The sequence below is a fragment of the Pseudomonas sp. WPR_5_2 genome (assembly GCF_003634475.1).
Taxonomy (GTDB): Bacteria; Pseudomonadota; Gammaproteobacteria; order Pseudomonadales; family Pseudomonadaceae; genus Aquipseudomonas; species Aquipseudomonas izuensis.
On record NZ_RBLA01000008.1, the window covers coordinates 173015 to 287690 of the forward strand.

Below are 114676 nucleotides of genomic sequence, written 5' to 3' on the forward strand. Positions count from 1 at the left end.
CTGGATCGATCTGGCGCGCCTGCACAATGCTGAAAAGCGGGTGGCGCTGATCCTCGCCAATTACCCGACCCGTGACGGTCGCATCGGCAATGGCGTGGGCCTGGATACCCCGGCCGCTGCGCTGAATATTCTGCGTGCGCTTCATCAAGAAGGGTATCCGCTAGCGGCCGATTTGCCGCAGAGCGGCACCGATTTGATCCAGCAATTACTCGGCGGCGTCAGCAACGATCTTGACACAATCGACCAGCGTCCGTGCCAGCAAAGCCTGGCCATGGACGACTACCTGGTGATGTTCAATGCACTGCCCGAAGCCAACCGCGCGGCGGTGCAGGAGCGCTGGGGGCCACCGGAAAACGATCCGATGTATCGCAGTGGACGAATGATGATCGCCGGCCTGCGTTTCGGCCTGACCTTCGTCGGTATTCAGCCGGCGCGGGGCTATCAGGTCGATCCGAGTGCGGTGTATCACGACCCGGACCTGGTGCCGCCCCACGGTTACCTGGCGTTTTACTTCTGGCTGCGCAACACCTACGGCGCCCACGGCGTGATCCACGTCGGCAAGCACGGCAACCTCGAATGGCTGCCGGGCAAAGGCGTCGGGCTGTCGGAAAGCTGCTGGCCGGACGCGCTGCTCGGGCCGCTGCCGAACATTTATCCATTCATCGTCAACGATCCGGGCGAGGGCGCCCAGGCCAAGCGTCGCACCCAGGCAGTGATCATCGACCACTTGATGCCGCCCCTGACGCGCGCCGAAACCTACGGTCCGTTGCGCAACCTCGAACTGCTGGCCGACGAGTATTACGAAGCACAACTGCTCGATCCGCGCCGCGCACGGGAATTGCAGCGCGACATCCTGCAACTGGTGCGCGACACGCACATCGACCGCGAACTGCAACTGGACGAACAGCTCGACAGCGACGCCGATGCGGCGATCTGGCTGCCACGGCTGGATACGTACCTGTGCGACCTGAAAGAGTCGCAGATCCGCGACGGCCTGCACGTGTTCGGCGAGTCGCCGACCGGGCGTTTGCGCATCGATACCTTGCTCGCGCTGTTGCGCATTCCCCGGGGCGATGGCCGTGGGGCGCAATCGAGTCTGCTACGGGCGTTGGCCAAGGCCTTCGAACTGGGGTTTGATCCGCTGGATTGTGCATTGGCCGAGCCGTGGACCGGGCCTCGACCAGACGCGTTGTTGTCGATCAGCCATGAACTATGGCGCACCACCGGCGATACCCGCGAACGCCTCGAACTGTTCGCCGCACAACTGATTTCGCAGGCACTGACTTACCCCTGTGGGAGCGAGCCTGCTCGCGAAAGCGGAGTGTCAGGTGACATTGATGGGCCTGACACACCGCTTTCGCGAGCAGGCTCGCTCCCACAGGAAGCGGGTTGGTCTGAGGTGAGCGCCATCCTCGACAACCTGCGCGAAGTGGTCGCGCCAAGGCTGGACGCTTGCGGCCCGGCAGAAATGCGCGGTTTGCTCGATGCCCTCGGCGGTCGTTTCGTTCCGGCCGGTCCCAGCGGCGCACCGAGTCGCGGTCGTCTGGATGTGCTGCCCACCGGGCGTAACTTCTATTCGGTGGACGTGCGCAACCTGCCCACCACCACGGCCTGGCGCATCGGGTTCCAATCGGCCAACCTGATTCTTGAGCGCCACCTGCAAGACCACGGCGATCATCTGCGTCAGCTCGGCCTGTCAGTGTGGGGCACCGCGACCATGCGCACCGGCGGCGATGACATCGCCCAGGCCATGGCGCTGATGGGCGTACGCCCGGTGTGGGCCACCGGCAGTCAACGGGTCGATGACTTTGAAATTCTGCCGCTGAGCCTGCTTGACCGGCCGCGAGTGGATGTCACCTTGCGGGTCTCGGGTTTCTTCCGCGATGCCTTCGCCAACCTGATCCGCTTGTTCGACGCCGCTGTCCAGGCGGTCGCCGCGCTGGACGAGCCAGACGATCTCAATCCATTGGCGGCCAAAGTGCGTGCCGAACGTGAAGCCTTGCTGCAATCGGGGCTCGATGAAGAAACCGCGCGGCGTCAGGCCGGTTGGCGCATTTTCGGCGCCAAACCCGGTGCCTATGGCGCGGGGGTGCAGGGTGCCATCGACGCTCGCCTCTGGCAGAGCCGCGAGGATCTGGCCGAGGTTTACCTGAACTGGGGCGGTTATGCCTATGGCGGTTCCGACGAAGGCACCGCCGCCCGCGATCAGTTCACCCAGCGTCTAAGCCAGGTGCAAGCGGTGCTGCAAAACCAGGACAACCGCGAGCACGACCTGCTCGATTCCAATGACTATTACCAATTCCAGGGCGGCATGCTCGCTGCCGTGGAAAGCCTGCGCGGCGAAGCGGCGGCGAGTTATCACGGCGATCACAGCCAGCCTGACCTGCCGAAAATCCGCACGCTGAAGGAAGAACTGAACCGGGTCATCCGCTCCCGGGCAGCCAATCCGAAATGGCTCGAAGGGGTGAAGCGCCACGGCTACAAAGGTGCGTTCGAAATGGCGGCGACGGTCGACAACCTGTTCGCTTTCGACGCGACCACCCGATTGATCGACGATCACCAGTACGCGTTGTTGGCCGATGCCTATTTGCTCGACCCGGGCACCCGGGATTTCGTGCGCGAGCACAACCCCCATGCCTTGCGCGACATGACCGAGCGGATGCTCGAGGCGCAGCAGCGGGGGATGTGGAAGGAGCCGGGGGAGTATCGTGAGGCGCTGGAAAACCTGTTGCTCGATATAGAAGAAGACAGCTGATACACCACAACCCCCTGTAGGAGCGAGCCTGCTCGCGAAAGCGATTTGTCAGTCAATGATATGTTGAATTTGACGGCCTCTTCGCGAGCAGGCTCGCTCCCACAGGGGGAATCAGGTGTTTGTGAGATTACCGACCATGACCGAGATTTGATAATGACCGACACCCCGCATTTCCCCCTCTCCGCCGTGGTCGGCGCCGACGACTTGAAACTGGCGTTGTACCTGACCGCCATCGACCCGAAGATCGGCGGTGTATTGATCGAAGGCCCGCGCGGCATGGCCAAATCGACCCTGGCCCGAGGCCTGGCAGACCTGCTCGCCAGCGGCCAGTTTGTCACGTTGCCATTGGGCGCCACCGAAGAGCGCCTGGTCGGCACCCTCGACCTCGATGCGGCCTTGAGCGAAGGCCGCGCACAATTTTCCCCCGGCGTGTTGGCCAAGGCTGACGGCGGTGTGCTCTACGTCGATGAAGTCAATCTGCTGCCGGATCACCTGGTCGACCTGCTGCTCGACGTCGCCGCCAGCGGCACCAATCTGGTGGAGCGCGACGGCATATCCCATCGGCATTCGGCGAAGTTCGTGCTGATCGGCACCATGAACCCGGAAGAGGGCGAGCTGCGTCCGCAACTGCTCGACCGTTTTGGTTTGAACGTCGCCCTTAGTGGGCACACTGCACCGGCTGAACGGGGGCAGATCATTCGTCGACGTCTGGATTTCGACAGCGATCCACAAGGCTTTTGCGCTGAGTGGGAGAACCAGCAGCAATCCTTGCGCGAGCGTTGCCAGAAGGCGCGTAGTGCGTTGGCCAGTATTCCCCTCGACGATGCAGCGCTGGGGCAGATCACCGAGCGCTGTTTCGCTGCCGGCGTCGATGGCTTGCGCGCCGATCTGGTCTGGCTGCGCGCGGCCCGTGCCCATGCCGCGTGGCGCGGAGCGGGCGCCATTGCCGAGGAAGACATCGACGCCGTCGCGGAGTTTGCCTTGCGTCATCGTCGTCGCGAGCACACGCCACCGGCATCACCGCCCAACCCGTCGCCATCGAAGCAGAATGCCAACCCGAGCGAAGGCCAGGGTCAATGGGGGGAAATGCCCGCCCAGGCACTGCCGACCGGCGCCCGGCGTGAAGTGCCGAGCTGGCCAAAAAAGCCCTAGGCATTCGCCCTCGATCTGACGCGGGGGCGAATGCCAGACCCCGCGCCGGACGTCTGGGCAGCGGCAAGCAGGGTAAACGTCATGCCGCACGCGATGGCTCGGTCAATTGGCCCGGTACTTTGCTCAACGGCAGGCCGCGTCAGCGCGCCGATGTGCTTTTTCAACTGCGCACCCGTTCACCCCATGAGTTGTGGTTGGTGATCGTCGATGCCTCCGCCTCGACCCGCCGTCATCAAGCCTTGAGTGACGCCAAAGGCGTGTTGGCTAATCTATTCGATGACGCCTACCGGCAACGCGCGCGCCTGGCCCTGCTGACTGCCAGCGGTGCGGTGCCGAAGTGGCAGGTGCAAGGATTGAAAGCGTCCAGTGGTTTACGCCACTGGCTCGATGGGCTCGGCGCAGGCGGTGGCACACCTTTGCTGGCGGCGCTGGGTGAAGCGGGGCATTGGTTGGCTTCGCGGCAAAAGCGTTTTCCGGCGGAGCGGCAACGGTTGTTGGTGGTGACCGATGGCCGATTGAAGGAATGGGCAGCGTTGCCCGCCATTGACTGTCCGGGGCTGGTGATCGACATCGAGCGCGGGCCGATTCGGCTTGGGCGCAGCAAGGTGTTGGCTGCGCAGATGCGTGCCGAGTATCGGCATATCGATGAGCTGTTGCCGGATTGATTTTTTGTGTTGTCTAAGCAGGCCTCATCGCGAGCAGGCTCGCTCCCACAGGAGATTTGTTAACGCTGGAGATCCACTGTGGGAGCGAGCCTGCTCGCGAAAGCGGCATATCAGCCACCATTAATGTTGAATCACTTACCCATTGCTTGCCGATACTGCCGGGTCCGCCGCGCGATATACAACTGGTCCAGAATCAACGCCCACAACGCCGACACCTGCGGTCGGGTCTTGTGCCCGCGACTCAAGCGATGGAGCTGGAACTTCACCACGGCCATGCTCGCCAGTGCTGCCAGCGGTTTGCGCTTCCAGCGGATCGGCGGTAGCTGCGGATGGCTGTTCCGGCCTTGGCGCCAGTGTTTGACCAACTGCGGTTCAACGGCCAGGGCGGTGCCGATCCCGGCCATGGCGATGCCACTGTCGAGTACCTGTTCGACAATCGCCAAGCGGCGAATCCCGCCTGTCACCATCACCGGCATGCGCGCCACGCTGGCCAAATCGCCGGCCATTTCCAGAAAGTACGCTTCCCGGGCCAGGGTCCGCCCATCGCGCGCCTCACCTTGCATGGCCGGTGCTTCGTAGCTGCCCCCGGACAGCTCCAGCAGGTCAATCTGTTGCTCGTTGAGCCACTGGATCACTTGTCGGGCGTCGTCGGCATCGAAGCCGCCGCGCTGGAAGTCCGCCGAGTTGAGTTTCACCGCTACGCAAAACTGCGGCGATACGGCATTGCGTACTGCGTCGACCACCGCCAGCAGCAAACGCGCGCGATTCTCCAGCGAGCCGCCCCAGCGGTCGGTGCGATGGTTCGTCAGCGGCGAGAGGAACTGGCTGAGCAGGTAGCCGTGCGCGGCATGAATCTGCACACCGGTGAAACCGGCCTTTTCAGCCAGTGCCGCGCTGTTGGCGAAACGTCGGATCACGTCCTCGATGTCGGCTTCGCTCATGGGTTTGGGCTCGGCAAACATCTTCGAGAACTGGCCCAGATCCAGCGCCACCGCAGAAGGCGCCAAGGCTTGCTGGCCAAGGTTGGCCATGGTCTGGCGACCCGGATGATTGAGTTGCACCCAGAAGTGCGCGCCACCGGCCCGGCCAATGCTGGCCCATTGGCGGAAGCGGTCCAGGTGGCGTTCGTCTTCCAATACCACGCCACCAGGACCGGTCATGGCACGACGGTCGATCATTACGTTGCCGGTCAACAGCAGCCCGGTTTCGCCCTCGGCCCAGGCTTGATACAGGCGCAACAATGCGCGGTCGGGCGCCTGGTCGCTGTCGGCCAGGTTTTCTTCCATCGCAGCTTTGGCGATGCGATTGCCGAGAATCTGGCCGTTGGGCAGATTCAATGTTTGGAAGGGCGACATGGTTGACTCCTCATCAGTGATGGGGAGAGGCTAAGCTTAAAGTCAACTTTAATGTCAAGCAGTCAATTGGATCGAGCAGGTCGAAGCCACGCAACTGAACGTCACTCAAGCACCAAGGCTGTCTGAGGCGTCGGGATCGGATTGCGCATCAGCGTACCGACTACCAACGCAGCGAGTAATCCCGCCAGCCCCGCGACCCATAGCAACAGGCTGAAGCCCCCGACGAACGCCTGGCGCGCCAGTGGTTCGACTACCGGCCGTGCGGCTGGCGGCAACAGGCTCATCGCTGCCGGCATGTCACCGGCCACCACCCGCGAGGCAACGCCTTGTGTGTGTTCGAGCCACTGTCCGCCCTGTGCCGACAGATGGTCGTGCAGCAGCTGTTCGCTGTGACCCGACAGCAAGGCGCCATACACCCCGATCGCCAGCATTACCGCACTGAAGCGCATGGTGGTGCTCATGCCCGAAGCCATGCCGGTACGCTCCCGGGGCACGCAGGCCATGATGTTTTTCTGCGTATCGCCATTGAGCAATCCGGCGCCGGCACCGGTCACGGCAATCGCCAGGGCGAAGGGCAGGTAACCGCCGCTGTTGACCGCCCAGGCACTGAGCAGGTTGCCGCCGCCTACCAGCGTCAGCCCGATAGCCATCATGTTCGCGGGGCTTACGCGTCCTGCCAGCCGCACGCCGATGCGCGGGAAGATCAGCATGGTCACGGCAAAGGGCAACATGCCCAACCCGGCACAAATGGCGGTAAAGCCCAGGCCGTTCTGCAAGTAGAACGGCAGCAGGGTCATCATCACCTGGGCGCACGCGGCGTAGGAGAACATGCCGAGCAGGGCGCCGATAAAACGCGGATGCCTGAACAGTTGCAGGTCGATCATCGGTCGCTGTTGCAGTCGCTCGATCACCACGAACAACCCCAGCAGCAGGGCACCGCCCACCAGGCGGGCGTAGGTGGCGGGGGTGTTCCAGCCGATCCGGTTGGCTTCGATCAAACCCCAGATCAGGCACAGCAGGCTGGCGCTGAAGGCGAGGCTGCCCCAAGGGTCGAGGCGCGCCGCCTGGGCATCGCGGGACTCCGGCACTGCACGCCACACCATGATCATCAGGAACAGGCCGACCGGCAGGTTGAGGTAGAAAATCCAGCGCCAGCCCACGTATTCGGTGATCAGCCCGCCCAGAGTCGGCGCCGCCGTCATGGCCACGCCCATGCAACCGCCCCAGAACGCCCAGGCCTTGGCCCGTTCCAATTCATCGTGGAAGGTGTGGCCGATGGAGGCCAGCGCCGAGGTCAACAGCAATGCGGCGCCAATGCCCTTGATCGCTCGGGCGATGTCGAGAAACAGGGCGTTCGGTGCCGCACCGCAACCCAGCGAGGCGAGGATGAAGATGCCCAGGCCCCACATCAGGGTTTTCTGCCGGCCAAAGCGGTCCGCCAGACTTCCGGCGGGCAGCAGCAAGGCGGCGAAGGCCAGCATGTAGGCACTGACGACCCATTCGATGTCGGCGAAATTCGCCCCAAGATCCCGGGCGATGCTGGGCAAGGTAACGGCGACGATGTTGGTGTCGAGCACGATCAGCGAGCACACGGCAGAGGCGGTGAGCAAGGTCAGACGGGGGCTCACATTGGGTTTGACGGGCATGGCAGGGCTTCTCTACTGTGAGGTTGCGCCCAGCTTACCGCTGGCTGATCCTGCCTTTGTTAGGCCGCTATCATCACTTCATTACCTTTGAGCTAACGCGCCGATGGACATTCGCCACTTCCGCTACTTCCTTGCCGTTGCCCGGCAGCGCAATTTCACCCGTGCCGCCGAGCAACTGGGCATTGCGCCGCCGACCTTGACCCGGCAGATCCAGGACATGGAAGCGGAGCTGGGTACGCGTCTGTTTCTACGCCAGGTGCGGGATGTCAGTCTGACCGAAGCCGGCGCGGCATTGCTGATCGAGGCCGAGGCCACGGTTCGGCAGTTCGAGTCGGCCCAGCGCAACGCCCAACGCGCCGGCCGCGGCGACATCGGCCATATCGAATTGGGGTACGTGGCCTCGGCTGTGTATTCGGGGCTGTTGCAAAAACAGGTGCAGGGTTTTGCCGGCCAATACCCGGATGTCAGCCTCAATGTGCGGGAAAGCCCCATGGCCAGCCTGCCCAACATGATCCTCGAAGGGCGCTTCGATCTGGGTTACATCCGCTGCCCGCTGGCCTTGCCGGAAGGGGTCGAGGCTGTGCGCCTGATCGACGAAGGCTTTGTGTTGGCGTTGCCGGTGGACTCATGGCTGAACCGCTTGCCAGTCATCAACTCGGCGCATTTGCAGAACGAGAATTTCATTCTTCCCGAACAAGTCGTCGGCACCTTGCAAGTCGCCAGTCACGGCGATTTCGTGCCGAAACTGGGGGCGCAGCCCGGGGGATTGGTGGCGGTGATTGCCCTGGTGTCACTGGGGCAGGGCGTGGCGGTGGTGCCGGAGTCGGTGGTCGGCCATGTAAGTTTGCCGAATGTGGTGTACCGGCAGATCGAGGATTGCGCTGCGTCGTCGTGGCTGGCGCTGGTTCATCGGCGATTTGAGAAATCGCCGGCGGTGAACAAATACATCGAGCGTGTGAAAAAAGGCTAGAAGCATCGCGAGCAGGCTCACTCCCACATTTGAAATGCATTCTCCTGTGGGAGCGAGCCTGCTCGCGAAGGCGGCCGGGAAAGCGCTACAAACCTCACTGATGAAAGGTATACCGATCCTTCCCCGTATGTTTTGACTCGTACAACGCCGCATCCGCCTTGACCAGCGCCTGATTCAGGGTGTCGCCCTCCAGCACCCTGGCCAGGCCGATGCTGATGGTCACCGGGTGCCGGCTCGGTTGCTCGCGCACCACCCGGCACAGTTCGCCGGCCAGGGCCTCGACATCTTCGCGGCGCACCCCGGCCAGGTAAATCGCGAACTCTTCGCCGCCCAGGCGCGCGTACTCGAAGTGGCTCATCACCGCCTTGATGTTCGCCGCGATGCGCTTGAGCACTTCATCGCCGATGTCGTGGCCGTAGACGTCGTTGACCTTCTTGAAGTTGTCGATGTCGATCATCGCCAGGTAATGGTCGTGCTCACGCGGAACGGCATGCAGCTGTTTGTCGGCGCGGGTCATGAACGAGCGGCGGTTGGGGATTTCGGTGAGGGTGTCGAGGTACGCCTGGTCCAGCAGCAGCCTGGACATGATGAAGTTATAGAGCTTGGCTTTGCGCAGGGTGAGGAAAACATAAAGGGTCAGCGCACAGAAAAAGCCCATGTAGCAGACCATCAGCATGCCCCTGAGGTCGAACACCGCCACATCACTGTCGAAGAAGGGATTGAGCATCAACCAGGCAATGATCTGCGTGCCGAAAAAAGACCCGCGGCCCAGCGGCAACATGGATGCACTGTACAAGATGCTCGTGGCTGCCAGTATCAGCCAGGCAGGCTGTAGATCTTCGGGAAGGCCTTCGATCAGCAGGCGAACGCCGAGGGTGATGGTGAAGGCGAACAGCAAATTGAGCACATTGAAATGACGGGCCTTGCGGGTGAACATCAGAATGATCGTGAAGATCGCAAAGAGCCCGATAAACAGCATTGAAAGCCAGGTAAACCCCTGGCCACCGAGGTAGCTGATGATCAGGTCGAACACGACCCACATCACGATACTGGTGAGATAAATCAGCAGGCAAAAGGCGTGCAACCGTTCGAACTCATGTTGGATGAACTCGGCTTTAAACTCGGCAGGCGCCGCTTTTTTCAGCACTTCATCTTCAATGGTTTTGTACATCGTCGACCTTGTTTTTGCGTTGGTTATCAAGAATCACCTTGCCCCAGGGCCGGTAGCGCAGGGAAAACACCGCGGTGGGATGGCAACCCATCGACGCCTTGTCCGGGTTGGCCGGTTCAGCGCCAAAGGCTTTGCCCGCCGCGCTGATCTGACGAAACGCTTCCTGAACGATGCCGACGGAGCAGGGCAGCGCACCGGCGTAGCCATCGCGCACCAATGCCGGCAAACGTCCGGTACCGGCACCGTCCTGCCACCAGACCTGAATCCCCTGATCGGCCAATCCCGCCAGCCACTGGCCATTGACCCGTGGCGCGAGTTTGCCGGCGCTGAAGGCGCTGACGTGCAGCGGCGCATCGAGCTGGCCGGCGAAGTCCTTGAGTTGACGTTGCAGGGCCTGTCGGCGATCAGCGGCGAGGAAGTGCAGATCATCCAGCTCCATCGGCACATACCAGCCAGTGACCATGAGCTTCCAGTCCTTGCGCAGCTTTTGCCGTTGGGCCAGCGACCGGCCCAGTTGCGCCTGCCAGTAAGTCGCCAGCCCGGCGCTGTCCAGTTCGTCGATGCGTTGGTAATAGGCTGGGTCCATGTAAAGCCCCAGCACCAGTTTCAGGCCTTGGGCCTGGGCCAGCCTCAGGCTGTCGGCAAGCCAGCCGTTGGCGCCGCCGAAGTCAGAATCGCCGTAGGCGGTCCACTGCACAATCACTGTGTGGGTACCCTGTCTGGCGGTGTTCTGCCAGATCTGGCGCCATTGCGTCTGGCTGAGGCTGGCGTCGACGTTCAGCGGTTGATAGAAAATCCGCTCATCGGCAAAGACCCCTGCGCTGCTGAGTAACAGGCACACCACCAGTAGCAATCGCTTCATCAGAAATTCATCTCCACGCCCAGCAGCACGCCATTGCCGCCCTCATACAGATTGCCCCCCAACCATTGCTGATATTCGGTGCGAACCGTCAGGTGTGCGCGGTAGGCGTTGTAGAGGTCATCGTCGAACCACCATTGCCAGCGCAGGCCGATGCCGGTGCGCAAGTCCTGGCGCCAGTCGTTGCTCGGGTCCTGGCTGGAAAATTCGACAAAGCCGTAGGGCATGAGGGTTTGTGCGCCGTTGAACGGCAGCTTCCAGGCATGGCCCTGCTGGAACCGCGACAACCATTGATGGTCGCCGGCCTTGGTCCACCAGGCGGCGTCCAGATAGAGAAAGCGCTCCTCCCAGTCGCTTTCATCGACGCGCCAGTCGTTGCGAAACCTGCCCTGATCAAGGAACGAGGCGGTGCTGCGCAACAGGAAATCGGTGGTGGTGTGTCCATCCTGGCGGTGATCATCGACCTGGTCCGACAGCTTTTCCGGCACCAGCATCTGGCCCAGGCTCAGGCCGTGGTTGTCCTGGTCATCGAACTGGCTCTGTTTGTAGATTTCGCCGTAGAAGTTGATGTTCGCCGTGCCCCAGGGCTTGTAGCGCAACCCCACGCCGGTACCCAAGGATTCGGCATAGCTCGATCGACCCTGGCCACCGAGCAGCACGCGACCATAGACCGACAATGTACTGCCGGCGCGACTCGGTTCCTCGCCCAGTGCGTGGTCCCACATCGCCAGTTGCACGTTTTGTGAAGTGGAGCGGCGTCGAGAGCCGGTGGTGTCATCGGACCGCAGGAAGTCGTTGGTCGAAACCCCGGCCGGTGACCAGGTGCTGGCGACGGTACGGGTGTCGCGGCGAGACAGGGTTTCATGGGCGCGGCGCTGGCGGTAACGCCGGGCTTCCATGCTGCCGTCCTCGTCGTCGGCCGCCACCGGATACTGCTCAAGGTCGATGACCCGGCGCAGTTCCTTGCGTGCCGCAGCACTGTCTGCGACTTCGTCATAGCGCAAGGCGAGGGTTTCGCCGAGGCGATAGTCCTCGGGGAAACTGCGGGTAGCGCTTTGCAGGTAAGGAATGGCTTTGGCGCGTTCCTCTTTGGTTTTCGCTCCAGCCAGCCTCATACCGTAGTCGGCGCGATAGCGCGGATTGTCTGGCTCGCGTCGGACCGCTTCGGCCAGCCACGCCGTGCTTTGCGCAGGTTCGCTGGCCTTCTGCGCGGTGACCGAAGCGGCGTAGAAATGCCCGGCATCCGGTGACTGTTGCAGGGCGGAACGTTGTCGTTGCAGGGCCAGCCCATGATCGCCTTGGGCATCGGCAATCGCGGCACCCAGCGCCCATTCGTTGGCGCCACGGCTGCGGCTTTGCTGCCAGTAACGTTCGGCGGCTGACAGATCACCGGCGTTCAGGGCGCTGCGACTGGCGGTGAGGTGGGCATTGTCGCTGAGTTCGGCATCGGGAAGGCTGCGCCAGATCGCCAGGGCCCCGACCGAATCGCCGGCCGCTTCGAGGGCATAGGCCAAGGGCACGCGGCTACTTCGATCGCCGGCTTTTTCCGCCTGCTGGTAATAGACGACCGCTTCGCCCGGACGATCCGGCATGGCGCAGCGCCCCAGTGCGCGGTAGTCGCCGGCAGCCTGCAGTTGTGTGCCGATGGCTTGTTGCACGGCGGCGCATTGACCGTTCTCGGCCAGTTGCGCGAGCAGTTGACCGCGAGTGACGGGGTCGACATGACTGAGCAGCGCCACCATGCGCTGTTGCTGTGAAGCTGTTGGCGTTGACGAGGCGTAGAGGGTCGCCAACCGTTGCAGCAGGGCATTGGGGAGTTTGCCGCCCTGACGGTCGTAAGCGGTTTCCAGCAATTGCTGCGCGTGTTCCCGTTGCCCGGCATTGAGCGCCAGGTACGTGGCCTGATCGAGCGAGCGAAGGTTGCCGGTCTGCTGGTAGTGCCGTTCCCAGATTGTCGCCGCTTCGGTCGTGCGACCCTGCGCCTGCGCCAGTTCGGCCCGACGCTTGAGCACTTCGGCGGTCTGCGGCTGGCCGGCGAGCCAGGCCATGATCTTGTCGCTGCGGCCTTCTTCTTGCCAGATGTCCAGCAGGCGTTGCTGACGCTGGCTGTCCCAAGGTTCGGGCAGACGCGTGCTCTGCAAGAGTTCAGTGGCGTGCAGGCGCTGGACGAGGACCAGCCAGGTCAATGGGTCGTCGTCGGCTGGGCAGTCACGCAATTGCGCGAGCGCTGCATCCGGGTCGCGGCGGGACAGCCAGTCGGCGGTCTCCAGGCAAGGACGCTGCAATTCACCGCTCAAGCGCTGCACGGTTGCGCTGTCGCCGGTTTGTCGTGCCAATTCCCACAGGCGCTGACGTTGTGCGGGATCGGCGAGATCGTCCGGCGGCAGCGATTGCATCCAGCGTTGGGCCTGTTCGGTGTGACCCATGGCTATCGCGCGATCGACCATGGCCAGGCGAGCCTTGCGCGCGGCCTGCGGGTTGGGTGCCTGCTGCAGTAATTGCTCCAGTGGTTTTTCGTCGAGGCGTTGCACATAGGCATTGGCCAGCCGCTGCCAATCCTCGGTGCTCAGTTGATGGCTGGCGGCGAGGGGCGCGAGTTGTTCGATGGTGCCGTTCCAGTCGCGCAGTTGCTCAGACCAGTTGGAGAGGGCCAGGTGCAGAATTCTCTCATCACCCTTGGGCTTCAATTGCGCCAGCCAGTCATGAGCCCGGCCCGCGCCGCCGAACTTGGCCAGGCTCAGGCTATAGGCCTGCCACAGGCGCACGCGCTGGTTGAGGTTGCTGGTGGCGATCCATTGTTCCACCTGGCTGCTGCCCGGCGGATCCTGCTCGATCCAGGTCAGGCGCAGGTTGAGCAAGGCTTCGCTGTTTTGCGGGTTGTCCGGCAAAGCTTGCACCGCGTCCTTGTAGCGTCGTTGTTTGGCCAGCGCTTGCACCAGCAATGCCCGCGCTTCATCGTTTTTCGGCACTTTGGTCAGCAGGTGGCGCATCAGTCGCTCGACTTCGGCCCAGTTGCCTTTTTTCGCTTCGCGGTAGCTGCGGTCCATGTAGGGGAAGCTGCGAAATTGTTCGAAGTCAGTCAAGGGTTCGGCTTGCACCCAAGTGGCGGTGCCCAGACTCAATAACAGGCACCCCACGAGCACGGCATGAGGCTTCATTCGACCTCCCGGGCAATGCGGTAGGCGGCTTGCTGTTCGCTGGCCTGTTCGACCAAAGCCTGTTCGAGCACTGCCTGGGTGATCATGCCGCGGGATATCAGGTGTTGGCCCAACGACATGTGCTCGGCATCGAAGTCGATCAATGCCTGATTGAACAGGCTCGCCGGGACCATGCCGCGCACTTGCAGCAAATTGCCGAGCAATATCTGGTGATGGCTGACGCGTTCGAGCAGGGCTTCGTCGTCCTGATGACGCTCGAGCACCTCGAGCATGTGCTGGACATCGGCATTTTGCCGGGGGCTGGCGTACCAGTAGCGGATCCCCAGCGTGACCCGGCCCTGAGGGGCCAGACGACAGCGCACCGGGCGCTTCAATTGGCGGCTGATGGCGCCCAGTGAAACCTGGCTGACCGGCCCTTCGGAGGCGAGCACCAGGGCATTGCCTTCCTCGGCCACGGGCAGCACGCCGTAGTGGGAGGCGACCTTGCGTGGCACCTGCGCGATCAGGCGCTTGTCGAGCTGACAGGGGTTGAGCGGCGCCCATTCCATGTCCAGTTGCTCGGCCAGGGTCTGCACCAGTTGCGTCGTGTCGATGTGTCCGCGCAGCAACAGCTCATGGCCCAGGCGTCGGCGTACCGGGTTGGTGATCGCCGCTTCCAGCTGTTCTTCGCTAAGCAGGCCTTTTTCCACCAGTCGATGACCCAAGGGTGTGCGCTGGGCCTTGGTCAGGGCCGGGAACTCATGGGTGGTTTTGTCCCAGGCCACGCGACGGGAGTCGCCCATTTCCATGACCTGGCGCAGCGCCCGTACGTTGGCGAAGAAGTTGATGAAGTTGCTCCACATCATGCGGGGCGCCGACAGCAGGCCTTCGCCCAGTCCGTAAAAACGGGTGACGAACCAGCCGCGCTGGAACAGCCGGTTGATCAGCATCAGGCCATTGAGCCACAGCAGGGTCTTGAGCAGCGGGCTGTCGGCGAGAATCGACGGATAGCGCCAGGCGGTGGGTGCGATCACTGTCACCAGCCACATCGCCAGCAACACCAGAAACAGCAGGTTGACCATGAAACTCAGCAGGTAGGCGATCATGCCGCGCCGGTCGCGCCACAGAAAATAGTTGAGCAACCCTGTGGGGCTCCAACCGAGGTTCTTGGTGCCCTGGAAAACGATGCCGACGATCCAGCGGGATTTTTGCCGGATCGCGTGTTGCCAGTCGCGGGGGAAATGTTCGCGAACACAGATCACCTGGGAAAACGCGCGATTCATGCCGAACGCCCAGGGCTGTTCGAGCGCCAGTGTCGGGTCGGTCACCGAATAGCGGGCGAAGATGCACTTCATGCCTTTTTGCTTGAGGCGAAAACCGATGTCGTAGTCTTCGGTCAGGCTCTGCACATCGAAGGCAATGCCATCGCCATCCTCAAGCAGCGCGCTGATGGCCTTGCGGCTGAAGCAAGTGCCGACGCCGGCGCTGGGTACCTGGCCGGTCAGGGCTTCGCGCACGATCACGTCCTTGCCGTGGTTTTCGGCGAACTCGTCGACGTAGTGCCCGGCGGTGAAGCCTTTCCATTCCGGCGCGTAGGGGTAGACCGGAATCTGGATCAGGTCCTTGCCCGGCAGCAAATAGTTGAACAGGCGCAACTCCATGGGGGAGATCACGTCTTCGGCATCGTGCAGGATGAACCCGGCGAACTGGATCTTCGCATCGCTTTCAAAACGCAGGATCGCGTCGATCACGTTATTCAGGCAGTCGGCCTTGCTGGTGGGGCCGGGGCGGGCGCAGACCACTTTGTGCACGTTGGGGTAGTGCTGGCAGACCGCATCGACATCGGCCTGGGTCTCGGCGTCGTTGGGGTAGGTGCCCACGAAAATCTGATAGTTCTCGTAATCGAGGGTGGAGGCGGCCAGGCGCGCCATTTCGCCGACCACGCCGACTTCGTTCCACGCCGGCACCATGATCGCCAAGGGCTTTTCGCCGATGGTGTACAGGCGTTGTTCATCGGCGCGCTTGAATTTTTCATAGATCCGCCAGCGGCGGATCAGCTTGCGGGTCCAGTACACCAGGTCGATGAACAGGTCATCGAGCCCGAGCACGAACATCAACAGCGCCAGGATGATTGCAAGGTATTTGAGGCCGAACAGCAGGTAGGCAAAAAAATCAACCAAACCCAGGCTCATACCGCGTTTCCCGACCGCGCGTGTTGCTTGAGCCAGGCGCACAGACGGTTGGCAATCCGTTCGCTGGCGTGACCGTCGCCGTAAGGACTGTGGACGCGGCTCATGCGCTGGAACGTGGCAGCGTCATCGAGCAGCAGGCTGGCTTCCTTGACAATGCGGTCGGTGTCGGTGCCCACCAACAGCACGGTTCCGCCTTCGAGCGCCGAAGGCCGTTCAGTGACATCGCGCAGTACCAGCAGCGGTTTGCCGATGGCCGGGGCTTCCTCCTGGATGCCGCCGGAATCGGTGAGGATGAAATGCGCGCGATCCATCAACCAGACGAAGTGCTGATAATCCTGCGGCGCGACGAGGTAGATGTTCGGCTTGTCCGACAGCACGCTGTAGACGGCCTTTTGTACCTGCGGATTGAGGTGCACCGGGTAGACGAATTGCACATCCGGGTAACGTTCGGCGAGGTTGGCCAAGGCCAGGCAGATGTTGCGAAAGCCGCCACCGAAGTTTTCCCGGCGGTGCCCGGTGATCAGCACCATGCGCCGGTTGTCGTCCAGCACTGCCAGCGGCGAATCCGTGGCCGGCTGCCAATGAACGTCGTGCTGATGCGTGCGCATCCATAGCAGCGCATCGATCACCGTGTTACCGGTGACCTCGATATGGGATTTGGGCACGCCTTCGCCCAGCAGGTTCGCTTCGCCCTTGGTGGTCGGGGTGAAATGCAGGTCGGCAATGACGCCGGTCAGGCGTCGATTGGCTTCTTCCGGCCAGGGCGCGCGCAAGTTGCCGGTGCGCAGGCCGGCCTCGACATGACCGATAGGCAACTGGCGATTGAAGGCGGCGAGGGCGGCGATGAAGCTAGTGGTGGTGTCGCCGTGGACCAGCACGATATCCGGATGTACCCGTTCGTAGGCGTGGTCGAGGTGCCCCAGCAGTTGTTCGGAGAGACCGTTGAGGGTCTGCCCCTGGGTCATCACTTGCAGGTCTTCATCGACCGTCAGTTCAAACGAGTCGAGCACCTGCTTGAGCATTTCCCGGTGCTGGCCGGTCGAGCAGATATTCAGTTCGATACCCGGCCAGTTGCGCAGCACCCGTGCAAGGGGGGCCATCTTGATGGCTTCGGGCCGTGTTCCGAACACCATCATGACTTTGAAGGACATGAACCCTCCCGGGACAACACACGCCAGACGCGCCGCAGCTGTTAAGAGTGCTTATCAGTTGAGTATTGAATAAAGCAGTCGGATGGGGGGTTGTCCAATGCGCGGCTTTGCTGCACCGAGTCCCTTGTAGGAGCGAGCCTGCTCGCGATGGACTAGAGAGCGACGTGGGTATCTGGCGATACGCGTCATCGTTGACGACCATCGCGAGCAGGCTCGCTCCTACAAAGGGGGCAGTTACTGCCCAATGTGGTGCAAATACCCGATGTTGTGGCCCACAGTAGCGATTGACGGTGGTGCGTTTGGTAACCGTTTTTCCAACGTTTAACGCATCCATCTGATTCAAAACACTTTTCAATCTCCCCAACACACCTCCCACAACCTGTGGCACACTTTCTGCTGTCTATTCCGTTGTTACATACCAAGTTCCGGTATAGCGGAATAAACATCATCCTGGAGTGCTTGCCATGCATCGCCGACCATCCTTGTTCAATGCGTGTGTTTTTGTTTTCGCAGCATCAGCTGCTGTCATGGGCGTGGCCCAGGCGGCGGACAGCAAGCTCGATAGTGTTCTGGCCCGCGGCAAACTGATTGTGGGCACCGGCAGCACCAATGCGCCGTGGCATTTCCAGGGCGCGGATGGCAAGTTGCAGGGCTTCGATATCGATATCGCGCGCATGGTGGCCAAGGGGCTGTTCAATGACCCGAGCAAGGTCGAGTTCGTGGTGCAGTCGTCCGATGCACGGATTCCCAACTTGCTGACCGACAAGGTCGACATGAGCTGCCAGTTCATCACCGTGACCGCCAGCCGTGCCCAGCAGGTGGCGTTTACCCTGCCGTACTACCGCGAAGGCGTCGGCCTGCTGTTGCCGGCCAACAGCAAGTACAAGGAAATCGATGACATGAAAGCCGCCGGCGATGGCCTGACCGTGGCGGTGCTGCAAAACGTGTATGCCGAAGAGCTGGTGCACCAGGCATTGCCCAAGGCCAAGGTCGATCAGTACGACAGCGTGGACCTGATGTACCAGGCCGTGAACTCGGGGCGCGCCGACGCGGCAGCCACCGATCAGTCGTCGGTCAAATACCTGATGGTGCAGAACCAGGGGCGCTACCGCAGCCCGGCCTATGCCTGGAGCCCGCAAACCTATGCCTGCGCGGTCAAGCGCGGCGATCAGGATTGGCTGAACTTCGTCAACACCACCCTGCATGAAGCCATGACCGGCGTTGAGTTCCCGACTTATGCCGCGTCCTTCAAGCAATGGTTCGGTGTCGATCTGCCAACGCCCAAGATCGGTTTCCCTGTCGAATTCCAATGATCCCGTGAGAGTGGGGCGACGTTGATCGCCCCGCTCAAGGTACTGCCGACCATGAATTATCAGTTGAACTTTGCCGCCGTCTGGCGCGATTTCGACACCTTGCTGGCGGGGCTCGGTCTGGGCCTCGAACTGGCGCTGGTGTCGATCGCCATCGGCTGCGTGATCGGCCTGCTGATGGCGTTCGCCTTGCTGTCGAAGCACCGTGCGTTGCGGGTGCTGGCATCGGTGTATGTCACGGTGATCCGTAACACGCCGATCCTGGTGTTGATTCTGTTGATTTACTTCGCGTTGCCGAGCCTGGGGATTCGTCTGGACAAGATTCCCTCGTTCATCATCACCCTGTCGCTGTATGCCGGGGCGTACCTGACCGAAGTGTTCCGCGGTGGCCTGCTGAGCATTCCCAAGGGCCAGCGTGAAGCCGGGCTGGCGATTGGCTTGGGCGAGTGGCAGGTCAAGGCTTACATCACGGTGCCGGTGATGTTGCGCAATGTGTTGCCGGCCTTGTCGAACAACTTCATTTCGCTGTTCAAGGACACCTCGCTGGCAGCGGCGATTGCCGTGCCGGAGCTGACCTATTACGCGCGCAAGATCAATGTCGAGAGCTACCGGGTGATTGAAACCTGGTTGGTGACCACGGCGCTCTATGTCGCGGCCTGTTACCTCATTGCCATGATGCTGCGCTACCTCGAACAGCGCCTGGCGATCCGCCGATAGGAGGCCCCATGTACGAATCCCCCAGTTGGTTGCATGAGTTGTGGGTGGCGCGGGAACCCTTGTGGCAAGGTTTTCTGACCAGTGTGCAGGTATCGGCGCTGTCGATTCTGCTGGGCACAGTGGTGGGCGTTTTAGCGGGACTGGTGCTGACTTACGGCAGGTTCTGGATGCGCGCGCCGTTTCGTTTCTACGTCGATGTGATTCGCGGCACGCCGGTGTTTGTGCTGGTGTTGGCCTGCTTCTATATGGCGCCGGCGCTGGGCTGGCAGATCAGCGCATTCCAGGCGGGAGCCCTGGGGCTGACGCTGTTTTGCGGCTCCCACGTCGCCGAGATCGTGCGCGGTGCATTGCAGGCATTGCCGCGCGGGCAGATGGAGGCGAGCAAGGCCATCGGCCTGACGTTTTTCCAGGCGCTCGGCTATGTGTTGCTGCCCCAGGCGATGCGGCAGATTTTGCCAACCTGGGTCAACTCGTCCACCGAGATCGTCAAGGCCTCGACGCTGCTGTCGGTGATCGGCGTGGCCGAGCTGCTGCTCAGCACCCAGCAGATCATCGCCCGGACCTTCATGACCCTGGAGTTCTACCTGTTCGCCGGTTTTCTGTTCTTCGTCATCAACTACGGCATCGAATTACTCGGCCGGCACATTGAAAAGCGGGTGGCCTTGCCATGACTCAGACTCAAATCAACCCACAGAACGGCCAGCCCCTGCTGGACATTCGCGGCCTGCACAAACGTTACGACCACCTCGAAGTGCTCAAGGGCGTCGATCTGACCATGCAGCGCGGTAACGTTGTGACGCTGATCGGTTCCAGCGGTTCGGGCAAGACCACGCTGCTGCGCTGCGTGAACATGCTCGAAGAGTTCCAGGGCGGGCAGATCCTGCTCGACGGCGAGTCCATCGGTTATGACGAGGTCAACGGCAAACGCATCCGCCATCCGGAAAAAGTCATCGCCCGCCATCGCGCCATGACCGGCATGGCGTTCCAGCAGTTCAACCTGTTCCCGCACCTCACCGCGTTGCAGAACGTCACCCTGGGCTTGCTCAAGGTGAAAAAGTTGCACAAGGACGAGGCCGTGGCCCTGGCGGAAAAATGGCTGGAGCGGGTCGGCTTGCTGGAGCGCCGCGATCACTACCCCGGCCAATTGTCCGGCGGTCAGCAACAGCGCGTGGCGATTGCCCGGGCCATTGCGATGAACCCGAGCCTGATGCTGTTCGACGAAGTGACTTCAGCGCTGGACCCGGAACTGGTCAGCGAAGTGCTCAATGTGATCAAGGGCCTGGCGGACGATGGCATGACCATGCTGCTGGTGACCCACGAAATGCGCTTCGCCTTCGAGGTTTCGGACAAGATCGTTTTCATGAATCAGGGGCGCATCGAAGAGCAGGGGCCGCCCAAGGACCTGTTCGAGCGCCCGCAGTCGCCGCGTCTGGCTGAATTTCTCAAAAGCACGCGGTTTTAAACACTCAATTTTCAATCAGGAGAAACACTCATGAGCATTACTCGTTATGGCACCGGCAGCTCCGCCGCTGGCGGCACGCCGCGTCCTTTCGCCCGCGCCGTTGAAGCCGATGGCTGGCTGCACGTCTCCGGCCAGGTGCCTGCGAAGGATGGCGAGATCATTGTGGGTGGCATCGTCGAGCAGACCCACCAGACCATGAAGAACCTGATCGCGATTCTCCAAGAGGCCGGTTATGGCCTGGAAGATGTGGTGCGTGCTGGCGTGTGGCTGGAAGATCCGCGGGATTTCACCAGTTTCAACAAGGTCTTCTCCGAGTACTTCAAGCCTGAACATGCACCGGCCCGGGCCTGTGTGCAGGCGAACATGATGGTGGACTGCAAGGTCGAGATCGACTGCATCGCCTACAAGAAAAAGGCCTGAGAATAGCGGTGAATTCTTCGCGAGCAGGCTCGCTCCCACAGGGAACGCATTCCATGTGGGAGCGAGCCTGCTCGCGAAGGCGGCCTAACAGCCACCGCAGCACCCCGGGTAAACTCCCGGCATTTTCAAGGGGAACCACTGACATGACCGAAGACACCATCAAGCGCCGGGCACGCGGTCTGGACCGGGCGTTCGATATCCTCGACTTCCTCAAGGAAATCGGCCAGCCCCTGCGTCCGAACGAAATCGCCAGCGGCATCGGCAGCCCCAAATCCACGGTCTACGAACTGGTTGCCTCGCTGCTGGAACGACGGATTCTGGAGCCGGTCGGCAAGGACGGCCACGTCTATCTTGGTCGTCAGCTGTACTTCCTCGGCCAGGCGCATTTGCGTCATTTCGACCTGACCCGCGAGGCCGATCATGCCTTGCAGGAGATCGTCAGCCAGACCCGCGAAACCGCACAGATGTGCCTGCTCAACGGGCGCAAATACACCGTGGCGCTGATGAAGGAGGGCGAGCGGCATTTCCGCATTTCCTCGGACATCGGCGAGAACGCGCCCATCCCCTGGACTGCGTCCGGGCGCCTGCTGCTGGCGCACCTGAGCGATGAGGAAATCGTCGACCTGATCGACCACGACGACTTCATCCTGCCCAACGGCGAACGCTTGCCGCTTGAGCAGTTCCTGCAGGAAATCCGCCAGGCCGGCGTCGACGGCTTTTTCTCTTTCGACAGCGTTGCCGACACCTTTACCCATTGCTTCGCCGCCCCGGTCAAAGACCCCGATGGCGTGGCCATTTGCACCCTGTGCATCGTCGCTCCGCGCGCCGATGCCAAGACTCATTACAACGACTACCGCCGGGTACTGATCGACAGCGCCAACAGCCTGGCCCGTCGCATCAACGAATAACAGCGGCTGCTTGCGGCCACGAATGTGAGGAGTTCAACCATGTCTTCTGCCCCTAATACTGCCGCCGTGGAAAAGGGCTTTGCCCAGACCGGCGCCAATCTGGTCCGTGACGTCAGCCTGCCGGCTCTGGTGCTGCATCGCCAGGCGCTGGAACACAACATTCGCTGGATGCAGGCCTTTGTCAGCGACAGCGGCGCGGAACTGGCGCCCCATGGCAAGACCAGCATGACCCCGGCGCTGTTTCGCCGTCAGCTCGACGCCGGTGCCTGGGGCATCACCCTGGCCAGCGCCACGCAAACCCGTGCGGCGTATGCCCATGGCGTACGTCGGGTATTGATGGCCAACCAACTGGTCGGCACGCCGAACATGGCATTGATCGCCGACCTGCTGGCCGACCCGGCGTTCGACTTCTATTGCATGGTCGACCACCCGGACAACGTGGCGGATCTGGGTGCTTACTTCGCCTCCCGTGGCGTGCGCCTGAACGTGATGATCGAGTACGGCGTGGTCGGCGGTCGTTGCGGTTGCCGCAGCGAACAGGAAGTGCTGGACCTGGCCAAGGCCATTGCCGCACAACCGGCACTGGCCCTGACGGGCATCGAAGGTTACGAAGGGGTGATCCATGGCGATCACGCCGTCAGCGGCATTCGCGCGTTCGCCGGCTCACTGGTGCGTCTGGCGGTGCAGTTGCAGGACAGCGGCGCCTTTGCCATCGCCAAACCGATCATCACCGCTTCCGGCTCGGCCTGGTACGACTTGATTGCCGAAGAGTTCGAGGCGCAGAACGCCGCCGGGCGTTTCCTCAGCGTGCTGCGTCCGGGCAGCTATGTGGCCCACGACCACGGCATCTACAAAGAGGCGCAATGCTGCGTGCTCGACCGTCGCAGCGATCTGCATGAAGGCCTGCGCCCGGCATTGGAAGTCTGGGCCCATGTGCAGTCGTTGCCGGAGCCGGGTTTCGCGGTGATTGCCCTGGGCAAGCGTGACGTGGCCTACGACGCCGGTCTGCCGGTACCGTTGCTGCGCTACAAAGCCGGCGTGGTGCCGGCCAAGGGTGACGATGTCGGCGCCTGCAAGGTGACGGCGGTGATGGACCAGCATGCGTTCATGACGGTGGCACCGGGAATTGAATTGCGTGTGGGCGACATCATTTCGTTCGGCACCTCGCACCCGTGCCTGACGTTCGACAAATGGCGCACAGGGTGTCTGGTGGATGAGCAGTTGAACGTCATCGAGAACATGGAAACCTGTTTCTAAAGTTCAAGACCGCGGCGCGGCCATCGCGGGCAAGCCTTGCTCCCACAGGATGGGTGTCGCTCTTGTAGGGGCAAGGCTTGCCCGCGATGAGGCCGGTCCAGACACAAAAGCAACACCAGAGACTCCACACAATGAACACCATCAACACCCTGGGGCCTGACGCCCCACGAATCGCCCTGATCGGCGAATGCATGATCGAACTGCAGCATCGCGCCGATGGCAGCCTGCAACAGAGTTTCGGCGGCGATACCTTGAATACCGCGGTCTACCTGTCCCGTGAGCTGGGCGCGGCCGGCGCGGTGGATTACGTCACCGCCCTGGGCGATGACAGCTTCAGCGATGCCATGTGCCAGAGCTGGGCCGACGAGAACATCGGCCTGGACATGGTCCAGCGCTTGCCTGGCCGCTTGCCGGGGCTGTACTGCATTCAAACCGACGCCGCCGGCGAACGACGCTTTCTCTACTGGCGCAACGAGGCGGCGGTGCGCGATTGCTTCACCACCCCGGCCGCCGCGCCGATCCTGGCGGCGCTGCCGGATTACGACGTGTTGTATTTCAGCGGCATCACCCTGGCGGTGCTGGGCGTGCAAGGTCGGGAAAAATTGCTGGAAACCCTGGTCGAAGCCCGGCAACGCGATGCGCGGATCGTCTTCGACAACAACTACCGGCCACGGCTGTGGGCTTCGGTCGAAGAGGCCAGGGCCGCTTATCGCAGCGTGCTGCCCTATGTCGACCTGGCGTTGCTGACCGTGGATGACGAGCAGGCGCTGTTCCATTTTGCCGATTGCGCGGCGGTGTTTGCCGCGTACGAGCAGATTGGCACACCTGAAGTGGTGCTCAAGCGCGGCGCTGAGGCCTGTCTGATTTTTTGTGACGGCGAATCATTTGAAGTCTCGGCGCAGAAAGTGGAACGGGTGGTGGACACCACGGCGGCGGGGGACTCGTTCAGTGCGGCGTATCTGGCCAGTCGGCTCAAGGGAGGGAGCCCGGTGGAAGCGGCCGAGGCGGGGCATTTGTTGGCGAGTCGGGTGATTCAGGTGCCCGGGGCACTCATTCCGAAGTAATGGGATATGGCCGCTGGCTGCGCCATCGGATCGCTGGCAAGCCAGCTCCCACAGGGATTACAAGTTGCCGTAGATAGTAGCCATGGCACAGATTCTGTGGGAGCTGGCAAGCCAGCTCCCACAGCGATTACAGGTTGCCGTAGATAGTAGCCATGGCACAGATTCTGTGGGGGCTGGCAAGCCAGCTCCCACAGGGATTACAGGTTGCCGTAGATAGTAGCCATGGCACAGATCCTGTGGGAGCTGGCAAGCCAGCTCCCACAGGGATTACAGGTTGCCGTAGATAGTAGCCATGGCACAGGTCCTGTGGGAGCTGGCTTGCCAGCGATAAGGCCCTGAGGCCAACCGATCAATCCCGGTAAAACACCTGCACCAAGTGATACCCGAATTTGCTCTTGATCGGCCCATGCACCACCCGCAGCGGCTTCTTGAAGATCACCGCATCGATCACCCCGACCATCTGCCCCGGCCGCACTTCACCCAGGTCGCCGCCGCGCTTGCCGGAGGGGCAGGTGGAATATTTTTTGGCCAGCACATCGAAGGCTTCGCCCTTGGCGATGCGTTGTTTGAGCTGCTCGGCTTCTTCCGAGGTTTTCACCAGAATGTGGCGGGCTTGAGCTTTCATGGAACGATTACCTTGCTGCGGTGGTGACACTGACGGAAAAAATAGCGCGCGATTATGCCCTAACTCACTCGGGTTGGCCGATCATCGTGCGAATCTTGTTGGCCAACAGATCTATGGAGAACGGTTTGGCCACCATGTCCATGCCTTCCTCGAGGAAACCCTGGCGTTCGGCAGCCATTTGCGCGTAGCCGGTCATGAACAGCACTTTGAGTTGCGGGCGATGCTGGCGGGCGATCTCCGCCAGTTGTCGGCCATTCATGCCCGGCAAACCGACATCGGTGACCAGCAGATCGACCCGTAAATCGGATTCGAGCAAGGGCAGGGCGGTTTTCGCATCTTGCGCTTCATGGGCGTGATAACCCAGTTCCTTGAGCAGGTCGAGCACCAGCATGCGCACCGCCGGGTCATCCTCCACCAACACCACGGTTTCCCCGGCAATCGCCGGCGGCGCTTCGCCGATGTCCGGCGACAGGGTTTCTACCTGCTCCATGGTGTGCAGGCGCGGCAGGTACAGGCGCACGCTGGTGCCCTGGCCGGGCATGCTGAACAGGCTGACGTGGCCGCCTGACTGCTGGGCAAACCCGTAAATCATCGACAGACCCAGCCCCGTGCCCTGACCGATGGGTTTGGTGGTGAAAAAAGGATCGAACGCCTTGGCCAATATCTTCGGCGTCATGCCGGTGCCGTTGTCACTGACAGCGATCATCAGGTAATCGCCCGCCTTGACCGGCTCCAGAATGTAGACGTCGCTGCCGTCGAGATAGACGTTGGCGGTTTCGATGCGCAATTCGCCACCATCGGGCATGGCGTCCCGGGCGTTGATGACCAGGTTGAGCAGCGCGTTTTCCAGTTGGCTGACATCAGTGCTGACCGGCCAGGCGTCCTCGGCCAGTTGCAGCTTGAGCTGGATGTGGTCGCCCTTGGTGCGGCTGAACAGGTCTTCCAGGGAGTGGATCAGATCGTTGGCATTGATTGGCTTGCGGTCCAGCGATTGACGCCTGGAGAATGCCAGCAGGCGATGGGTCAGGGCGGCGGCGCGTTTCGCCGAAGACACGGCGGCCTCGGCGAAACGACCGATGTCCTCGGTGCGCCCGTCGGCCAGGTAGCGTTGCATCAGGTCGAGGCTGCCGATAATCCCGGTGAGCATGTTGTTGAAGTCGTGGGCGATGCCACCGGTGAGCTGGCCGACCGCTTCCATTTTCTGCGCATGGCGCAAGGCGTCTTCGGCGCGTTCGCGCTCGAACATCTCGTTTTGCAGGCGCTGGTTGGTTTCCGCCAGTTGCTGGGTGCGGGCGGCGACCCGCTCTTCCAGGGTTTCGTTGAGATTGAGCAGGGCCTCTTCGGTCTTTTTGCGCTCGGTTTCGTCGATCACGAAGATATAGAAGCCGTTCACCGCGCCGTCCGCGCCGTGGCGCGGTAAATAATTCATCAGGGCGTGCCGGATACTGCCGTCACGGTGCGGCGTGTCGATGCTGAAAGAGCAGGGCCTGCCGGCCAGCGCCTGGGCGATGTGCTCGGCGCGCAAGGCGTAGGCCTCATCGCCCAACACTTCGCGGATCGTCCTGCCGTAGAGCTCCTGGGGCGTCAGGCCGTACCAGTCCAGATAGGCGGAATTGTTCAGGCGAAAGCGTTCCTCGCGGTCGACGTAGCTGATCAGGATCGGCATGGCATTGATGATCAACTGCAACTCGGTCTGACTCTGGCGCAGGGCCTGCTCGGTGTTTTTGCGATCGGTCAGGTCCAGGGCGGCGCCAAGGAAGCGGATCGGCCGGCCATGGTGGTCCTTGTAGCAACGCCCGCGGGCGAACACCCAGCGCAGCTGTCCGTCGGGTTGCAACAAGCGATATTCCTCGGCGTACTCGCTGCCTTGGGTGATGCAATGCTTGATGCTGCGGGCGATCAAGGCGCGGTCTTCGGGATGAACACCGTGCAGATACGCGCTGATTGGCAATTGGCCAGACATGGCCGGATCGATGCCATGCAATTGCGCGAAATGCGCGTCGGCAATGAAACGGTCCTCACTGATATCCCAATCCCAGGTGCCGACCGCGTCGGTGGCGGAAAGGGCCAGTTGCAGGCGCTCTTCGGTGTCCTGTTGTGCCTTGAGGCTGGCGGCCGAGCGTTGTTCCAGTTCGAGGGCAATGCGCCGGCGTTCGTTGGTTTCGATGGCGGTGACCAGGATCCCGGCGACTTCGGCATTTTCATCGCGGATGGGGCTGTAGGTCAGGTCGAGCCAGAAATCGGAATCCTTGCCATCGCGCTGTAGGGTGAAGCGCTGTTCGCTGTAGGTCCGCACCTGGCCCTGTAGGACGGCGCTGTAAATGGGGTCGGTAAAGTCTCTGAGTTCTGGCCAGATCTGGTGTGTTGGCTGTCCGAAAGCGTTCGGATGCTTGCTGCCGGCCAGCAGGGCGAAGCCGTCATTGTAGATCTGCGTCAGCTGTGGCCCCCAGAGCAACAGCATCGGCATCGGCGAATGGATCACGATGTCCACGGCGGTGCGCAGGCTCTGCGGCCAGGTGCTGGCCTCGCCCAGCGGCGTGTTTGTCCAGTCCAGTCGGGCAATCAAGGCCTGGGCATCGCTGGCGTTGGGTGATGCGTTCATCAAGGTGTCCTGCACATAAGTCGGTATGGCGGCGTCTACTATGCTTGCCAGGCAATCACTGTTCTGACCCGGTGCGGGTCATTTCTGCCAATTGAATGCTTCGCGGGTGCTTTTTGCCATGGAAATCGATGCGTTGTTAAAACGCCTGGCCAGCCAGGATGGCTCGGATCTCTACCTGTCCACCGGTGCGCCACCCAGTGCGCGGTTCGACGGTGTTCTCACGCCCCTGGCGGACCAAGCGTTCAAGCCGGGGGAGATTGCGGCGATTGCCGCGTCCATCATGGACGCCGAACAGCGCCGGGAGTTCGACCGGGCGCTGGAAATGAACCTGGCGATCTCCCGGGCGGGGGTTGGACGCTTTCGGGTCAATATCTTCAAGCAGCGCAACGATGTGTCCATGGTGGTGCGCAACGTCAAGCTCGACATACCGCGTTTCGAAGACCTGAAGTTGCCGTCGGTATTGCTTGAAACGGTGATGCTCAAGCAAGGCCTGATGCTCTTCGTCGGCGCCACCGACTCGGGCAAGTCCACGTCGCTGGCGGCCCTGATCGATTATCGCAATCGTCACAGCCGTGGTCATATTGTCACCATCGAGGACCCGATCGAATACATCCACCGGCACAAACAATCGATCATCAATCAGCGTGAGGTCGGCGTCGACACCCGCAGCTTCCATAGTGCGTTGAAAAACACCCTGCGTCAGGCGCCGGATGTGGTGCTGATCGGTGAAATCCGCGACCGCGAGACCATGGAACATGCCCTGGCCTTCGCCGACACCGGACATCTGGTGATCTCCACGCTGCACGCCCATAACGCCAACCAGGCGCTTGACCGCATCATCAACTTCTTCCCCGAAGAGCGCCGCCGGCAATTGCTCCATGACCTGGGCAATAACCTCAAGGCCTGCGTGTCTCAACGCCTGGTACGCAGCCGGGATGGGCAACGACGGGTGGCGGTGGAGGTGATGCTCGGGACACCGACCGTTGGCGACCTGATCCGGCTTAACCAGTTTTCCGAACTCAAGGGGCTGATGGAAAAATCAGCGGCGTTGGGGATGCAGACGTTTGACGGAGCGTTATTCGACCTGGTGGTGGAGGGGGCGATTGATGAGGAGGAAGCGTTGAAGCATGCGGATTCGATGAACAATTTGCGGTTGCGGTTGAAACTGCACGCTGAAGTATCACCGGGCGACTGGGGCCTCATGGACTGACACATCACCCCTGTAGGAGCGAGCCTGCTCGCGAAGGCGTCGTGTCAGTCACATTGATTTCGACTGGCACACCGCTTTCGCGAGCAGGCTCGCTCCCACAGGGGGACCGCGAACTCAATTCTGGAGTTCGGGGCGGTCCCGAAATTGCTCCAGTGCCTCGGGGTTGGCCAGTGCATCGGTGTTTTTCACCTTTTGCCCGTGCACCACATTACGCACCGCCAATTCGACGATTTTGCCGCTGATGGTCCGGGGGATATCCGTGATCTCAACGATCTTCGCCGGCACATGGCGCGGTGTGGTGTTGGCACGGATGACTTGGCGGATCTGCTGTTGCAGCGCTTCATCCAGTGCCACGCCGTCACGCAAGCGAACGAACAGCACCACCCGCACGTCGTCCTGCCATTGCTGACCGATGGCCACGCTGTCGAGCACCTGCGGGACTTTTTCCACCTGGCGATAGATTTCCGCCGTGCCGATGCGCACGCCACCGGGATTGAGCACTGCGTCGGAGCGCCCATGGATCATCATGGCGCCATGGGGCAGTTGTTCGGCGTAATCGCCCTGGGCCCAGACGCCGGGAAACTGGCTGAAATACGAGGCCCGCAGCTTTTCCCCGTCAGGATCGTGCCAAAGGCCGATGGGCATTGCCGGGAAATGCCGGGTGCACACCAGTTCACCTTTTTCGCCTATCACCGGCTGACCCTCGTCGTTCCACACCTCCACGGCCATGCCCAGGCTCTTGCCTTGTATTTCACCACGACGGACCGGCTGCCACGGGTTGCCATTGACGAAGCACGAGACGATATCCGTCCCGCCCGACATCGACGCCAGGCACACATCAGCCTTGAAGTCGCGATAGACGTAGTCGTAGCTTTGCGGCGACAGCGCGGAACCGGTGCAAAGCAGGGTTTTCAGGCTGCCCAGGTCATGGCTTTGTCTTGGCTTCACGCCGCTGCTTTCCAGAGTCGCCAGGTACTTGGGGCTGGTGCCGAAGACGCTGATGCTTTCGTCGTCGATCAGGTCGATCAAGCGTTCGGGATCGGGGTGAAACGGCGAGCCGTCGTACAGCACCACGGAACTGCCCACCGCCAGGGCCGAGACCAGCCAGTTCCACATCATCCAGCCGCAGGTGGTGTAGTAGAACAAACGTTCGCCGGGACCCAGATCGCAATGCAGGCCGTGTTCCTTGACGTGTTGCAACAGCACGCCGCCGGTGCTGTGGATGATGCATTTGGGTACGCCCGTGGTGCCGCTGGAATAGAGGACATACAGGGGATGGGCGAAGGGGACGGCGACGAAATCCGGATCGCCACCGGGGAAGTAGAAATCGTCCCATAGCGTGACATTGGCCTGGGTGCGGAAGTCCTCGATGCGCGCTTCAGGGCGTGCGTAAGGCACGACGACCAACTGGCGCAACGACGGCAGACGTTCGAGGATTTCGTTGACCTTGACGGTCTGGTCGATCGCCTTGCCGGCGTAGCGGTAGCCGGCGCAGGTGATCAGCACTTTCGGCTCGATCTGGCCGAAACGGTCGATCACCCCCTGGGTGCCGAAGTCCGGCGATGAGCAAGACCATATTGCCCCGAGGCTGGTGGTGGCGAGCATGGCCACCAGGGTTTGCCAGGTGTTGGGCATGCACGCGGCGACCCGGTCGCCCAGGCCCACCCCCGACGCAATCAAACCGTTTTGGAAGCCGGCGACATGCTCGGCCAGTTCGGCCCAGGTCAAGTGTTCGCGCTGACCGTTTTCCGCCACGGCGACCACTGCCACGGCATCGTCGCGGCGCTGCAACAAGTGTTCGGCAAAGTTCAGGGTTGCGCCGGGGAACCATTCGGCGCTGGGCATTTGCCGGCCTTCCACCAGTACTGCATCGGGTTGTTGGTGAAAACGGATATCGAAGAAGTCGACGATCGCTTGCCAGAACTCCTGGCGGTGGTCGATGGACCATTGATGCAGGGCAGGGTAGTCGTCGAGGTGCAGGTGGTGTCGCGCAATGATGAAGCGCCGAAAGGCTTCCATGCGGGTCTTGGCGATGCGTTCGGCGGTGGGTTGCCAGAGAATGTCGGACATGGTTTGCCTCTTCTTATCTTCAGATCCATTCGCGAGCAGGCTCGCTCCCACATTGAAATGCGATCCCCTGTGGGAGCGAGCCTGCTCGCGAAGAACGATAACGCGGTCTAGCGGTTGATCACTGCGCCAACCACCCGCCATCCACATTCCACGCCGCGCCCCGCACCTGGCTGCCGGCTTCGCTGCACAAAAACAGCACCAGCTCGCCCAGCTGCGGCGGGGTCACGAATTCCAGCGACGGCTGTTTCTCTGCCAGCAAGTCATGCTGTGCCTGCTGCGGATCAATGCCGGTCGCGGCGCGATCATCGATCTGTTTCTGCACCAGCGGCGTCAGCACCCAGCCCGGGCAGATCGCATTGCAGGTGACGTTGCTGGTGGCGGTTTCCAGGGCGACCACTTTGGTCAGCCCGATCACGCCATGCTTGGCCGCGACATAAGCGGCCTTGCCTGTCGAACCGACCAGGCCATGCACCGAGGCGATGTTGATCACCCGGCCCCATCCCTTGTCGCGCATGCCCGGCAGGCTCAGGCGGGTGCTGTGAAACACCGACGACAGGTTGATGGCAATGATCGAATCCCAGCGTTCCACCGGGAACTCATCTACCGGCGCCACGTGCTGGATGCCCGCGTTGTTGACCAGAATGTCGACGCCGCCGAATTCACGCTCGGCGTAGGCAATCATGTCGGCGATCTGCGCCGGGTCGCTGACGTCGGCGGGGTGGTGGCCGACCTTGCCACCAAACTGTTCAACCTGCGCGATCACCTTTGAGGCATCGCCGAAACCATTGAGGATCAGGTTGGCACCGGCCTTGGCCAGGCTGAGCGCGATGCCCAGGCCGATGCCACTGGTGGAACCGGTGACCAGTGCGGTCTTGCCCGTAAGAGTCGTCATGAATACCTCACACAATGCCAGTGGCGTAGAAAGTGCCGATTACCACGAAAACCGCCAGGGTCTTGATCAGCGTAATACAAAAAATGTCTTTGTAAGCCTCGCGATGGGTCAGCCCGGTGACCGCCAGCAACGTAATCACCGCGCCGTTGTGCGGCAGGGTGTCCATGCCGCCACTGGCCATCGCCGCCACCCGGTGCAGCACTTCCAGTGGAATATTGGCGGCGTGGGCGGCGCTGATGAATTGCTCGGACATCGCCGCCAGGGCGATGCTCATGCCGCCCGAAGCAGAGCCGGTGATACCGGCCAGCAAGGTCACGGTAATCGCTTCATTGACCAGCGGATTGGGGATGCTCTTGAGCCAGTCAGCCAGCACCAGGAAGCCTGGCAGGGACGCGATCACCGCGCCGAAACCGTATTCCGAGGCGGTGTTCATCGCCGCCAGCAAAGCACCGCTGACCGCACTTTTGCTGCCTTCGGCCAGTTTGCGGCTGATCGCCTTGTAGCCGAACGCCAGCACCATGAGGATGCCCACCAGCAGTGCGGCCTGAACCGCCCAGATCGCCGTGAGTTTGGCGATGTCGGTGGTAACTGGCGTGGCCATGCCCGGCAGCGCCAGGCTGTGGGTCTTGCCGTACCACTGCGGAATCCACTGGGTAAACAGCAGGTTCATGAGGCCCACGGCCAACAGCGGAGACAGGGCGATCCATGGGTTGGGCAACTTGATGTCGGCGGCGGTTTCCGGCTCATTGCGCAGGTCAGTGCCATAGCCTTCACCGGCGCGCTGGGCCTTGTTGCGCTGACGCTGCAAGAACAGCATGCCGGCGCAGAACACGAAGATCGTGCCGATCACACCCAGCCAGGGCGCCGCCCAGGCGGTGGTGTTGAAGAAGGTACTGGGGATGATGTTCTGGATCTGCGGGGTGCCGGGCAGGGCGTCCATGGTGAACGAGAAAGCGCCGAGGGCGATGGTCGCCGGAATCAGGCGCTTGGGAATGTTGCTCTGGCGGAACATTTCAGCGGCAAACGGATAGACCGCGAACACCACCACAAACAGTGACACGCCTCCGTAGGTGAGCAAGGCGCAGACCAGCACGATCACCAGCATCGCCTGCCGGGTGCCCAACAAGCGAATCGCCGCGGCAACGATGGAGCGCGAGAAGCCTGACAACTCGATCAGCTTGCCGAACACTGCACCGAGCAGGAACACCGGGAAATACAGTTTGATGAAACCAACCATTTTCTCCATGAACACGCCGGTGAAGGCGGGCGCGACGGCGGATGGGTCGGTTAACAGGACAGCGCCAAGGGCGGCAATCGGGGCAAAAAGGATAACGCTGTAGCCACGGTAAGCAGCCAGCATCAACAGCGCGAGGGCTGCCAAGGCAATGATCACACTCATGGTGTGTCTCCTGGGATTGTTATTTTTGTAGGGGTGAAACGGTGTAGGAGTGGGCCGAAGCGAGTTTCGTGCCAGATGGTTAAGTGTTTGAAATATAAGGATATATTGAGTGGCTCTGAGCCGGATTAAACGGTTTTGTCTCTGTTTGGAGACTTTTGTTGTCAGGACTGGCCCTTTCGCGGGCAAGCCCGCTCCCACAGGTTCTTCGGCGCGTTCAGAATAATGCGGTCTCTGTGGGAGCTGGCTTGCCCGCGAAGAGGCCCGATCTACCAATAGAGATCTATGTCTCTTTATTGAGACTCAGCAATCCCCAACGCCACCATCTTCTTGTACAACGTCGACCGCCCAAGTCCCAATCGTGCCGCCGCCTCGATCACCTTGCCCCTGCTTTGCGCCAGGGCGTTTTCGATCAATTGCCGGTCAAAGCGCTCCCGCGCCGCACTGAACGTCTCCTGCTCCAAAGGTTCGACGGTCAACGGCGCCACGCGTTGAACCGGAGTAAACGTCCCGATGGCCGCGCGGATATCCGCTGCCGAAAGCCGCAGGTCATCACCGAGCAGCGCCGCCCGTTCCAGGACGTTACGCAGTTCGCGAATGTTTCCCGGCCAGGCGTGCTGGCCCAACAGCGCCAGGGCTTCGCTATTGAGTTCGTGCTGGCTGCGCAACTCTTCAAGGATCGCTTCGCTGAGGGCGGGCAGGTCGTCGAGTCGGTCGCGCAGCGGTGGGACCTGGATCGGCAGGACGTTGAGGCGGTAATACAGATCGGCGCGAAATTCGCCGCGTTTGATCGCCGCTTCCAGATCGGTAGAGGTCGCGGCGATCACGCGTACATCGCTCTGGATCACGTCGTTGGAGCCGACCGGTTCGAATTCCTTTTCCTGTAGCACCCGTAGCAACTTGCTTTGCAGCGGCAACGGCATGTCGCCGATTTCATCGAGGAACAATGTACCGCCCTGGGCGATTTGCAACTTGCCGGCACGGCCCTTGCGGTCAGCCCCCGTAAAGGCGCCGGGGGCGGTGCCGAAGAATTCGGCTTCCAATAGCGATTCGGGGATCGCCGCACTGTTGATGCTGACAAAGGCCTTGTGCGCACGCGGCGAGGCATTGTGGATCGCCTGCGCCAGCAATTCCTTGCCGGTGCCGGTTTCGCCGAGCAGCAGCACCGGTGATTCGGTGCTGGCGCTGCGCCGGGCGCGACGTTTGACTTCCAGGCTGGCGGCGCTGGTGCCGATGAAGTGGGCAAAGTTGTATTTGGTCTGCCGTGCCCGCAACAGCGAGCGTGTGGAAGCGAGTTCTTCCTGCATGCTCATGTAGCGCTTGAGCATCGGCGACAGACTGCGCAATTCGTCGAACAGGGCAAAGCCGATGGCACCGATCACTTCGCCTGCGTCGTCGTGAATCGGCAGGCGCATGACCACCAGCGGCTCCTTGGGGGTGTCCTGCATGTCGAGCAGAATCGGCCGGCCGCTGCGCACCACCTCGCGCAACAGGCTCCCGGGGATCACGCTTTCGCAAGCCTTGCCGATGGCGCCCTCGGCCGATGACAAGCCAAAGCGCCGGGCATAGCGCTCGTTCATCCAGACGATGTTGGCATCGCGGTCGACGATCACCGTGCCTTCACTCGACTGCTCGATGATCTCGAACAGCGAACGGATCGCCAGCAGGCGTACGCGCTGGTAGTCCTTGAGGCTTTCGGTGGTGTTCATGGGGGCTGATCCTGATTAGATGTTGACTGTGCTGGCCCCATCGCGGGCAAGCCCGCTCCCACAGGATATGGATTTGCCGCCAAATGTAGGCTAGACACAAAACCTGTGGGAGCGGGCTTGCCCGCGATGGCGGCGACGCGGTTCAACGGCATGCGCCAAATTATGCCTGCCCCGCATGCGCCGCCGCCAACAGCTCCTTGGTATACGGATGCTGCGGGGATTCGAACACATCGTGGCTGGCGCCGCTTTCCACCACCTTGCCGTCCTTGACCACGATCATGTCATGGGCGAGTGCGCGCACCACCGACAGGTCATGGCTGATGAACAGATAGGTCAGGCCATGTTTTTCCTGAAGCTGGCGGAGCAGGGCGACCACTTGCTTTTGCACGGTGCGGTCCAGTGCCGAGGTCGGCTCGTCCAGCAGGATCAGCGCCGGTTTCAATACCAGCGCCCGGGCGATGGCGATGCGTTGGCGCTGGCCGCCGGAGAATTCGTGTGGGTAGCGATGGCGGCTTTGCGGGTCGAGGCCGACTTCCTGCAATGCCCGAATGACCTCGGCGTTGCATTGCTCGATGCTCATTTGGCTATGCACCTCCAGGCCTTCGCTGATGATTTGTGCCACGGACATCCGTGGGCTCAGGCTGCCAAACGGGTCCTGGAACACCACCTGCATTTTCTTGCGCCACGGCCGCAACTGCTTCTGCGTCAGGCTGTCCAGCGCTTCGCCCTGGAAGCGAATGCCGCCTTCGGAGTCGAGCAGGCGCAGGATCGCCTGGCCCAGCGTGGACTTGCCCGAACCGGATTCGCCGACAATGCCCAGGGTCTTGCCGCGCTGGACATTCAGGCTGATGCCGTCCACGGCGTTGAGGTAAGTCTTGCGCTGGAACAACCCGCCACTGACGGGAAACTGCACCCGCAGGTTCTCCACTTCGAGTACGTTTTCGCGCTCGTCACGAGGCAACGCTTCGCCTTCCGGCTCAGCGTTGAGCAGGATGCAGCTGTACGGGTGTTTCGGTTCGGTAAAAATGGTTTCGCACGAAGCCTGCTCGACGATTTCGCCGGCCTTCATTACGCAGACGCGCTGGGCGATGCTGCGCACCAGGTTGAGGTCGTGGCTGATCAGCAGCAGCGACATACCGAGCCGTCGTTGCAATGATTTGAGCAGCAGCAGAATCTTGCGCTGCACGGTGACGTCCAGAGCGGTGGTGGGTTCGTCGGCGATCAATAGCTCCGGTTCGCAGGCCAGGGCCATGGCAATCATTACCCGTTGGCGCTGGCCGCCGGACAATTGATGGGGATAAGCCTTGAGCCGCTCCTGGGGTTTCTGGATACCCACCAGATGCAGCAACTCCAGGATCCGCGCCTGCGCCGCCTTGCCCGCCATGCCCTTGTGCACCAGCAAGGTTTCGCCAATCTGCTTTTCGATGCTGTGCAGCGGATTGAGGGAGGTCATCGGCTCCTGGAAGATCATCGCGATACGATTACCGCGCAACTGGCGCAATCTTTTGGTGTCGGCGCCGACGAGCTCCAGGCCGCGATAACGGATGCTGCCGGTGGTTTCGGTCCCGCCTTCAGGCAACAGTTGCAGGATCGAGTGGGCGGTCACCGACTTGCCCGAGCCCGATTCGCCCACCAGGGCCAGGCATTCGCCGGGGCGGATGTCCAGGCACAGATTGCGCACCACGGTCTGGCCGCTGAAGGCCACGCTGAGGTCACGGATTTCGATCAGGTTACTCATGTCAGCAGTCCGGCTCTCAAAATCGGGAATCAAGATCGCGGGTCAAACGCGTCGCGCAAGGCTTCGCCGATGAACACCAACAGGGAAAGAATCAACGCCAGCGTGAAAAACGCCGTCAGCCCCAGCCACGGCGCTTGCAGGTTCTGCTTGCCCTGGCCGATCAGTTCGCCCAGGGACGCGCTGCCGGCCGGCATGCCGAAACCGAGGAAGTCCAGCGCCGTGAGGGTCGAGATAGCCCCGGTCAGAATGAACGGCAGATAACTCAAGGTCGCGTTCATGGCGTTGGGCAGGATATGCCGAACGATGACCTTGCGATCGCTCAGGCCCAATGCCCTGGCCGCCTTGACGTATTCCAGATTGCGCCCGCGCAGGAACTCGGCGCGCACCACGTCCACCAGTGCCAGCCAGGAAAACAGCGCCATGATCCCCAGCAACCACCAGAAATTCGGCTCGACGAAACCCGACAGAATGATCAGCAGATAGAGCACTGGCAGCCCCGACCAGACCTCCATCAGCCGCTGGCCGAACAAGTCGACCCAGCCACCGTAATAGCCTTGCAGGGCGCCGGCGGCAATGCCGATCAGCGCGCTGACGAAGGTCAGCATCAAGGCAAACAGAATCGACACCCGCGCACCGAAGATCACCCGGGCCAGCACATCCCGCGCCTGGTCGTCGGTGCCCAGCCAGTTCACGTTCGAGGGCGGGCTTGGGGCCGGTTTGTTCAGGTCGTAGTTGGGCGTGTCGTCGCTGAAGGGAATCGGCGGGAACAGCAGCCAGCCGCCGTCTTTCTTGATCAGTTGCTGCACATAATCGCTGCGGTAATCGGCCTGGAACGGCAGTTGCCCGCCGAACTCCAGTTCGGTGTGGCGCTTGAGGGCAGGGAAGTACCACTGGCCCTGATAGCTGACGATCAGCGGCTTGTCGTTGGCGATCAGCTCGCCCCCCAGGGTCAGCATGAACAGGCCGACAAACAACCACAGCGACCACCAGCCCCGGCGGTTTTTCTTGAAGCGTTCAAAGCGACGACGACCCAGCGGCGAAAGCTTGAGCATCAGGCATTCCTCGCGGCGAAATCGATGCGCGGGTCGACCAGGACATAGCACAGGTCGCCCACCAGTTTTATCAGGAGGCCGAACAGGGTGAAGATGAACAACGAGCCGAACACCACCGGATAGTCCCGTGAAACCGCCGCCTCGTAGCTCATGCGGCCCAGGCCATCGAGGGAAAAGATCACTTCGATCAGCAGGGAACCTGCAAAAAACACACTGATAAAGGCCTGGGGTATTCCCGATACCACCAGCAACATGGCATTGCGAAACACGTGGCCATACAGTACCCGACGCTCACTCAGGCCCTTGGCGCGGGCGGTGACCACGTACTGCCGGGTGATTTCATTGAGGAACGAGTTCTTGGTCAGGATGGTCAGGGTGGCGAAACCACCGATCACCAGCGCCGTCACCGGCAGCACCAGGTGCCAGAAGTAATCGACCACTTTGCCCAGGGTCGACAGCGACTCGAAATTGTCCGAAACCAGCCCGCGTACGGGGAACCAGTTCAGCGAAGTGCCGCCAGCGAACACCACGATCAGGAACATCGCGAAAAGAAACGCCGGCATCGCGTAGCCAATGATGATCGCGGTGCTGCTCCAGATATCGAAATGACTGCCATGATGCACCGCCTTGCGGATGCCCAGCGGGATCGACACCAGGTAGGTAATCAGCGTCGCCCAGAGCCCGAGGGAAATGGTCACCGGCATTTTCTGCAGGATCAGGTCGGTGACAGTGGCGCCCCGGAAGAAGCTCTTGCCGAAGTCCAGGCGCGCATAACTGGTGAGCATCAACCAGAGCCGCTCGTGGGCCGGCTTGTCGAAGCCGTACTGCTTTTCGATGTCCTTGATCAGCTGCGGATCGAGGCCGCGACTGGCCCGGGAGGTGGTACCCATGGACTCGCCGGAGCCACCACCGACCGTGGCGCCACCAATGCCCTGCAGATGGGCGATGGCCTGTTCCACCGGGCCGCCCGGTGCGGCCTGGACGATGACGAAGTTGACCAGGAGAATAATCACCAGCGTCGGAATGATCAGCAGCAGGCGCCGCAGTATGTAAGCCCACATCAATGCGGCCCTCCGGGTCTGCCACGGCGAATGCGCTCGGCAGTCATTTCCTGGTTGGTGAGGGGCGTTGTGCTCACCTCCCACCAGCTCTCGATGGCTTCGTCATTGCTGGCCTGCACGTTCGGGATGCCGAAGCGATTCCACCACACAGTGGACGTTCCCGGCGGGTAATAGTTGGGAATCCAGTAATAGTTCCATTGCAGCACCCGGTCCAGCGCATGGGCGTAGCGAAGCATGTCGGCCTTGTTGTTGGCGCGCACCAGCCCGTTGATCAGGGTATCGACCGCCGGGTTCTTCAAGACCATGTAGTTGTTGGCACCGGGGTCGGTGGCCGCGGCCGAGCCGAAATAGTTGAGCAGTTCGCCCCCCGGCGAGGTGGTGACCGGGTAGCCGGTGACGATCATGTCGTAGTCGCGGCTCATCAGGCGGTTGACATACTGGGAGGCATCGATGCGACGGATGTTGAGGTCGATGCCAATCTGTTTCAGGGTGCGCTTGTACGGCAGCAGCAAGCGGTCCATGCCGTTCTGGCTGACCAGGAAGGTGAAGCTCAGCGGTTCACCGTCGGCGTTGACCAGTTGATCGCCATCGGGTTTCCAGCCGGCCTGTTCGAGCAGGTCCAGGGCCTGCAATTGCTTGTCGCGAATCAGGCCACTGCCATCGGTTTTCGGTGCCTCGAACACTTGGGTGAAGACTTCATCGGGGATCTGCCCACGCAAGGGTTCGAGAATCGCCAGTTCGCCGGCATCCGGCAATTGCCGGGCAGCGAGTTCGGTATTGGAAAAAAAGCTCTGCTGGCGGATGTACAGGTTGCGCATCATCTGCCGGTTGCTCCATTCGAAATCCCAGAGCATGACCAGCGCCTGACGCACCCGCCGATCCTGGAACATCGGATTTTGCAGGTTGAACACAAAACCCTGGCTCGGTTGCGGGGCTTGTGTCGCCAGGTGGGCCTTTTGCAGGCGACCGTCGCTCAGGGCCGGGCTTTCGTAGCCGATGGAGTAGCCGGTGGCGGAAAACTCACGGTTGTAGTCGTAGGCGCCGCCGCGCAGTACCTGGCGGGCAACGTCGGTATCGCCGAAGTACTCGATGCTGAAATGGTCGAAATTGTAGAGGCCGCGACTGACCGGCAAATCCTTGCCCCACCAGTCGGGGTTACGTTCGAAGGTGATGCTGCGCCCGGAATCGACCTTGCTCACCTTGTACGGTCCGCTGCCCAGTGGTGGTTCGTAACCGCCACCGCCAGCGAAATCTCGGGTCTTCCACCAGTGCTCGGGAAATACCGGCAGGGTGGCGATGTCCAGGGGCAGGGTGCGGTTTTCGTTGTTCTTGAAGTCGAAGCGCACGGTCAGTGGCGACTCCACTTCGACGCCTTTGACGTCGGCGAACTGCGTGCGATAACGCAGGCTGCCCTGGGTCATCAACAGGTCGAAGGTGTAGCGCACGTCTTCGGCCGTGATGGGCTTGCCATCGGCAAAGCGTGCCTTGGGGTTGAGGTAGAAACGCAGGGACAGCCCGTCATCGGAGCGTTCCATCTGCTGTGCCACCAGGCCATACACGGTGTAAGGTTCGTCCATCGAGCGCTGGGCCAGGGGTGAATAGAGCAAGCCGTCGATCTGCGTGACGCCAATGCCTTTGTCGATGTACGGCAACACATGGTCGAAATGCCCGATTTCGATTGCCGAGCGACGCATCGTGCCACCCTTGGGAGCCTGCGGATTGGTGTAGGCGAAGTGACTGAAGCCCGCCGGGTATTTGGCCGGTTCGCCGTACACGGTCAGCGCATGTTGCGGTGCAGCGTTCACACCAGCGGCGCCCAATAACAGGGCCACGACAGTGAATAACACAATAGGGAAAGCCGGTCGCATTGTCAGCCTTAGAGCCGGGTGGTCGTTAACGACAATTTGTACGCTAGCGGCGCGTCCCTCGCCAGCCGAATTACGTATTGGAAACACAACGGCCCACCGATAGGCGGGCCGTTGTGGAGCAAAGCCAGGCGTCGATCAGTCCTGACGGCTGGTCACTTCCAGCAGGTGGTAGCCGAACTGGGTTTTCACCGGGCCTTGCACGACGTTGATCGGTGCGCTGAAAACCACGGTGTCGAATTCCTTGACCATCTGGCCCGGACCGAACGAACCCAGGTCACCGCCCTGGCGGCTGGAAGGGCAAGTGGAGTTGGCTTTGGCGACTTCGGCGAAGTCTGCCCCAGCTTCGATTTGAGCCTTGAGCTCGTTGCATTTGGCTTCGCTGGCAACGAGGATGTGGCGGGCAGTGGCTTTAGCCATGGGAAAATACTCCTTCAATGTTCGGTAAAGTGCTGAGCCTACCGGATTCAGCGAGCTATTTCTCCTGTAGGAGCGAGCTTGCTCGCGAAAAATGCTTGGGCACGCGGGCATTCAGGCAGGCAGCGGTATCAATGATGTCCATCGCGAGCAAGCCCGGCGCCTGCAAATGACCCGTATCACCCTCAAAGACCGGCTTTTTTCAGGCGTTCGGCGTGTAGCACATACAGGTCGATCGGATCGACGGAGTGTGCCGCTGGAACACCCATCTGGCGCAGGGTGTCCAGATGATCGAAGGGATAGTCGGAACGGATGACGGTCCCCAGATGGGAACTGAAGCGGCCGACCATGCCGTCGTTCTGCTCGGCCTCATTGACGAAATATCGGGACAGTGTGCGCAAGCAGTTGTGCAGCGGATGGATGGCTTTGAGCCCGCTCTGGAAGATGCTGCCCTGCAAGGTGCCGCTCCATGAGTAGTAGCGGACGCCGTTTTCCAGCTCGCAACCCTGGCCGCCTCTGGTTTTCGGTAGCCCCTGGGGGTATTTGCCATTGAATGCACCCACACCTTCGGTGGTCAGGGCATTCAGCGCGGCAATGGCGTTCTGTGGCAACGGACGGTGGCCGCCGAGTAATGCCAGAAATTCGGCGAACAGCGATGCAACCGTCTCGGCGATGTGTTCTGGCAGGTGTCCGGGGATGAGCGCCTTGCGCAGGAAGTCCGCCAGCTCCGAGCCATGATTCGGCCCGCTGACGGACGTCACCGAGGCCACCGACTCGGGCGCCACTGCTCCTGCGTAACGAGCCGCCAGTGCCCCTTGGCTGTGTCCGATCAGATTGACCTTGCTCGCGCCCGTACCTTGCAAAACCCGTTTAATCTGCGCCAGCAGTTGGTCGCCCCGTACTTCGTTGCTGTGGGTGGCGGACAGGTGCGGCACAAAGACTCGTGCTCCGGCGTTTCTCAGGGCCTGTTTAACGTCATGGAAAAGTTCGAAGGTGCCGATCCGGTCAAATCCGAAAAGCCCATGAACCAGCAGGATGGGATAGTGAGTGTCTGCATTCCTTTGCATGTTTTTGTCCTTTTTTCAGCGATCAGGGAGGAGCCTTGCGTCTCACTCTAAAGCACGGGGCCGCTGGCGGGATGTATGAAAAGGACGCGGTTATCTGGCGAAAACGGAATAGGGCAACGCTGAAAACGCGGGTGTACGCATACCCTGTGGGAGCGAGCTTGCTCGCGATGTTCGCCAACGATAACGCGCTCAATCTGAATGATTGCGTTGTCCAGACGTTTTTCGCGAGCAAGCTCGCTTCTACAGTGTGCGAAGCCGTTTTGCCGCCTCGCGCAATAGATCTTCCGTCCCGCTCCAGCCCAGGCAACCATCAGTAATCGACACCCCATACTTCAGTGCAGAGCCCAACGGCTGGCAGCCCTCGAACAAATGACTTTCGATCATCATGCCGATCAATGAGCGGTCGCCCTGCAGGCGTTGTTCAAGCACGTCATTGAACACCGCTGGCTGGCGCAGCGGATCTTTGCCGCTGTTGGCGTGGCTGCAGTCGACCATGATGCGCGCCGGGATCTTCAGGCGGGTCAAGTCGCTGTGTACCTTGGCCACACTGGTACGGTCGTAGTTGGGGCCGTGATGCCCGCCGCGCAATACCAGATGGGTGTCGGCATTACCGGGAGTCTGGATGATCGCCGGGTGTCCCTGGCTGTCCACACCGAAATGGCGATGCGGATGGGCGGCCGAGCGCATCGCGTCGCTGGCCACCGCGACACCGCCATCGGTGCCATTCTTGAATCCGACCGGCATGCAAAGGCCGCTGGCCATCTCCCGATGGATTTGCGACTCGGTGGTGCGGGCACCGATGGCCACCCAACTGAGCAGATCGTCGAAGTAACCGGCGGCCATGGGTTGCAGCAGTTCGGTCGCCACTGGCAAGCCGAGCAGGAGCATTTCGCGCATCAGCTCGCGCGACAGGGTCAGGCCACCTGCCATGTCATCGCTGCCATCCAGATGCGGATCGTAGGCCAGACCTTTCCAGCCAACCGTGGTGCGGGGTTTTTCGACGTAGGCGCGCATCACCAGCAGCATTGTGTCGCTGACTTCGGCGGCCAGGCGGGCCAGATTGCCGGCGTATTCGAGGGCAGATTTGGGGTCATGAATCGAGCAGGGACCGACGATGACCAGCAGGCGGGAATCTTCACCGTTGAGGATTGCGCGAACCGCCTGGCGGTGGGCGGCGACTTGTTGGCTCAAGGCGTTGGTAAGCGGCAATTGCTGTTTGAGTTGCAACGAGCTGGGCAGACGCAGGGTCAGTGCTTCATTGGCAGGGCTCAGGGTGGACAGCGGCAGAGCAGAAACGGACGAGTTCATAGTCAGGCTTCCTGGGCTGGCGGCGGGTTCGCTCCCGCGCGCTCGGCCCTACTGGGGTGTTCGACAATTGGCCAAATTGGCTGCGTGTGTGTGCTTGCCACCTGTGGGTGACCGATCGGAGGCGGCAGGCTGTCCCGAGCGGAGGGTGGTAAATCGCCAGGCGGTAAAACTGTCGTAACGGTAATAAGTGGCGTAGTTCATGTGCTTGATCCTCTGTATGTCTGGTGTGTTGCTAAAAATTGTTCAGGGCTGAAAAAACAAAACCCCCGGTCGGGAGGCCGACCGGGGGTTGAGAATTCTCTGGTGGCGACCCGTTCAAAGTGGGCGCCGTGTGGGTATCAGGCGCGCCAGTGGCTAAACCAATACCCAAAATAAAAGCTGACCGGAGCACAAGTGCCGTTCGCCGGGGCAGCCGTAACCGAGCGCAGGGCGCTGGCGGTACGAAGCTGTAAGAGGGCGTTGAACATGATGTGTCTCCGATGGATGCGCCGAGCTTACTAGAGCCCGGCACGAGGATTCAATCAGAATATGCTATCGGGCATTGATGGCGTTTTCTATGACTTGAGCGGCCCGGTGGTTGTGACACACTTCTTGCTCCTGCAAACAACAATCGAGGCGTAATGGAATTTGAATGGCGTGCGGCCACTGACCGCGACCTTGAATTTGCCCGCGAGCTGACCTGCCGCAACATGCTGCGCTATTACATCCAGCACAGTCTGCTGTGGCAGGACGAGGCGTTCGATGTCGCCTGGGCGGGGCGTGAGAACCGTTTGATTGTCTGTGGCGAGCGTCGGGTGGGGTATGTCAGTTTGAGTCGAGACGCCAGGGCGCTGTACATCCGCGAATTACAGATCGCCGAGGCGTTTCGTCGGCAGGGCGCCGGATCCTGGGCGATCGATCAGATTTTTGCAATGACTTGCCAGGAGCGGCGCCCGGCATTGCGATTGACGGTGTTTGAAAACAACCCGGCACGGGCGTTATATGAAAGAAAGGGATTGCAGGTAGTGGGGACGGACGCGTGTTTTCTGCGAATGCAACGCGACGCCGATGGCTCGCATCCCTGAAACACGCTTGCCACCGGGGTTTCAAAGTAAATCGAAACTTTTTATCTGACGCTTTCCGCTAGGTCTGCCAGAAGCTTTTTTGCTAAGGTGTCGGCAACTCAATAAGACCATATCGCGAGGTGTCTGCTTGATTAGGGTGCTAGTGGTCGATGACCATGATCTCGTTCGTACAGGCATTACACGAATGTTGGCTGACATTGATGGCCTGCAGGTTGTCGGCCAGGCGGAATCGGGGGAAGAGTCCCTGCTCAAGGCGCGTGAGCTTAAACCCGATGTGGTCTTGATGGACGTCAAGATGCCGGGGATCGGCGGTCTTGAAGCCACTCGAAAACTGTTGCGCAGTCATCCTGATATCAAAGTCGTCGCGGTAACGGTGTGTGAGGAAGATCCGTTTCCGACTCGATTGTTGCAAGCCGGTGCAGCGGGATACCTGACCAAGGGTGCGGGTTTGCCGGAAATGGTCCAGGCCATCCGCCTGGTGTTCGCCGGGCAGCGCTACATCAGTCCGCAGATTGCCCAGCAACTGGCGATCAAGTCCTTCCAGCCGACCAATGACTCACCCTTCGACGCCTTGTCCGAGCGGGAAATCCAGATTGCGTTGATGATTGTCGGGTGCCAGAAGGTCCAGATCATTTCCGACAAACTGTGCCTGTCGCCAAAAACCGTGAACACCTACCGTTACCGAATTTTCGAAAAGCTTTCGATCAGCAGTGATGTCGAGTTGACGCTGCTGGCGGTTCGTCACGGCATGGTTGATGCCAGCCTCTGAAAATGACTGATACCTTCGATCCAGGTGCCTTTCTCTCAACCGTCAGTGGGCGCCCCGGTGTGTATCGCATGTTCGACAGCGACGCACGCCTGCTGTACGTCGGCAAGGCCAAGAACCTCAAGAATCGCCTGTCGAGTTACTTCCGCAAAACCGGCCTGGCACCCAAGACCGCCGCGCTGGTGGCACGTATCGCGCAGGTCGAAACGACCATCACGGCCAATGAAACCGAAGCGCTGCTGCTTGAGCAGACGCTGATCAAGGAATGGCGTCCGCCGTACAACATCCTGTTGCGGGACGACAAATCCTACCCCTATGTGTTTCTTTCCGATGGCCAGTTCCCGCGCTTGAGCATTCATCGCGGTGCGAAAAAGGCCAAGGGCAAGTATTTCGGTCCTTATCCCAGCGCCGGTGCGATTCGTGAAAGCCTGAGCCTGCTGCAAAAGACGTTTTTCGTTCGCCAGTGCGAGGACAGCTATTACAAGAACCGTACACGACCTTGCCTTCAATACCAGATCAAGCGTTGCAAGGCGCCTTGTGTCGGTCTTGTGGAGCCCGAGGTTTATGCCGAAGACGTGCGGCACTCGGTGATGTTCCTCGAAGGTCGCAGCAACGCGCTGACCGATGAGTTGTCGGCTGCCATGGAAGAGGCCGCGGTCAACCTGGAGTTCGAGCGTGCCGCCGAATTGCGCGATCAGATCTCGCTGCTGCGGCGGGTCCAGGACCAGCAGAGCATGGAAGGCGGGACAGGTGACGTCGATGTGATCGCAGCGTTCGTCAACCCGGGCGGTGCCTGCGTCCACTTGATCAGCGTGCGTGGCGGGCGGGTGCTGGGAAGCAAGAACTTCTTCCCGCAGGTCGGTATCGAAGAGGACGTTTCCGAAGTCATGGCGGCGTTTCTTGGCCAGTACTTCATCAGCAGTCCTGAGCGCGACTTGCCCAGCGAACTGATCGTCAACGTGGTCCACGAAGATTTCCCGACCCTGATTGCCGCCATCGAAGAGCTGCGTGGTCGCGAATTGACCATCAGTCACCGGGTGCGCGGCACGCGAGCACGCTGGCAGCAACTGGCGGTGACCAATGCCGAGCAGGCACTGGGTGCGCGCCTGGCGAATCGACAGCACATCACGGCACGCTTCGATGCGCTGGCCGACGTGCTGAAACTCGACGAACCGCCACAGCGCCTCGAGTGCTACGACATCAGTCACTCCAGCGGCGAGGCAACCGTGGCGTCCTGTGTGGTGTTCGGCCCTGAAGGTCCGATCAAGTCCGACTACCGTCGCTACAACATCGAAGGCGTGACGGCCGGGGATGACTATGCAGCGATGCATCAGGCGCTGACCCGACGCTTCAGCAAGTTGAAGGACGGGGAGGGCAAGCTGCCGGATATCCTGCTGGTGGATGGCGGCAAGGGGCAGCTGTCCATGGCCCGCGACGTGCTCAATGAACTGGCGGTGCCGGATCTGATCCTCCTTGGCGTGGCCAAGGGGGCGACACGCAAGGCCGGTTTCGAAACCCTGTACCTCAATGACGCTGCCCATGAATTCACCTTGCGCGGTGATTCCCCCGCGCTGCATTTGATCCAGCAGATTCGTGACGAAGCTCACCGCTTCGCCATTACCGGGCACCGCGCCCGCCGCGGCAAAACCCGTCGAACGTCTACGCTTGAAGGCATTGCCGGTGTCGGGCCGACACGTCGGCGCGATTTGTTGAAACATTTTGGTGGATTGCAGGAGCTGTCTCGTGCCAGCATCGAAGAGATCGCCAAAGCACCCGGGATCAGTAAAAAGCTCGCAGAGTTGATTTATGCAAATCTGCACAGCGAGTAGAATGCCACCTCACCTCGTAGCCAGTTGTGCCGATGAATATCCCTAATCTGATTACCGTTCTACGCGTCCTGCTCATACCGATCTTCATTTTACTGTTCTACCTGCCTTACCAATGGAGCTACCTGGCGTCAGCCTCGGTCTTCGCATTTGCCGCTGCCACGGACTGGCTGGACGGGTATCTGGCCCGCCGTCTGGAGCAAAGCACACCGTTCGGGGCTTTTCTCGATCCGGTTGCCGACAAATTGATGGTTGCCGTTGCACTGGTGCTGCTGGTGCAGGAACACGGGAACCTGTGGCTCACGCTGCCGGCTGCCGTCATCATCGGTCGCGAGATCGTGGTCTCCGCGCTGCGTGAATGGATGGCCGAACTCGGCGCCCGTGCCCATGTGGCCGTGTCGAACCTGGGCAAATGGAAAACCGCCGCGCAGATGCTGGCGCTGGTGATCCTGCTGGCCAATCCGTCGGATTTCAGCTTCTGGGTGTTGTTGGGTTATGCCTTGCTGATGGTGTCCGCAGGCCTGACGTTGTGGTCCATGGTCCAATACTTGCGGGCTGCCTGGCCGCATCTGAAGACCGACGTTGAAAAGAAATAAAACTTTTTTGAATCAAAGGGTTGACGGGGCTTCTGGAATCTATAGAATGCGCCACACCAAGACGCGGGAATAGCTCAGTTGGTAGAGCACGACCTTGCCAAGGTCGGGGTCGCGAGTTCGAGTCTCGTTTCCCGCTCCAAGTTTGCACACGTTTGATGTCGCGCTACTGACAGCAAATGTTTTGAGGCCGAGTAGCAAAATGGTTATGCAGCGGATTGCAAATCCGCCTACGCCGGTTCGATTCCGACCTCGGCCTCCACTATAAACAACCCCGTAGATCGATGATCTACGGGGTTTTTTATTGCCCTCAGGAAAGTGAAAGTTTCCGCAGTTTTTTGGATCGTTTCCGCAACTGTAAGGTAAAGGTGGGGTGGATCCCTTTGATTGTGGACTTCTCCACCCCAGTTGAACGCAACCTATCTGATGCCTGGTAGGCCAGATGGAAGCTCGCGCTGCTATGGTTCGAGACGAGAAGGGAACTCTGGCTGCCCCTCCACGGTTCCTGCCAGATTACGTTGCGATATTCTGCGTATAGCATCGGCAGCTACGAATTGGGCCCGCATGGCAAGAGCCATAAGTTCTAAGCGAGTTAGCCCATGCGGCGCATAGCGTGTTTCGACGTAATTCGGGAATTTAGCGCAAGCTTTCCGTAACCGATCATCCGAGGACGCTGGCTTGGTGGCAATTAACTCATCGGCCAGTTTAGTCAAGTGATGTGAAAGTTTTCTGACCCTCTCTTCGGTGCAGCCAAGATGAATGAGCGCCGCCTTCATTGCCAACTCTGCTGTAAGACAGGCAGTTTGAACTGCTGCATCAAGGTCTAGATCTGCGGATAGAATTCGTGGCGTAGCGGCAACCGAGGATCGTGCATTTTTCAGTAGGTCAGTAGCTGGAGATCCGCTTCGAATGAGGTCATCTACGCCATAGCCGAAACCCCAAAGGTCGCATACCCCATAGAGCGCCCGCCATCCTTGATCTGGATAATGTTGGAAAACCAGCTCTAGCTCTTCGCGCTCAATTTCAATGCACTCGAGCGGATCAATCGTTACCTGGCCATACCCTACATGCACACGAGCGGGATACATGACGTCGCGTAACGCAACCCCTCCAGTAAGCAAAGCAGAAATCGAAAAGTCGCCGCTTGGATAGAGCCGTTTGTAGGTCACCATTAGGGGTTCAAAGGTGCTCTTGTCGAAGACATCACCGGTAATATTTTTTTCGCGCATCCATTCAATCGCGACCTGGAAGGGGCGAGCGTGCAGCTTCACGTCTTGCGCCATTAATTTGTCATCCATCTGGCGCACGAAGCCTTCGTCGATTATTTCCATTGTGTTCCGATCACTTTATGTTGTGAAAAAGGGGGCTGAAATGACTGGTCATGGCCGATTGCAGGGGCTTTACGCGATCGACCGAACAAGAGGATTACAATTTGCTATTTGGAAAGCACCACGCACAGACAGAAAAACCCGACCATAGCGTCGGGTTTTTTATTGCCCGAATTAATCCTGGTCAAACTCGGCACGCAGGTATTTTTTGAAAAATACGGCAATGCACAGCAGGACCACCATTCCGGTAGCGGCAACGTTGAGTGTGAGGATTCGGAACAACGTATACGGCTCTGTGCTGATTGCTAAAAGGTAAAGGCTGTGGGCATGGCAGAAAATCAACACAGCCAAGCCTGACCAGATACAGAAGACTTTGAAGTCGTCGAGGCGCTTGCCGCTGATGCTGTAATAGGTCAAGACGATAGGAATGAGCGCCCACACGTATTCTGCTTTCACTTCCATTGGAAACCTTGCTGGAAAAGGGGGGAAGCCTTGAGACTACGGCCTTAGGCCCGTTATCAGCAACCCAAAAACTCAACGACTAATTCCAGCTTCAATGCCAATTGGATATCGGATGAACAATGACGAATGAACAACAAGCTCTGGCGGATATGCCCGTCTGGATGGTGATCGTACTGTCACTGATCGGCGGTGTTTCTGGTGAGATGTGGAGAGCAGATAAAGCGGGTGTCCGGGGCTGGGCTTTGATGCGACGCCTGGCGTTGAGGTCCGGTGCCTGTGTCGTTTGTGGCCTGTCGACAATGATGTTGCTACATGCCGCAGGTGTGTCGATTGTGGCAGCGGGTGCCTTGGGGTGCCTGACGGCAATGGCCTGTACAGACGTTGCCATTGGGTTGTACGAACGCTGGGCTGCCAAGCGGCTAGGTGTTATCAAGTCAGTATCGACCGATAACACGTAGGCAGCCTGCTGCGGGTTACGACGCTCTATCTATCAGCCAGCCCACGAGCCCGTTCCGTACTGCTTGTAATGCTAGTTTCTCTGGTCCCCAAAAAATGAATGAACCGTCAGTGCTTACTTCGGCAAGCGACTTCAGGCTCGCATCTGGCGAGTGGGTTACGAAGTAGAAGTGTGAAAAACCTCTCATGTCCGCAAATTTGTCTTGATAGGAGCGATAAACCGAAGCTGACGCTTTCGACTTTACCTGTACGGCAATTCGCTCATCTGTGATGGGAGATAACAGTTCCAGGTCAATGTCTTTTTCTACCTCGCCAGCGACTCCCGTCCGTTGCCAACCGGCTTGCCGAAAAATGAGGTCTGTCAGTGTTTCAAGGTCCTTGGGATGCAGATTTTTTATGATGGGAATGACCGCGGCAACCAGATTATCGACAGCTAATTGAGCCTCTGCCACGTGAGGTTCGGATGTCCCCATGATTTTGTGAATCAAATAGTCGAGCTGCCTGACTGCGCAGATTGTGCCTTGGAAACTCTGTACGGCTAAGAGCTTCCCACTCAGATGTCCTTTGATTAGCGTTTTGCCGTTGTTATCCGTGTCACACCATTCCCCAGAAACAGGGCGGATTTTGGTTCTGTCTGACAGTTGCTCAATTACTGGTGTAGCGAAACACCACCAAAGGCGATCAGAAAAGAATGTGATCCAAAGCGTTGACTCAGGCTCTTGATAAAATTGCCGCACCTGGTTGATGTGCCGCGTCACGCTACCTGGATCTGAGCTTATAGGGAATGAATCTCGAGCTGCATCCCAATCCCCACTCGTGCAGTGCTCATGAGGGACCTCTCGATATCCAATCCTCAAGATTCCGGTCTCGATGCAATCCTTTTCCCATTCTCCTTTTTCACCCAATTTTATGAAAAAAGCCTTGGCGGGTTTAACGTTCAGCAATTCGGTACCTCTCCCTGGTGGTTGTGGGCCGTGGCCGGCAATAGCTTTGTGACTTTCAGATGAGTCTGATGGGATATTGCCTGAGTCTGGCTGAACTGCCGAGGGACCCTGAGGCTTTCTATCTGACACGGGGTAGGAAACCCGCGGGGCTGTGTTAGCGAACTGTTTCACCAGCTTAGTGAACTGAAGTGAATGGGTGAACACCCGGTGAACAGGAGGTTCAATCATGACTGTAAGCAGCAAAACGGAGTTTGCGGTCCGGCGCGGCAGGGCGTTCCGTCGAATGCTGGAGGGGGGCGAACGCCTGTCTTCAGCGGATCTTGAGCACGCCATGACACCGGACTAAATCCATGTACACGGAAATTCCTGACGGTTCAAAGGTTTACCGTGAGAACTATTTCCGTTGGCTGCGCCCCGCCCCAGACTTCTAGATCGACGAGTGGGCCGACGAGTACATGCGGATCCCGCGAGACACCGGTGCCCCTAAGCCCGGCCAGTACTGCACCTCACGGACACCCTACGCCCGAGAGCCGATGCGTTGCCTGACTCCGGCCCATCCTTGCAGGCGCGTGGTCACCATGGTGGCCTCACAGTTGATGAAAACCCAGATCGCTCTGAACTGGATGGATGGCCTGATTCACATGGCGCCGTCAAACATCCTGGCGCTGTTGCCGAGTCTCGGCTTGTCCAAACGGGTCTCGGGGCGGATCAGCAAGACCATCAAGGCTACGCCCGTTCTGTGTGAGCGGGTGGCCGCCACCCGTTCGTGGGATGCGCGCAACACGATGGATACGATTTGCCTGTTGGTATGGCGACATTGAGGACGGATACAAAAACGCCCGCTTGGCGACGGGCGTTGGGCATGATGCGCTGTAGTTGCTGCTCTGTTATTTCCATGATTTCTCTTAAGCATGAGGCCCGCATAAAGCGGGCCACTTAGGTGTCACGTACCTTAGGTTATGGGGTACAGGTGGTGGTCAGCGGGTGCCGGAGCAGTTCATGTGCGCAATCAGATTTAGCTTGGTTCCACTCAACAAAGGCCGGGATGGCGACCGCAAGCAAAGCCAGAAGCGGCAAAACATAGAGCGACCAGTACAACGTTTTAATCATTTCAAATTACCTCATTGATGTGCCTCCAGGAAATCTATCCGAACTCTCCGAACCGTTGTAGCCAAAACCATGGCTAGAAATTCACAGTTTCAAAACCTTCAGGTCGCTAGCGATTTTTTTCTTCGATTCCTCCCTCGGCCTCCACTATAAACAACCCCGTAGATCGATGATCTACGGGGTTTTTTATTGCCTGTGAAAAAGTGAGTTGTGTAGGAGCGAGCTTGCTCGCGATGGACTCAAGTGCGCTGCGTTTAGTCAGTAAACACGCGGCATCGTTAACGACTATCGGGAGCAAGCTCGCTCCTGCAATGGATCATTTCCAGGGGGCGTGGATTTTTAGGGGCAACCTGGGTTTTCCTCGCACCCGTCAACCTCTTGCCCCGACGGCCGATAACCCGGTATCCGATCAACAGCAAGGAGTGCCCCCGAATGTCCACCATAGATACGCTTGCCTCAGGGAATAGCGGGCTGGCTTCGATGTTGAATCTCACCAAAGCAGAAAAGGGCGATGACTCAAAGGTAACGCCATCGGCATTAACACCCCCTGCGGCAACAGAAGGCATCAAGGTGTCCCTGTCCGGTGCTGGCATTCAGAAAGCTTCCGGCCCCAGCGGCAAAAACCGTGATATCGAAGAAAGCGGATTGCCGAATGACATTCAGCATATTTTGAAAATGATCCGCAAGTTGCAGCAGCAGATCGCTGAGAAATTGGCTCAAATGCAGGCGGTGATGGCAGATAACCGTTTGAGTCCTGAAGAGATGAAAGCCAAAGTGGGTTCGCTACAAGCGGCGATATCAGGCCTTAATGCGGGATTGATCACTGCAAACACAGCACTCGCTAAAGCCATAAAGCAGTATGAATTGAGTCCAGACCAAGTGCTCAAGGCAATGTCGTTGGCTATGAAGTCGTAGTTGATCCGCAGCGACCGTCCCGGCAGAGCACCGCCGGGTCGACCACTGTCCTTCAAGTCGTGGAATGTGAATGGGCCGCGCACAGGTGATCAGCCATGCCAGCCGCGGCGGGTCAGGATTTGATCCAGGGTTCTGCTGATTGCGGTGCAACTGCGCACCATTTCCATACGCTCCCAAGTCGCCTGCTCACCTTCATGCACCCGTTGTCGCATCTGGGGCAGAGGTAACGGCGACAGCAGTTTGAGCGGGCTGTGCCAGCGTTTGCTGACAAAGATGTTGATATCGGCGGTGTAGTCCTGCACCAGCATGTTGTAACCAAGATGCTGCCAGCGGGCCAGGGTGGGATTGCGGATGCGTAGATGATTCCTGCACAGGCGCAGCAGGTGGGTGGCGATACCTTTGCCCAGGCGAATCTGTTGCTCCACTGCAATTTTAAACAGGCCGGGATGGGCATTGGGGTTAGGTGTGAAAAGCAACGCCGCCGGATTGGCCATGCTGGAAATGAAGTGGTTGACGCCATACAGCCGCCCCAGGCGCTTGGCAGGAAGATCATCAATAAAGGAACCGTCGATCCAGCGTTGTTCCGGCAGGTACGGCACTTGCTGGCCGGCGGCATCCTTTGCTTGCAGGGTGACCGGCGGGAAGATGCCCGTGACGGCACCCGAGGCCTGGATGGCCGAACGGACCAGCACATTGGGCGCGGTAATGGCATTCAACAGACGTGGAGCCTGCTGCGGCTCCAACCCGGTCACCGTTATGTTCAGGTGACGCCCGCTGACGGTGTAGGCTTCGGCAAAGGTCAGGTCTGGAATCAGGCGTTGCACGTAGCGGGCGATGTCCTCGGCTTTCAGGACTGACGGCAGGCGCGAGCGTCGCTTCGCTGCGGTGTTGTCGAACGTCATGGTCAGCCGTTCGGGTTGCAGGTGATCGAGCAATTCATCGGGTCTGTGCGTGCAGACGATGGCTGCTACCAGCGAGCCGGCACTGGAGCCGGAAATGATTCTTGGCAGCAGGTCCTGTTCAAGGAGCGCCTTGAGCACCCCTACGTGGAAGTAGCCGAGCATAGCGCCACCGCTGAGCATCAGTGCCGAACGACCGAAGCAGTGGCTGGCGCGAACGAAGAAGTCCCGGCGTTCCTCCAGCGAAATCTCCTCATCGCCAAGGTCATCAATGGCCTCCAGGGACAGACAGACTTCTTCGATGTACTGGTGGATCAGATGCTTGGTGCCCATGTGAGCATGGCTGTACAGGGTTGCCTTGCCCATCCCGGCCAGATTGCCATGGATGCCCTCGTTGAGGGTGAACATCAGATGAGTCCAGGCGCCGGTGGTGCGCAGGTCGCGCAGTCGTTCCATCCGTTGGCGCACAGTGCGGTAGTCATAGTCATTGCAGACTTCATTTTCGCGCCAATCGTCCATGCCGCTCTGCTGATCCAGTGCGCCGGCGTGTTTGGCCCACTCTTCATAGTTCCGGGCACGCTTCATGTTTGCCAGCAATTGAGCGGTGGGTGACTTGGGCCTGAACATGTTGATTCTCTCTATTGCGCCAGGGCGATTGGGCGAGCCGGGGGTGGCGCCGGTCATGGGGAAGGCTCCTCAGTGCCGGGTGTCGCGGCGGGCGCCCGTTTGCGCGGTGACTGCGGACCCGCTTTCGGAGCCGGCGATTGCGCTGACTGGCGCCCCAGGGCCAGGTATTGCTCGGTAGATTGCTGGATGCAGTCGATGTAGACGTCCATGTCGGGCAATACATTGCGATCGCTGACCACGCCAAGAATGAGTTCGCCGTAGAGGCTGGTAATGCCATGGCACAGCGCCATGCCATCGAATACCGGGGGGATCGGGTACAGCGCCAGTAGTTCGGCGCCGGCAACGTATTTGCGATCGGTACCGCCGGTGGGGCCGGGCACGTTGGTAATCAGGGTGTTTGCCAGGTGGTACTTGCCGGTATAGCGCAGTTGAGTCCCCATCCAGCCGCCGAGCATGCGCATCGGTGCCGGCACCAGGTCACCTGCGCCAACGATCAGTTCATGCACCACTTCCCGCGCCAGCCCGGTGCCTGATCGCGTGCGTTCGAGAATTGCCTGCAATCGCTCGACAGGGTCCTCGATATCGGTGCCGACGCCGATCAGCATGCCGGAGAGCAGGTTGCCGGTCTGGCGCTGGTCCTGATCGGGCGGCATTGCCACCGGGCACAGCGCAACCAGTGATTCGGTGTCCGGCAATGCCTCGCGGCGCTGCAGGTAGAGGCGCAGCCCGCCACCAATGATGGCGATGATGACGTCATTCAGCGTGGCACCCTCGGCGCAGCGGCGTACCTGCTTGAGCTCGCTGATCTTCCATGACAGTCCGCCGAACGTTCGGTGCGGGGACACCTGAGTATTGAACAGTGTCGTGGGAATGCGTTTCTGCGTGGGTCTGTCCTCGCCGCGCATCCTGCGGATCAAACGCAGGCTCGCTTTGCTCATGCCGACACTGGCGCGCAGACTGCGCAAGGGTTGGGTCGCCAGGCGCGGAACGGTCCTGGCCCACATCTGTGCGCGGCTCGGCATGCGCTCGCCAAAGGGCTGACGGTAGGTGTTCTCGTCGAATTCCGGCTGATCACTCATTAACAGGTTGTTGATCTCGATGCCGGCCTTGCCATCGATGTAGGAGTGATGGAAGCGCAGCAGCAGGGCGAAGCTGCCCGGCGGCACGCCTTCGATATTGTTCAGGCCCTCGATAATGGTCAGTTCCCAGGGCGCGCGTTCCATATCCAGAGTGCGCGACATGGCGCGCGCGGTGAAGATGCACAACTGGCGCCAGTCGCCGGGTTGCGGCAGACCGACGTGGCGGATGTGATACTCCAGGTCGAAACTCTTGTCCTCCACCCAGTACGGGTCGTCCAGTCGAAAGGGTGCGTGCTGCAGGCGTCGGCGGAACAGTGACGTGCTGCTCAGCCGGCTGCTGAAATAGCCATTGATGTCTTTGTGCCGAACCAGTCCATTCGGCGCGCTGCGCTGGTCGCAGATCCACAGGCTGCCAATCACCATGGGTTGATGAGGGGCATCGGAATAGAAAAACTGGGCGTCCAGCGGGGTCAGTTGTTTCATGACTTGCTTGCTCCAATGGCGTGATTGCCAACGAAGGTGTTGGCGGTACGTCCCTGTTTCTCGACAGCGCAGACGGAGCGCGCGCAGACGGCAGAGCGTTGTGAAACCGCTTGTTTCAGTGCCGCAATCCTGGCTCGCACCCACCCGTTCTGGCGTCCTCAGGACCCGTCGGTTGAGCGATAGGCTCACGTTGATTCTGCTGGCTCAAAGGCGGGGTGATCCCCCTCGGCACGAGGGGGGAATACGAGGGTTGGTTGCAGCTATCGGGGCACCCGGTCTACTGGAAGCGAAACATGAAGTGGACTTGAGCCAAAACGCGCGTTGCTGGCCAGGGGAAAAACATAAAGAAAAAGGCCGATCCGGGATTCGGATCGGCCTTTGTCATGGTTGCCGGACGGTTACTCGAAGATCATCCCCGCGGCCGCCTTGTCGGTAGCTTGCGGGATGAATCAATAAGGCCGTGCGTTACAAGCCTCGTCGATGATGTCGATGAAGTCATCGTGGGAAACCGGCTTGCTCACGTGGTAGTTGAATCCCGATTGCTTGGCTTTTCTCTGGTCATTGCTGTTGGTATAGCCTGTCAGGGCAATGGCGGGGGTGTGTTTCAGCTGGGAGATCTGTCGGATGGCCTGGATGAACTGATGACCATCCATGGCCGGCATCCCGATGTCCGAAATGATCACGTCATAGTTACTGTCCTTCGCCGCCTGCAGGGCTTGCAGTGGGTCGCTGAAGGCTTCGACATGGGCGTCCTCCATTTCCAGCAGCATTTGCAGGACCTCTATGACGTCTCTGGAGTCTTCCACCAGCAGCACTTTCTGACCCACAAGACGTCCCTGTTCCGAAATGACCGGTTGCTCACTGGGCTGCTGCGAGGGCTGGGAAAGCGGTAACCGGATGGTAAAGGTGCAGCCACAACCAATGCCGTCGGACTGTACTTCCACCGAGCCGCCGTGCGCCTCTGCCAGTTGTCGCACCAGCGACAGGCCAATGCCCAGGCCTTCACGCTGATGGCTGGCATGCTGGCTCTCCGCCTGGCTGAAGAGGTCAAATACCTTGTGCAGGCTGTCCTTATCAAGTCCCACACCGCTGTCGATGACGTCCAGGCGTGCCATGTCGTCGACTCGACGGGCAACCAGATCGACACGGCCATCCTTGGGCGTGAGTTTCAGCGCGTTGTTCACCAGGTTCCAGATAATCTGTTCCAGGCGCGTGCTGTCGGCATCCACCACCAGCGGTGGTTCGGGTGGTTGCGGTACGCGCAGCGTGACTTCGCAGGGATGTTGGTCATTGATCACCACGGTGTAGATGTCCTGGAGAATCCGCCCCAGGTCTACCGCCTGTTTTTTCAGCTTGAGTTTGCCGGTGCGCACCCGGGCGACGTCCAGCAGATCGTCGATGATCCGCGCCTGACTGGCGACGGCATCGCAGATGGTGTTCACGGCTTTCATGGCCGGCCCGACGGTTTTGGTGAGGGGCAGGCGTCGCAGCAGTTCGGCATTGAGCTGTATGAGATTGAGCGGGTGCTTGAGTTCGTGGGACATCACCGCAAAGAACTCGTCCTTGAGGTGGCTGCTGGTCTGGGTTTCGGCGAGTTGCTGGCTTTGTTCGTCATGCATGCGCTTGTGACCGGTCAGGTCGCGGGCAATCTTCACGTAGCCCTTGAGGTTCTCTCCCTTGAGCAGCGTGATCTCACCACTGCAATAAAAGCGGCTGCCATCCTTGCGCAGGTGCCAGCGTTCGTCTTCGCCGCGTCCTTGTTCGCGGGCAGCGCGCAACTCTGATTCAGGCGCGCCCGAGGCACGATCTTCGGGTGTGAAGATCAGGTCGTAATAGGTGCCGAGCACTTCCGGCTTGGCGTAACCGAAGATCAGCTCGGCACCGGTGTTCCAGTCGGTGATCACGCCATGTTCATCCAGAAGGATGATGGCAAAATCGTGGGTGCTTTCGGCCACCAGGCGCATGCGCTCTTCGCCCAGGCGCAGTTCATCTTCCGCCGTACGACGCTTGGTGATGTCGATAAAGGTCAGTACCGTGCCGTCGATGTGATCCTCGCTGGATCGATAGGGCAATAGCCGGGCGATGTACCAGCGCTGGTCGTTGCTGCTGACTTCGCGCTCGATCATGTTCAGCGAGTCGAACACAGTCGCCGCGTCTTCGGCCATTTCCGGATAATCGAGGCGATGGGTGATGTCCAGCAACGAGCGCCCGGTATCGACGGGCAACATGCTGAAAATATCCGTGGCCCGCGGGGTGAACCAGCGAATGCGCATGTTGCGATCGACGAATACGGTCGCGATGTCGGTGGAGGCAATCAGGTTGGTGAGGTAGTCGTTGATCTTGTCGGTTTCTTCAACCTTGCTCTTGAGCTCGTAATTGACCGTCAACAGCTCTTCGTTGATCGATTGCAGTTCTTCCTTGCTGGTTTCCAGTTCTTCGGTGGCCGAACGCAGCTCTTCGTTGATGGCCTGCATTTCTTCGTTCGAAGCCTTGAGTTCCTCGCTGGAGACTTCTGACTGCTCGATCGTCTCCTGCAAGTGCAGCTTGGTACGCTGCAACTCATGCTCGAGATTGACCAACATCTGGTTTTCAGTCTGGTTGGCGACGATTTCCAGCAGGTCTTGAGGGTCGACTCGCCGTTCCTCGAAGATCACCAGCACGTATTCGTTTTCTGTCTGTTCATCCTTGAAGGGGTGCGCGGTCAGGTCGAGCAGATAGTTGTTCTGTTCACGTTCGAAGCGGACTTTACGGGAAGTGACCGGTACGCCTGCCTGATTGGCCTGGAACAGGGTGGTGCGGATTTCCAGGCGCAGGTCCGGATGAGCCAGCGTCAGCAAGTTACGGGAAATTTCACCGGCCACGTACCGCAGGAAACGCCCGGCGCCTTCACTCATGTGCAGGATGTTGGCGTTGTTATCGACAATGATGCTTGGCGGTGCGGCCTTTTCCAGCGCTCGCAGGTGGATATCAGCGAAAGAGACTTTGCGCGCCGACGTCGTTTCTGCCGGGTTGGCGACAACGGTGGTGCGTGCATAGCCACCCCGAGGCATGGCCGGCGCGCGCCGGGCGCTGGTCGATACGCTTTTGGCGCGGAAGATACGGTTACGCTTGTCCACCGGGGTAAACAGGTCCAGGCAGCCGTCGGCGGACTCGGATGTCCCCAGAAATAGGTAGCCACCCGGCCTCAAGGCAAAATGGAACATCTGCATGATGTCGCGCTGCACGTCGCGGTCCAGGTAGATCAACAGGTTTCTGCAGACGATCAGGTCAATCTGCGAGAACGGCGGATCCAGCAACAGGCTGTGTTTGGCGAACAGCACCCTTTCGCGGATCTCCTTGCGCACGCGATAGTGCTGATTCTCCCGCGTGAAGTATTGGCGCATGTGCGATGGCGGAACGTCGGTGATGATCGCTTCGGGGTAGACGCCGGCACGACCGTAGGCAATGGCGCGATCGTCGATGTCGGTGGCGAAGACTTGCAACCTGGCCGCACTGGCTTGCAGCGTCAGCTGATCGTTCAACAGGATTGCCAGGCTATAGGCTTCTTCACCCGTCGAGCAGCCGGCGGACCAGACACGAATTTCTTCTCGATGCGGCTGGGTATCCCGCAGCGAACTGATCAGATTCGGAATCACTTCACGTTCCAGCGCTTCGAACGCTTCGCGATCACGAAAGAAATTGGTGACGCCGATCAGCATGTCACCCAGCAATGCCTTGGTTTCTTCCGGGTGGGCTTGCAGGTAGTCGTAGTAAGCAGCCAGGTCCGGTTGCGCGGTCACTTGCAGGCGGCGTTCGATACGGCGCAGCACCGTCGCACGTTTGTAGTGCTTGAAGTCATGGCCAGTGCCCACGCGTAGCTGCTGCAAAATGTCCTGCAACCGTTGTTCGGCTACGGCGGCGTCCCGCTCGGTGGTGGGGGGTGCGACATTGATTTCCGGGTCATTGGCGGTCGGCAGGGTGATGGCTTGCGAGTTGTGCCACAGCTCCAGCAATTTTTGCGGCATCTCCACGACAGGCAGCACGAGATCGACCATCTGCGTGTCGATGGCCGCCCGCGGCATACCGTCGAATTCGGCGTCTTCCGGGGCCTGGACCAGTGTGATGCCGCCTTGCTCCTTGATCCGCGACAGACCCACCGCACCATCGGAGCCAGTGCCCGAGAGCACCACGCAAAAGGCGCGTTCCCTGTGCACATCCGCCAGGTCCCTGAAGAACAGATCAATGGCGATATGCGCACCTGGCGGGCGATTCGAGTGGGTCACGCAAAGATAGCCATCATTCATCGCCAGGTCATGGGCCGGCGAGATGACGTACACCGTGTTTTTTTCAATGCCAATCGTATCGCTCACCTGGCGCACCGGCATTCGGGTGACTTCCTGAATGATCCGGTCCGCGACGCTTTGGTGATCGGGTGACAAATGAAGAATGACGACAAAGGCCATGCCGCTGTCTGCGGGCATTTGTTCAAAAAACGACTTCAACGCTTGCAGTCCGCCAGCGGAGGCGCCAATACCGACCACGGGGAAGGGAAGGGTACTGGGCGTCAGCTCCTTGTGCTGGGAGGCATTGGGTGAGCGCTTCGCGGAAGACTTCATTCATAAGGCCTTAAATGGCTCCGACAATGGCCTGCCGACGCCAATTCAAACGGGTTCGATGATAGTTACAAGGATAATGCGGTTGGCAATGCATTGCGAAAAATCGCCGCCGCAGATTCCCATGATAGATAAGGATCTGACGTTAACCAGCCTCGCAATTTTCGTTTGAAAACAGGTTCTTGATAAACAATTGAAACACCTTGGTTTCAAAGGTTTATTGGCATGTCGATTGGGCTGACAAGCGGCTTGAGCAGGTGTGAAGTGGCGTAGCCGGGCACGTGCGCCGGGTATCAGGCGGTTGCACCGTAAAAAAGCGTTGTAGGTCCATGATTTACGAAGTTTTTTATTTTCAGGATCTGCAAAATTTAGTCTTGAAAATAGCACCTGCGACCTTGCTTCACCGGGAAGGGATGTATATATTTCCCCCCTCTGATTCACCGCGCTACCGCCCGAATGGCGAAACTGGTAGACGCATGGGACTTAAAATCCCCCGCTCGTAAGGGCGTGCCGGTTCGATTCCGGCTTCGGGCACCATGAATATCAAGGGCTTGCGTGAGAAACCTCATGCAAGCCCTTAATTTTTTGCTCCGCAAAAATAAATCGTTGCTCCGCAATTCTGACCGTTGGTCACTTTGTAGGCGTCACTTTCATGCCTTTGCGCATGCGAATGTATTGCTCTGTCATGCCCACGGTAGTGTGTCCAAGCTGGTCTCGGGCTGCGCGTATGTTTCCTGTCGATTCTTCTTTATCGGTCGCTGCCTTTGCTCTTAAGTCGCGCATTTGAAAGTCCGCTTTTTCAATGCCGGCGGCTTCGCGAGCATCATCAAATCGCTTTCTGAGCATACTGGTTGTCATTGGTTGGCCGTTTTCCATCACCACTAGGCGGGTGGAGCGAATTTTGTACCCGGACTTACGCGCCAGAATTCGATCGATCACAACTTTCAGTTCGCCGACTATCTCAATCCGTCGCTTTGCGCTGGTTTTTCCCTGTTGAACAGCGAGCTGGCCATCGCGGATATCACGCTCGTCCATCTTTAGCGTGTCAGCAATACGCTGGGCAGTGAGATAGAACAGATCCAGTGCGTCACGCAGTGGCTGCTCGGCGCTTTCATATACTTTCAGCAGCAATTCATCTTCGATGTAGACGTCCCGACCCCGCTCTTTATTGCCTTTCACTCCTGAGCAAGGGTTGGCCAGGGCTGTGTAGCCACTCTGGCGAGCGAAATTCCAGATTGAACTGAGCAGCGCCTTTTCACGGTTTGCTCGCACCGGTGCTGTTTTTGAGCGGTACCGCAAATACTGTCGCACATGCACTGGCTCAATGGCCTCTAGGGGGGCGGGGGGGTCGTTGAAGAACACCAGCAGTTGCTTCAACTCCCGCGCATTGTCCTTTTGGGTCGCGGGCGCCTTTGTGGGAGCAACTTCCTTCATGTAAAGGTCGGCCACGTAATCGAAAGTGATTACAGTTCTCGCCAGTGCTGCGGAAACTCGCGTTTTTTCCAGCTTCGCGTACTCGAGGATGGCCAGCCCGTAATCGGAGCCGAGTGGAATTTCACGGCGCGGCTTCGAGCCGGTGTCGTAGTAGTAATAAACAGTCCCACTACGCTGTTTACGTTTTCTTAGCCGGGCAATGCTGGCCGGTTTTGACGGTTTACGTCCCATTTAAAGCGCTTTCCTTGGCTGCCAGGCGTTAGGCAGCGTCGATTCAACCAGCTTGCTATCAATCAACGCGGATGTGGTCACGCAAGGCCATCCATTGCGTTTGACTGTATGTCGGATGCCATTTCGAGTCAGCACAGTCAACTGGCCTGCCTTGGTACGGGCGGCCGTTAACTCGCACACTTGTTCGTGAGTCAAAAACTCAATACTGCTCATTGCTCACCTCCGTGGCGAAAAGGTCCATTGGTAAGCTGGGAAAGTGCTTTCCATTAGGATGTGATTTTTTGGGGTGAGTGCTGTTTGGTCTGTGATAGCCTCGGCGGCGCCATCGTTGTTTGTTTGGGCTTGCATGGTTCTCTCCTTTCAGTGGTGATCGGTGCCGAGGGGTTGCAGCCCCTCGGCACCACTTCCAGTTACTGCTTTACTTGGTGATCCAAATCAGTACGTCAGGTACCTGCATGGCCACGACGCCGATTAGTGCGACGGTCGCGATCGTGCTGAGCAGGTTGACCCACAACTCCCTGCTGCTCTGATGGGCTGTTTCGTTGGTGCGTTGCATGGTTCTCTCCTTTCAGTGGTTACCGGTTGCAGCCGGTTTCAGTTGAGGCGGTACTGCTTTCCGTCTTCGATCACATAAAAGTTCACGTCCCGCATTCGATACACGCCGCCCGGTCCGCCATGAACTACGTAGTCGTCGTAGGGCGCCTGGCTGACTCGAACCGGGAATAATTTGTTGGTCTGATGGGCGTAATCGCTGTTTTTCTTAATTAGTGCATACAGCTGTTGCCCAGTCGGACGGCAGCCATCAGGACCATGTGCTGCTTCAAAACCGAGCCAGGCTGAGCGGGTCTCTATGTGGTCGTACTGCGTGTTTTCCGACCTGGTCAAATTGAAACCGCGTGGCTCCGCCCATCCCTCGAATGCGAAAAGCATTTCGAGATCCTCAAGTTTTTGCGTCGTTTTAATTGGCATGGTTCTCTCCTTTCTATGCGATCGGCGTGGGTTGCAGCCCTACGCGTTAAAAATCCAGCACTTCACAATGGGTTGCTTGGTGACCGCGTTGGAATGCTTGGCCTGGTGCGCGCGTACCGCGCTGTCCGTGGCCTTGTTGGTGTCGATCAGCTTCCGTGAGCGGGAGTCCTTCAGCCGATCCCGCAGTTCGCTGATGTCGGCGATCTTCTGGCGGTGCTCGGCCGCGCATTTGACGAAGTCATTGAGGTTGATGGCGATGGTGTGGTCCTTCTTGCTGTGGTTGACCACGGGGCCGTCTGCGTCCAGGCCTTCGAGGTATTCGTAGACCTCCCAAAATTCAGCCACTACCGGGTGATCCGAACTGATCGAGGCCTGGCGCTCGATCGCCATGCGGATGATTTGGGTCCGGGTGTGGCTGATTTGCGGATCGCTGAGGGGAACGACTAGGCGCAGGCAATCGAGCAGGGCCAGCAGTTGGGCGTGGTTCTTGTTGATCCGCTCGACGCGGATGTAGCCGCGTAGGTTGTTGCCGCAATGTCCACAGGCGTTCTGCTCATCTTTGAACGGTGTCTCGCAGGCAAAACAGTGGCTGTGCAGGGTGCGCAGTTTTGCTTCGTAGCCGGGCATGCGTTGAGCGAAAAGCTCCATCACTTCCGACTCTTTGCGTACCGCCTGCAGCAGGAAATTGCTGAGCTTTGGGCCTTCAACGAGGCTGCAACCCTATTTCGTCGCAAGTATTACCAGAACGGCAGCCATGCCGGCTTCATTCTCTACATGACCGACGCGGCGCAGAACGAGGATTTTGTCACGGATCTACGCGGTGCGATGAAGAGCAGTAAAGGCCCGGGCAACTTTCGCAACCTGTTCATGTATGCACCCGGTGGCAAGAAAGACGGCATCCAATTGATCCCGATCAGCGAGGTGGCGGCCAAGGATGATTTCGGTTCGATCAAAAACATCAGCCGTGACGATCTGCTGGCGGCCCTGCGTATCTATCCGCAATTGATGGGCATCGTGCCGCAGAACTCCGGGGGCTTTGGCTCGATGCGTGAGGCCGCCCAGGTCTGGGGGCTGAATGAGCTGGAGCCGCTGCAAGCGCGCCTGATGCAAATCAACGAATGGCTGGGCGAAGAGGTTGTTCGCTTCAAGCCGTTTGAGCTGGGCGAGGGGACGTAACCCACACACTGCATAAACGAGGCGACGAGCCGGTGCGTCAACACCCGCTCGACGTCGTACCACTCGAGCCGTCCGAGTGATCCAACCCCAGGCTTCGCCTCACTGCGCGGGGGGCGAAGCCTAAGCGAATCCACTAGCAGCGACAAGGATCACCAATGTCTACACCGATTTTCCCTTGGATGGGCGGAAAGCGCCGTATGGCGAAACACATCCTGCCTGAGTTTCCCGAGCACGAATGTTATGTCGAGCCGTTCTGCGGCGGCGCCGCATTGTTCTTCATGAAGGCGCCGAGTCATGTGGAGGTGATCAATGACTTCGATGGCGAAGTGATCAACCTGTACCGGGTGGTGGCGCATCACCTGGAGGAACTGGTACGGCAATTTCGCTGGTCGTTGGTCAGCCGCAAAATGTTTGAATGGACCAATATGCAGGTCCCGGAAACCCTGACGGACATTCAGCGTGCCGCGCGGTTTTTCTACCTGCAGCAGCAATGTTTCGGCGCCAAACCAACCGGGCGTACCTTTGGGACAGCGACCACTTCGCCACCCCGGCTGAACCTGTTGCGCATCGAGGAAAAGCTCAGCGAGGCGCACCTGCGGCTGGCCCGGACCACTATCGAGCACCTCGACTGGAAGGACTGCGTCCGCCGCTATGATCGTACGCACACGTTGTTCTACCTCGATCCGCCTTACTGGGAAACGGCCGGGTACGCCCCGGGTGGTTTTGCCTTCGAGCAGTACCAGGTGATGGCGGATCTGGCAGCCTCGATCAAGGGGCGCATGGTCGTCTCTATCAATGATCACCCGCAGATCCGTGAGGTGTTTTCGGGGCTGCGTCTGAAGGAAGTGCCGTTCCGACATATGGTGGGGGGGCAGGGCGGTACGCCGGCGAACGAGTTGATTTACTTCAACTGGTGACGTCGCTGAATTCGCCTTGGAGTGGCAGCCGCTAATCGCCCTCCAAGGCGGTTTAGTGTGCGGTAGTGATTGCCCAGCCGTGTTACAGCTCCACACTGAATCCACTGAGGCCTACGTTATCGGCAAAGCGGCCAATGGCCGTCAGGCTGGCCCAGGTGCGCACCTTCTCCCGCCGTGAGCGCACCGGTATCCAGCGTGCGCCACTGCCGCCGAGGCGAATCGACAGGCCCCAGTCGGGGCCGCCGGCGATCTTGGCCACCAGGCACTCGCGCACTGCGTGCTGCTCGACCAGGGCGCGCAGCACTTCTTCCTGGATCCCTTCGCCAATCACTGTTCGTGCTCCAGGCGTCGGGCCGTGGCCGCGTTGTCGAACGCCAGATACAGACCCTCCAGACTGGCCGGGTTCAGCGCTTTGACCGTTTCGAGGCCCAGCGCGAACCCTTCGGCGCGATCGGCCGCGCGCCACAACTCATCCGGACTATGCGCCTGCTGAATGCGGGCCAGCAGCTTCAGCGCCTGAGCGTGGACGCCTTGGGGCAGGTTCACCGCAGCCAATTCCTCGTTCATGTTCACCCCCACTGGGTTTTAGTTGCGATCGTCTTCGTCGCGGCGCCATGGGCTGAACATGCCAGTCCAGTCATTGGTCGTCTTTTCGTCGAACTCAAAGCGTTTGCCTGGAGCTTGAGAGCGGTTGTCTCGGAACAGGTTGAAGAACAACACCGCTGGTACAGAGCCAGCCACCACCAGCAGCAGTGACAGGGCAAAAGCCCAGCCCGGCAGATGGTGTTTGGCGTAGGTAGCAAACAGGGCACACGCCAGCGGCAGAGCGATGCAGCCCAGCGCCTTCCCTACCCATTTGATCAATCCGAACTTGGCCATTTGCGGCTCCTTGTGCAAAACCATTTATGTCTCAACGATACACATAGAGTTCTCATTCGAATCGTTGATTGGCAGGTGGTCGGCGAAACCAGGCAGCCGGGTAATGGTAGACCAGGTGTGGGGGACGTGGTTTCCCCGGCCACAAAAAAAGGCCGCCACAGTCATGTCGAGTGTGGCGGCCTTTTTGACATAAGCGGCGTTACTTGTACTGTTGTAATCCCATGGTTTACTGCTATGCGTTGAATAGCAATAGATCAGTAAGCATCAGGTTGTACTATTAAGTTTTTTCTTATTGTTTTGGTCTATTATTAGTCCATGAAGTCACTAAGTAACTCGCCAAGCTCCGCATCATCTAAAATGCACCACCTAATAAAAGCAGAGTAAGGGGCGGATCTATGAATAAGCTTTTGCATGCGCTCCAAACTTATTTCTTTTTCACTGTCCGTAGAGACGGGGTTGTAATAAGAATTAATTTGGTCTAGGAGTAGGTTATATTGATCGAAAACCTTTCGGCGAAGAAAAGCTCCTGAGACTTTTTTATTAATTGTATGATCGCTATTGTATACTCGCTCTAATAACTGTCTGCTCAATTCAACTTTCGCATCAAAACGCATCGATACCAAATTGACAGTTTTAGCATATGGAGTTATTGGTGGGACATGCTTAATTGCGCGAAATACATCTGCAGTATGGTCGCAGCAATCCAAGATATCATCAAATTCTGCCAGCTTTATATTGTTGCATCGGCTACAGGCTAAATAGAGATTATTCCAGTCAAACTTTTTATTTACATCGCCTTTGTGAGGGTGAAAGTGTTCGACATTTATGTCGTGCGGCTCTTTGGTTTCACAAATGTAGCATTTGTCAAAAAAAATCTCACAAAGCTCTGTATATACATCATTGCCGTCGTACTTTTGCTTTGCTGCAAGTGAGGTGGGCACATTTGGAGATCGTACAGCATTGAACATTTAAACCCCCTCCTTTTTGTTCTTGTTTATTAGTAGCCTAGCCTTCTTAACAAAGAAAGCTGACTCGCTATCTAAGTGCTGTTCATGCTCGCCAATTTCACGAATGTAATGTTCGAGCTTTATGATGTCGATATCAGGAGATCGCATGATGTCGGCAAGGTCGACTATCATTTCCTTAATTACTTCCGAAACCGGTGCAGTGTTAAATAGCCCAGACAAAATAGATTCATATGAATACATGGACAGGTCTTCGACCTGTTCAAGAGTTGACAGGTCATAGATGACAGCATCTCTGACAGAGGACACTACAAACGGAGAGTGCGTAGAAACAATGAACTGAATTTTTGGGAAAGATTTAGTTAAAAATGAAAGAATCTTACGCTGTAGAGACACATGAAGGTGAGCATCTATTTCATCGATTAGCACCACGCCATAAATATCATCAATGGCATTGGAACTTAGCTGAATTTTAGTTAGTAGAGTTGCGTAAATTGAAAAGATTGATGAAAATCCGGAGGAAAGTTGCTGAAGTCGATACTGAGCTTTTCCTTGTTGTCTTATGTAAAATGACTGTGTTTCATACTCGAAATGCAATTTTAAGCTTGAGTCTTCAAATAATTCCTGAAGGTCTTTTTCAAGCTTTTCAAACCACGCGTTAATAGATTCTGCTTCGTGTGGGTTGTTCCCTATTTTAGGTGATTCAGCAAACGCTTGGGCAGTTTTTTGGCTTACCAAAAAATCTTCAAATACTATCGATGAATCAGGCGCAGAAAGTGCTTCTTGCCTTATCGTCTCTTTGCTCTTTGAAGAGCTGGAGGGTCTGATGCTAGCCTGGCGTGTAGCCTCAAATTTGAGCAGTACAGCTCTTTGGTTGTGATAGTCAATTGTAAATTGCTCATAGTTATCAATTGCTACTGGTGGCAACTGCGCCTCAGATAGTGCTGCTTGAGCTTCCTTCAGTGCTCCCAAATAAGCTAGGTAATTTGGATGAGCTTCGTTCATTTGAGAAAGTTGGTAGTTGTAGGAATTTATGTTTTGCTCGAGTTGCTCAGTCGTTATATTCTGTCGCGAAATAATACGCTTAGACAAGTATTCAAAAAGTCCATTAATGAATTGTGTTTTGCCACAGCCATTAACGCCGGTAATGATTAAGTTTCGATTGTTTAACTCTATTGAGGTCGTTTTTCCTGAGCTTGGTATCACTGCGTTGATTTGACAAACATTATTCATCACTAACTTCCATATCGAATAAATAGAAATCCAGCTTTGGGCGTGATACCAGAAGCAAACGACTCGTGAAAGCAAAGTTTGGAACGGTTCACGGTAGCTTCAGAAGCTAACATACCTCTGCCCTAGCATGCCTTAGAACAACCTTTTTTGACCAGTATCGACTCTAGGCGTGCGATCTAGCACGATGATCTTACTAGGTGATGTCTAGGAGCAGACACCCAATTCCATGCTCAACTGCTTGGTTGTGTGCTTCAGCAATTTGCTGAATTCTGCCGCTGCTCACCGACAGCTTTGGGGGCGACTGCAGCCCTCCGCGACCCGCAGCAATTGGCCGATCTATTTTTGTATGGCTCTCGTGCGGGAACATTCTTTCCAGCAGCCGATATGTTTTTCCTGTCCTGGAAATCGGCATTGACCAGGCTAGGGACGAAGTTCTGCTTCGGCGTATTTGCACGCACCATCCCTATTTACCGAACTCCCGGCTCGCTGGGATGAGTTATACCTGGCGCGCGCCGTCGTCCCCCCGCCACGCCTGCGGGCTAAATGTGTCGTTTTTTCTGCACTCCCTGCAGTTGCTTCGGCGTGGGCCTGGCTGGGGTTGCTCTGGCATTGCTGGGGGTGAAAAAGCCTGCGAATCCCTGCAAGGGTGGGCTGTTTTGTGAAGGCTGCTGGAGCGCAGTGGGGGATGGATTTTGAGAGGTGGCTCGGGAAAAGGGTTAGTTTTTGAAATGGCAGCCCAAGAGCTGCTGAGACGCCCGTATTTACTGGGTTTGAGAGCTAACTTTGGAGGGTTAGTTATGGTTAGGTTTGAGGTTAGTAATTTGTAAGATACTGATTTATAAGGGATTTATTTATTGGTTTTTTAACAACTATAAAGGTTAGGAAATAACCCTCAGCTAACCAATTCCTAACCTGCGGCCATCGTCGCGAAGCCGCCCAGCACAAGGCTTTCAGGGCAGTCAGCAAAAAACTAACCTTCCTAACCGTTTTCCGAGGGGTCAACATGAAAAGCCGAAAGCGCCTAGGGGGAGGGCGCTGGCGCAGGTCCATCAGTTGTTGCGCACTCGTGTTGGTGCGCAAACACTCCCAGAATCCAGTAACTGTCACCGAAACTGTCACCAGTTCTACGCAACGTCACCTTGATACCGCTGGAAGCCTTGAAAATAGTGGAGCGGGTGAAGGGAATCGAACCCTCGTTATCAGCTTGGGAAGCTTTTAACGGTATACCTATGTGAAAGACGGGGGGTTAGAAGCGGGGGAGGTCTTTAGAGGCTTGGAGATTTGGGGCGGATAGCCGAGTCGACTGCGTGGTTCTGGTGGGTGCGTGAGCTGAATACGCTCGCGGATCGAGACGAGTTCGAGGCGATCACCCGCAAGATCAATGGCGGCCTGAATGGGCTGGCGGATCGACTGCAGCTGTGGGATCGGGCGAGGGCGGCGTTGTGCATTTCGTCGATCTGATCCCGGCGCCGTATCGGGTGGTCGCCTGCGCGACCGCCTTGCCACTGCTGATCTGCGCCTGTCAGTTCTACTCGACACCACCGATCAGCCAGCGGCTGCAAAGTGCCCGCCACCACCCCAACCGGCGGCGTGGTTCATGGCCCACAAGAGCCCAACTTGGCCCAGCGCATGCTCAACAAATTATTGGCATCACCGATGCCGGCGACCAAGGGCTAATCGCGCTGACTGCCTGCCAAGGCTATGTAAATGCGGTCTCGACTCGGCAGTAAACGTGGTAGGCCATTTTTGATTGTGCAACCGTCCACTTCCCAGTGGTTGACATTGTGTTCTGATTGATACACTTATGTTACGTGCCCCTTTGACCTTCAGAGCGGGCGATCCTTATTAAAAATGGATGCTATATGAGTCGTACTGTGCTCGATCAAAACAATAATAGAATGTGGTTTTTGCAGTTTTTACGTGGCGTCGCCTGTCTGCTTATTGTGTATGTGCACTGGCAAACATTTGTTATGAATCCTGGGTCCTTAAGTGGAATTATTTTTCAATCAGGATTCCCGGCAGATTACGTAGCGCCGACATCGGTTGTGAAGTTTGGAGTTATCATAAACCAAACCATGCCGTTTGATTTTAGGGAGGTATACTTAGGGCTTGCTCTGTTCTTTTTGATCAGTGGTTTTATTATTCCAATCTCTCTGGAGCGTGGAACCAGAGTTAGTTACATTATTCGCAGAATTGCCCGGATACTACCAACGGCGGCGGTCTGTACTGTAATAACGGCTGGCGTAATAGTCATTGGCCGATACGTTGAGGGCAACGCTATTGCTCCATTTTCGATAAAGACAATCATTGCGAATGCTGCGCTTGTTCGCGATATTTTAGGCCATCCTTATATTGATACGGCTATCTGGACATTAGAGATTGAGGTTCATTTCTACTTGATTTGTTTTGTTATCTCATTCTTTTCGGGGCAGAAGAAGGCCTCTGTGATATTGGCGATGACCCTGGCGTTTCTGCTGGTGAGTTACGCGCTCACAAAGGATATGGGTAAGTTTGAATATTTTCGACTGTATTTAAGTGGTATTGCCTTAAATGGATGCTTTATTGTTCTTATGTTTGTTGGTATGGCTTTGTATAATTATCATGTTGGGAATTGGTCAATTGCGAAAACGGCACTTGTGACTTTTGTTTTGATGATTATGAATAATTTAATATTGCAGAATTATTCAAATGTGACATCTGGAATAATGTATGCGAACCATCTGTATGCAGCTCTTATGTTTATGGTGCTGATGTTGGTGGGAGAAAGACTTCCGTACTCCAAAGTTATCGACAAAATTGCAGAGGTTTCTTACCCGCTTTATCTGCTGCATGCCACCTGTGGTTATACTCTGTTTTATATAGTGTACAAACATTTTAACTCTATCGTTTCGGCATTCTCTTTATCGTGGGTGATAGTTATCGCGCTCACGCTTCTTGTTCATCGAACAGTTGAACGACCCTCAACGCCGGCAGGAAAGCGTGTTGCACAACTGGCAGAAAATATTCGTTTCCCGATAGGTTTTAAGTCTCGGGATATGTGATCAGGAAATAAAATTAAAGGCGCCAAAATGGCGCTTTTTTTTGTCCGAAAAAAGTGCGACCGGGTGGATGCGTCAACATCCAACCCGGCCGCCGTCCCTGTAGCTATAACTTTCATCTTCTGACCCGAAACGATTGCCACTAGATTGTAATAAAAATGTCATCTTCAGGGTGCGTTTATCGACGAATGCAGATTTTATAGACCGCCAAATTCGAAAAGGTGCCAGATTGCCTTCGGAAGGAGCGATTTTGAAGTGCTCCTGACTGACCGCTTATTGCCGTAACTGCCTGATGAAAAAGGAAAAAATCCAGACCAATGGTGGGTTTCGTGTTCGGCTTTTCCTACGGCGCGTGGCCACAACTCTTGCGGAGCTCGCGGTCGTTGGGGCGTTCGGCTGCTGAACATTTAGTCAGGCTGTGTTACGCCTGACTGAATTTTTCTGGAGGGGCTCAAAAATCTCCCGCTCACGGCGAAGGGGCCACTCAAAAACCCAGCATTTCAATGATATGCGCTCCATTGCGCTGTGTTGGGTAGTGTTATGGCGCAAGTCGCTCAGATCGAGACACCGATCAATGCTGCGCAGAAGGTGATTGGCGGGGATGTGATCTTCAAGGTTGAACGAGTAAAACAGTCGCTCCTGCCCACTCGATAACTGTCCCATCATACTGCGTGCTTCCCTGCTGGCCGATGCGCGAATTTTGCCGCAGGCCAGACGGGGGAGCTACTTTTTCAACAGAATCGGCCTTTATCTGCCGGATGTAAACGCAGTTAGCCGTTGCGTAAAGGTAATTTGAGAGGGGTTGCTGGTACAGAACTGGTACGGGAAAAATTGTTTGTCGCTGTAAGCCTTAGGTTTAAAGGCTCTTGCGGTTAATCGATCCAATCCATCATCGGCGCAGGATGTGAGCACCAAGTGCTTTGCCCGTGGCTAGCTTTCGCTAAGGGCAATTTAGGGCAAAACAAGGATCGCTTTTGGTCGATTGCTGTCACTCAGGCGCCATCATTACTGCGAGTGACATCTTGATAAATTCTTCGTTTTTATCGATGGCTTCCAGGGCGCCGCGCACGTTGTCGGCGACTTCGCCAGATCCACGTTTCTCTACCCAGTTTGATAGCTCAAGGATGGCGGCCTCCAAGGCGAGTTGATTTTCGTTGAGTTTGAAAAGAAGGGAGGGGAGTAAATCTGAGTTTGGCATCGCGGAGGCTCCAAAAAATAAGAGCGTAGCAGTAATAGGCGAGCGCATATCAGACCTTTATCTGGAGTTTGTTGCTCCGCAACTCACACAGTGAGGCAGGAAAATAAGGTAATCCCGAGCTGGCTTTTCGATGAAAACGAGGAGCAGAAAAACATGTACGTAATTGATTTTAAACATGTTATTTGCGGACTTAAAATCCCCCGCTCGTAAGGGCGTGCCGGTTCGATTCCGGCTTCGGGCACCATATAAAACAAAGGCTTACGCTTAACGGCGTAGGCCTTTTTTATTGGGCGGTGCCACCAGCCGTGTGCACGTCAACTGAGCAGCAGAGGGTTATGAAACGAGTCCAACGCTTATCCATGGCGTTTCGGCTCGGGCTTACGCCGGATCGCTTCCCGCTGAAACCACTGTGCCCGTCGCTTGGCGCGCCGCCATTTCAGAGCGCAACTCACCAATCAAATTTGCAATGGCGCGGCTGGACGTCAATTGATTGGTCGTGACCGCTGTGACCAGGAGATCGACCCGCCCAGACGTCGGATCGAATACTTTGATCATCAATGAACCGTCCGGATTGACTGAGCAGGTGCAGGAGAGGGGCTGGAAACCGCATTCGATTATGTGACGAAGCTCAAGCGTGGAAATCATGACTCACGTCCTTAGGGCCAAGTGAATGGGCATATTAATTTTAGCTAGGGGTTTGCACGATGGCGTTGCTGGTCAATCTAGCTGTAACTGAATCAGGATCACGGTCGCGGCCAAACCCAATGTAAGGATTCCCATTCCGCAGGTGATTACGAGTAGTAGGGGGTTTTTCCACACGGCTTTAATCTCCAGGGTCGAATTGTTGAGTTCAGGTGCCAGAGCAATAACTGAACCAACATGTGACAGGGCGATGAAACAGCCTGCTACAGCGGAGCAGGTGCCGTTTGCCTCAGGAGGATTCCCCGTTATTGGGGAAAAAATGCGTTTCTGACACCGGGGCTGGGTTCCTTACAGCAACTCGCTGCGGTGGTTCATACGGCGACATAGTTGCGCAGCCGTGGGTTTGCCGCTGACGCTTGAGCACGGTCTTGTATAGATTTGTGATGTAACCGCGCCCGCCATTTGGCGTGTTCAGGTCAAATCCTGGCTCGGCCGGTTTGTTTTCTGTGGGTGTGATTATGAGCCTCGGTGGTTAAAGGAAAAGTTGGCTAAGCTCATGGCGGTCAAATCTCAGGGGGTACAGCCATGACGAGAAAACTGATCTGCCAGAAGTGCAATCAAGACACGTCTGTAGAGCTTTGCTTTGACGATGACATCGACAGCCAGGTATTCAATTGCGAGCACTGTGGTGGGAGGCATGTTGAGGTAGAGACCGGCAAATTGCCGGGCTTCCCTGCCTTGAGCAGGTTTCGATTAGATGAAGATGAGTGATCGTGCCTCGGCCAGCCATCAGGTTTTCTGTGACCTTGGGGCGTCCTACTTCCGCCTCGGATCATTTTGCGACAACTTGACCTTAGCTCTGATGACTACGTCTCGGCACCGTCCCAACTTGGCCTCCGGTTACTCTTGGGCTGCACTCTGAAAGTGAAAGCGCTGACGCGCCGATAGTTTTCGTACCAGCCCCTGAGGTCACACCGCCGCTGGTCGGCGACTTGCGATAGACACTGTAGAAAAAAACTCTCGTGCCGATATCCGCGGTGCAAGGCCTGAACATGTCCGGCCTACACCTGAGCGAACGAGCACATTAGTGAGGAAGCAGTGATGGTTGACCCGCATGAAACGATGGGCAGTGTCGGACAGATCGCTGCCGAGCGCGATGCCCTGCAACAGCGCCTGGACAAGGCTGATTGCGCGGCTCATGAGCTTCAGAGGCAACTGGACCTGGCAAAGACGCTGATGACCCGTCTGTTGGCGGCGAGTTACGCATCGACCGGCAAACCTTCCGCGCCCCTGACAAACTGGGGGCTAAATGAGATCGATGTTGTCGAACGGGAAATGGCCTGCTTTTTGAACCCTGTCAATGAGGCGGGCGGCCGGTTCGACTCCGGCTTTGGGCACCATGAATATCAAGGGTTTGCATGAGAAACCTCATGCAAGCCTTTATTTTTTTGGCTCCGCAGATTATTTCTTCCCGATCCCTTGCCCACCGTCCAGGCTTGATATTTCAGGCGGCGAAAACCATGGCAAAGTAGCCGAAGACGGTGAGCAGGATTCCCGACACTGCGAACGCCACCGGAAACCCCACCCAGGGTGCGCTGCTGCCGATCTCGGCGGCTGCCTCGCGGCATGGACCGGAGTGGCTTCGGGCCCCGGCCATGCCGCCCATCAACACGGCTGGATTGATTTTCATCAGGTGGTAACCGATTACCCAAACGGCGATAGGTGGCAGCAGGCAGCCGAAGAACCCCACTGTGAAGATCTGCACGGCGAGGGTGCCGGTGAGTTGATTCAATAGGGTGGCGCCGGCGTTGATGCCGACGATAGCAACGAATACCAGCAGGCCGATGTCCTCAAGGATGTTGCGTGCGGCATTGGGCGTGTTGCCGAAAAAACGCAAGCGTGACGACAGCGACGAAATGATGATCCCCGACACCATCAAACCGCCCGCGTTTCCCAGGCCCACGGCAGCGCCAAAGGCGGGAAACTGGATAAGGCCGATCAGCAGGCCCAGGGTCATGCCGATGAACAAGGTCAGCAAGTCAGTCACGGTGCTGGGACGGGCGATGAGGCCGAAACGTTCGCCAGCCTGTTGCACGGCGCTGGTCAGGCCTGTGACAAACAATACGTCACGGCGCTGCAATTGGGTCTCCGGACCCACTGGCAGGGGGACGCCACCGCGCTCAAGGCGGGTCAGTTGAAGCTGGCCGGCCAGGCTTTCCCCGCGGAACTCTTTGAGTTTCCTGCCGATGACGGCCTTCTCTGTCACCAGAATTTCCGCCTGGTCCAGCACCACGCCTAGTGCCTTGGGATCATCGACTTCCGGACCTATCACCCCAATGTTGGCAGTAAGGTCCTTGTGCGTACCGCCCAGGGCGATGACGTCTCCTGGCTGCAGTTGAATGAGTGAGTCGGCCCCAATCGAATCATCACCGCGTCGCACATTGACGATGCGGTACTCCGGGAAGCGACCGCGAAATTCCTGGATGGTCAGGCCGGCGGTTCCGGGGTTATCGAGGCGGTAGGCGCGCAAACCGAAGGCTGTGTATCCGTTCACGCCCATGTCTTCGACTTCATGAATGCCATGCTCGGCTTCATAGCTGCGCGCTGCGGCTTTTGCATCGACGCCCCACCAGCGAGGCATGTATTTGCACATCAGGACGATGCCGATCGTTCCCCACAAATAGGTGATGCCATAACTCAGCGTAATCATTGCCGATACATCGGCAGCGGTGGTGCCAGGCGGGAGCTTGACAGCCCCCGAGGCCACCGCCTGTTCGGCCGAACCGATGGCCGAAGACATGGTAGTAGCGCCTGCGAGTATTCCCCCGGCGGCTCCGGTCGGGAGTTGAAACAGCCGCGTACCTGCCACCACCACGACAAGACTGAGAACACTGCAAATAACCGCCAGCAGGGTGAACTTCAGTCCATCCCCTCTGAGACTGTTAAGGAACGAGGGACCGACCCGCAAGCCAACGCCATACATGAACAGATAGTAAAAGAGGTTCATGGTGAACGTGTCGACCTTGAAGGTAACGCCATACAGGGATCCTGTGATGGCGACCGTACACCCGACGAGGATGGCCGCGGCGACCATGCCCAAACCGTAGCCTTTGATGGTGATGCGCCCGATCAGTACCGCAAGGCTGACGACCCCGAACAACAGCATGTAAGGGTTTGTATCGAGAAACGTGAACAATGCCTGCACGTATTGATCTCCTTGCGCATACCGTCAGTGGATCGCAGTAAGGAAAAATCGGTGCTGTTGTCACTTTTACGATCGCGTCTGATGCAATCTAGCAGCCAGAGGTCATTCATGCTCGGGCGGTAATCTTTCAAGGCGCATGGGACCGCATTCGATCATACACTTCAGGAGACAGCCACTCGCCTGGAGGCAGTGATGAATCTTCAAATCCAGCGTGCACTGCGTAGTTGGCCGGTGTTGAACTGGCTCGGCAGTTACCAGCGTAGTTGGCTCAAAGGCGATGTCATCGCCGGTCTGACGGCAGCAGCGGTGGTGATCCCCAAGGCCCTGGCCTACGCCACGATTGCCGGCCTGCCGGTGCAGGTCGGGCTCTACACCGTGCTGGTGCCAATGGCAATCTATGCGGTGCTCGGCACGTCACGCCCCCTCAGTGTCAGTACCACCACCACGCTGGCTATTTTGGCCGGTTCTGCACTGGCTCAGGTCAGCCCCTCCGCCGATCCCGCCGACCTGCTGGTGACTTCTGCTACGTTGACCTTGCTGGTGGGTGCGATTCTGACGCTGGCGGGGGTGCTGCGCCTGGGTTTCGTGGCAAGTTTCATTTCGGAACCCGTGCTGGTCGGCTTCAAGGCCGGCATTGGCATCGTCATCGTGCTTGACCAACTGCCTAAACTCTTGGGTCTTCATTTTGAAAAAGGCGGGTTTTTTCATAATCTGCTGGCAACAGCGGTCAATATTCCCCAGGCATCGCTGCCCACTGTCGTGGTGGGCGTGACCACGGTGTTGCTACTGATCGGCATGAAGCGCTACACACCGCGAGTGCCCGCACCGTTGGTGGCGGTCGCGTTCGGGTTGGCGGCCATGAGCCTGCTGGGCCTGGGTGATTACGGCGTGTCCTCGGTAGGCAATGTGCCTACTGGATTGCCCGTCCTGACGTTGCCTGACGGGTCGTTGTTAAACGCACTCTGGCCGTCGGCGGTAGGGATTGCCCTGATGAGTTTTACCGAGACCATTGCTGCTGGACGCGCCTTTGCCCGTAGCGACGAGCCCGTGCCACAGCCGAACCGCGAGCTGGTGGCGACGGGAATCGCCAACATCGGTGGCGCATTTTTCGGTGCCATGGCCGCCGGTGGCGGCACCACCCAGACGGCGGTCAATCGCCTGGCTGGGGCCAATTCGCAGCTGGCGAGCCTGGTGACCGCCGCGTTGGCGCTCGGCACCTGTCTGTTACTGGCGCCTTTCATTGGCCTGATGCCAAATGCCACGCTGGCCGCGGTGGTGATCGTCTATTCCGTAGGCCTGATAGAGCCAGCCGCCTTTCGCGAAATCCTGGCAGTGCGCCGCACCGAGTTTCTCTGGGCCGTGGTGGCCACGGCCGGGGTCATGTTGCTGGGCACCCTGCAGGGCATTGTGGTGGCGATCATCGTCTCGCTATTGGCGCTGGCCTATCAGGTTTCCGATCCACCGGTGCACGTGCTGGGCCGCAAGCCTGGCACCAATGTGTTCCGCCCCGGAAGCGACGAACACCCGAGGGACGAAGTCTTTGCCGGGTTGCTCATGCTGAGGCCGGAGGGGCGCATCTTCTTCGCCAATGCCGAACATATCAGCACGAAAGTCCAGGCGGCGATCGTCGCGAGCGAACCCAAAATCGTGGTGTTTGATTTTCGCAGCGTATTCGACCTGGAGTACACCGCACTGAAGATGCTGGATGCGGCGGACCGGCGCTTGCAGGAGCATGGCATCTCTCTGTGGCTGGTGGGTATGAGCCCCAGCGTGCAGGCCATGGTGATGCATTCGCAAATGGGGCGGGCCATGGATGAGCAACAACGCCTGTTTCTCAATCTGGAGCAGGCGGTGGCGTACTACCGAGCGCTGGGCGACTGATTGTAAAGGGCCGCCCGCGGGCTAATGCCATTCCGTCGATTTCCCCGAGCCCGACTGGCCGTGGTCACGCTTTATCTTTGATATGGGGTGTCGCAATATATAAAGCTACATAGCGCGTGGCCTGCGCTTTCTTACCAAGGGAATGAATGATGAGCACGGTCTTGAGCAGCAAAGAAGCGGTAGGTGAGCGTTACGAACTGGAAACGATGCGTCACGCACAGCAGATGACCTGGAAGGCCATTGATCAGATCGCCCGGGTCATCACGCCCGGTATGCGCGAATCCGAGGCGCAGTCGCGCGGCAAAGAGATCCTGGCGGAACTGGGTATGGACCGGATCTGGCACCCGCTGCTGATCCGCTTCGGGACCAACACGCTCAAGACCTTCAAGCAGCGCTCCGATGGCGATCCCGAGCTGGGGGCCGAAGACATTTTCTTCATCGACTTGGGCGTGGTGTGGCAAGGGCATGAAGGCGATGCCGGCGCGACGTTCACCACGGGTTCAGATCCGGAAATGATCGCCTGCGCAGCGGCAGCCAAGGAGCTTTTCAAGCGGGTCGAAAGCTTCTGGCGCAGCGAGCGGGTTTCCGGCGTGGCGCTTTACGACTTTGCAGCCGCGCAAGCACAGGTCATGGGCTGGACGCTCAACCTCGACATCAAGGGCCACAGGGTCAGCGATTTCCCCCATGCGATTTACCGGGGTGGCGACCTCGGGGATCTGGATCAACACCCGAACACCGGCCTGTGGATTCTGGAAATTCAACTTGCCCACCCCGAGCGTCCCTTTGGCGCGTTCTACGAAGACTTGCTCATCTGAACGAAGACACTTTCAAACCGGGGCATCCGGCACCGAGCCTTGTTGCACGAAGCGGTCGATCAACCACCTTGCCGCCGGACCCGGTGGCAGGTCCGTGCGGTAGATGACGTCGAAGCAATATTGGCCGCTTTTGTACTCCGGAATGTTCAGCTGCACGAGCCGGCCGCTCTCCAGATCCTCCTGGACCATTGGCGCCGGCATGTTCCCCCAACCGATGCCTTCACGCAGCAACATGTGCTTGGCGCCCAGATCCGCCAGGCGCCAGGTGCGGTTGCTGAGCACGGCGAAATCCTTATCTTTGGTCAGGCGCGAGCGGTCGGACAATACCAGTTGCGTGAACTCTCGCCCGGCGCCTGGAACGTTCGAGTCGCTGGAAGCCAGCGGATGATTCGGCGCCGCCACCGGAATCAACTCGACGCTGCCGACGCCAATTCTTTCGATCCCGTCGATGCCTTCGTTCATCGGCCCGCTGACGCCGACAATGGCACCACGGTTGATCACCAGTTCCGTCACGGCGCCGAGGGCTTCCATGTGCAAGTGCAGGGCAACCGTGGGGAATTCTTCCCGAAAGGATTTGAGTGCGTCCACCACGCGCTCCGGGGGAAGCATCACATCGAGCACTACGTGAACTTCAGCTTCAAGCCCCTGAAGCAGTCCCTTCACTTTGGCGCGCAAACCATGGATGCCGTTGGCAATGGTTCTGGCTTCGGCCAGCACGGTGCGGCCGGCATCGGTGAGCTGGGGTTTGCGGGTGGTCTGACGGTCAAACAACGACACGCCGAGCTGCGTTTCGAGGTTGGCAATCGAGTAGCTGATGACCGAAGTGGCCCTGTGCAGCTTTCTGGCCGCCGCTGCAAAACTGCCGACCTCAACAACGGTCAGGAACACGCGCAATTGGTCGAGCGTCGGTGTTCCGGGATCAGAAATCATGGGATTGAACTCTCCTTCGATGATGCGAGTTACTTGCCTATTTATTCGAACCTAACGATCTAAATTAGTCGTCTATTCAGATTAGATGTCAAGGTGCAAGCTTTCTTCACAGCAGCGATTCATGGCGAATCGCGCAAACTTTGAAGGAAATACCTCATGACCACTTCTGCAAACATCGCTCAATCCACCGCCTCAGAGCAGAGCCGTTCCGACGTGACCCAGGCCTCGGCTTCGTTGATCGGCCGCGTACTGCTCAGCGCAATCTTCATTCTCTCCGGTTTTTCGAAACTTGCCGCGCCCGCGATGATGGTTGGCTACATCGGTTCGGTAGGGCTTCCACTTCCGCAACTGGCGCTGGCGTTGGCGATCGTTGTTGAGATCGGTGGTGGCCTGGCCTTGATCGCTGGCTACCGCACCCGCAGCGTCGCCGCAGTCCTGGCCGTGTTCAGCGTGTTCACCGCACTGGCGTTCCACAACGCGCTGGGCGATCAGAACCAGTTCATCCACTTCTTCAAGAACATCGCGATGGCCGGTGGCCTGCTGCAAGTCGTGGCCTTCGGCGCCGGTCGCTTCAGCCTCGACGCCCGCCGTCGTTGATAACCCCCGCGCTGCGAAGGCCGGTCCCTCGCAGCGCAGTGTTTTCTCCCTTCTTTTCAATAGTCGAGACCTCCATGAAAGCCATACGCGTGTACGAATACGGCAGCCCTGAAGTTTTACGTCTGGAAGACATCGCAGACCCGGTGGCCGGTGTTGGTGAAGTGCTGATCGATGTCGCCGGAGCCGGGGTCAACCCGATTGACTGGAAGATCCTGTCCGGTGCCATGAAAGGGTTCATTCCTCTGCCGTTGCCTTTCACCCCGGGGGTTGAAGTGGCGGGTACCGTGATTGCGCTGGGGCAGGGCGTCACTGAGTTCAGCATGGGTGATGAAGTGTTCGGCTTCATCAATATTGTCGGCGGTTATGCCACCAAAGCCGTCGCCCAGGTTTCAAAGCTGGCCGTAAAGCCGCACTCGCTCAGCTTGTTACAGGCCAGTGCTGTGCCTGCAACCGCACTGACGGCGTGGCAGGCACTCACTGAACATGCGGGCGTGCAACGGCGGCAGAAAGTGTTGATCCACGCCGCGGCCGGTGGGGTAGGCAGCATGGCCGTGCAGATTGCCAAGTACCTGGGCGCTGAAGTCTACGCAACGGCCTCCGCGGACAATCATGCTTATCTGAAAGACCTCGGTGCTGACTACATCATCGACTACAGGACCCAGGCATTCGACGAGCAGGTGTCCGGCGTCGATGTCGTACTGGATCTGGTCGGCGGCGACACACAAACCCGTTCGTTCAAGGTACTGAAAAGAAACGGTGTGCTGGTCTCGCCGGTGAGCCTGCCGAACATGTCGCTGGCCAACGACTATGGCGTGACCCCCGCCCATTTCGCCACCCGTTCCGATGGCCGACAGCTCTCGCTCATTGCCGAACTGTTCGACAAGGGCCACCTCACGGTCGACGTCGAGGCATACCCGTTGAGTGAGGCGAAAGTGGCGATCGAGAAAAGCATGGGCCGTCATTTACGGGGCAGGCTTGTCCTCGATACAACCCGGTAAGTCGTCGCCGGGTATTCCTGTCTCTGGTGGACGAGTGCAATCCAATTGTGCCGACTTATCAAGTAACCGGCCTGGACCGATTGTGTGAAACATCGAGCCGAACGGCTGCCAACTTCGAGTAATCATGATGCCTTTTCAGCAACAACCTCAGATCGGTATACGGGACACCGCTGCTCACCGGGCTATCCGTTACCGCACCACCGGCAGTGGGCATGGCGCGATTGTCCGGCTGATGAGCCCTTCAGACCTGGGTCATCTGATCAAGCCTTTTGTGTTCCTTGACCTGTTTGAAGGCGAGAGTTCATTCATCAACGGTATGCCGATGCACCCGCATTCGGGCATCGCCACGGTCACGGTCATTACCGAAGGTAATTTGCGTTTTGAGGATGCCGAGTCGGGTACGGGGATGATTGACTATGGCGGTGTTGAATGGATGCGCGCGGGTGGCGGGGTCTGGCATGGCAAGGAAATGTCGGTCGGTACCTCAAGGCGCATTCAAGGTTTTCAACTGTGGGTGGCACTGCCACCTGCGTTGGAAAACGCCACCGTCGACAGCCAATACCTGGAGTCAAGCGTGATGCCGCAAGTGGGGCTGGCACGTGTGATTCTGGGTTCCTATCTGGGTGTCCAAAGCCCGGTCCGTGCTCCCGCTGGCATGAACTATCTGCTGGTCACACTACCTGCCGGAGAATCCTGGAGCTATGTTCCGCCCGAAGGGCACGAGTCGTTGTGGTTGAGTGTCAGTCGCGGATCCCTTTGCGCTCCGGAGAGGGTCCTGGCGGGAGAAATGGTCATTTTCGAACCCGGTAGCGGCACCGTTACGCTCAAGGCCATGCACAACGATACCGTCTTCGTGATCGGCTCCGCGCAGCCTCATCCTTATGATCTCGCGTTGGGTAACTACTCGGTGCATACCAACCCGCAAGCCTTGCGTGCGGGGCAGGCGAAAATTGCCGAGATTGGTGCACGGCTGCGTGACTACCTGAAAAAAACCAACCCGTCAGCGAGCGTGCTGGTTTTCAAGTAACCCGAGCGTCCGGCTTCGTTGTTTCGCATTTTAAGGTTCGGCCTACATCATTCACACGCAGTGCTGACGGCTTTCTCGGCGCGCTGGATTTCCAGTTTCACGTCAGTCGTTATCCGCTGCTCCTTCAACTGTTGCCCAAGGAAGGGCTGTTCGCCCCGGGATTTCACTTCCGCATCCGTGGCGGCCACCTGCGCCTGGACTGTGGCGGAGTGCTCCGTGATGACAGCCTCCACTTCCTCGTTGGTTTTAGCGGTATCCAGCGCATTGATGAGTTTGCCCACCTCGGCCTTTTCCGCTTCGGCGTAGCCTTCGACGGACAAACCGGTTGCCATGGCGCGTGCCTCGATCTCTACGGTCTTGAGATGCTCTTGCGCCACTTTGCACAACTCTTCCTGCCGCCGATTCTTGCTGGCCTCCCACGTGCTGAACCCGTAAGTCACGGCAGCCAAAAGGGTCACGATGACGGTCGTGCCAATCAATTTGCCTTTCACGTTCACGTATCCTCAAAAGGCAAGGGAAAAGGAATGGTCGTAAGATTCTGTCCAAGACTGAAAAGACTAGCCCAGGATGCGCGGGGAGGGTTACTCATCAAATCGCGGGCGAGAAAAAAACGGGTGCGCACCGAAGATTATAAGGGCTGGGACGCGCGGTGGTAATGCTCAGCCATCGGTGTCGCGATCCCCTTGGTTTGCGAATGGGCACCGGAGTTTGAGTCTTGCGGGCGAAAAGGGGGCGTTGGAAGATTGGCGAGGAGAAAAGGTGCTGCGCGTCAGGTGAGTGGAAAAAAGAAAAGCCCGGTGTTGAACCGGGCTTTTGAGCACGAGCAGTGTTGCTTTAGCCGATTCAACCGCCAATACCCGGTTCAGTCTTGCGTCGATCGCTGCCGTGAGGGTTGCCGCTGTTGATCAGCCGCCTTTCCAGCAAAATATTTTGCAGGGCCTCACGGTCTGACGGGGTCAGTTGATGCTCTCGCTCCTTGAGTTCGAGCAGGATCGGGCTGGACCACTGGCGATAGGTTTGTTCGGCACTACGAATGGATGACATTGCTTCCTCCTTATCAGGCTCCTGCCAATAAAGGCACCGCAGTTCGATACGAAGGACACCCTAGTCGAGGAAGTCGAATGTCGCCAATGCAGTACGTCGGCACTCAACCGTGAAGGTTCCAGATCCCCGTTGCCGCCGCGCGCCGGACATAATCGGAAAAGTCTCGCGCCGGCCGCCCCAGTGCGCGTTGGACCCCGTCGGTAACCGGTGTGTTGCGGCCGTCGAGTACCGTGGTGAACAGATACAACACCAGGTCGATGAACTCAGCCGGCAGTTGCTCCTGCTCCAATGCCTGGCGATAGGCGTCCGGCGGCACCGCCAGGAATCCGATATCGCGATCCGTCGCGCGGGCGATTTCGGCGACGGCTTCGGCAAAGGTCAGTGCCCGTGGTCCGGTCAGTTCATAGAGCTGGCCTGAGTGCCCGGGTTGGGTCAGCGCGGCGACTGCGATTTCGGCGATGTCTTCCACATCGACAAAAGGCTCGGCGATGTCGCCGACGGGCAGCGCCAGTTCTCCTTGCAGGATCGGTTCGAGAAAGTGCCCTTCACTGAAGTTCTGACAGAACCAGCTGGCACGCAGGATGGTCCAGTCGATACCGCTGTTCTGCACCACACGCTCGGCCTGCTGCGCTTCTATCTCACCGCGACCGGATAACAACACCAACTTGCCGACACCGCTGTTCACCGCCTGGTCGGTGAACGCCTGGATCGTCTCAAGGGCGCCAGGCACGGCGATGTCCGGCTGAAAGGAAATGTACGCGGCTTGAACACCTTCAAGGGCAGCGGCCCAGGTCGACCGGTCTTCCCAGTCGAAAGGTGGAGTGGCGCTGCGGGAGCCAAGGCGCACGTTCCGGCCGGCTGCTTCGAGCCGCTTTACGATGCGCCGTCCGGTCTTGCCCGTGGCGCCGAGAATCAGAAGGGTCTGCTGGTTGCTGTTCATCGCGTTCATCTCCATTGGTAATGTGAGTGATGCTCACGTTTAAAAGATGATAGACCCTCATGTTTTGCGGTCAATCCATGGAAAGAACAACCCGACGTATGGCGATGACCTATTGGGTACCCCCATGGCGGGTGCTAAGGTGAGTCAGTGTCATGTTTATTGATCGGGAGTCCGGCCGTGCCCAAGAAGACCAGCGAAGTGCTAGAACAGGCTGTTGCAGAGCCGATTCGACGCAATCCCACGCAGCAACGCAGCCGCGAACGCCAGGAGCGCATCCTCGCCGTGGCGACGGAGCTGATCGCAACCAAGGGCAGCGATCAGCTCAAGATGAGTGAAATTGCCGAGCGCTCCGAAATCTCCATCGGCTCCCTTTATCAGTACTTCCCCGACAAGAGTGCGGTCATACGCACGTTGGCCGAACGCTACAACGCCGAAAGCCGTCGCTGTATCGAAGAAGCCTTGGGGGCGGTCGAGGATGTGCCAGGGTTGCAAGCCGCCTATTCAGACTTGCTCGATCAGTACTATGAGATCGTGTTGGCGACCCCGGCGATGCGTGATATCTGGTCCGGCATGCAGGCCGACAAACACCTGCTGGCGCTGGAGTTGGAGGAGAGTCGAAATGCCGGCGGGTTACTGGCCGAGACGATGCTGAGGGTGTATCCGCACAGCGATGCAGTGCAGGTCCGGGAGTCCGCATTTCTGATCTGGCACCTGGGCGAGGCGACCATGCGCCTGGCGATCTCTTGCGCGCCCGGGGAAGGGCGCGGATTGGTCGAGGCCTTCAAACGCATGTCATTGCGCGAGATCCTGCAGCCAGGGTGCGTGAACGCAACGATTGAGTAGCCTCAGGTGGCCGGGTCGGCACAACCCAGCCCCCGAAGCCTTTGGCTAAACGTAGGGTTGGCCGGTAAAACCACGGGGCAATCTTTGCAACCCGGGCAGGGCGATCAGGCGCTCGGTCCAGGCCTGGCGCCAGTCAGCAACGGTTTGGGTGGCTTTGGCTTTGCGTGCGGCGCGCCGTGCAGCGTTGCGTTGGGCTTTGCGCGCCTCTTTGTACACTTCGGTGTTTCGGCAGCTTCGGCATTTGACCCGGTTGAGTTCGCGGGTCGAAGTGAGGTTGTTGCCTTTGTGACCGCAGGCCAGGTGCCCGCTGACTTTGAAGTGAGTAACCATTGGGACGTCTCCTCGTGACGTGTGATCGTTGGACCTCACACGGTGGGTGACGTTCGTTGCGTGCCTGGCGCAAAAAAAATCCCGGCGCCTGGCCGGGTTGGGGGGAGAAGCATGAATAGAGCGGGCAGGCACTCACTCGGTGACAACAATGTCGCCGATCATGCCTGCGCTGTCAGACCCTGTCTTCGCATCGACTGTCCGCAACGACTCATCTGAACCGTGGCAGTGGTGGATCGACAGGTTTGAGCGACGACAGGGTATTACGGATCAGCGGCGTATCCTTCTCGATGTCGTTCAGGCGATCGCGAATCCTGAGGGCAGTCGGATGTCCGCCTTGGTGATCGACCCAATCGGCGATTTCCTTGCATGCCGCGGCCAGGCGAACCTGACGGGAATCGAGCAGGGTGAGCAGGGTGGTGATGGACTCTTTTTCGGACATGGGAAACACCTCCGTTCAAGACACCTGGCAGGACATTTCAGCCCTCTTCAGTATAGACCCGTAAAAGGCACGCGAGAACTCATCAGCCTTCTCGGGCCGTTACTTGTGACCTGGCATTCAGCTGGCGGCAGACGCGTTTGGCGTCGTCTTCAAGTTCGTAGCCGTCACCGATGAAACCGTTGGTGCGGGTATCGTTTATGCGGTACCAGACGGCAGCCTCGGGGGGTGGATGACCGGTTTCTCCGGCTCGGCGGCCATGAATGATGATCTTGTTACAACGCTTCACGACGAAAATGTCTTCCATGGCTTCACCGCAGCTGACTCGTGTACAGATCAACTATAGAAGTCATTTGTAATCGTGCAAAAAATAGGCAAGTCAATTCGTCGGTTCAGACGCCAGTTTCTCCAGCAACATCGCCAGCCCGACCTCTTCGGCCCGCAAGCCTTTACGCGTTCTTGGCCGGGGCAGATCGGCCAGTGCGCCCAGATGAAAGCACTCGAGCACCGCCGGATGGATATAGCATTTGCGGCACACCGCCGGGGTATTGCCCAACTGCCGGGCGACGTTTTTCACCATCTCCACCACATGCCGTTTCGCCTCCGATTCCGGTTGCCACTGCAGTTTGCGCAACACCGCCAGCGCCAGGGCACTGCCGGCCCAGGTGCGGTAGTCCTTGGCGGTGAAGTCGGCACCGGTCAGGGTTTGCAGGCAGGTATTAACGTCAGCGGACGTGATGGTGTGTCGCTCGCCGTTTTCATCGAGGTATTGGAAGAGATCTTGCCCGGGGATGTCCTGGCAACGCTTGATAATCCGCGCCAGGCGCCTGTCCTTCACGGTGATCTGATGTTCGACACCGCTTTTGCCGCGAAACTGGAACCGGATCGCACTGCCGTTGATCTCCACATGACGGCTGCGCAAGGTGGTCAGGCCGTAGGAGCGGTTGTCCCGGGCGTATTGGGTGTTGCCGACACGGATAAGCGTGGCATCGAGCAAGGTGATGACAGTGGCCATGACCTTGTCGCGGCTGAAGCCCGGTGCTGCCAACAAGGCCTCCAGCTGTTTACGCAGTTTCGGCAGGGCCAGGCCGAAATCCCGCAGGCGTGAGTACTTGTCGCTGTCGCGCACTTCGCGCCAGCGCGGATGGTAACGGTACTGCTTGCGACCGCGCGCGTCGCGGCCGGTGGCTTGCAGATGCCCGCGCGGGTCGGCGCAGATCCACACGTCGGTGTAGGCCGGCGGCACTGCGAGTGCGTTGATGCGCTGGATTTCGGCAGGATCGGTAATCCGCTGACCGGTCGGGTCGAAATAGCCGAACTTGCCACGCAGCTTCCTGCGGGTGATTCCGGGCCGGGTGTCATCGACGTAATGCAGGTCGGGCGGCAGCGCATCGGGCATGGTGATCTTCCTGAGCGAGGAATCCGGGGTCGTTACAGCCATTGACCCCAGGCCACCGCAGTCGTGCCAGCGCCGTTAAACCCCTATTGCTAGGCCAATACCGCCACGGCCTTGATCTGCGCCCAGAGCTGCTGGCCGGGATGCACGTTCAACTGATCGCGGGAAAAGCGCGTAATGCGCGCCAGCAGTGGTGTGCCCGCCGCGTCCAGTCGTACCAGCACGTGGGCGGCGTTGTCGGCACCCAGTTCACTGACCACGGTGACCGGCAGGCGATTGAGGATGCTGCTGTGTTCGGCGTTGTGCAGGCTCAGGCTCACATCCCGCGCCTGAACCTTGCAGCGCAACGCCTGGCCCGGCGCCATCGGCGTGTGTGGCACGCGAATGCTCAGGGCTGTGTCGGGCAGTGCCAGGGTCAGCAATTGGTAATCGCTGTCATAACGGCTGACGCGGCCTTCGATGACCACGCCGGCGTCATCACCCAGTGCCAACGGCAGGTCGAGGCGAGCCAGGGTCTGTCCGATAGGACCGCTGGCGAGCGCCTTGCCGTCGCTGAGCAGGACGATATGGTCGGACAGTCGCGCGACTTCATCCTGGGAGTGGCTGACGTACAGCACCGGAATGTCCAGTTCATCGTGCAGCCGTTGCAGGTAAGGCAGGATTTCGCCTTTGCGTTTGGCGTCCAGCGCGGCCAGCGGCTCATCCATCAACAACAGTTTGGGGCTGGTGAGCAGGGCGCGGGCGATGCCGATGCGTTGCCGTTCACCGCCCGACAGGTGTTGTGGATGGCGATCGAGCAGGTGGCCGATGCCCAGCAGCTCGGTCGCGTGGGCCATGTCGACCCGGCGCTGGTGTTTCGGGATGCGTTTGAGGCCGAATTCCAGGTTGGCCAGCACCGACAGGTGCGGGAACAGACTGGCTTCCTGAAACACATAACCCAGGGCGCGCTTGTGCGGCGCGACGAAAATGTTCTTGTCGCTGTCCTGCCAGATTTCGTCGTTGACCTGGATAAACCCCCGCTCGGCCCGTTCCAAACCCGCGATGCACCGCAGGCAGGTGGTCTTGCCCGAACCGGAGTGACCGTAGAGCGCGGTGACGCCGCGACCGGGCAACTGTAAATCGACATCCAGGGCGAACCCCGGATAACTCAACTTCAGGCGTGTTTGAATCATCGATCAGCTCCAGCCCGCTTTGGTTTTTCGGCTGGAGTACAGCGCCAGCAATACCGCAAAGGAGAACACCAGCATCGCCGCCGCCAGCCAATGGGCCTGGGCGTATTCCATGGCTTCGACGTGATCGTAGATCTGCACCGAGACCACGCGGGTCTTGTCGGGAATATTGCCGCCGATCATCAGCACCACGCCGAATTCGCCGACGGTGTGGGCGAAACCGAGGATGGCCGCAGTAATGAAGCCAGGGCGGGCCAGGGGCAGGGTGACGCTGAAAAAGGTGTCCCAGGGATTGGCGCGCAAGGTCGCGGCCACTTCCAGCGGGCGAGTGCCAATGGCGGAAAAGGCGTTCTGCAGGGGCTGGACCACGAACGGCATCGAGTACAGCACCGAACCGATGACCAACCCCGCGAAACTGAAGGTGAGGGTGCCGAGCCCCAATGACTGGGTGAAATGGCCGACGAACCCGTTAGGGCCGAGCGCCAGCAACAGATAAAACCCGATCACCGTGGGCGGCAGCACCAGGGGCAGGGCGACGATCGCCCCGACCGGACCGCGCCACCAGGATGAGGTGCGCGCAAGCCACAACGCCAGCGGAGTGCCGATCACCAACAGGATGACGGTCGTCAGGGACGCCAGTTTCAGGGTCAGCCAGATGGCGGAAAAATCGGCACTCGTGAGCGACATTTAGAGTTGGTAACCGTAGGACTTGATGACAGCAGCGGCTTTTGGTCCCTTGAGGTAGTCAACCAGCGCCTTGGCGGCCGGATTGTCCTTGCCCTTGTTGAGAATCACCGCGTCTTGTTTGATCGGGTCATGCAGGTTGGCCGGAACGATCCAGGCCGAACCGCTGGTGACTTTGCCGTCTTTGTAGATCTGCGACAAGGCGACGAAGCCCAATTCGGCATTGCCGGTGGATACGAACTGGTAGGCCTGGGTGATGTTCTGGCCTTCAACGATCTTGTCCTTGACCTTGTCGGTCAGGCCTTGCCTGGCCAGTACCTGGGTCGCCGCCAGGCCATAAGGCGCGGCTTTCGGGTTGGCGATGGACAGGTGTTGGTACTGGTTGTCGCTCAGCACTTTGCCCTTGGCATCGACGTAACCTTCCTTGGCCGACCACAGTGCCAGGGTGCCAATGGCGTAGGTGAAGCGCGAGCCCTTGACGGTGTCGCCTTCCTTTTCCAGTTTTTCCGGGGTGGTGTCGTCCGCCGAGAGGAACACTTCGAACGGTGCGCCATTCTTGATCTGGGTATAGAACTGACCGGTCGCACCGAACGAAGTCACCAGTTTATGCCCGGTATCTTTTTCGAAATCGGCGGCAATCGCCTGAATCGGCGCGGTGAAGTTGGCGGCGACGGCCACCTGGACTTCATCGGCCTGGGCAGAGCCGAAGGCGAACACGGCTATCAAAGTCGCCAGGCAAGTAGGGGCAAAACGTGAGGCACGAATGGTCATGAAACGGCTCCGTTATAAGCAGATGATGCGAGGGGGTGATTCGTTATATATACGAATATATAGCGAAATGCCTGCGAACGGAACTTGCCTGATCTGGGGTGAGAGGTCTCATCATTGTGGGTGTGCTCTTGTGGCGAGGGAGCTTGCTCCCGTTCGGCTGCGAAGCAGTCGCAAGCTTTTGGGGCCGCTTCGCGACCCAGCGGGAGCAAGCTCCCTCGCCACAGGGTTTGGCAGATTCAGCGGCGAAGCAATTTCGCCAATCCTTCCTCGGCCAGTCGCCGGGTCAGTTCTGCGGTCGTCAATTCAACCCCCAGCGTGAATGCCTGCCCGGCCCAGAGGTTGCTGAAGTCCGCTTCGCCTTTGGCCCGCAATGGCATTAGCGCGCCACCCGCCAGAGGAAAGGCCGGTGCCTTGGCGTTCATCGGTCCGAGTTCGCGCATCACCCGATTGAGAATCCCCCGTGCCGGGCGCCCGGTGAACAGGTTGGTGACGGCCGTCTCGCTTTCCTTCGCGGTACGCAATGCCTTGTGATGCGACGCACTGACCTTGGCTTCCGGCGTGAACAGATACGCCGTGCCCACTTGTACCGCCGAAGCCCCCAGCATGAACGCTGCTGCAACGCCGCGCGCATCGGCAATGCCGCCAGCGGCGATCACAGGCACTTTCACCGCATCGACAATCTGTGGCACCAGGGCGAAGGTGCCGACCTGGCTGCTCAGGTCATCGCTGAGAAACATCCCGCGGTGTCCGCCCGCTTCGTAGCCCATGGCGATGATCGCGTCGCAGCCATGCTGCTCCAGCCACAGGGCTTCTTCGACCGTGGTGGCTGAGGACAGCACTTTTGCCCCGGTGGCCTTCACCCGATCCAGCAGGGACTTTTCCGGCAGGCCAAAGTGGAAACTCACCACTTGCGGGCGCAATTCCTCGATCACTTCGCAGCTTGCGGCATCGAACGGCGCACGATTGGACACCGGTGTCGGTGCATCGAAGTCGACACCCAGTTCGTGGTAGTAGGGTTCCAGCAGATGCTTCCAGTCTTTCGCACGTTGCTCGTCGGCGGGTGGCGGTTGATGGCAGAAAAAGTTGACGTTGATTGGGCGCTGCGTGTGTTGACGGATGGTTTTCAGCTCTTCGCGCAATTGCTCGATGCTCAGCATCGCTGCCGGCATGGAGCCCAGGCCGCCGGCATTGCTGGCCGCGATGACCATGGAAGAGAGGGTGGCGCCAGCCATTGGGGCCTGGATGATCGGCAGCTCGATCCCGAGCAGGTCAAGAATGCGGGTGTCTGGCCATTGACTCATTTTGGGTGCTCTCCGATGTTGAAACCGGGCAAGGACGATCAGGATTTGTAGCAGCATGATTGGCCCAAGGCCAGTCATGTTTGTCTGCCGGCGCAGGCGTTATTAGCTCCGCTGGTTTTATGTATTGGCTTAAAGTCGTGTACGGCATTTTTTTGCGATGTGGTATTTAAATCACACCATAACAGGTGAACCCTCCGGAGGCAGTCATGTTCCAAGGCATTTTGATCGACAAAGACGACAGCGGTTACCGAGCCACCCTGCAAGCGATCAGTGAGGATCAACTGCCCGAGGGCAACGTGACGGTGCGCGTGGCGTATAGCACGTTGAATTTCAAGGACGGCCTGGCGATCACCGGCAGCAGCCCGGTGGTGCGAAAATTCCCGATGGTGCCGGGGATCGATCTGGCAGGGACCGTCGAGGTCAGCGGGCATCCGGACTACAAGGTCGGTGACCAGGTCCTGCTCAATGGCTGGGGTGTGGGCGAAGGGCATTGGGGTGGTCTGGCGCAAAAAGCGCGCCTGAATGGCGATTGGCTGATTCCGTTGCCCGAGGCATTTACCGCTGCGCAAGCCATGGCCATCGGCACCGCCGGTTACACGGCGATGTTGTGCATCCTGGCACTGGAGCATAACGGCGTGACACCCGAGCAAGGCGAAGTGTTGGTCACTGGCGCCAATGGCGGTGTGGGCAGTTTCGCCATCGCATTGTTGTGCAAGCTGGGCTACCGGGTGGTCGCGTCCACCGGCCGCACCTCGGAGCACGATTACCTCAAGCAGTTGGGCGCCAGCGAAATCATCGATCGCGCGACACTGTCCGAGCCGGGCAAACCCCTGGCCAAGGAGCGTTGGGCGGCGGTCATCGATTCGGTCGGCAGCCACACCCTGGCCAACGCCTGTGCCAGCACCAAGGCCAACGGCACCATCGCCGCCTGCGGCCTGGCCCAGGGCATGGATTTCCCGGCCTCTGTCGCACCGTTCATTTTGCGTGGCGTGACCCTGGCCGGCATCAACAGCGTGACGCAACCCAAAGCCAAGCGTGTGGAGGCGTGGCGTCGTCTGGCGCGAGATCTGGATTTCAATCTGCTGCCGCTGATCAGCCACGAAATCGGTTTAAGCGAAGCCATTGATGCGGCGCCGCGCTTGCTGGCCGGGCAATTGCGCGGGCGGGTGGTGGTGGATGTAAACCGCTGATTGGGCACTGAACCCCCTGTAGGAGCGAGCTTGCTCGCGATGGTCGTTAACGATTACGCGTAGTTATTGGTTCAACGCGGCGTTCTTGAGTCCATCGCGAGCAAGCTCGCTCCTACAAGGGATCAGGTGGTGCTTTCGCGCTCCAGCAATTGCCGTTTGCGCTCCACCCCCCAGCGATACCCCGACAGATTGCCATCGCTGCGCACCACGCGGTGGCAGGGGATTGCCACCGCCAGGCTGTTTGCGCCACAGGCTTGAGCGACGGCGCGAACCGCTTTCGGTGCGCCGATGCGCTGGGCGATATCGGCGTAACTCGCGGTACTGCCGACGGGAATCTCCCGCAAGGCTTGCCAGACCCGCTCCTGAAAGGCCGTGCCGCGCACGTCCAGCGGCAAGTCCAGGCCGAGGGCCGGGGCTTCGATAAAACCCACGACCCTGGCAATCAACTGTTCGAACGCTTGATCGGCGCCGATCAGATTGGCCCGGCGAAATTTGTCCTGCAGGTCGCAGACCAGTTGCTGAGGGTCGTCGCCCAACAGGATCGCGCACACCCCGCGTTCGCTTTGCGCCACCAGAATCGCCCCGAGGGAACACTGGCCGACGGCAAAACGGATGTCGTTGTTCTGGCCGGCAGCGCGGTAATCGGCGGGTTTCATGCCCAGCACCTGATCCGCTGCCTCATAGAAACGACTGTTGGAGTTGAAACCGGCGTCGTACAAGGCGTCCGTGACCGAGCTGCCGCCGGCCAGCCGCTCCCGCACCCGACGTGAGCGGTGGGCCGCGGCGTAACCCTTGGGCGTCAGGCCGGTGACGGCCTTGAACACCCGATGGAAGTGAAAGCTGCTCAGGCCCGCGGTCTCGGCCAGTTCGTTCAGGGCGGGAAGCTCATCGGCGGTTTCGATCTGACGGCACGCGGCGGCCACGGTGGCGGCATGTTTTGCGGCCACGTCGCTCTGATCCTTCGCCGCGCGTTTGCTCGGACGATAACCCGCCGCTTGAGCCAACTCGGCGGTCTCGAAGAATTCGACATTCTGCGGTTTGGGCAAGCGCGCCAGGCTGCTGGGGTTGCAGTAGATCCCGGTGGTTTTCACCGCGTAGACAAACTGCCCGTCCGCCTGTGGATCGCGGGCGACCACAGCGGCCCAGCGTGGATCGTTTTCGGTGGTGATTTTTGTCGATTGGCTTGTCATGGCTATGCATCCGTTGACCCGTTTGCCGCAGATTAACCACTGGCCCGTACACCTACACTCCGGCGCTTGCGGTCAAACTCCGGGTTTTCACCTGGCGGTGCGAAAGGTGAAGTTGATCCGTTGTTCGCCCATGCGCGGATGCTGGCCGTCCTTGATGGGCAGGACGCCGTGATAACGCAAGCGATCGACTCCACCCCAGACCACGATGTCACCATGCAGCAACGGCACGCGTTGGCTCTTCTCGCTGCGCACGAAGCCGCCGAACAGGAACATGGCCGGCAACCCCAGCGACACCGAAACGATAGGCGCTGCGTAGGATTTTTCGTCTTTGTCCTGATGCAATGACATTTTCGCTCCGGGGATATAACGGTTGATCAGGCAGGAATCCGGCTCGAACGCACTGAATCCTGCTTCCAGCGCCGCCGCTTGCGCCAGCTGGAAAAACACCTCGGGCATGGGCGGCCAGGGGTGGCCGGTCTGCGGATCGTTGCGGGTGTAGCGATAACCGCTGCGATCGGTGGTCCAGCCCCAGGTACCGCAGCTGCTTAAAGCCACCGACATGGTAAAGCCGCCTGGCGTGACCATCTGTCGAAACGGTGCGGCCGCCAACACCGCTTCCAGCGCGGGCAGCAAGCGGTCCAGCCAGGGCAAAGCAAAGCCTCTCAAGACGCAGGATTGTTCGCCGATCCGCTCAATCCTGGGCTGCTGCTCGGGTTCGGTGTCGGCAAACAGGTCAAAGGTGGTCGGGTTCATGCTGGTCATGTCGCATCGTGAAAGATGATGCCAAGGGTATGCCGTTTTCCACTGTGCAGGCGACTGACGCCGTGGCGCAGGGTTACCCGGTAGTATCCGCGCACGCCTTTGACCGGGCGCTGGTTGACGGCAAAGATCAATCCGTCACCTTTTTTCAGGCCGATGACTTGCGGGCGCGACTGCATGCGCGGGCGCTGTTCGGTCAGCACGAATTCGCCACCGGTGAAATCATCACCGGGTTCTGACAGAAGAATCGCCACTTGCAGTGGGAAGACGTGTTCGCCGTACAGATCCTGATGCAGGCAGTTGTAGTCCTGTGGGCCGTATTGCAGCAACAACGGTGTCGGGCGTTCCTGACCGGCGGCATGACACCGTTCGAGGAACGCGTCATGGCTTTCAGGGAAACGGTTCGGCAAACCCATCTGTTCATGCCAGCGATTGGCAATCGGCACCAGTCGCGGATAGAGCGCATGGCGTAACCGGGCCACGAGGTCCGGCAGCGGGTAGCGGAAATACTTGTATTCGCCGCGGCCAAAACCGTGACGGGCCATGATCACTTGCGAGCGAAAGGGTTCGGGTTGGGCGTACAAGGCGCTGATTTCATCGCACGCCTTGTGGCTCAACAGCGACGGGATGACCGCGCAGCCATCCTGGTCGAGTTGCTGTTCCAGCGTCGCCCAATCGAGACTGTCGAGGTATCGCCCGCTCATCGACGGGCCTCGCGGTCCCACGCTATCAATACGCGAAGGATGGGCATTGCTCTGACTCCTTGACCCAAGGGGGAAGTGGCCAGTCTAGGACGCGCCGAGGATGCGAACACTCCGGCGCTTGCGGTCGAATTTCAACGCCTGGATGGCGTTACAGCGCTTTGCTCACGCTGATTTCGCTGATGACGTCTTCGCCCTGGCCGTGCAAGGCGTCCAGCGCGGCCTTCGCTTCTTCCTCGGTGCCGTTTTCCAGCTGCGCGAATTCGAAGCGGCGTTCGCCGTTGAGTTTGTACTTGATGACGTATTTGGTCGTCTGAGCCACGGTCATACCTGCCTGTCTGTGTGCTTGAATGTCACTCAGCTCAGTTTCGAGCTGGAGCGGCGAATGATCTTGATCGAGTGGGTCAGGGTCGGTTTGCGGGTCACGCTGATTGCCCGGCGGTTGACCGTGTCGATGGTGATATTCCAGAAACCGGTGCTCGGCGCGGTGATGCGGGCCGGGAACGTGTCGAATGCGCCACCGTGGTAAGTGTGGCGGCCGCCGTTCTTGAAGCTGCGGAAGTTGGCGTCGTTCATCAAACGGATGTTGCACATCTGCGAGCATTGAATGACGACGATGTCGTCTTCATTGAGGTGCTCGCGCTGGTGGATAAATTTCATGGGCGCCTCCAGAAGGGCTTTTTCTACAAAATCAAAACGATAGCAGTGGGCAATTGGCGCAGTTTATCAGTCCGCAGGCGTTATTATCCGGCTGTCGAGGCCCGCGTTGACAATTAAAAGCGGTTATTCGGTGCCCGGTGGGCGATAAAATACAGTGGGCCCCGGAGAAAAACCGCATCTGCGCTGTCGGAGGGTCTTTATCGGAGGTTTCGTATGAAGTGGGGAGTGTGGGTATTGCCGTTGGCGTTGGCGATAAGTGGTTGCGCGACCGTCTCGGAGATCGACGCGTCGCTGCCCACCATGAACGTGATTTCAGGCAAGAAGCCCCATGAGTACGCGCAATGCTTGAGCGAGAAGCTCGCCAGCAGTCGCGGGGCCTTGCAAGTCGAACCGCAGAAAGACGGTGTGCGGGTGATCGTGCCGCAGAAGCTGTCGTCAGGGCCGGCGGCCGTATTCGATATTGAACAGCGCTCCGGCGGCAGCAGTATCAAACTCCATGAACGCATCTCCAACGTACCGTTGCGTCCCCGGGATGTACGCAATGCAGCGACCGAGTGCATTTCCGGCTGATAGACTACCGATATTCAAAACACCCATGCCGTCAAAGCAATGCTCTGGCGGCATTGTCATTTCTGGAGTCTGGCATGAAGCGCGAGCAAGTGCGGGAACGGCACGCAGAGGGTCTGATCTGTGCCACCCACGTCATACAAAATCCGGCGAATCCAGGGGAGTGGATCGTGTTTTTCAAAAAGAGCGCCGGACGCAGTTTTTTTCTGGTGGATGACAACGACGAAGTCGAATCCTTTTCTCGCCTGGACGATCTGGTCGAAACCGTGCGCGGCCTGGGGATCAAATTCGCCGAAATCCACATATAGGGCAGGGCGCCTTACTTGCAGACCACCACCACGCTGCGGTTTTTGAAGTTGCCGACGTCGAGGCCCAGGGTTTTGTCACTCTCCTCGGGGGCTGGAGAGCCGTCGGTGCCGACGATGCGGTAGCCGGTGCCGGCACAAGACGCATCGGCCTTTTCATAGCAGGTCGCCCAGGAATTGGCTTCCCCGGAGCAATCGATGGCCAGGCCTTGTTCGCCGTTGTTCAGGTAAGTGGTTTCGGATGTTGCGCAGCCACTCAGGGCCAATACCGCAATCAGTGGCAAAAATCGGGTCATGTCGTTGTCGTCGTCAGTGGGGTGGGCAAAGCCTGTGACAGCGCCGCGGGCAAAAGGTTATAGCGAAAGGCCACTGTGGGAGCGAGCCTGCTCGCGAAAAACCTCCGAACAACGCGTTCATTCAGACAGCACGCGTTATTGTTGTCGTCCATCGCGAGCAGGCTCGCTCCCACAAAAAGGCCCGCAAGCCAGTCAAATTTTCATTTTCAGTGACCAGCATCATGCCTAGAGGCAGGGCTGTGGCGCGTAAGCCAAGGATCAGCTCTTGTCCTTGCCGCGTCGCTTGGGTTCCGGGTGTTCCAGTTCGAGCACCGACGCCACTTCGATCGCCATGGCTTCAGTCGGAAAAGGGCCGACGATATTTTCGCCCCCCGCATTGCCTATCCACCATTGGCCGTCTTTCGCTTTGTTGATCAGGTACCCGTTGACGCTTTTTGCTACCGACATCTATCTGCCTCGTTGGCTGGTTCAAATGCGCCATGATAGCGCCAAACACCCGCAACCGGTGTCGATGGGTGTAGGGTGGTGCGATTGCCTGATCAGTTGACAAGCGTGCAAATCTGCCGGTCTCTGCTATCACTTACAGGTTGCCGAAGGATCGATGCAGTCTCTTGCGGAACTATCGGCAAGAATATTTCTCTATGATGGCATCGGTTAGCCAGCGCGGGGCATTGTAAGGTGCTCGCCGCCTGATTAGACTGCGCCGAAACTCGTACACACAGCCCTTTCAAGGACTTTTATGATCAAGAAATGCTTGTTCCCAGCAGCCGGTTACGGTACTCGCTTCCTGCCAGCGACTAAAGCCATGCCCAAAGAAATGCTGCCGGTGGTAAACAAGCCACTGATCCAGTACGGCGTCGAAGAAGCACTGGATGCCGGGTTGACCGAAATCTCCATCGTTACCGGTCGCGGCAAACGCGCCCTGGAAGACCACTTCGACATCAGCTACGAGCTGGAAAACCAGATCAAGGGCACCGACAAGGAGAAATACCTGGTCGGCATCCGCAAGCTGCTCGACAACTGCTCGTTCTCCTACACCCGTCAGACCGAAATGAAAGGCCTGGGGCACGCGATCCTGACCGGCCGTCCGCTGATCGGCGACGAACCGTTCGCCGTGGTGCTGGCGGACGACCTGTGCGTCAACCTCGAAGGCGACGGCGTACTGACCCAGATGGTCAAGCTGTACAAACAGTTCCGCTGCTCGATCGTGGCCATCCAGGAAGTCGACCCGCAAGAGACCAACAAGTACGGCGTCATCGCCGGCGAGATGATCCGCGACGACATCTACCGCGTGCACAGCATGGTCGAGAAACCAAAGCCTGAAGATGCGCCGTCGAACCTGGCCATCATCGGTCGCTACATCCTGACCCCGGACATCTTCGACCTGATCGAACAGACCGAGCCAGGCAAGGGCGGTGAAATCCAGATCACCGACGCTCTGATGAAACAGGCCCAGAACGGCTGCGTCATGGCCTACAAGTTCAAGGGCAAGCGTTTCGACTGCGGTGGTGCCGAGGGCTACATCGACGCGACCAACTTCTGCTTCGAGAACTTCTACAAGACGGGCAAGGCGTACTGATAGCACGCCCAAGCTGTTTGTATTGAAAAGCCACCTTCGGGTGGCTTTTTCATTTGCAGCGCTTGCCCAACGAGCGCTCGCGGGTATGCTGTTCACCTGCCGAGGAGATAGACAATGGCCCACGATTTTGATCTTTATGTAATTGGCGCCGGTTCCGGCGGTGTGCGGGCGGCCCGATTTGCGGCTGGTTTCGGCGCGAAAGTGGCCGTGGCCGAGAGTCGGTATCTGGGCGGTACCTGCGTGAACGTCGGCTGTGTGCCGAAAAAATTGCTGGTCTACGGTGCGCATTTTGCCGAGGACTTCGAGCAGGCATCGGGTTTCGGTTGGAGTCTGGACGAGGCGCAGTTTGATTGGCCGACGCTGATCGCCAACAAGGACCGCGAGATCAATCGCCTGAATGGCATTTATCGCAACCTGCTGGTCAACAGCGGCGTGACCCTGCATGAGGGGCACGCCAAGATCGTCGATCCGCATACTGTCGAGATCAATGGCGAGCGTCATACCGCCAAGAACATCCTGATCGCCACCGGAGGCTGGCCGCAGATCCCGGAGATTCCGGGGCATGAGCATGCGATCAGTTCCAACCAGGCGTTCTTCCTCAAAGCGCTGCCCAAGCGGGTGCTGGTGGTAGGGGGCGGTTACATTGCCGTCGAGTTTGCCGGGATTTTCCATGGCCTCGGCGCCCAGACCACGTTGCTCTATCGCGGTGAGTTGTTCCTGCGGGGCTTCGACGGTTCGGTGCGCAAGCACTTGCAGGAAGAGCTGACCAAGCGTGGCATGGACCTGCAATTCAACGCCGACATCGAGCGTATCGACAAGCAGGCCGATGGCAGCTTGAAAGTCACGCTCAAGGACGGCCGCCAACTGGAAGCCGATTGCGTGTTCTACGCCACGGGCCGACGCCCGATGCTGGACAATCTCGGGCTGGAAAACACCGGGGTCAAACTCGACAAGAAAGGCTTTGTCGAGGTGGATGATCAGTACCAGACCGCCGAGCCGTCGATCCTGGCGCTGGGTGATGTGATTGGTCGCGTTCAGCTGACACCGGTGGCGCTGGCTGAAGGCATGGCGGTGGCGCGACGTCTGTTCAAGCCTGAGCAGTATCGCCCTGTAGATTACAAGATGATCCCGACAGCGGTGTTCAGCCTGCCGAACATCGGCACCGTCGGTTTGACCGAGGAAGAAGCGCGGGACGCCGGGCATGAGGTGGTGATCTACGAAAGCCGCTTCCGGCCGATGAAGCTGACCCTGACCGAATGCCAGGAGCGCACGCTGATGAAGCTGGTGGTGGATGCCAAGACCGACAAGGTGCTGGGTTGCCACATGGTCGGGCCGGAGGCCGGCGAGATCGTGCAAGGCCTGGCGATTGCCTTGAAGGCAGGCGCCACCAAGCGTGACTTCGACGAAACCATCGGTGTGCACCCGACGGCCGCCGAAGAGTTCGTCACCATGCGTACGCCGGTCGCCGGCTAAGCGCCTTTTGTGGGAGCGAGCCTGCTCGCGAAAGCGGAGGCTTAGTCAGCAGGGATGCTGGATGTGATGGCCTCTTCGCGAGCAGGCTCGCTCCCACAGGAACTTGCGTGGTTCATGACATTTGTGTCCCGCCGCCGTCCGTTGTGGGAGGGGCGGGTTCGCTCAAGCGTGTGTTTGTTTCAAGCTCTGCCTGGACCTTGGTCAACTCGATTTCCAGCGCCTTGTTGATCTGTGACTGCTCATCGACATTCTGTTTCAGCGACTGACTCTCAAGAAGGGCGACGCGCAAGCGTTCCTGGAGGAGGGTGCGTTCGCCGTCAAACCGTGTCACTTGCTCCAGCAGTTGATCCTGGCGGCTGTTGCTTTGCTTGAGCTGCTCTTGCATCAGGCTCAGCTCACGCAGCGTGCCGCGGTTTTCCGTCAGCAAGCGTTCGTTGTCGCGGTGCAACTGGGTGATTTCATCCTGGCGCACCAGCGCGCTTTGCTGCGCCTGACGCAATTCCATCTGCAACTGCTGCACCTGGCTTTCGTGACGACTGTGTTCCTGCTCGCGCTGCTCCTTGACAGCATTGCGGTAGTGCTCCAGTGCGTCGCGCGCATGCAGGTGCTTCTCTTCCAGCGAGCGGATCTGCTCGTCCTTGTCCTGCAAACGTAATTCGAAATCAGCCAAAGCCTGAGTCAGCCCGGCATTACGGGTTTGTTCGGCCTGCAAGATGGCGCGGGTTTCGTGTAGCGCCTCTGACTCTTGGGTGAGTGCCAGGCTCTGAATCTCGTACTGCTGGTGCAGTTCGGTGTTGGCTTCCCGAGCCTCTTCCAGCTGAGCCTCCAGGGTTTTGCGCTGCGACTCGAACTGCTCGAGGGCCTGATCGATCGGCGCCTGGGCTTGCTCCTTCAGGCGTTGCGCCAGCCGCGAAACCAGTGCGAGCAACTCATCGTCGATAGGCTCGGACGGTTCTGTTGTCACCGGTTCAGTGGTGACGCCCAGCTCCTTCAGATACCGATGAATCGTGGTTTTCGAACCGGTATTGCCCATTTCGATCCGTACGGCATCGATGCTGGGGTTTTCGCCGCGAGCAAGGATCGCCAAACGTGCAGCTTGCACTACTGCCTTATTTACACCGCCACGGGCCATGATTGCTCCTACTATTTCGTGATGTGGTACGTATTACGTAAATACACATTGTACCATCGAAAAACAAAAGTTAAATACAGTATGTTTTTGACGCGGGATATACTGGTATTACCCCGCGTGATACGCCGAAAATCCATTTTTGCCAGTAAAAGCCGTACGCATTCGAGAGTTTGACCCCATGAGCGAGCTGGATCGTTACCTGCAAGCCGCAACCCGCGACAACACCCGTCGCAGTTATCGTGCGGCCATCGAACACTTCGAGGTGACCTGGGGTGGTTTCCTGCCGGCCACCGGCGACAGCGTGGCGCGTTATCTGGTCGCCCATGCCGGTGTGCTGTCGATCAACACCTTGAAGCTGCGATTGTCGGCGTTGGCGCAGTGGCACAACAGCCAGGGCTTCGCCGACCCGACGAAAGCGCCGGTGGTGCGCAAGGTGTTCAAGGGGATTCGTGCGTTGCATCCCGCCCAGGAGAAGCAGGCCGAGCCTTTGCAGCTTCAACATCTGGAACAGGTGATCGCTGGGTTGGAGCAGGAAGCACAAACCGCAATCATTGAAAACAACCGACCGGCTTTGCTGCGGGCCAGACGCGATAGCGCGCTGATCCTGCTGGGCTTCTGGCGAGGATTTCGTAGCGACGAGTTGTGCAATCTGCAGATCGAACATGTGCAAGCCATCGCCGGCACCGGCATCACCTTATTCTTGCCGCGCAGCAAGGGTGACCGCGAAAACCTCGGCAAGACTTACCAGACACCCGCCCTGCAGCGGTTGTGCCCGGTGCAGGCGTACATTGCCTGGATCACCGAAGCGGCCCTGGTGCGCGGACCGGTTTTTCGCGGCATCGATCGCTGGGGGCATCTGAGCGAAGAGGGCCTGCATGCCAACAGCGTGATACCACTGCTGCGTCAGGCGCTGGAGCGTTCGGGCATCGCCGCCGAACACTACACCAGCCACTCCTTGCGCCGCGGTTTTGCCTCATGGGCGCATCAGAGTGGCTGGGACTTGAAATCATTGATGAGCTACGTGGGCTGGAAAGACATCAAGTCCGCCATGCGCTACATCGAAACCAGCCCGTTTCTCGGCATGACCCGCCTCGTGGAAAAACCGCTGGAACCCTAAATTCGGTTTTCTTCTATTAATACTGTTGGCTAATAGCGAAAGCCAATCAGCAGTATCAGGTTTGCCAATGAGCCATCCGTCCGTCGAGTGGGTAAAGTTCTCTCCATCAACTTCACAACCCCTGACGGAGAGTCATAGATGCCTATCATCAACAGCCAAGTCAAACCGTTCAAAGCTGACGCATTCAAAAACGGCGACTTCGTAAAAGTCTCGGACGCTGACCTGAAAGGCAAATGGTCGGTGGTGTTCTTCTACCCGGCTGACTTCACCTTCGTTTGCCCAACCGAGCTGGAAGACCTGGCCGACAACTACGACGCTTTCCAGAAGCTGGGCGTCGAGATCTACAGCGTTTCCACCGACACCCACTTTGCTCACGCTGCCTGGCACAACACGTCGCCAGCCATCGGCAAAATCCAGTACACCATGATCGGCGACCCGACTCACGCCATCTCCCGCAACTTCGACGTGTTGATCGAAGAAGCCGGTCTGGCTGACCGTGGCACCTTCGTGATCAACCCTGAAGGCCAGATCAAGATCGTCGAGCTGAACGACGGTGGTGTAGGTCGTGATGCTTCCGAGCTGCTGCGCAAGATCAAGGCGGCCCAGTACGTCGCTGCTCACCCTGGCCAGGTTTGCCCAGCCAAGTGGAAAGAAGGCGAAGCCACTCTGGCGCCGTCCCTGGACCTGGTCGGCAAGATCTAAGTCTGTGACGCGCAACCCGGGGCGGAACGCCGCACCTGCTCAGTAAGCTGCACCGCCCAATAAAAACGCCCGGGCGAGATTCGCTCGGGCGTTTTTTTATGTCTCAAATTCAAGGAAATCGCCCGTATGTTGGACGCCAATCTTAAAGCCCAGTTGAAATCGTACCTGGAACGGGTCACCCAGCCGATCGAGATCGTTGCCTCCCTCGACGACGGTGCGAAATCCCGGGAAATGCTCGAACTGCTGAAAGATGTTGCCAGTCTTTCCACCCAGATTACTTTGCTCGATAACGGTGACGATGCCCGCAAGCCATCGTTCTCGATCAATCGCCCCGGTGCCGATATCAGCCTGCGTTTCGCGGGCCTCCCGATGGGCCATGAATTCACTTCGTTGGTGCTGGCCTTGCTGCAAGTCGGCGGCCATCCTTCGAAGGCCAGTGTCGAAGTGATTGAACAGATTCGTTCGCTCAAAGGCGAGTTCAACTTCGAGACCTATTTCTCGCTGTCCTGCCAGAACTGCCCGGACGTGGTCCAGGCGCTGAACCTGATGGCCGTGCTGAACCCCAGCATCCGCCACGTCGCCATCGACGGCGCGCTGTTCCAGGCGGAAGTCGATGAGCGCCAGATCATGGCGGTGCCCAGCATCTACCTCAACGGGGTGAATTTCGGGCAGGGCCGCATGGGGCTGGAAGAAATTCTCGCCAAAATCGACACCAGCGGCATCGAGCGCCAGGCAGAGAAGATCAGCGCCAAGGAAGCCTTTGATGTGCTGGTGGTCGGCGGTGGCCCGGCCGGTGCTTCGGCGGCGATCTACGCGGCCCGCAAAGGCATTCGCACCGGTGTTGCGGCTGAGCGTTTTGGTGGTCAGGTGCTGGACACCATGGCCATCGAAAACTTCATCTCGGTGCAGGAAACCGAAGGGCCGAAACTGGCCGTCGCGCTGGAGGAACACGTCAAACAGTACGACGTGGACATCATGAACCTGCAACGTGCCGACCAGTTGGTGCCGGGCGCGAATGGCGAGCTGCATGAAATCCACTTCGCCAGTGGTGCGAAGCTCAAAGCCAAAACCGTGATCCTGGCGACCGGTGCGCGGTGGCGTGAAATGAACGTGCCGGGCGAGCAGCAATACCGCAACAAAGGTGTGGCGTACTGCCCGCACTGTGACGGCCCGCTGTTCAAAGGTAAGCGTGTGGCGGTGATTGGCGGCGGTAACTCCGGCGTCGAAGCGGCCATCGACCTGGCCGGTATCGTGTCCCATGTCACGCTGCTGGAGTTTGACGTGCAGCTGCGCGCCGACGCGGTGTTGCAGCGCAAGTTGCACAGCCTGCCGAACGTCACCGTGATTACCCATGCGCAAACCACTGAAGTGACGGGGGATGGTCAGAAGGTCAACGGCCTGCGCTATAAGGATCGTCAGACCGACGAACTGCGCACCGTGGAGCTGGAAGGGATCTTCGTGCAGATCGGTCTGCTGCCCAACACCGATTGGCTCAAGGGCACCATCGAGTTGTCGCCCCGTGGCGAAATCATCGTCGATGCCCGTGGTGAAACGTCGATACCGGGCGTGTTCGCCGCCGGCGACGTCACCACCGTGCCGTACAAGCAGATCGTGATCGCGGTGGGTGAGGGCGCCAAGGCTTCCTTGAGTGCATTCGATCACCTGATCCGGACATCGGCACCGGCATAAACGCCGACGCTGAAAACACAAAACCCCATGACGGATCATGGGGTTTTTTGTGTCTGGCATTTAACAGGGCGGGAGCCGCTTTGCTGTGGGAGCGAGCCTGCTCGCGAAGGCAGTGGGTCATTCAACTGTGATGTCGGCTGACATTACGCTTTCGCGAGCAGGCTCGCTCCCACAGGGTTCTGTGGTGAAAGTTAGAGTGGCGCAGGCTGGATGATTTCGACCCAGTAGTTATCCGGATCCTTGATGAACGCCAGGCTCTTCATGCGGCCGTCGTTCAGGCGTTTCTGGAAGTCGCAGCCCAGTGCTTCAAAGCGCTCGCACGCGGCGACGATGTCCGGAACCGAAATGCAGATATGACCGAAGCCGCGTGGGTCGGTGTTGCCGTTGTGGTAGGCGAAGTCCGGGTCGTTCTCGGTGCCGTGGTTATGGGTCAGTTCGAGAATGCCGGGGATCGATTTCATCCACTCGGTGCGCGCGGCGGTGTCGGCCGGGATCTGTGATTTATCGACCAGCGCGAGGAAATACAGGCTGAACTCGGCTTCCGGGAAATCGCGCTTTTCTACCAGCGTAAAACCGAGGATGCGCGTGTAGAAGTCCAGGGATTTGGTGATGTCCTTGACCCGCAGCATGGTGTGGTTGAAGACAAACTTTTGCGTCGCGGTATCAGGTTGAGCGGTGACGCCGGGGAAGGTGTTCAGTTCGTGCAGGCTCATGGGCCCTCCGGAAAATAAGCGGGGCTATCGAATGGTGGACATGATACGCAAGGGTAAGGACATCACCAAACCCAAAGCCTCTGCTATTGCCTGACAGACGGCCTGGGCTCAGACTTCACGGCTCAAAACGCGAGTGTTGATTGCAATGATTCGATTCGGTAAATCGGTGTTCATCCTGATCGGCATGCTGTCCGGGATTGCCAGTGCTCAGGCCGAGACGCCGGTCATGACCTGGCCTCCCGGCTGGCAGGTCGAAGAAATTGCACCAGGTGAGGGTGCTTCAGGTGTGTCTCGCCAGCGTGCAGTGAAAGTCGATCAGGGCGGCACCCCGGTGATGGTGATGGAGCTGACCATGACGCAGGTGCAAAGCGATCATCAGGTCAACCTGGAAGGGGTGTTGCTGGAGATGCGCAAGTCGGTGCAGAAAGACTTTTTTCAAGGGGGCTATCAAAGTGTCTGCAACCGGATTCATCCGTCTACCTTGAGCCGGTTATCGGCGCTGGAAACCACCTGTACCATTACACAAAACGGCCGGCATGTGCTTTCTCAAACATTGGTGGCGGCGGTGGACGGCGATAAAGCCTACGTTCTTTCCTACGCCGGACAGGCCGAGGCTTATAAGGCCAGCCAGGATGAAATAGAGGCGGCGCGTAACGCCTTGAAACTTTAAAAGAAGACTTTAGTGGCTTCAGGCTTTGCGTCCGCGCCGAAATATTTAGATACCCAAACGGATTAAGCACAAAGTTAGTCGGCAAGTAGTGGTTTGATCGGCCAACATCGTTGAATTTAGAAGGTATTCATGAAAAAGCCCTGCATTTGCAGGGCTTTTTTTTACAGCGCAAGTGCTTAGCCACGCAACCAGGAATCAACGGTAGAGGCACCATATTGTTCCTTCCAGGCTTTCAAGCCGCGGTGGTTGCCACCCTTGGTTTCAATCAGTTCACCGGTGTGCGGGTTCTGATAAACCTTGACTACGCGGGCGCGGCGGGTTTTCGGCGCCGAGGCTTGCAGGCCGGATTTGGCCGGATTCGGATCGAGAATGGCGATAATGTCGCGCAGGCTCTTGCCGTAGGTTTTCATCAGCCCCTGGAGCTTTTCTTCGAATTCGATTTCTTTCTTGAGCCCGGCATCGTTCTTCAGGGACTCAAGCTGCTTGAGCTGCTCTTGAAGGGCCTTTTCAGCTGCACGAAATTCAGCGAGTCTGGACAATATCTTTACTCCAATAGTGTGTTTGGCTGATACCAACCGCAAACAAAGCTATAAGCCAAGAGCCTTGAAGCGACCCGGTGATAAATGGCTCACCTGCTAAATTACCGCAGGCATGAAAAATTGTAGTAGTTAATGGACCAAGAGTAAATCATGTCTTTTTTTTCATGTAACCAAGAACGGTCATTTGTTTCAAATTGGTGCGTCCTATCGCTGTCTCATCGCTTGAAAGCATTAGTTAATGGTCACTTAATGCACTAATGAACTCCGCGCCGGGCATCGGTCGACCATATAGATAGCCCTGCAGGAAGTTGACGTTATGGGCCGTCAGATAATCACTTTGCGCCAGGGTTTCCACACCTTCGGCAACCATCGCCAGATCGAGCTTGGCGGCAAGTTCCATGATGCTGTCCAGAATGTGGCTGGACAGCGTGTCGATGCCGATCATGGCGACGAAGCTCTGGTCGATTTTCAAATAATCAACATTGAACTGCCGCAGATACCCGAGGCTGGAATGGCCGGTGCCGAAGTCGTCGATGGCGATCTTCACCCCAAGGTCATGCAACTGTTCGAACAGTTGATGGGTAATGGCCGTGGGTTCGATCAGTTCGCGTTCAGTCAACTCCAGCACCAGGTAAATGGAACCCGGTGCGAAAGCCGCGAGAAATTCGCGGCAATCCCGGACCAGGTCCAGATCCTGGCAGTGATTGGCGGTAATGTTGACGCCGATGTGGAAAGGTTCCTCGAACGACGTGGACAGCGGAGCGAGCAAGGTGGCTGTCTGTTGCATCAATGAGCGGGTCATCGGCACGATCAGTCCGGAGTGTTCGGCGAATGGAATGAACAGGTCGGGGCGCACCAGGCCTTCTTTCGGGTGGTTCCAGCGCATCAGCACTTCGATGCCGGAGATCTTTTTGCTATCGCCATGCACAACGGCCTGGAAGTACGGAACGAACTCTGCCGCGTCCAGCGCACGCTTCATTTCATGGGTCGGTGACGATGAACGCTTCTGTAGAATGTGTCCGATCAGGCCCGATATGACGCCAAAGAAAATCAGCAGGCTGAACAACGGCGGGTATTGGCTGCTCATGTAGCGCCAGGTTTCGCCTTCGGGGAAACCGGCCTGAACGCCAAAGGCAAAACGCGAAGAATCGATTTTGGTTTGCGCCACCGGAAAGACGGGGAGGGGCCCCTCATGGAACTCGCCGTCGGAGGTCAACCAATGGGGGCCGACTTGCAGGGCCAACAGGGTATGACGGCCGATCATGCGCAGTGCATTAATCAGGTGATAGCCATCGAGCGTGCTCATCGCGCCACGCAGGCCTTCGCCGAGCCGATATACCAGCACTGCCGTGTTGGGTGTGACCGGGTTGCCTTTCATCAATAACAAGCGGCCACCGGCGTAGTCCCCGGATGCAATCTTCTCCTGATAGTCACCAAACAAGGAACTGCAATAAATAGTGTCGTCCCACACCAGATTGGTCGAGCGCACGAATGGTCGGCGAGTGGCTTGCTCGCGCAAGGCCAGGTTGACGTCGATACAAGTTTGTCCGGCCAGGGGCAGTAACTCCCGGGCTGCCTGGGCGTTGTTGTCGAGCATCAGTTCGAACTGGCGAATGGCTTCTTCGGCAGTCTGCTGCGTACTTTGCTGGAGCGTTCGCTCAGCTTGCATGGAGAGAATGACACCGCCCAGTAATACCGGGAGTAATCCACTGGCAAGGGTGATTGCAATTCTGATGCTGCGTTTGCGGGTGTTGGCGTTCAGTGGCATTTGCGAAACCTGTAACGATGAAATAGGGCTCTCAAATGCTGGCAGGGCGCAACGCCCTGCAAAAAGAGTTCAAGTTCGAGCCATGATAGTTGGCTCTGGGTACTTACGCCGCTCATCGGTAATCGAGCCCTTGGGCCAGTTTGATGAACGCCAGTGCTGCGGGTGATGCCTGGCGCTGATCGAGTACTGCCAAACCGACCTGTCGCACCACGGCGGGCCGCAAGGGTTTCTTCACGTAGCGGGTGTCGCTGAGCTCGGGCAGCGAGCCTTCGGCGACCACGGTCAATGCATCGCCGCGACCGACCGTATCCAGGGTGCTCAGCAACTGCGAGCAACGAAAACGGATGTTGGGTGTCAGCCGGGCGGCATTGAACAGCCGCGATACCAGCTCTGACGAACCGGCCTCGGTCAATACGAAAGGGTCATGGCACAAGTCGCTCAAACTCACGCTGTCACGCGCCGTCAACGGATGATTGACCGGCAGCAGCGCAACCATCTGGTCTTCCATCAGCGCCACCGTATCGAAACGCTCGTCGGGCAGCACCACAAACCCGATGTCGATGCGCCGCTCTTCCAGCCATTGGATCACCTGACGGTCCGGCCCTTCATCAATGTGGACCTCGATGCCCGGATGTTCGGCACGGTAGCGCTGCAGGATCATGGGCAGCAATTTGATCGACGAAGTGGGGCCGAACGAGCCAACGCGCAAGGTGCCGCGTTTCATGCCCCGGGCATCCGCAGCTTCCTGGCGCAGGGTATTGGCCAGACCCAGCATGGCCCGTGCACGCAGCAGGAGCTGCTGACCGATATCGCTCAATTCAACCTGGGACTGATGACGGCGCAGCAGTTCGACGCCCAATTCCTGTTCCAGGGATTTCAACGCATGGGAAACCGCCGATTGGGTAATCCCCAGGCGATTGGCCGCCGCCGTGAAGCCGTGCAGCTCGGCGACGGTGGAGAAGATCTCCAATTGAGTGAGGGTCATGAGTGTTTACTCATTTTACGATGACTAAGTATTAGCGGAATGATACGTCATCCCATCGATCACAAAACCCGGAGACGTATGTCCACATGTGAACAAAGCCTGTCCAGGCAGTCCGATGTACTCGTTTATTTGAAACTGGCGACGGTCACCATGATCTGGGGCGGCACCTTCGTGGCCGGGCGGTTCCTGGCCGATAGCCTCAGCCCGTTGTTCGCCGCCAGCCTGCGGTTCCTCCTGGCCAGCGCGGCATTGTTGTTGTTTTTATTGTTGACCCGCGTTCCATTGGCTCGACCCAGCCCCAGGCAATGGTTGCAACTGGCGCTGCTGGGATTCTCTGGGATCTTCTTTTACAACCTCTGCTTTTTCTATGGCCTGCACTACATCAATGCCTCGCGGGCGTCCCTGATCGTGGCGCTGAACCCGGCGGTGATCGGGTTGGCCTCGTGGCTTTTGTTTAAGGAGCGCTTGAGTCGGGCGAAGGTCGCGGGCATCGCGACCTGCATTGCCGGGGCAAGCCTGGTGATCGTCAGCCGCAACCCGCAACTGCTGGCCGGCAATTCCGACGCGTGGATCGGTGATCTGCTGATTCTCGGCTGCGTGCTCGGCTGGGGCATTTATTCGCTGTGCTCCCGGGAGCTGAATCAAAGCCTGGGACCGGTGCAAACGGTGACCTGGTCGATTTTGCTGGGCACGCTGATGCTGTGTTTGACGTGCGCCATTCGCGGTGAGGTCAGTCTTGCTGTACTCGCCAGTCTCGGCCCGTCGCAGTGGCTGAGCCTGATGTACCTGGGCGTATTGGGTTCGGCACTGGCGTACATCGGCTATTACGACGGCATTCGTAAAATTGGCGCGACCCGTTCCGGTGTCTTTATCGCCCTGAACCCGCTTACCGCCGTGATCCTCGGCGCACTGCTGTTGGGCGAGCAACTGACGCTGGCCATGTGCCTGGGGGGAGGGCTGGTTCTGGCGGGGATTTACCTGTGCAACAAACCCCTTGCGCCGGCGGGAAAAAAGCGGATTTTATACAGAAGGCGGACAAACTGATTTACGCTGTGTAGAATCAGGTTACGCATACAAGAATACGTCTTCTGGCAACAGAAGCTTCGCCCGCAAGAGCCTTGGGTCGACCATGAAGTTATTAGGGTTTCAATTGATCTACGGTGATTTCCTCGCCCGCAGCGTGCGGGGCATCTCCTGTGCGCCTCCCACCGGTCTCAGCATTGCTAGCAACTAACCTTTGTTAATTGATAAGAATGATGAGGCGCCAACCATGGCAGATTTATACGAAAACCCAATGGGCCTGATGGGCTTCGAGTTCATCGAGTTTGCATCGCCGACCCCCAACACCCTGGAGCCGATCTTCCAGATCATGGGCTTCACCAAGGTCGCGACCCACCGCTCCAAAGACGTGCACCTGTATCGCCAGGGCGCGATCAACCTGATCCTCAATAACGAACCGCACAGTGTGGCGTCGTACTTCGCCGCCGAGCACGGTCCGTCTGTGTGCGGCATGGCATTCCGGGTCAAGGATTCGCAAAAAGCCTACAAGCGCGCCCTGGAACTCGGCGCCCAGCCGATCCATATCGAAACCGGCCCGATGGAGCTGCACCTGCCGGCGATCAAAGGCATCGGCGGTGCGCCGCTGTACCTGATCGACCGTTTCGGTGAAGGCAGCTCGATCTACGACATCGACTTCGTGTACCTCGAAGGTGTCGATCGCCACCCGGTCGGTGCCGGCCTGAAGATCATCGATCACCTGACCCACAACGTGTATCGCGGCCGCATGGCCTACTGGGCGAATTTCTACGAGAAGCTGTTCAACTTCCGCGAAATCCGTTACTTCGACATCAAGGGCGAATACACCGGCCTGACCTCCAAGGCCATGACCGCGCCGGACGGCATGATCCGCATCCCGCTGAACGAAGAATCGTCCAAGGGCGCCGGGCAGATCGAAGAGTTCCTGATGCAGTTCAACGGCGAAGGCATCCAGCACGTGGCGTTCCTGTCCGACGACCTGATCAAGACCTGGGACCACCTGAAAAGCATCGGCATGCGCTTCATGACCGCGCCGCCGGACACCTACTATGAAATGCTCGAAGGCCGCTTGCCGAACCACGGTGAGCCGGTGGGCGAACTGCAAGCGCGGGGCATCTTGCTGGACGGTTCGTCCGAGGCGGGCGACAAGCGTCTGCTGCTGCAGATCTTCTCGGAAACCCTGATGGGCCCGGTGTTCTTCGAGTTCATCCAGCGTAAGGGCGATGACGGCTTCGGCGAAGGCAACTTCAAGGCGCTGTTTGAATCCATTGAGCGCGACCAGGTTCGGCGTGGTGTGTTGTCCACCGATTAAGCTGATTCACCGCTAAAAAACTGTGGGAGCGAGCCTGCTCGCGATAACGCCAGATCAGTCAACCGAGATGTTGAATGTCAGGCCCTTATCGCGAGCAGGCTCGCTCCCACATTTGTTTTGTGTTTGCCTTAAGGGCGACGCTGCCGCATCAGATGCTTGAACCCTTCAAACACCAGCACCAGTACCGCCATCCAGATCGGAATATAAGTCAGCCATTCACCGGGCTTGATGCTTTCCCCCAGCAACAACGCCACGCCGAGCAACAGCACCGGCTCCACATAGCTCAACAACCCGAACAGACTGAACGGCAGCAAGCGGCTGGCGATGATGTAAACCACCAATGCCGAGGCGCTGATCAGACCCAGAAGCGGGATCAACCCGGCCAATGCCGGGTGCTGGTCGAAGACGCCGAAGCCCTGTTCGCCACCGTGCACGAACCAGTAGGCAATCGGCAGCATCAGGGTCATGTCCACCCAGAGCCCGCCGAGGTTGTCGGTCCTGAGCCATTTGCGCACGACGAAATACAGCGGATAGCCCACGGTCACCACCAGTGTCGCCCAGGAAAATCCGCCGACCTGATACAACTCATTGACCACGCCCAGGCTGGCGAAGAACACCGCGACTTTTTGCAGGTAAGACAGGCGTTCACCGTAGGCGATGCGCCCGGTCAGCACCATGGCCAGCGGCAACAGGAAGTAACCCAGCGACACATCGAGGCTGTAGCCGTTGAGCGGCGCCCACATGAACAGCCAGAGTTGTACGCCCAGCAACGCCGAGGAAACGATCAGGCCACCGACCAATTTCGGTCGGATGCTGATCCGGCGCAATAGCTCAGCGGCGCGTCGCCATTCACCGGACACCACCATGAACACAGTCATGCAGGGCACGGTCAACAGCATGCGCCAGCCAAAAATCTCCACGCCGCTCAAGGGGGTGAGCAGCGAAGTGTAGTAATACATGACGGCAAACAGCACCGAGGCTGAAACCGATAGAGCGATACCTTTAGACAAGCTGTCCTCGCGAGGTTGAACGTAAAACGGGGTGCGGAGGATACGTGGTTTTTGTGCTGAATATTGGCCGGATGATCAGAATTTTCAACATTCCGGGGGGGCGAAACCCTGTGGGAGCGAGCCTGCTCGCGAATGCGGTTTCACATCCAACATTGATGTTGAAGGGTAGACCGCTTTCGCGAGCAGGCTCGCTCCCACAATAGGTGGCGTGTCTTTTCAGTTATTGTGCGGTTTACGGCCTGACACGAAATGACTCACATCATTGAACCCCGGTGTCGACGCATGCCCCGGCGTCACCAGCGAATCAATGAACGCTTCATCCTCGGCCGTAATCTTCACCGTTTGCGCCTTAGTGTAGGCATCCCACTGTGCTTCTGTGCGCGGGCCGACGATGGCCGAGGTGACGGCGCTGTTGTTCAGTACCCAGGCAATGGCGAACTCGACGATACCCACGCCACGCTCCTGCGTGTACTGCTGGATTTGCTGGGCAATGCGCAGGGACTCAACGCGCCATTCGGTTTCCAGGATGCGTTTGTCTGCGTGCCCGGCACGGCTGTTGGCATCCGGTTTCACGTCCGGCGCGTACTTGCCACTGAGCACGCCGCGCGCCAGCGGACTGTAGGGCACCACGCCAAGGCCATAGTTCTGTGCGGCGGTGATCTGCTCGGTTTCGGCCTGGCGGTTGACGATGTTGTACAGCGGCTGGCTGATCACTGGCCGGTCGACGCCGAGTTTGTCGGCCACCCGAATGACTTCGGCGATGCGCCAGCCGCGATAGTTCGACAGGCCCCAGTAGCGGATCTTGCCCTGGCGAATCAGGTCGCCGATGGCCGACACCGTGACCTCCAGCGGCGTGTTGTGGTCCTCGCGGTGCAGGTAATAGACGTCGAGATAGTCGGTGCCCAGGCGCGTCAGGCTGGCCTCGATGCCATTGAAAATGTGCTTGCGACTCAGGCCGCTGCGGTTCGGCACACCGTCAACCGGGCCGAAGCCGACCTTGGTGGCCAGTACCCATTCATGGCGGCGGCTGGCGATCGCTTCGCCGACGATTTCTTCGGAATGGCCGTTGGTGTAGACGTCAGCGGTGTCGATGAAATTGATGCCCTGTTCCCAGGCCTTGTCGATGATGCGCAGAGAGTCCTCAGTGCTGGTCTGTTCGCCGAACATCATCGTGCCCAGGGTCAAGGTCGAAACCTGCAGGCCCGAATGGCCCAGCGTGCGATAGCTCATGTCGAAATCCTTTTGCCAGTGGGGAAGGCCTAATCAAATACCAGAAAGGTCCAGCGTATCAAAATGAATTATCGGTGCAGTGGTCAGCCAGTCCGGTGGCGCCGGGTGCGCGGTGTAAAACTCGCGCATTTTGTTCATGTCCCTGACAAACCAGCTGTTGAGCCAGGTTCGATATTGGTGCTGATACGTGGCTTGATGGACGGGATGGGCCAGACTTTTTATGACGGCATGACCGGCCATCATCCCCGACATGATCGCCTTGAGCACGCCATGGGAAGTGCCAGGATCGAGGATGGACGCTGCGTCACCGACCATGAAATATCCCGCCCCGGCGCATTGCCCACACGCGCGCCAAGTCACATCCGCACCCCTTGTGTTCGAGAAATCCCTCAAATGCGCGAGCTCCGCAGGCGGTTGCAGATTCGCTTGACGAGCGTTGAACTTCAGGCGGGTCCAGGCGTACGAATCGGCGGCGATTTTCGCTATCCAGTACCAGCCGTGCGGATTCGCGATGATTGCCGGGGCGTCGTCACACACGGTGGATCTGCCCTTGGCGTAACCGTAGGTGGCGATCAATGGCGGTGAATACGCGTGACGCTCCAATGCCAGTTGTCGCGCCAGCCAACCCTTGGCGCCGCTGGCGTCAATCAACTGAGCGCAA

At 58.7% G+C, this 114676-nt stretch carries 104 protein-coding genes, 3 tRNA genes and 6 pseudogenes (2 of these 113 cut by a window edge); 46 read left to right on the plus strand and 67 right to left on the minus strand.

All coding sequences use genetic code 11. From position 1 onward, the window contains the following. From cobN to BJ917_RS26250, 3 genes are all read left to right on the plus strand, one after another. Positions 1-2755 carry the 3' portion of a cobaltochelatase subunit CobN gene (gene cobN / locus BJ917_RS26240; protein ID WP_121105318.1) on the plus strand. Its footprint begins 1094 nt before the window's first position, so only the last 2755 of its 3849 coding nucleotides appear in the window; the start codon falls outside the window, past its left edge; it ends in the stop codon at positions 2753-2755. 153 nt (positions 2756-2908) lie between these two features. Next, positions 2909-3907 carry an ATP-binding protein gene (locus BJ917_RS26245; protein ID WP_096511967.1) on the plus strand — a complete coding sequence of 333 codons (999 nt, stop codon included), beginning with the start codon at positions 2909-2911 and terminating at the stop codon, positions 3905-3907. A gap of 119 nt (positions 3908-4026) precedes the next feature. Then, a complete protein-coding gene (locus tag BJ917_RS26250) occupies positions 4027-4572 on the plus strand; it encodes a VWA domain-containing protein (protein WP_305955494.1) in 546 nt (181 codons plus the stop codon). A 131-nt stretch (positions 4573-4703) separates the two neighbouring features. Here BJ917_RS26250 and BJ917_RS26255 read toward each other — a convergent pair whose 3' ends face one another. Further along, complete coding sequence (locus tag BJ917_RS26255) at positions 4704-5927, minus strand: NADH:flavin oxidoreductase/NADH oxidase family protein (RefSeq protein WP_121105322.1); 1224 nt, start codon at positions 5925-5927, stop codon at positions 4704-4706. Positions 5928-6028: 101 nt separating this feature from the next. Continuing rightward, the gene (locus BJ917_RS26260; protein ID WP_121105324.1) at positions 6029-7573 is read right to left on the minus strand and encodes an MFS transporter; all 1545 of its coding nucleotides are present in this window, start codon (positions 7571-7573) and stop codon (positions 6029-6031) included. Positions 7574-7676: 103 nt separating this feature from the next. Between BJ917_RS26260 and BJ917_RS26265 the strand changes: the two genes are divergently transcribed. Then, complete coding sequence (locus BJ917_RS26265; protein WP_121105326.1) at positions 7677-8543, plus strand: LysR family transcriptional regulator; 867 nt, start codon at positions 7677-7679, stop codon at positions 8541-8543. Between the two features lie 94 nt (positions 8544-8637). On the opposite strand, the gene BJ917_RS26270 is transcribed toward BJ917_RS26265, so the two are convergent. Genes BJ917_RS26270 through wecB form a run of 5 tightly spaced genes read right to left on the minus strand, consistent with a single transcriptional unit; the run spans position 8638 to position 17053 of the window. Then, positions 8638-9714: a diguanylate cyclase gene (locus tag BJ917_RS26270; RefSeq protein ID WP_121105328.1), complete on the minus strand. Its 1077-nt coding sequence runs from the start codon at positions 9712-9714 to the stop codon at positions 8638-8640. Then, on the minus strand, positions 9698-10576 hold the full coding sequence (locus BJ917_RS26275) for a DUF4434 family protein (RefSeq protein WP_121105330.1): 879 nt from the start codon (positions 10574-10576) through the stop codon (positions 9698-9700). The genes BJ917_RS26270 and BJ917_RS26275 overlap by 17 nt, the downstream gene beginning before the upstream one ends. Then, positions 10576-13731 (minus strand): phage receptor, encoded by a 3156-nt coding sequence (locus BJ917_RS26280; RefSeq protein WP_121105332.1) that lies wholly within the window; start codon positions 13729-13731, stop codon positions 10576-10578. The genes BJ917_RS26275 and BJ917_RS26280 overlap by 1 nt, the downstream gene beginning before the upstream one ends. Further along, positions 13728-15902, minus strand: coding sequence for a cyclic di-3',5'-guanylate-activated glycosyltransferase NrfB (nrfB, locus tag BJ917_RS26285; RefSeq protein ID WP_121105334.1), 2175 nt, complete (start codon positions 15900-15902; stop codon positions 13728-13730). Before nrfB ends, BJ917_RS26280 begins: the two co-directional genes overlap by 4 nt. Next, positions 15899-17053, minus strand: a complete 1155-nt coding sequence (gene wecB / locus BJ917_RS26290) for a non-hydrolyzing UDP-N-acetylglucosamine 2-epimerase (RefSeq protein ID WP_121105336.1) — start codon at positions 17051-17053, stop codon at positions 15899-15901. Before wecB ends, nrfB begins: the two co-directional genes overlap by 4 nt. A gap of 464 nt (positions 17054-17517) precedes the next feature. Between wecB and BJ917_RS26295 the strand changes: the two genes are divergently transcribed. The 8 genes from BJ917_RS26295 (at position 17518) to BJ917_RS26330 (ending at position 24191) form a co-directional block, all read left to right on the plus strand. Continuing rightward, entirely contained in the window at positions 17518-18366 is an 849-nt protein-coding gene (locus BJ917_RS26295; RefSeq protein ID WP_096511863.1) for a transporter substrate-binding domain-containing protein, read from the plus strand. Positions 18367-18417: 51 nt separating this feature from the next. Beyond that, positions 18418-19080, plus strand: a complete 663-nt coding sequence (locus BJ917_RS26300; RefSeq protein WP_096515420.1) for an amino acid ABC transporter permease — start codon at positions 18418-18420, stop codon at positions 19078-19080. 8 nt (positions 19081-19088) lie between these two features. Next, positions 19089-19751, plus strand: coding sequence for an amino acid ABC transporter permease (locus BJ917_RS26305; protein ID WP_121105338.1), 663 nt, complete (start codon positions 19089-19091; stop codon positions 19749-19751). Continuing rightward, the gene (locus BJ917_RS26310) at positions 19748-20542 is read left to right on the plus strand and encodes an amino acid ABC transporter ATP-binding protein (protein ID WP_096511861.1); all 795 of its coding nucleotides are present in this window, start codon (positions 19748-19750) and stop codon (positions 20540-20542) included. The genes BJ917_RS26305 and BJ917_RS26310 overlap by 4 nt, the downstream gene beginning before the upstream one ends. A 30-nt stretch (positions 20543-20572) precedes the next feature. Further along, a complete protein-coding gene (locus tag BJ917_RS26315) occupies positions 20573-20962 on the plus strand; it encodes a RidA family protein (RefSeq protein ID WP_096511860.1) in 390 nt (129 codons plus the stop codon). 143 nt (positions 20963-21105) lie between these two features. Further along, positions 21106-21870, plus strand: a complete 765-nt coding sequence (locus BJ917_RS26320; RefSeq protein ID WP_096511859.1) for an IclR family transcriptional regulator — start codon at positions 21106-21108, stop codon at positions 21868-21870. A gap of 39 nt (positions 21871-21909) precedes the next feature. Then, complete coding sequence (locus BJ917_RS26325; protein WP_096511858.1) at positions 21910-23127, plus strand: amino acid deaminase; 1218 nt, start codon at positions 21910-21912, stop codon at positions 23125-23127. 131 nt (positions 23128-23258) lie between these two features. Beyond that, positions 23259-24191, plus strand: coding sequence for a sugar kinase (locus tag BJ917_RS26330; RefSeq protein ID WP_121105340.1), 933 nt, complete (start codon positions 23259-23261; stop codon positions 24189-24191). 349 nt (positions 24192-24540) lie between these two features. On the opposite strand, the gene BJ917_RS26335 is transcribed toward BJ917_RS26330, so the two are convergent. Further along, the gene (locus BJ917_RS26335) at positions 24541-24816 is read right to left on the minus strand and encodes a peptidylprolyl isomerase (RefSeq protein ID WP_007898282.1); all 276 of its coding nucleotides are present in this window, start codon (positions 24814-24816) and stop codon (positions 24541-24543) included. Between the two features lie 64 nt (positions 24817-24880). Continuing rightward, entirely contained in the window at positions 24881-27418 is a 2538-nt protein-coding gene (locus BJ917_RS26340; protein WP_096511856.1) for a PAS domain S-box protein, read from the minus strand. Between the two features lie 118 nt (positions 27419-27536). Here BJ917_RS26340 and BJ917_RS26345 point away from each other — a divergent pair, with 118 nt between their 5' ends. Continuing rightward, positions 27537-28628, plus strand: coding sequence for a PilT/PilU family type 4a pilus ATPase (locus tag BJ917_RS26345; RefSeq protein WP_121105342.1), 1092 nt, complete (start codon positions 27537-27539; stop codon positions 28626-28628). Between the two features lie 114 nt (positions 28629-28742). Here the strand turns inward: BJ917_RS26345 and BJ917_RS26350 are convergent, their stop codons facing one another. The 11 genes from BJ917_RS26350 to BJ917_RS26405 form a co-directional block, all read right to left on the minus strand. Next, positions 28743-30698, minus strand: a complete 1956-nt coding sequence (locus BJ917_RS26350) for an acetoacetate--CoA ligase (RefSeq protein WP_121105344.1) — start codon at positions 30696-30698, stop codon at positions 28743-28745. A 118-nt stretch (positions 30699-30816) separates the two neighbouring features. Next, positions 30817-31590 carry a 3-hydroxybutyrate dehydrogenase gene (hbdH, locus tag BJ917_RS26355; RefSeq protein ID WP_121105346.1) on the minus strand — a complete coding sequence of 258 codons (774 nt, stop codon included), beginning with the start codon at positions 31588-31590 and terminating at the stop codon, positions 30817-30819. A gap of 7 nt (positions 31591-31597) precedes the next feature. Next, positions 31598-32989 carry a GntP family permease gene (locus BJ917_RS26360; protein ID WP_121105348.1) on the minus strand — a complete coding sequence of 464 codons (1392 nt, stop codon included), beginning with the start codon at positions 32987-32989 and terminating at the stop codon, positions 31598-31600. A gap of 290 nt (positions 32990-33279) precedes the next feature. Further along, complete coding sequence (locus BJ917_RS26365; protein WP_121105350.1) at positions 33280-34695, minus strand: sigma-54-dependent Fis family transcriptional regulator; 1416 nt, start codon at positions 34693-34695, stop codon at positions 33280-33282. Positions 34696-34855: 160 nt separating this feature from the next. Continuing rightward, entirely contained in the window at positions 34856-36433 is a 1578-nt protein-coding gene (locus BJ917_RS26370; RefSeq protein WP_121105352.1) for an ABC transporter ATP-binding protein, read from the minus strand. Between the two features lie 29 nt (positions 36434-36462). After that, positions 36463-37485 carry an ABC transporter permease gene (locus tag BJ917_RS26375; protein ID WP_096511849.1) on the minus strand — a complete coding sequence of 341 codons (1023 nt, stop codon included), beginning with the start codon at positions 37483-37485 and terminating at the stop codon, positions 36463-36465. Continuing rightward, complete coding sequence (locus BJ917_RS26380) at positions 37485-38546, minus strand: microcin C ABC transporter permease YejB (protein ID WP_121105354.1); 1062 nt, start codon at positions 38544-38546, stop codon at positions 37485-37487. The genes BJ917_RS26375 and BJ917_RS26380 overlap by 1 nt, the downstream gene beginning before the upstream one ends. After that, on the minus strand, positions 38546-40414 hold the full coding sequence (locus BJ917_RS26385; RefSeq protein ID WP_121105357.1) for an extracellular solute-binding protein: 1869 nt from the start codon (positions 40412-40414) through the stop codon (positions 38546-38548). Before BJ917_RS26385 ends, BJ917_RS26380 begins: the two co-directional genes overlap by 1 nt. Before the next feature lie 135 nt (positions 40415-40549). After that, positions 40550-40942 carry a peptidylprolyl isomerase gene (locus tag BJ917_RS26390; protein WP_256658576.1) on the minus strand — a complete coding sequence of 131 codons (393 nt, stop codon included), beginning with the start codon at positions 40940-40942 and terminating at the stop codon, positions 40550-40552. 71 nt (positions 40943-41013) lie between these two features. Continuing rightward, complete coding sequence (locus BJ917_RS26395; protein ID WP_096511846.1) at positions 41014-41895, minus strand: triacylglycerol lipase; 882 nt, start codon at positions 41893-41895, stop codon at positions 41014-41016. Between the two features lie 240 nt (positions 41896-42135). Further along, complete coding sequence (locus tag BJ917_RS26405) at positions 42136-43203, minus strand: 3-deoxy-7-phosphoheptulonate synthase (protein ID WP_121105361.1); 1068 nt, start codon at positions 43201-43203, stop codon at positions 42136-42138. 620 nt (positions 43204-43823) lie between these two features. Here BJ917_RS26405 and BJ917_RS26415 point away from each other — a divergent pair. The 6 genes from BJ917_RS26415 to BJ917_RS26440 all read left to right on the plus strand — a co-directional run bounded on the left by BJ917_RS26415 (position 43824) and on the right by BJ917_RS26440 (position 47714). Then, on the plus strand, positions 43824-44267 hold the full coding sequence (locus BJ917_RS26415; RefSeq protein ID WP_121105363.1) for an N-acetyltransferase: 444 nt from the start codon (positions 43824-43826) through the stop codon (positions 44265-44267). A 127-nt stretch (positions 44268-44394) separates the two neighbouring features. Then, positions 44395-45036, plus strand: a complete 642-nt coding sequence (gene uvrY, locus BJ917_RS26420) for a UvrY/SirA/GacA family response regulator transcription factor (protein ID WP_008015884.1) — start codon at positions 44395-44397, stop codon at positions 45034-45036. 2 nt (positions 45037-45038) lie between these two features. Beyond that, a complete protein-coding gene (uvrC, locus tag BJ917_RS26425) occupies positions 45039-46862 on the plus strand; it encodes an excinuclease ABC subunit UvrC (protein ID WP_121105365.1) in 1824 nt (607 codons plus the stop codon). 32 nt (positions 46863-46894) lie between these two features. Then, entirely contained in the window at positions 46895-47455 is a 561-nt protein-coding gene (gene pgsA / locus BJ917_RS26430; protein WP_096511841.1) for a CDP-diacylglycerol--glycerol-3-phosphate 3-phosphatidyltransferase, read from the plus strand. 63 nt (positions 47456-47518) lie between these two features. Beyond that, a tRNA-Gly gene (locus tag BJ917_RS26435) sits at positions 47519-47594 on the plus strand. 46 nt (positions 47595-47640) lie between these two features. After that, positions 47641-47714: transfer RNA gene (locus tag BJ917_RS26440), tRNA-Cys, on the plus strand. Positions 47715-47910: 196 nt separating this feature from the next. On the opposite strand, the gene BJ917_RS26445 is transcribed toward BJ917_RS26440, so the two are convergent. Further along, positions 47911-48783: a HEPN domain-containing protein gene (locus tag BJ917_RS26445; RefSeq protein ID WP_121105367.1), complete on the minus strand. Its 873-nt coding sequence runs from the start codon at positions 48781-48783 to the stop codon at positions 47911-47913. 171 nt (positions 48784-48954) lie between these two features. Continuing rightward, positions 48955-49242, minus strand: a complete 288-nt coding sequence (locus BJ917_RS26450; RefSeq protein WP_121105369.1) for a hypothetical protein — start codon at positions 49240-49242, stop codon at positions 48955-48957. Between the two features lie 119 nt (positions 49243-49361). Between BJ917_RS26450 and BJ917_RS26455 the strand changes: the two genes are divergently transcribed. Next, positions 49362-49700 (plus strand): phage holin family protein, encoded by a 339-nt coding sequence (locus BJ917_RS26455; RefSeq protein WP_121105371.1) that lies wholly within the window; start codon positions 49362-49364, stop codon positions 49698-49700. 15 nt (positions 49701-49715) lie between these two features. Here BJ917_RS26455 and BJ917_RS26460 read toward each other — a convergent pair whose 3' ends face one another. Beyond that, positions 49716-50642, minus strand: a complete 927-nt coding sequence (locus BJ917_RS26460) for a restriction endonuclease (RefSeq protein WP_121105373.1) — start codon at positions 50640-50642, stop codon at positions 49716-49718. A 350-nt stretch (positions 50643-50992) separates the two neighbouring features. Here BJ917_RS26460 and BJ917_RS26465 point away from each other — a divergent pair. After that, a pseudogene (locus BJ917_RS26465) lies at positions 50993-51436 on the plus strand (phage terminase large subunit family protein); the annotation flags it as partial. A gap of 13 nt (positions 51437-51449) precedes the next feature. Here BJ917_RS26465 and BJ917_RS32870 read toward each other — a convergent pair. Continuing rightward, positions 51450-51539, minus strand: a pseudogene (locus BJ917_RS32870) (glycoside hydrolase family 19 protein); the annotation flags it as partial. A gap of 642 nt (positions 51540-52181) precedes the next feature. Between BJ917_RS32870 and BJ917_RS26480 the strand changes: the two are divergent. Then, positions 52182-52664, plus strand: a complete 483-nt coding sequence (locus BJ917_RS26480; RefSeq protein ID WP_121105377.1) for a hypothetical protein — start codon at positions 52182-52184, stop codon at positions 52662-52664. An 89-nt stretch (positions 52665-52753) separates the two neighbouring features. Here the strand turns inward: BJ917_RS26480 and BJ917_RS26485 are convergent, their stop codons facing one another. From BJ917_RS26485 to BJ917_RS26495, 3 genes are all read right to left on the minus strand, one after another. Continuing rightward, the gene (locus BJ917_RS26485; RefSeq protein WP_121105379.1) at positions 52754-54247 is read right to left on the minus strand and encodes a DUF3336 domain-containing protein; all 1494 of its coding nucleotides are present in this window, start codon (positions 54245-54247) and stop codon (positions 52754-52756) included. Next, positions 54244-55752, minus strand: coding sequence for a wax ester/triacylglycerol synthase family O-acyltransferase (locus BJ917_RS26490; protein WP_121105381.1), 1509 nt, complete (start codon positions 55750-55752; stop codon positions 54244-54246). The genes BJ917_RS26485 and BJ917_RS26490 overlap by 4 nt, the downstream gene beginning before the upstream one ends. 449 nt (positions 55753-56201) lie before the next feature. After that, a complete protein-coding gene (locus BJ917_RS26495; protein WP_121105383.1) occupies positions 56202-60347 on the minus strand; it encodes a CheR family methyltransferase in 4146 nt (1381 codons plus the stop codon). A 447-nt stretch (positions 60348-60794) separates the two neighbouring features. On the opposite strand from BJ917_RS26495, the gene BJ917_RS26500 reads away from it, so the two are divergent. Continuing rightward, positions 60795-60881 (plus strand) — tRNA-Leu (locus tag BJ917_RS26500). 93 nt (positions 60882-60974) lie between these two features. Here BJ917_RS26500 and xerC read toward each other — a convergent pair. The 5 genes and pseudogenes from xerC to BJ917_RS26520 form a co-directional block, all read right to left on the minus strand. Beyond that, positions 60975-62009: a tyrosine recombinase XerC gene (gene xerC, locus BJ917_RS26505; RefSeq protein ID WP_121105385.1), complete on the minus strand. Its 1035-nt coding sequence runs from the start codon at positions 62007-62009 to the stop codon at positions 60975-60977. Beyond that, positions 62010-62222: a DUF4224 domain-containing protein gene (locus BJ917_RS26510; RefSeq protein ID WP_121105387.1), complete on the minus strand. Its 213-nt coding sequence runs from the start codon at positions 62220-62222 to the stop codon at positions 62010-62012. 205 nt (positions 62223-62427) lie between these two features. Then, positions 62428-62565 carry a hypothetical protein gene (locus tag BJ917_RS31935; RefSeq protein WP_158602492.1) on the minus strand — a complete coding sequence of 46 codons (138 nt, stop codon included), beginning with the start codon at positions 62563-62565 and terminating at the stop codon, positions 62428-62430. Between the two features lie 38 nt (positions 62566-62603). Beyond that, on the minus strand, positions 62604-62978 hold the full coding sequence (locus tag BJ917_RS26515) for a hypothetical protein (RefSeq protein WP_121105389.1): 375 nt from the start codon (positions 62976-62978) through the stop codon (positions 62604-62606). 39 nt (positions 62979-63017) lie between these two features. After that, positions 63018-63686 (minus strand): annotated as a pseudogene (locus tag BJ917_RS26520) (bifunctional DNA primase/helicase); the annotation flags it as partial. On the opposite strand from BJ917_RS26520, the pseudogene BJ917_RS26525 reads away from it, so the two are divergent. Together BJ917_RS26525 and BJ917_RS26530 are read left to right on the plus strand one after the other, a co-directional pair. After that, a pseudogene (locus tag BJ917_RS26525) lies at positions 63678-64154 on the plus strand (phage portal protein); the annotation flags it as partial. The pseudogenes BJ917_RS26520 and BJ917_RS26525 overlap by 9 nt on opposite strands. 155 nt (positions 64155-64309) lie before the next feature. Next, a complete protein-coding gene (locus tag BJ917_RS26530) occupies positions 64310-65071 on the plus strand; it encodes a DNA adenine methylase (RefSeq protein ID WP_121105391.1) in 762 nt (253 codons plus the stop codon). A gap of 82 nt (positions 65072-65153) precedes the next feature. Here the strand turns inward: BJ917_RS26530 and BJ917_RS26535 are convergent, their stop codons facing one another. The 5 genes from BJ917_RS26535 to BJ917_RS26555 all read right to left on the minus strand — a co-directional run bounded on the left by BJ917_RS26535 (position 65154) and on the right by BJ917_RS26555 (position 68148). Then, positions 65154-65402 carry a hypothetical protein gene (locus BJ917_RS26535; RefSeq protein ID WP_121105393.1) on the minus strand — a complete coding sequence of 83 codons (249 nt, stop codon included), beginning with the start codon at positions 65400-65402 and terminating at the stop codon, positions 65154-65156. After that, positions 65399-65638 carry a hypothetical protein gene (locus BJ917_RS26540; protein WP_121105395.1) on the minus strand — a complete coding sequence of 80 codons (240 nt, stop codon included), beginning with the start codon at positions 65636-65638 and terminating at the stop codon, positions 65399-65401. The genes BJ917_RS26535 and BJ917_RS26540 overlap by 4 nt, the downstream gene beginning before the upstream one ends. A gap of 18 nt (positions 65639-65656) precedes the next feature. Then, positions 65657-65950: a hypothetical protein gene (locus BJ917_RS26545; RefSeq protein WP_121105396.1), complete on the minus strand. Its 294-nt coding sequence runs from the start codon at positions 65948-65950 to the stop codon at positions 65657-65659. Positions 65951-66258: 308 nt separating this feature from the next. After that, positions 66259-66918 (minus strand): HNH endonuclease, encoded by a 660-nt coding sequence (locus tag BJ917_RS26550; RefSeq protein ID WP_121105398.1) that lies wholly within the window; start codon positions 66916-66918, stop codon positions 66259-66261. Continuing rightward, on the minus strand, positions 66919-68148 hold the full coding sequence (locus BJ917_RS26555; RefSeq protein WP_158602493.1) for an AAA family ATPase: 1230 nt from the start codon (positions 68146-68148) through the stop codon (positions 66919-66921). A 1293-nt stretch (positions 68149-69441) separates the two neighbouring features. Between BJ917_RS26555 and BJ917_RS26560 the strand changes: the two are divergent. From BJ917_RS26560 to BJ917_RS26570, 3 genes and pseudogenes are all read left to right on the plus strand, one after another. Continuing rightward, positions 69442-69609: pseudogene (locus BJ917_RS26560) on the plus strand (glycoside hydrolase family 19 protein); the annotation flags it as partial. Between the two features lie 19 nt (positions 69610-69628). Then, a pseudogene (locus BJ917_RS26565) lies at positions 69629-69878 on the plus strand (lysis protein); the annotation flags it as partial. Between the two features lie 132 nt (positions 69879-70010). Then, a complete protein-coding gene (locus BJ917_RS26570; RefSeq protein ID WP_121105400.1) occupies positions 70011-71189 on the plus strand; it encodes an acyltransferase in 1179 nt (392 codons plus the stop codon). 985 nt (positions 71190-72174) lie between these two features. Here BJ917_RS26570 and BJ917_RS26580 read toward each other — a convergent pair. Together BJ917_RS26580 and BJ917_RS26585 are read right to left on the minus strand one after the other, a co-directional pair. Further along, a complete protein-coding gene (locus BJ917_RS26580) occupies positions 72175-72384 on the minus strand; it encodes a hypothetical protein (RefSeq protein ID WP_121105404.1) in 210 nt (69 codons plus the stop codon). Between the two features lie 378 nt (positions 72385-72762). Beyond that, positions 72763-73029: a DUF1652 domain-containing protein gene (locus tag BJ917_RS26585; protein ID WP_096511786.1), complete on the minus strand. Its 267-nt coding sequence runs from the start codon at positions 73027-73029 to the stop codon at positions 72763-72765. A 1098-nt stretch (positions 73030-74127) separates the two neighbouring features. On the opposite strand from BJ917_RS26585, the gene BJ917_RS26595 reads away from it, so the two are divergent. Next, positions 74128-74448, plus strand: coding sequence for a hypothetical protein (locus BJ917_RS26595; RefSeq protein ID WP_121105406.1), 321 nt, complete (start codon positions 74128-74130; stop codon positions 74446-74448). 82 nt (positions 74449-74530) lie between these two features. Here BJ917_RS26595 and BJ917_RS26600 read toward each other — a convergent pair whose 3' ends face one another. Next, complete coding sequence (locus tag BJ917_RS26600; RefSeq protein WP_121105408.1) at positions 74531-76231, minus strand: aspartate:alanine exchanger family transporter; 1701 nt, start codon at positions 76229-76231, stop codon at positions 74531-74533. Positions 76232-76423: 192 nt separating this feature from the next. Here BJ917_RS26600 and BJ917_RS26605 point away from each other — a divergent pair, with 192 nt between their 5' ends. After that, entirely contained in the window at positions 76424-78112 is a 1689-nt protein-coding gene (locus BJ917_RS26605) for a SulP family inorganic anion transporter (protein ID WP_121105410.1), read from the plus strand. Positions 78113-78261: 149 nt separating this feature from the next. Then, complete coding sequence (locus BJ917_RS26610) at positions 78262-78927, plus strand: M24 family metallopeptidase (RefSeq protein WP_121105412.1); 666 nt, start codon at positions 78262-78264, stop codon at positions 78925-78927. Positions 78928-78939: 12 nt separating this feature from the next. Here BJ917_RS26610 and BJ917_RS26615 read toward each other — a convergent pair whose 3' ends face one another. Further along, on the minus strand, positions 78940-79857 hold the full coding sequence (locus tag BJ917_RS26615; protein ID WP_096511781.1) for a LysR family transcriptional regulator: 918 nt from the start codon (positions 79855-79857) through the stop codon (positions 78940-78942). Positions 79858-80013: 156 nt separating this feature from the next. Between BJ917_RS26615 and BJ917_RS26620 the strand changes: the two genes are divergently transcribed. The 3 genes from BJ917_RS26620 (at position 80014) to BJ917_RS26630 (ending at position 82479) form a co-directional block, all read left to right on the plus strand. Continuing rightward, positions 80014-80454 (plus strand): DoxX family protein, encoded by a 441-nt coding sequence (locus tag BJ917_RS26620; RefSeq protein ID WP_096511780.1) that lies wholly within the window; start codon positions 80014-80016, stop codon positions 80452-80454. A gap of 74 nt (positions 80455-80528) precedes the next feature. Beyond that, a complete protein-coding gene (locus tag BJ917_RS26625) occupies positions 80529-81452 on the plus strand; it encodes an NADP-dependent oxidoreductase (RefSeq protein ID WP_121105414.1) in 924 nt (307 codons plus the stop codon). A 127-nt stretch (positions 81453-81579) separates the two neighbouring features. Further along, positions 81580-82479 (plus strand): pirin family protein, encoded by a 900-nt coding sequence (locus BJ917_RS26630; protein ID WP_121105463.1) that lies wholly within the window; start codon positions 81580-81582, stop codon positions 82477-82479. Between the two features lie 47 nt (positions 82480-82526). Here the strand turns inward: BJ917_RS26630 and BJ917_RS26635 are convergent, their stop codons facing one another. The 3 genes from BJ917_RS26635 to BJ917_RS26645 all read right to left on the minus strand — a co-directional run bounded on the left by BJ917_RS26635 (position 82527) and on the right by BJ917_RS26645 (position 84463). Continuing rightward, positions 82527-82970, minus strand: a complete 444-nt coding sequence (locus BJ917_RS26635) for a hypothetical protein (protein ID WP_256658577.1) — start codon at positions 82968-82970, stop codon at positions 82527-82529. 352 nt (positions 82971-83322) lie between these two features. Next, positions 83323-83523 (minus strand): hypothetical protein, encoded by a 201-nt coding sequence (locus tag BJ917_RS26640; protein ID WP_096511778.1) that lies wholly within the window; start codon positions 83521-83523, stop codon positions 83323-83325. Between the two features lie 103 nt (positions 83524-83626). Beyond that, positions 83627-84463 (minus strand): NAD(P)H-binding protein, encoded by an 837-nt coding sequence (locus BJ917_RS26645; RefSeq protein WP_121105416.1) that lies wholly within the window; start codon positions 84461-84463, stop codon positions 83627-83629. 177 nt (positions 84464-84640) lie between these two features. Here BJ917_RS26645 and BJ917_RS26650 point away from each other — a divergent pair, with 177 nt between their 5' ends. Beyond that, on the plus strand, positions 84641-85306 hold the full coding sequence (locus BJ917_RS26650; protein WP_096511776.1) for a TetR/AcrR family transcriptional regulator: 666 nt from the start codon (positions 84641-84643) through the stop codon (positions 85304-85306). A 45-nt stretch (positions 85307-85351) separates the two neighbouring features. On the opposite strand, the gene BJ917_RS26655 is transcribed toward BJ917_RS26650, so the two are convergent. The 8 genes from BJ917_RS26655 to BJ917_RS26695 all read right to left on the minus strand — a co-directional run bounded on the left by BJ917_RS26655 (position 85352) and on the right by BJ917_RS26695 (position 91393). Next, entirely contained in the window at positions 85352-85636 is a 285-nt protein-coding gene (locus BJ917_RS26655) for a hypothetical protein (RefSeq protein ID WP_096511775.1), read from the minus strand. A 208-nt stretch (positions 85637-85844) separates the two neighbouring features. Beyond that, a complete protein-coding gene (locus BJ917_RS26660; RefSeq protein WP_008055683.1) occupies positions 85845-86075 on the minus strand; it encodes a hypothetical protein in 231 nt (76 codons plus the stop codon). A gap of 82 nt (positions 86076-86157) precedes the next feature. Continuing rightward, positions 86158-86379: a hypothetical protein gene (locus BJ917_RS26665; RefSeq protein ID WP_096511774.1), complete on the minus strand. Its 222-nt coding sequence runs from the start codon at positions 86377-86379 to the stop codon at positions 86158-86160. 72 nt (positions 86380-86451) lie between these two features. Continuing rightward, positions 86452-87471: a DNA topoisomerase IB gene (locus BJ917_RS26670; RefSeq protein WP_096511773.1), complete on the minus strand. Its 1020-nt coding sequence runs from the start codon at positions 87469-87471 to the stop codon at positions 86452-86454. An 89-nt stretch (positions 87472-87560) separates the two neighbouring features. Beyond that, on the minus strand, positions 87561-88640 hold the full coding sequence (modC, locus tag BJ917_RS26675) for a molybdenum ABC transporter ATP-binding protein (protein WP_121105418.1): 1080 nt from the start codon (positions 88638-88640) through the stop codon (positions 87561-87563). A 3-nt stretch (positions 88641-88643) separates the two neighbouring features. After that, a complete protein-coding gene (gene modB / locus BJ917_RS26680; RefSeq protein WP_121105420.1) occupies positions 88644-89324 on the minus strand; it encodes a molybdate ABC transporter permease subunit in 681 nt (226 codons plus the stop codon). Next, entirely contained in the window at positions 89325-90092 is a 768-nt protein-coding gene (gene modA, locus BJ917_RS26685) for a molybdate ABC transporter substrate-binding protein (protein ID WP_096511770.1), read from the minus strand. A 236-nt stretch (positions 90093-90328) separates the two neighbouring features. Beyond that, complete coding sequence (locus tag BJ917_RS26695) at positions 90329-91393, minus strand: nitronate monooxygenase family protein (RefSeq protein ID WP_096511769.1); 1065 nt, start codon at positions 91391-91393, stop codon at positions 90329-90331. A gap of 206 nt (positions 91394-91599) precedes the next feature. On the opposite strand from BJ917_RS26695, the gene BJ917_RS26700 reads away from it, so the two are divergent. Further along, positions 91600-92583 carry an MDR family oxidoreductase gene (locus tag BJ917_RS26700; RefSeq protein ID WP_121105424.1) on the plus strand — a complete coding sequence of 328 codons (984 nt, stop codon included), beginning with the start codon at positions 91600-91602 and terminating at the stop codon, positions 92581-92583. Positions 92584-92705: 122 nt separating this feature from the next. On the opposite strand, the gene ada is transcribed toward BJ917_RS26700, so the two are convergent. From ada to BJ917_RS26720, 5 genes are all read right to left on the minus strand, one after another. Then, complete coding sequence (ada, locus tag BJ917_RS26705; RefSeq protein WP_121105426.1) at positions 92706-93773, minus strand: bifunctional DNA-binding transcriptional regulator/O6-methylguanine-DNA methyltransferase Ada; 1068 nt, start codon at positions 93771-93773, stop codon at positions 92706-92708. An 87-nt stretch (positions 93774-93860) separates the two neighbouring features. Continuing rightward, positions 93861-94526 (minus strand): DNA oxidative demethylase AlkB, encoded by a 666-nt coding sequence (gene alkB / locus BJ917_RS26710; protein WP_121105467.1) that lies wholly within the window; start codon positions 94524-94526, stop codon positions 93861-93863. Positions 94527-94531: 5 nt separating this feature from the next. Further along, complete coding sequence (locus BJ917_RS26715) at positions 94532-95236, minus strand: 2OG-Fe(II) oxygenase (protein WP_096511766.1); 705 nt, start codon at positions 95234-95236, stop codon at positions 94532-94534. 148 nt (positions 95237-95384) lie between these two features. Continuing rightward, entirely contained in the window at positions 95385-95555 is a 171-nt protein-coding gene (locus BJ917_RS32050) for a hypothetical protein (RefSeq protein ID WP_095194899.1), read from the minus strand. Positions 95556-95590: 35 nt separating this feature from the next. Further along, positions 95591-95893: a DUF1883 domain-containing protein gene (locus BJ917_RS26720; RefSeq protein WP_057400164.1), complete on the minus strand. Its 303-nt coding sequence runs from the start codon at positions 95891-95893 to the stop codon at positions 95591-95593. Between the two features lie 213 nt (positions 95894-96106). Between BJ917_RS26720 and BJ917_RS26725 the strand changes: the two genes are divergently transcribed. Further along, positions 96107-96463, plus strand: coding sequence for a hypothetical protein (locus tag BJ917_RS26725; RefSeq protein ID WP_096511765.1), 357 nt, complete (start codon positions 96107-96109; stop codon positions 96461-96463). Positions 96464-96537: 74 nt separating this feature from the next. After that, entirely contained in the window at positions 96538-96768 is a 231-nt protein-coding gene (locus BJ917_RS26730; RefSeq protein ID WP_096511764.1) for a hypothetical protein, read from the plus strand. A gap of 11 nt (positions 96769-96779) precedes the next feature. Here the strand turns inward: BJ917_RS26730 and BJ917_RS26735 are convergent, their stop codons facing one another. Beyond that, positions 96780-97061, minus strand: coding sequence for a hypothetical protein (locus tag BJ917_RS26735; RefSeq protein ID WP_096511763.1), 282 nt, complete (start codon positions 97059-97061; stop codon positions 96780-96782). Between the two features lie 258 nt (positions 97062-97319). Further along, positions 97320-97508: a hypothetical protein gene (locus tag BJ917_RS26740; RefSeq protein WP_096511762.1), complete on the minus strand. Its 189-nt coding sequence runs from the start codon at positions 97506-97508 to the stop codon at positions 97320-97322. 292 nt (positions 97509-97800) lie between these two features. Between BJ917_RS26740 and galU the strand changes: the two genes are divergently transcribed. Then, positions 97801-98640, plus strand: coding sequence for a UTP--glucose-1-phosphate uridylyltransferase GalU (gene galU / locus BJ917_RS26745; protein ID WP_008065368.1), 840 nt, complete (start codon positions 97801-97803; stop codon positions 98638-98640). A gap of 114 nt (positions 98641-98754) precedes the next feature. Beyond that, entirely contained in the window at positions 98755-100113 is a 1359-nt protein-coding gene (gorA, locus tag BJ917_RS26750; RefSeq protein WP_096511761.1) for a glutathione-disulfide reductase, read from the plus strand. Positions 100114-100225: 112 nt separating this feature from the next. Here the strand turns inward: gorA and BJ917_RS26755 are convergent, their stop codons facing one another. Then, positions 100226-101245 carry a DNA-binding protein gene (locus tag BJ917_RS26755; protein ID WP_121105428.1) on the minus strand — a complete coding sequence of 340 codons (1020 nt, stop codon included), beginning with the start codon at positions 101243-101245 and terminating at the stop codon, positions 100226-100228. Between the two features lie 178 nt (positions 101246-101423). Here BJ917_RS26755 and BJ917_RS26760 point away from each other — a divergent pair, with 178 nt between their 5' ends. The 3 genes from BJ917_RS26760 to ahpF all read left to right on the plus strand — a co-directional run bounded on the left by BJ917_RS26760 (position 101424) and on the right by ahpF (position 104753). Continuing rightward, positions 101424-102362, plus strand: a complete 939-nt coding sequence (locus tag BJ917_RS26760; protein WP_096511759.1) for a site-specific integrase — start codon at positions 101424-101426, stop codon at positions 102360-102362. A gap of 138 nt (positions 102363-102500) precedes the next feature. After that, a complete protein-coding gene (ahpC, locus tag BJ917_RS26765) occupies positions 102501-103064 on the plus strand; it encodes an alkyl hydroperoxide reductase subunit C (protein WP_007975937.1) in 564 nt (187 codons plus the stop codon). Between the two features lie 126 nt (positions 103065-103190). Continuing rightward, entirely contained in the window at positions 103191-104753 is a 1563-nt protein-coding gene (gene ahpF / locus BJ917_RS26770; protein ID WP_121105430.1) for an alkyl hydroperoxide reductase subunit F, read from the plus strand. Between the two features lie 191 nt (positions 104754-104944). Here the strand turns inward: ahpF and gloA are convergent, their stop codons facing one another. Continuing rightward, on the minus strand, positions 104945-105466 hold the full coding sequence (gloA, locus tag BJ917_RS26775; RefSeq protein WP_096511757.1) for a lactoylglutathione lyase: 522 nt from the start codon (positions 105464-105466) through the stop codon (positions 104945-104947). Positions 105467-105611: 145 nt separating this feature from the next. Here gloA and BJ917_RS26780 point away from each other — a divergent pair, with 145 nt between their 5' ends. Next, positions 105612-106136, plus strand: coding sequence for a DUF4946 domain-containing protein (locus BJ917_RS26780; RefSeq protein WP_096511756.1), 525 nt, complete (start codon positions 105612-105614; stop codon positions 106134-106136). A gap of 176 nt (positions 106137-106312) precedes the next feature. Here BJ917_RS26780 and BJ917_RS26785 read toward each other — a convergent pair whose 3' ends face one another. The 3 genes from BJ917_RS26785 to BJ917_RS26795 all read right to left on the minus strand — a co-directional run bounded on the left by BJ917_RS26785 (position 106313) and on the right by BJ917_RS26795 (position 109428). Further along, positions 106313-106675, minus strand: a complete 363-nt coding sequence (locus BJ917_RS26785) for a histone-like nucleoid-structuring protein, MvaT/MvaU family (RefSeq protein WP_096511755.1) — start codon at positions 106673-106675, stop codon at positions 106313-106315. A 235-nt stretch (positions 106676-106910) separates the two neighbouring features. Beyond that, on the minus strand, positions 106911-108443 hold the full coding sequence (locus BJ917_RS26790; RefSeq protein WP_121105432.1) for a cyclic diguanylate phosphodiesterase: 1533 nt from the start codon (positions 108441-108443) through the stop codon (positions 106911-106913). Positions 108444-108555: 112 nt separating this feature from the next. After that, the gene (locus BJ917_RS26795) at positions 108556-109428 is read right to left on the minus strand and encodes a LysR family transcriptional regulator (RefSeq protein WP_121105434.1); all 873 of its coding nucleotides are present in this window, start codon (positions 109426-109428) and stop codon (positions 108556-108558) included. Between the two features lie 78 nt (positions 109429-109506). Here BJ917_RS26795 and BJ917_RS26800 point away from each other — a divergent pair, with 78 nt between their 5' ends. Beyond that, entirely contained in the window at positions 109507-110472 is a 966-nt protein-coding gene (locus tag BJ917_RS26800; protein ID WP_121105436.1) for a DMT family transporter, read from the plus strand. A gap of 226 nt (positions 110473-110698) precedes the next feature. Continuing rightward, positions 110699-111775, plus strand: a complete 1077-nt coding sequence (gene hppD / locus BJ917_RS26805) for a 4-hydroxyphenylpyruvate dioxygenase (protein ID WP_096511751.1) — start codon at positions 110699-110701, stop codon at positions 111773-111775. Between the two features lie 128 nt (positions 111776-111903). Here hppD and rarD read toward each other — a convergent pair whose 3' ends face one another. The 3 genes from rarD to BJ917_RS26820 all read right to left on the minus strand — a co-directional run. Beyond that, positions 111904-112785 carry an EamA family transporter RarD gene (rarD, locus tag BJ917_RS26810; protein ID WP_121105438.1) on the minus strand — a complete coding sequence of 294 codons (882 nt, stop codon included), beginning with the start codon at positions 112783-112785 and terminating at the stop codon, positions 111904-111906. A gap of 216 nt (positions 112786-113001) precedes the next feature. Then, the gene (locus BJ917_RS26815) at positions 113002-114015 is read right to left on the minus strand and encodes an aldo/keto reductase (protein WP_121105440.1); all 1014 of its coding nucleotides are present in this window, start codon (positions 114013-114015) and stop codon (positions 113002-113004) included. Between the two features lie 33 nt (positions 114016-114048). Then, a protein-coding gene (locus BJ917_RS26820; RefSeq protein WP_121105442.1) for an NAD(P)/FAD-dependent oxidoreductase crosses the window boundary here: on the minus strand, positions 114049-114676 show its 3' portion. 440 nt of this gene lie beyond the right edge of the window; the window shows 628 of its 1068 coding nt (coding positions 441-1068); the start codon falls outside the window, past its right edge; its stop codon occupies positions 114049-114051.

Coding starts and splice junctions, on each gene's coding strand:
- BJ917_RS26245 (WP_096511967.1), top strand. CDS start 2,909: ATGACCGACACCCCGCATTTCCCCCTCTCCGCCGTGGTCGGCGCCGAC.
- BJ917_RS26255 (WP_121105322.1), bottom strand. CDS start 5,927: ATGTCGCCCTTCCAAACATTGAATCTGCCCAACGGCCAGATTCTCGGC.
- BJ917_RS26260 (WP_121105324.1), bottom strand. CDS start 7,573: ATGCCCGTCAAACCCAATGTGAGCCCCCGTCTGACCTTGCTCACCGCC.
- BJ917_RS26265 (WP_121105326.1), top strand. CDS start 7,677: ATGGACATTCGCCACTTCCGCTACTTCCTTGCCGTTGCCCGGCAGCGC.
- BJ917_RS26270 (WP_121105328.1), bottom strand. CDS start 9,714: ATGTACAAAACCATTGAAGATGAAGTGCTGAAAAAAGCGGCGCCTGCC.
- BJ917_RS26275 (WP_121105330.1), bottom strand. CDS start 10,576: ATGAAGCGATTGCTACTGGTGGTGTGCCTGTTACTCAGCAGCGCAGGG.
- BJ917_RS26280 (WP_121105332.1), bottom strand. CDS start 13,731: ATGAAGCCTCATGCCGTGCTCGTGGGGTGCCTGTTATTGAGTCTGGGC.
- nrfB (WP_121105334.1), bottom strand. CDS start 15,902: ATGAGCCTGGGTTTGGTTGATTTTTTTGCCTACCTGCTGTTCGGCCTC.
- wecB (WP_121105336.1), bottom strand. CDS start 17,053: ATGTCCTTCAAAGTCATGATGGTGTTCGGAACACGGCCCGAAGCCATC.
- BJ917_RS26295 (WP_096511863.1), top strand. CDS start 17,518: ATGCATCGCCGACCATCCTTGTTCAATGCGTGTGTTTTTGTTTTCGCA.
- BJ917_RS26300 (WP_096515420.1), top strand. CDS start 18,418: ATGAATTATCAGTTGAACTTTGCCGCCGTCTGGCGCGATTTCGACACC.
- BJ917_RS26305 (WP_121105338.1), top strand. CDS start 19,089: ATGTACGAATCCCCCAGTTGGTTGCATGAGTTGTGGGTGGCGCGGGAA.
- BJ917_RS26310 (WP_096511861.1), top strand. CDS start 19,748: ATGACTCAGACTCAAATCAACCCACAGAACGGCCAGCCCCTGCTGGAC.
- BJ917_RS26315 (WP_096511860.1), top strand. CDS start 20,573: ATGAGCATTACTCGTTATGGCACCGGCAGCTCCGCCGCTGGCGGCACG.
- BJ917_RS26320 (WP_096511859.1), top strand. CDS start 21,106: ATGACCGAAGACACCATCAAGCGCCGGGCACGCGGTCTGGACCGGGCG.
- BJ917_RS26325 (WP_096511858.1), top strand. CDS start 21,910: ATGTCTTCTGCCCCTAATACTGCCGCCGTGGAAAAGGGCTTTGCCCAG.
- BJ917_RS26330 (WP_121105340.1), top strand. CDS start 23,259: ATGAACACCATCAACACCCTGGGGCCTGACGCCCCACGAATCGCCCTG.
- BJ917_RS26335 (WP_007898282.1), bottom strand. CDS start 24,816: ATGAAAGCTCAAGCCCGCCACATTCTGGTGAAAACCTCGGAAGAAGCC.
- BJ917_RS26340 (WP_096511856.1), bottom strand. CDS start 27,418: ATGAACGCATCACCCAACGCCAGCGATGCCCAGGCCTTGATTGCCCGA.
- BJ917_RS26345 (WP_121105342.1), top strand. CDS start 27,537: ATGGAAATCGATGCGTTGTTAAAACGCCTGGCCAGCCAGGATGGCTCG.
- BJ917_RS26350 (WP_121105344.1), bottom strand. CDS start 30,698: ATGTCCGACATTCTCTGGCAACCCACCGCCGAACGCATCGCCAAGACC.
- hbdH (WP_121105346.1), bottom strand. CDS start 31,590: ATGACGACTCTTACGGGCAAGACCGCACTGGTCACCGGTTCCACCAGT.
- BJ917_RS26360 (WP_121105348.1), bottom strand. CDS start 32,989: ATGAGTGTGATCATTGCCTTGGCAGCCCTCGCGCTGTTGATGCTGGCT.
- BJ917_RS26365 (WP_121105350.1), bottom strand. CDS start 34,695: ATGAACACCACCGAAAGCCTCAAGGACTACCAGCGCGTACGCCTGCTG.
- BJ917_RS26370 (WP_121105352.1), bottom strand. CDS start 36,433: ATGAGTAACCTGATCGAAATCCGTGACCTCAGCGTGGCCTTCAGCGGC.
- BJ917_RS26375 (WP_096511849.1), bottom strand. CDS start 37,485: ATGCTCAAGCTTTCGCCGCTGGGTCGTCGTCGCTTTGAACGCTTCAAG.
- BJ917_RS26380 (WP_121105354.1), bottom strand. CDS start 38,546: ATGTGGGCTTACATACTGCGGCGCCTGCTGCTGATCATTCCGACGCTG.
- BJ917_RS26385 (WP_121105357.1), bottom strand. CDS start 40,414: ATGCGACCGGCTTTCCCTATTGTGTTATTCACTGTCGTGGCCCTGTTA.
- BJ917_RS26390 (WP_256658576.1), bottom strand. CDS start 40,942: ATGCCCGCGTGCCCAAGCATTTTTCGCGAGCAAGCTCGCTCCTACAGG.
- BJ917_RS26395 (WP_096511846.1), bottom strand. CDS start 41,895: ATGCAAAGGAATGCAGACACTCACTATCCCATCCTGCTGGTTCATGGG.
- BJ917_RS26405 (WP_121105361.1), bottom strand. CDS start 43,203: ATGAACTCGTCCGTTTCTGCTCTGCCGCTGTCCACCCTGAGCCCTGCC.
- BJ917_RS26415 (WP_121105363.1), top strand. CDS start 43,824: ATGGAATTTGAATGGCGTGCGGCCACTGACCGCGACCTTGAATTTGCC.
- uvrC (WP_121105365.1), top strand. CDS start 45,039: ATGACTGATACCTTCGATCCAGGTGCCTTTCTCTCAACCGTCAGTGGG.
- pgsA (WP_096511841.1), top strand. CDS start 46,895: ATGAATATCCCTAATCTGATTACCGTTCTACGCGTCCTGCTCATACCG.
- BJ917_RS26445 (WP_121105367.1), bottom strand. CDS start 48,783: ATGGAAATAATCGACGAAGGCTTCGTGCGCCAGATGGATGACAAATTA.
- BJ917_RS26450 (WP_121105369.1), bottom strand. CDS start 49,242: ATGGAAGTGAAAGCAGAATACGTGTGGGCGCTCATTCCTATCGTCTTG.
- BJ917_RS26455 (WP_121105371.1), top strand. CDS start 49,362: ATGACGAATGAACAACAAGCTCTGGCGGATATGCCCGTCTGGATGGTG.
- BJ917_RS26480 (WP_121105377.1), top strand. CDS start 52,182: ATGTCCACCATAGATACGCTTGCCTCAGGGAATAGCGGGCTGGCTTCG.
- BJ917_RS26485 (WP_121105379.1), bottom strand. CDS start 54,247: ATGACCGGCGCCACCCCCGGCTCGCCCAATCGCCCTGGCGCAATAGAG.
- BJ917_RS26490 (WP_121105381.1), bottom strand. CDS start 55,752: ATGAAACAACTGACCCCGCTGGACGCCCAGTTTTTCTATTCCGATGCC.
- BJ917_RS26495 (WP_121105383.1), bottom strand. CDS start 60,347: ATGAAGTCTTCCGCGAAGCGCTCACCCAATGCCTCCCAGCACAAGGAG.
- xerC (WP_121105385.1), bottom strand. CDS start 62,009: ATGGGACGTAAACCGTCAAAACCGGCCAGCATTGCCCGGCTAAGAAAA.
- BJ917_RS26510 (WP_121105387.1), bottom strand. CDS start 62,222: ATGAGCAGTATTGAGTTTTTGACTCACGAACAAGTGTGCGAGTTAACG.
- BJ917_RS31935 (WP_158602492.1), bottom strand. CDS start 62,565: ATGCAACGCACCAACGAAACAGCCCATCAGAGCAGCAGGGAGTTGTGG.
- BJ917_RS26515 (WP_121105389.1), bottom strand. CDS start 62,978: ATGCCAATTAAAACGACGCAAAAACTTGAGGATCTCGAAATGCTTTTC.
- BJ917_RS26530 (WP_121105391.1), top strand. CDS start 64,310: ATGTCTACACCGATTTTCCCTTGGATGGGCGGAAAGCGCCGTATGGCG.
- BJ917_RS26540 (WP_121105395.1), bottom strand. CDS start 65,638: ATGAACGAGGAATTGGCTGCGGTGAACCTGCCCCAAGGCGTCCACGCT.
- BJ917_RS26545 (WP_121105396.1), bottom strand. CDS start 65,950: ATGGCCAAGTTCGGATTGATCAAATGGGTAGGGAAGGCGCTGGGCTGC.
- BJ917_RS26550 (WP_121105398.1), bottom strand. CDS start 66,918: ATGTTCAATGCTGTACGATCTCCAAATGTGCCCACCTCACTTGCAGCA.
- BJ917_RS26555 (WP_158602493.1), bottom strand. CDS start 68,148: ATGAATAATGTTTGTCAAATCAACGCAGTGATACCAAGCTCAGGAAAA.
- BJ917_RS26570 (WP_121105400.1), top strand. CDS start 70,011: ATGAGTCGTACTGTGCTCGATCAAAACAATAATAGAATGTGGTTTTTG.
- BJ917_RS26580 (WP_121105404.1), bottom strand. CDS start 72,384: ATGCCAAACTCAGATTTACTCCCCTCCCTTCTTTTCAAACTCAACGAA.
- BJ917_RS26585 (WP_096511786.1), bottom strand. CDS start 73,029: ATGATTTCCACGCTTGAGCTTCGTCACATAATCGAATGCGGTTTCCAG.
- BJ917_RS26595 (WP_121105406.1), top strand. CDS start 74,128: ATGGTTGACCCGCATGAAACGATGGGCAGTGTCGGACAGATCGCTGCC.
- BJ917_RS26605 (WP_121105410.1), top strand. CDS start 76,424: ATGAATCTTCAAATCCAGCGTGCACTGCGTAGTTGGCCGGTGTTGAAC.
- BJ917_RS26610 (WP_121105412.1), top strand. CDS start 78,262: ATGAGCACGGTCTTGAGCAGCAAAGAAGCGGTAGGTGAGCGTTACGAA.
- BJ917_RS26615 (WP_096511781.1), bottom strand. CDS start 79,857: ATGATTTCTGATCCCGGAACACCGACGCTCGACCAATTGCGCGTGTTC.
- BJ917_RS26620 (WP_096511780.1), top strand. CDS start 80,014: ATGACCACTTCTGCAAACATCGCTCAATCCACCGCCTCAGAGCAGAGC.
- BJ917_RS26625 (WP_121105414.1), top strand. CDS start 80,529: ATGAAAGCCATACGCGTGTACGAATACGGCAGCCCTGAAGTTTTACGT.
- BJ917_RS26630 (WP_121105463.1), top strand. CDS start 81,580: ATGCCTTTTCAGCAACAACCTCAGATCGGTATACGGGACACCGCTGCT.
- BJ917_RS26640 (WP_096511778.1), bottom strand. CDS start 83,523: ATGTCATCCATTCGTAGTGCCGAACAAACCTATCGCCAGTGGTCCAGC.
- BJ917_RS26645 (WP_121105416.1), bottom strand. CDS start 84,463: ATGAACAGCAACCAGCAGACCCTTCTGATTCTCGGCGCCACGGGCAAG.
- BJ917_RS26655 (WP_096511775.1), bottom strand. CDS start 85,636: ATGGTTACTCACTTCAAAGTCAGCGGGCACCTGGCCTGCGGTCACAAA.
- BJ917_RS26660 (WP_008055683.1), bottom strand. CDS start 86,075: ATGTCCGAAAAAGAGTCCATCACCACCCTGCTCACCCTGCTCGATTCC.
- BJ917_RS26665 (WP_096511774.1), bottom strand. CDS start 86,379: ATGGAAGACATTTTCGTCGTGAAGCGTTGTAACAAGATCATCATTCAT.
- BJ917_RS26670 (WP_096511773.1), bottom strand. CDS start 87,471: ATGCCCGATGCGCTGCCGCCCGACCTGCATTACGTCGATGACACCCGG.
- modC (WP_121105418.1), bottom strand. CDS start 88,640: ATGATTCAAACACGCCTGAAGTTGAGTTATCCGGGGTTCGCCCTGGAT.
- modB (WP_121105420.1), bottom strand. CDS start 89,324: ATGTCGCTCACGAGTGCCGATTTTTCCGCCATCTGGCTGACCCTGAAA.
- modA (WP_096511770.1), bottom strand. CDS start 90,092: ATGACCATTCGTGCCTCACGTTTTGCCCCTACTTGCCTGGCGACTTTG.
- BJ917_RS26695 (WP_096511769.1), bottom strand. CDS start 91,393: ATGAGTCAATGGCCAGACACCCGCATTCTTGACCTGCTCGGGATCGAG.
- BJ917_RS26700 (WP_121105424.1), top strand. CDS start 91,600: ATGTTCCAAGGCATTTTGATCGACAAAGACGACAGCGGTTACCGAGCC.
- ada (WP_121105426.1), bottom strand. CDS start 93,773: ATGACAAGCCAATCGACAAAAATCACCACCGAAAACGATCCACGCTGG.
- alkB (WP_121105467.1), bottom strand. CDS start 94,526: ATGAACCCGACCACCTTTGACCTGTTTGCCGACACCGAACCCGAGCAG.
- BJ917_RS26715 (WP_096511766.1), bottom strand. CDS start 95,236: ATGAGCGGGCGATACCTCGACAGTCTCGATTGGGCGACGCTGGAACAG.
- BJ917_RS26720 (WP_057400164.1), bottom strand. CDS start 95,893: ATGAAATTTATCCACCAGCGCGAGCACCTCAATGAAGACGACATCGTC.
- BJ917_RS26725 (WP_096511765.1), top strand. CDS start 96,107: ATGAAGTGGGGAGTGTGGGTATTGCCGTTGGCGTTGGCGATAAGTGGT.
- BJ917_RS26730 (WP_096511764.1), top strand. CDS start 96,538: ATGAAGCGCGAGCAAGTGCGGGAACGGCACGCAGAGGGTCTGATCTGT.
- BJ917_RS26735 (WP_096511763.1), bottom strand. CDS start 97,061: ATGACCCGATTTTTGCCACTGATTGCGGTATTGGCCCTGAGTGGCTGC.
- BJ917_RS26740 (WP_096511762.1), bottom strand. CDS start 97,508: ATGTCGGTAGCAAAAAGCGTCAACGGGTACCTGATCAACAAAGCGAAA.
- galU (WP_008065368.1), top strand. CDS start 97,801: ATGATCAAGAAATGCTTGTTCCCAGCAGCCGGTTACGGTACTCGCTTC.
- gorA (WP_096511761.1), top strand. CDS start 98,755: ATGGCCCACGATTTTGATCTTTATGTAATTGGCGCCGGTTCCGGCGGT.
- BJ917_RS26755 (WP_121105428.1), bottom strand. CDS start 101,245: ATGGCCCGTGGCGGTGTAAATAAGGCAGTAGTGCAAGCTGCACGTTTG.
- BJ917_RS26760 (WP_096511759.1), top strand. CDS start 101,424: ATGAGCGAGCTGGATCGTTACCTGCAAGCCGCAACCCGCGACAACACC.
- ahpC (WP_007975937.1), top strand. CDS start 102,501: ATGCCTATCATCAACAGCCAAGTCAAACCGTTCAAAGCTGACGCATTC.
- ahpF (WP_121105430.1), top strand. CDS start 103,191: ATGTTGGACGCCAATCTTAAAGCCCAGTTGAAATCGTACCTGGAACGG.
- gloA (WP_096511757.1), bottom strand. CDS start 105,466: ATGAGCCTGCACGAACTGAACACCTTCCCCGGCGTCACCGCTCAACCT.
- BJ917_RS26780 (WP_096511756.1), top strand. CDS start 105,612: ATGATTCGATTCGGTAAATCGGTGTTCATCCTGATCGGCATGCTGTCC.
- BJ917_RS26790 (WP_121105432.1), bottom strand. CDS start 108,443: ATGCCACTGAACGCCAACACCCGCAAACGCAGCATCAGAATTGCAATC.
- BJ917_RS26795 (WP_121105434.1), bottom strand. CDS start 109,428: ATGACCCTCACTCAATTGGAGATCTTCTCCACCGTCGCCGAGCTGCAC.
- BJ917_RS26800 (WP_121105436.1), top strand. CDS start 109,507: ATGTCCACATGTGAACAAAGCCTGTCCAGGCAGTCCGATGTACTCGTT.
- hppD (WP_096511751.1), top strand. CDS start 110,699: ATGGCAGATTTATACGAAAACCCAATGGGCCTGATGGGCTTCGAGTTC.
- BJ917_RS26815 (WP_121105440.1), bottom strand. CDS start 114,015: ATGAGCTATCGCACGCTGGGCCATTCGGGCCTGCAGGTTTCGACCTTG.